Consider the following 114,209-nt stretch of genomic DNA (forward strand, 5'->3'; position numbering starts at 1 on the left):
GATGTCCCCATACGATCCGCTGGACGGAGTGCGCCATCAAGGCAGTTTCGGAGCACGCTCGTTGAGCCTGATTCAACGCCGGGGGCATCGGCATCAGGGCCATGGATCCAGGGCCATGGAACAACGTTCGCCCGGCCTGTCGCCGGACGAGCCCGCAGGGTCATTCAGGGCCTGCGGCCGTGAAAGGTACGGCGCAGGTCGCTCACCCAGGCGTCGGGGTTCTCCCAGGGGATGAAGTGGCCGCCTTGGTCGTGGGCGTTGACGTTGACGTGGTTGAACCAATCGGCCTGCGGGCCGCTCTTGAACGCCCGGACTCGCTCGTTGGCGGTGTGGATGCCGGGCGGGTTCTCGAACGTGACGAAGGTGAGGCCGACCGGGGCCTGCACGACCGGGGTGCGGTCGTGGGCGGGGGCCCAGGGGTGGCGGTTGGCGTTGGCGTAGTAGCGCATCGACGTGGCGATGGAGTTGTTCACCCAGTAGATCGTGGCGTGGGTGAGCAGGTCGTCCTTGGTGAAGACGGATTCGACGTCGCCGCCGTTGTCGCTCCAGGCGTTCCAGCGCTCCAGCAGCCAAGCGAGCAGTCCGGCGGGTGAGTCGCTCAGCCCGTGGGCCAGGGTGGCACCGTCGAGCATGTGCACGGCGACGTGGGACGCGAAGCGGTGGTCCAGCTCGATGGTGCGGGCGCGGATGCCCGGGGGCTGGTCGTCTGTGAGGGGCCGATTCCGTGCGAAGTCCCAGGCCCGGGGGTCGGTGAAGAAGTCGAGCGGCAGCCCGGAACCGATGTGGATGCCGTACAGCTCGTCGGCGTACTTGTGGCCGAGCTGGCTGGAGACGATCCCGCCGATGTCGCAGCCCCCGGCGGCGTACTTCTCGTACCCCAGGGCCTCGGTCATCAGGGTGTGCCAGAGGTCGGAGACCTTCCAGAAGTTGACGTCCGGAAAGCCGGTGAGCGGGCCGGGGAAGCCGAAGCCGGGCAGGGACGGCACGATGACGTCGAAGGCGTCGGCGGGGTCACCGCCGAACGCGGCCGGGTCGGCGAGCGGGTCGATCACCTTCGACCAGTGCCAGAACGTCCACGGCCAGCCATGGGTGAGGACCAACGGGATCGGACGGGGGCCGCGGCCGGGCTTGCGCATGAAGTGCACCGGGACACCGGCGACGCTCACCTGGTAGTGCTCGTAGGCGTTGATGGCGGCCTCGAACTTGCGCCAGTCGTAGCCGTCCCGCCAGTAGGCGACCAGCTCACGGAGATAGCTGTCCGGGACGCCGTACGACCAGTCCTCGTTCGCCTCGTCCAGCGGCGGACGGGTCAATGTGAGACGGGCGCGCAGGTCGTCGAGGACCTCGTCGGACACATGGATCGGGGTGGGCTCCAGGGGGAAGGCATGCGGGGTGGTCATGGTGTGGCTCCTTGCTGGGTGGGGGGAAGCGGTGCCGTCGGCCTGTTCGGTGATTGCGCGGCGAGCCGGGCCACATCAAGGAATGCGGGCGGTGACGCGGCGTCTGCTCTACCGGCGCCAGGTGGATGAGGGCCGCCGTGAACTGTTCCATGCCCGCCTCGGTGCCCGGAATGCCGACGTAGGGCTGATCACGATCACGCGATGCCGTGCACAGGACCGCAGAGGCCGCAGGAGCGAAGGAGCCGCAAGATCCGGAGCGGAGCTCCGGCGTGGACACTCAACGCATCTGACGCTCCCCCGCGGCGCCCGGAGACTGCGCCGCCTGGTAGCGCGAGTGGACCCTGTGTGGACCACGGCCTCCGCGCGAGGTCGGAGGCGGCTAGGCGCACCCGCTCCGCTCCTCTGGTGCACGCGGCAGGAGGTGGGTTGCCCGAGCGGCTGAAGGGAACGGTCTTGAAAACCGTCGTGGCAGCGATGTCACCGTGGGTTCAAATCCCACCGCCTCAGCAGAGGACATAGCCGTGCTGGTCAGAAGGGGTGTCTCTCGATGAGGGGCGCCCCTTCTGTATGGAACCTGTCTCACTCTGATCCGGCCGTGTCGCGTTGTGGATCAGTGCGTGTGGACCAGGTGTGGACCAAGCTCGGGTCTGCTGCACGATCGGGCTTGCCCGCCGACCGTGGGAGACGCCGCAGGCCCTCGTGGTCACGGAGCGCGAGGCGCCGCAAGCACCCGAGCTCGAGCGGCAGACTCCCGCGTCCTTGCCGGGGCCGGACGTGGACAGCATCCTGGCGCTGGCTACCCGAACAAGCCTCGATCCAGCATCACTTGAAGCCTTCAGGGCATCCATCGAGGACTATTGGCGACGGGACGACCAGCACGGCGGCGAGGCTCTGAGGCCGGCCATCGTCGGCCAACTCCGGCATGTTGTTGGACTCTTGAAGGAGAACCGGCCACCGTCCATTCAAAGCGGCCTATACGGTATCGCTGCCGAGCTTGCACGGCTCACTGTCCCACCTGCGCCCGTCGGGCTGTTGGACATCGACCAGGCACAGATTCACCCACTTGTTGGTGTAGATCTGTCGTTCTCCGTGGGTCTTCCACTCCATACCTGCGGCCCCTCGAATCGGTCTCCAGGATCTCAGACCGACTGGAGGAGGGCTGCAGGTTCGCACCTTTTCGCGTCACCTTGACGAGATGCGAGGGCTGAGCGCGCTGGCTGGGTGGTCAGCCGCAGGTGCAACCGGCAGCTGTCGAGTCGGCCCCGACGGACTGGGTGGTGCAGCAGGCGTCGCCAGTGACGTTCGGGTAGGCGCTCTTGCCGAGGGTGTCGGTGTCGGCCTTGACGACGTAGACCTCCCAGGGCTCCTTGCCGGGGCCGTGGATCCACACCTTGTCCTGGACGGCGTAGCAACAGGAGGTGTCGTTCTCCTCGAAGGTGGCGAGACCGGCGTCCTTCAGACGGCTGGTGGCCGCGCTGACCTGGTCGGTGGACTCGACTTCGACGCCGAGATGGTCGAGGCGTGTCTCTTGTCCGGGCTCACCCTCGATCAGGACGAGCTTGAGCGGGGGCTCGGCGATGGCGAAGTTGGCGTAGCCCTCGCGCCGCTTGGCCGGTTCGGTGCCGAAGAGCTTCGAGTAGAAGGCGATCGACCCTTCGAGGTCACTGACACGCAGGGCGAGCTGAGCACGGGACATGGCAACGCTCCCATCGGCATGCATTGATGTCTATCGATGCAAGCTTGTGACTTGGGTCGAAGGATGTCAACATAGACGTATGTCGAAACAAGAGCTTGTGGTGCTCGGACAGAGCGACGAGACCGACGCGTGCTGCCCGGGGCTGGTGACCGCCCCCCTGGACGAGGACCAGGCGACCGAGCTGGCGAAGCTGTTCAAGGCGCTGGGCGACCCGGTGCGCCTGCGCCTGCTCTCGATGATCGCTTCGCGGGCGGGCGGTGAGGTCTGCGTCTGCGACCTGACCCCGGCCTTCGACCTGTCCCAGCCGACGATCTCGCATCACCTCAAGCTGCTGCGGCAGGCCGGTCTGATCGACTGCGAGCGCCGAGGCACATGGGTCTACTACTGGGCCCTGCCCGCCACCCTCGACCGGCTTGCCGCCTTCCTGAAGACGTCGCAGACGGCCGAGGCCACCGCGTGAGCGCCCCGCTGGGGCGCCGAGCCCTTGCCGAAGCCGTGGGGACGGCCGCCCTGGTCGCGGTGGTCGTCGGCTCCGGAATCCAGGCCACCGAGCTGACCCGGGATGTCGGTGTGCAACTCCTGGCCAACTCGCTGGCCACGGTCTTCGGCCTGGGCGTCCTCATCGCGCTCCTGGGGCCGGTCTGCGGCGCTCATTTCAATCCGGTCGTCACACTCGCTGCCTGGTTCACCGGCCGCCGTAGAGAGGACGGGCTGACCGCCCGGGACGTCGCCGCGTACATCCCCGCTCAGGTCGTGGGAGCCATCACGGGTGCCATCGTGGCCGATGCCATGTTCGGCAAGCCGCTCGTGCAGTGGTCCACCCATGACCGCTTCGCCGGCCACCTGTGGCTCAGTGAGGTGGTCGCGACCGCCGGGCTCGTCCTGCTGATCTTCGGACTTGCTCGCACCGGCCGGGCGCACTTCGGCCCCGTGGCCGTGGCGTCCTACATCGGCGCGGCGTACTGGTTCACGTCCTCCACCTCGTTCGCGAACCCCGCGGTCACCATCGGCCGGGCCTTCACCGACACCTTCGCCGGCATCAATCCCGGCTCACTCGGTCCGTTCATCGTGGCCCAACTGGTCGGCACCGCGATCGGGCTGGGGCTGGTGATCGCCGTCTTCGGACGCCCGGCACCCGTGCAGGCCGACACTGTCCCCGTTGAGGGCGAACCCGAACTCGCCGCCTCCACCCTCTCCTGACCCGATTCCGTCCAGAAAGACACGTGCCATGACCACTCCCGCCGCTGAGCGTCCTTCCGTGCTCTTCGTCTGCGTCCACAACGCCGGGCGCTCCCAGATGGCCGCCGCGTTCCTCACTCACCTTGCGGGCGACCGCGTACAGGTGCGTTCGGCTGGGTCCGCGCCTGCCGACACGGTCAATCCGGCTGTAGTCGAAGCGATGTCGGAGGCAGGCATCGACATCTCGGCCGAGGTGCCCAAGGTGCTCACGGTCGAAGCTGTCCAGGCGTCCGACGTGGTCATCACGATGGGCTGCGGCGACACCTGCCCCGTCTTCCCGGGCAAGCGCTACCTCGACTGGCAGCTCCCCGACCCGGCCGGACAGGGCGTCGACGCCGTCCGTCCCATCCGTGACGAGATCGAAAAGCGCATTCGCGGCCTGCTCGACGAGATCACCTCGGCGATCCAAGTGTGAGTGAGGCCCGTGACGATCGGCCGGCTCGCTGGCTTCGGGACGCGCACCCCCAACCGCCCCCCAAGGCGCTCCCCCTGAGCACGAACCCGGAGAAAACGCTTGGACTCCGCAAGCGTCCTCGCGGGACACTGCGGTTCCTTGCCTGCCTGTACTCGCGCGTCGGCGTTGGCGTTGTCGCGTGCCGCGCGCGGGGCACTCATCTGGGACAGGGGTGCGATGGGATCGCCTGAATCACGCGAGGGGCCTCGGGGCAGGGGCCCGGTTCTCCTCGCGCTTCGTTGCTACGGACGGGAGTTGGCCCGGCTGCGGTGGCTGACGCTGCCCGCGATGCTGCTGCCGGCGGTGGGCAACACCGGCATCAGCTACGTCGCGCCGCTGGTCGTGGCGAAGCTCGTCGGGCGGATCGTCGGTGACTCCGGTGCCGGCGTGGGCTCGATGCTGCCGTACGTGCTGGTCTTCGCGGGCACGCTGCTGCTCGCGGAGACGCTGTGGCGTATCGGTATGCACTGCCTCATCCGGCTGGAGGCCCGCGGCATCGAGCAGTTGTACGTGCTCGGCATGGACGAGCTGTTCGCCAAGGACGCCACGTTCTTCCACGACAACTTCGCCGGATCACTGACCAAACGGGTCCTGAGCTTCGCCGCCCGCTTCGAGGACTTCGTCGACACGTTCGTGTTCCAACTCGTGGGCAGCCTTGTGCCGCTCGCGTTCGGATCGGTGGTGCTGTGGCAGTACGAACCGCTGCTCGTGGCCGGTCTCCTGGCGATGATCGTGCTGACGGCGCTGGGCGTGGCGCCCCTCATCCGTCGTCGCCAGGCGCTCGTCGACCAGCGCGAGGCGGCGTTCGCCCGTGTGGCCGGCCACGTCTCCGACAGCCTCATGAACATGGACACCGTCCGGGCGTTCGCCGCGGAGGAACGCGAGGCAGTGGAGCACCGTTCCCGTGTCGCGGAGTCCCGGCTGCGCATGGTGCGTTCGTGGGACTACGGCAATCTGCGCATCGACACGCTGGTCGCGCCGATGTCCGTGCTGACCAACGCGCTGGGCCTGCTGCTCGCGGTCGCGCTCGGCGGGGGACGCCATGGTGTGGAGTCGGTCGTGGTCGCCTTCACGTACTACTCCAACGCGACGCGGATCATGTTCGAGTTCAACCAGATCTACCGCCGCCTGGAGAGCTCGATGACGGAGGCCGCGCAGTTCACCGAGCTGCTGCTCGCGCCGCCGACCGTGCTCGACCCGCCGTCGCCGCAGCCACTGGCGCCCCGGGGCGCCGACGTCCGCTTCGAGAAGGTGACCTTTACCCACGCGGGCGCGGCGGAGCCGCTCTTCGAGGGCCTCGACCTCACCGTCCCCAGCGGCTCGAAGGTCGGTCTGGTCGGCCGCTCCGGCGGAGGCAAGACCACGCTCACCCGGCTGCTGCTGCGGATGACGGACGTCGACGCCGGCCGGATCCTGATCGGCGGCCAGGACATCAGCAGGCTGCGCCAGGCCGACCTGCGCAGCCTGATGGCCTACGTGCCGCAGGACCCGGCCATGTTCCATCGCACCCTGCGGGAGAACATCGCGTTCGCCCGGCCGGACGCCACCGACGCCGAGATCCGCGGCGCGGCCGAGGCGGCCCACGTCACCGAGTTCGCCGACGCGCTGCCCGACGGCTTCGAGACCATGGTGGGCGAGCGCGGCGTCAAGCTGTCCGGCGGACAGCGCCAGCGCGTGGCTCTCGCCCGGGCGATCCTGCGCGACGCGCCGATCCTGTTGCTGGACGAGGCGACCAGCGCGCTGGACTCCGAGAGCGAGATCCTCGTCCAGGAGGCGCTGTGGCGGCTCATGAAGGGGCGGACGGCGCTCGTGGTGGCGCACCGGCTGAGCACGGTCGCCACCATGGACCAGCTGGTCGTCCTCGACCACGGCCGGATCGTCGAGCAGGGCACGCACCAGGAACTGCTCGCGTCGGACGGTGCCTACGCGAAGCTCTGGCAGCACCAGTCGGGCGGCTTCCTCGACGACACTCCCGCGCAGGCCGACCTGCGCTGAGCGGTCACTCCAGCACGGGCGGCTCGGGCGACGGCGTCTTCCCGGCGAGGACGTCCTGCAGCCGGCCGGTGCCCAGCTCCACCGCCGTCTCCGTGGTGTCGTGATCGGCCCCGCCGACGCCGCCGTTGGTGAGAGCGATGCCGGATGCGCCGACCCGCACGACGGCGACGTCCATGGAGAGCGTGGCGGGTCCTCCGCCCGGCGTGCCCTGCATCGTCACGGTCATGCCCTGCCGGGCGTCACCGGCATTCGGCAGCTGGATCTCGATGACCTGCACCGCTCGCTTGCCGCCGTCGGAGCCGGTCATGGTGAACTGGCCGCACTTCTGCGGGATGGTCTCGAGCCATGCCATGGATGCCTTGAGATTGGCTTGGCCGTAGTCGCCGACCTGGTACACCAGCCGGGTGTCGTCCTCCTCGAAGCCGGTGAGCGCCGACGCGCCCGCCGGCTTGCCCAGCAGATTGTTGTTGTAGAGGCCGTCGAGCAGCCTCTGGCAGTCCGCCGCGTCGCCCTTCCTGGTGAGGAACCCGGCGACGTCCACCTTTCCGTGGAGCAGCTGGTCGCGCCATGTCGCCGCGTCGTCGACCTTCGTCCAGGCGTCCTCGATGTCGCCCTCCGTGATCAGCGCGGCCTTCGCCCCGGCCTCGGTGAGGCGCGGTGGGGGCGAGGCGGTCGCGGCCGCGGTGGCCTCGCCGTCGTCCGAGCAGCCCGTGGTGACCAGGAGCGCCCCCGCCGTCAGGGCCGCGGCCAGTACACGCGCAGAGCGGGTCGAGCGGTGCATCGTGGCTGCCTCCTCGGAACGCGGTACGTCCCTTTCACGGCACCACTGCCCCTGCCGGCCGACCAGTGCGCCGGGCCGTTCGGGTGAAGGGTTCGCGTGGGAGGAGGGGGAATGGTACTCCGGTTCGGCCGGTGTGGCCGAGGACGTCCCCTCCCCCGAAGGTGACGTCCTCGGCCGTTCCCCCGGTGCCGGACTGTGGTCCGGACGTCCGCGCGGCGCGGTTCCCGCTGTCGGCGGTCACCAGCACATGACGGCTGTCTCTCCCGATCCCCACGTGGAGTACAGGCGTACGCGGACGAGATAGCGGCGGCCCTTGACGAGCCGGACCCTGATCGCGGTGTTGTGCGGTGTGCCCCCGTCGTCCTGGCCGGAGAGGTAGCGCGGCTCGCCGTCGCGCTCCTCGAAGACCACGACGACACTGTCGCCGTCCCCGAAGGTGCCCACCGTGTACGTGCGGGTCTCCGGCGGCTCCACCGTGAAGTCGGCCTGCTCGCCCGGGCCGAGGCGCAGCGGCGCCGAGCGGAACGGCACCAGCGCGGGCGGCCGGGGAGGGGAGCTGGGCGGATACCAGCGCCGTACGAACTCCTGGTCGGCCGGGGACAGGGTGCCGGGCGGCTGCAGGCCCGCCCGGTACTGCTCCGGCTCCAGGATCAGACCCGACGCGAAGGGGTACTCCATGATCGACTGCGGGTCCCAGACGCTGCCGTTGACCTCGGACGCATCGAGCTTGCGCAGGATGTTGGAGAACGTCTTGTCCCGGCTCCAGAAGTTCGGCGGCCCCGCCAGGTCGGCGTACACGGCCTCGTCGTCCCAGTGGATGCCGGCGTACGGGCTCTGGTGCTCGTGCAGCATGCCCAGCGCGTGGCCGATCTCGTGCAGGGCCGTGCCGCGCCGGCCGGGTGCGGTCAGGTCCCAGCCCAGGTTCATGGTGCGCTCGCCCCGCCCCACCGAGAGCGCGTCCCGGCCCACCGTCGACCAGGAGCCGTCGCCGTCCTGGAACCCGATGCGCAGCTCCGCCTCGTGGCGGTCGGCGACCTCGGCGAACGTCACGCCGAGGCCGAGCTCCTGCCATTCCCGGAAGCACTCCCGTACGACGTCCTGCTGCTCCTTCGCTCCGGCCCACGTCACTCGGCGCATCTGGCCGGTTCCGGGAACGGGGATCACCGAGGCGTCGGCGGCGGCGCCACCCCCGTTGCGGCCGCCGCCGACGTCCTCGCCCCCGTCGTCGAAGAAGTAGTAGTGCAGGACCGTGCCGTTGACCCACATCCGCCGCCCGCTCAGCAGCGCGCTCAGCCGCTCGGCGGTCAGCCCGGGCGCGAAGGCCGGGGCCGCCTGCGGCGGGAGCGAGCAGTAGCGGAAGGTCACGCGTACAGACTGCCGTCCGCCGTGGCCCGGCGCCTGAGTCGGGGGCTACTCAAGTCCCCCTGTATCAGGTGTGAGTATGCGCGCTCTGAACCATGTGACGACTTACGAACAGGGCGCCAAGACCGCCAAGACGCTGGAGCTGCCCTGGCCGTTCACCGGCCGGGAGAGCGAACTCGAGCTGATCCGCCGGTCCTTGAGTGCCGGACGGCACGGCATCGTGGTGACCGGACCGGTGGGCTGCGGCAAGACCCGGCTCGTCACCGAGGTGGTCCGCGGCGCCGACTGCGCCCGGGTGACCGGGACGCCCGAGGCTCGGGGGCTCGCCTTCGCCGCGTTCGCCCACCTGCTGCCCGAGGCGGTCTCGCCGCATCGGGCGGTGCAACTGCTCTCCGGGGTACGCCTGTTGGTCGTCGACGATGTGCATCTTCTCGACGAGGCCTCCGCCGCCCTCGTCCACCAGCTCGCCGTGCACGGACACACCCGCCTGGTCGTGGCCGCCGCCGACGACGGTCCGCTGCCCCGCGCGGTGTCCAGGCTGTGCACCGGCGAGCTTCTGCCGCGCCTGGCCCTTGAGCCGCTGCCCCGCGAGGAGACGGCCCGGCTGCTCGCCGCCGGGGGCGCTCTGGAGCCGTTCACCGCGAACCGGCTGCACCGGGTGTGTCAGGGTGATCTACGGCTCCTGCGCGATCTGTTGGGCGCTCTGCGCACGACCGGCGCGCTGACGTCGGTCCCTGACACGGACGAGTGGGCGTGGCGGGGACCGCTTCCGGTGACCGCGACCGTGCGGGAACGGACGGCCCCGGTCCTGGACCGACCCGACCCCGGCGAGCGGGCCACCCTGGAACGCCTCGCCTTCGCCGAACCCCTCCTGCCGCACCTGGACGACGAGTTCGAGCTGCCCGTCCTCGAACACCTGGAGTCCGACGGGCTGATCCGCATCGACGACGGCGGCGCCGTTCACCTCGCCCACCCCTTGCACGGCCCCGCACTCCGCGCCACGGCGGGCCGTCTGCGGGCCCGCCGCCTGACCCGTACGCCCGAGCAGTGCGCCCCGGCCCTGGCCGCCGAACAGCGGGATCTGACACGCGCGATCGAGGAGGCCGACGTACGGTCGGTGGCGACTCCGGTGGGGGAGTGGCTGGTGGAGGAGGGCGCATCCGTGCCGGTCGGGTACGCGGCAGTACGGGCGCGGTTCTCGCGACTGCGCGGGGAGCTGCGGGACGCGGCGGCGTGGGCGCGGGAGGGGTTGAGGGGGGAATCGGAGGATGCCGCCTGTCGCAGTGAACTCGTCCTGGCGACGGCCCAGTCGGGGGAGCCGCAAGGCGGCGGCTCGGCGGGGGAGGCGGCCGTCTGGGTGGCGGCCGCGCGTGGTGACATCGACGGCGCCGTACGGGCTGTCGTAGGGGACGGGGTGTACGCCCTCTACGACGCCGTACGCCTGGGCGCTCCCGAACGCGTCGCTCAACGTCTGCCCGGCGAAGGGGTGTTCGCCCGCCACGCCGACGCCCTCGCCCGCGGTGACGGAGCCGCCCTCGACCGGGCCGCCGAGGAACTGGAGCGGCGCGGCTTCCTACTCTTCGCGGCCGAGGCGCATGCCCAGGCCGTCCGCGCACACCGCGACCCCCGTGCCGCCCGTACGTCACGTGCCCGTGCGGTCGCCGCCGCCCGCCGCTGCCAGGGCGCCCGCACCCCGGCGCTGTCCGGGCCGGCGCTCGGCGAACTCACCGCCCGGCAGCGGCAGATCGTCACCCTGGCCGCGGCGGGACTGAGCAACCGGCAGATCGCGGAACGGCTGACGCTGTCGATCCGCACGGTGGGCAACCATCTCTACAGCGCGTACGTCCGGCTGGGCGCGAGCGACCGGGGCGCGCTGCCGTGGCTGCTGGAATACCCGGACGCGGCATCGGCCTAGCCGGCTACCGCGCCGCCCTTCCGCTGCTCATCGGTGCGCCGGTCCGTGGAGAGGAGCCATCGCCAGCGAGGGCGTTCCGTGACGAGGGTGGCGGCCACGAGGAGAGAGACGAGGACCGCAGCATAGGTGGGCCATGCCGACCATGCGGCGATCGTGGCCGCGGCGAGCTGGAGCAGCACCAGCAGGATCGTGACCGCACCCGGGACCGGGACGATCACCTGAGCCTTGTCTCCCGGAGTGGAGAAGACGGCCGGGAGGCCGATCAGCACCACGACCGACAGGACGGCGAGCAGCCATGAGTAGGCGGACAGGGCCCACGGGGTGGCCACCCAGGCCACGAGTTCCGTGGTGAAGCGCAGAGCGGATGAGATGCGGTCGTCCGGTCTTTCCATGTTCGTCCCCCCCACGAGCTGTGTCGGCCAACAGCGGGAGATCCTACGACGAGTCATGCAACGCCGGAGGCTCACCAGGGCGGTTGGCTCAGGCCGCCCCGAAGGCCGCGAAGGCCCAGCCCGTCGCCTGGTGCAGTGGGTCGCCCGGGAGGGCGTCGCGGGCGTCGCGGAGGGCTTCGGCCAGGGAGAGCCCGGCGTCCAGGCCCTTGTGCAGGGCGAGCATCAGGGGCACCACCGCGGCGTCGTTGACCGGGGCGCTGCTCGCCACCACCCCCGCCGTGCCCAGCGGCAGCAACGCGGTGACCAGGCCCAGGAGTTCGTCGGCACCCACGGAGGCCAGGCGGGCGGTGTCGCAGCTGGAGAGGATGATGCGATACGGGCTGCGGGTGAGGCGTTCGAAGTCGTGCACGATGAGCGGGCCGTCGGCCATCCGCAGCGACGAGAACAGCGGGCTGTCCGCGCGGAACGTACCGTGCGCCGCGATATGGGCCAGTGCCGCCCCGTCGAGCTCCTCCAGCACGCGCGGGACCTGTGCGTCGTCGTACGAGAGGACCGTCGCCGTACCGTAGCGGTCGGCCAGCTCCGGCACTTCGGCGCCGCCGGTGGCCAGGCCCGGCCCGCGGACGAGCACATGCCGTCCGCCCTGCGGAGGCTCGGTCTCACGGGCGCGCAGCCAACTGCCCGCCGACGGCGACACGCTGAGCACCCGGTCCCGCAGCGAGGGCAGCAGCGCCCAAGGCACCCGGTGCAGTGCGCCGGGCGGTACGACCACGATCGGGCCGGAGCCGAGGTACGGCACGGCGCCGCCGAGCAGCAGCCGCTCCAGACGTAGACCCGCCGCCTCCACCAGCGGCAGCCGGCCCTCCGCACCCGGGTGGGCGAGCCGCCGTAGCCCCGCCTGGACGTGCTCGGCCTCGGCCACGGCGTCGGCCAGCGCGCCGCCCTCGAACCGCCGTACCCGCCCCTGCCCGCACAGCAGCACGTGCACGCGGCCGTCGAGCACGGCGAGTTCGACCAGCCGGGAGTCCGCGCGGCCGTCGCCGAGTCGCGCGAGGAGCCGGGAGGTGTCGAGACGGCTTCCGCCGCCGGGCGCGTCGCCGCGCGTGTGATGGGTGCGGGAGCGGATCTCCCGTTCCAGGCGGCGCTGTTCACGCTCCAGCGCGGGCACCGGGTGGCCGTCCATCCGGGCGGCCTCCGCGCGGGCGGCGATCTCCCGGAACGCGGTCAGGGCGCCGAGCAGCACCGGGTCGGCGGGCGGCCGGGTGGGCGGAGCGGACAGCACCGTGGCCCGCCAGCGCTCGCTCCACTCCAGCAGCCGCCGGGGACCGCCCCGGGCGAGGGCGGCCTGCTGGGCGAGGGCCGCGAGTTCGGCGCCCTGTGCGGTGGCCCGGGCGCGCAACTCTGAGGCGCCGAGCGTCATCCGGTGGTCGTCGAGCACGTCCAGCCCGCGTCGGCACGCCTCCAGGACGCCCCGGACGGAACCCGCCGCCCGTGCCCGCAGCGCCTGCGCCGCCCAGCCCGTCATCCGGGCCGGCGGCGGCCCGCCGAGCCTGCTGCGCGCCGCCACGGCCAGATGCCGCTCGGCGTCCTCCGTCCAGCCCAGGTCGAGCGCGATCCGGCCCGCCAGCAGCGCGGCCTCCGGGGCGGCGGGCGCGCCGAACGACGCCAGCCGTTCGGCGACGGCGGCCGCGTCCGCGACCAGCCGTCCCGAGCTGCGGCCGGTCGCGCGCCGAGCCTCGATCAGGACCAGCCGGGCATGCGTCTCCCACCAGGTGCGCCGCTGCCCGGCGAACAGCCGTACGGCGACGGCGGCGCGGGCGATCGCGGTGTGCGGGTCACCGGCCGACCGGGCGGCCCGCGCGGCGGCGAGCAGCAGTTCGGCCTTGCGGGTGGACTGGCCGCCGATCCGGTCCAGCGCCGCGATCGCCGCGTCCGCCTCGGCCAGCGCCTCCGGGGCCAGCCCGGCCGCCATCAGCACCTCGCAGCGGCGGATGTAGAGCATGAAGGACGGCGTGCCGAGCTTGGCGTACCGCCCCTCGGCCTCGTCGAGCAGCCGCAGCGCGGCCGGGATGTCGCCCGACCGGAACGCCGCCAGCCCCCGGCTCTCCACCGCGTCCGCCTTGTCGTGCTCCTGGCCGGTGGTCTCCCACAGCCGCTCGGCCGCGGTGAAGTCGGCATCCGCCCGGTCCACCGCACCCAGCGCCAGATGCACGGTGGCTCGCAGGGTCAGCGCCCGCGCCGTCCAGATCACGTCCTCCGCCTGACGCAGGACGGGGATCGCCCGGCGCACGTCCTCCAGCGCTTCGGGGTGATGGCCCAGCACCCACCAGACATAGGCGCGCCGGTACAGCACCCGGGCCCGGGTGTGCCCGCCGCCGCGCGCGACACCCTGCTCGAAGGCCGTCAGCCCCTGTCGCGTGCGCCCCGCGTGCACCAGTGCGACCCCGAGCGTGCCGAGGACGTCCGCCTCCCGGTCGGCCGACCCGGCGCGAGCCGCATGTTCGCGGGCGCGTCGCAGATGGTCCAGGGCGCTGCGGATGTCGCCGAAGTCCCGCTGCCAGATGCCGATCACCTGGTGGGCGACGGAGGCGTGCAGCGGCGACGGATCGGCCCGCAGCACCGACTCCGCCCGGGCCAGGGCCTGTCGGGGGTCGGCGAACACCATCGGCAGCAGTTCGAGCACCGAGTCGCTTCCCGCTGTCACGCCTCGGATGGTACTGGCCACGGCAGGGGCGGCACACCGAGACGGACACCGGCGCGCACCACCGTCTCCCGCTCCACCGTCCGCGACCACCCTGTGGCCGACGGCGCCGTATGAGCCGTGCTGTATCAACCGACGCCTCCACGGCTCTGATTGACGACCACCGCCCCGGCCGGGAGGACACGCCATGGCACCTCAGCGATTCCACGAGCAGTTTGACCAGATCCAGCGCTCGATGCCGGACGTCCCGCTCGCCATGGGGCCCGACGACTCCGCCGAGTTCTTCTACGAGAAGGGCGTCGTCCTCGCCCGCGACGGCGAGGAGGCACAGGTCGTCGAGGACACGGTGCGCGCCCACTTCACCGAGACAGCCGGCCTGGTCGCCGACCATGTACGCAGGGCGGGCCCGGAGACCAACCGGACCGGCATCACCCGTATCCAGGTGGGCGATCCGGGCCACGGCGACCGCAGCGGCGACCGCGCCGTCGCCCACGCGCTGCGCGCGCTGCGGGCGGCGGAGGGGCGCCGGGGACACCGGCTGGTCAGCCGCAACCACGTGGTGTCGATCGCCGTCAACGCCTGCCCCGGCGACGAGCCCGTGCCCGTCCCGCTCACCCAGCCGCCCAATCCGGCCGCGGCCGACACGCCGTACGACCGGGACACCGCGGTCGGCGTCCTCGTCATCGACACCGGCCTCATGCACGACCACCGGTCCTACCCGCTGCTCGCCCACACGCGGGGCGACGCCCAGGTCCGGGAGACCGACGACCAGGGTGTCCTTCAGCAGTACGTCGGCCACGGCACGTTCATCGCGGGTCTGGTCGCCGCCGTCGCGCCCAACACCGATGTGACGGTGGGCAACTCGCTCAACGACGCGGGCGCCATCCTGGAGTCCGACTTCGGCGGCAAGCTCTTCGAGGCCGTCGACCGGCACGGCTGGCCCGACATCATCAGCCTCTCCGCGGGCACCTCCAACGGCCGCACCGACGGTCTGCTCGGCATCGACGCCTTCATGCGCGAACTACGCGGCCAGCACACCCTGTTGGTCGCCGCAGCCGGCAACAACGCCAGCGCCACACCGTTCTGGCCCGCCGCGTACGCCGCGCTCCCCGGCTACGAGGACGCCGTGCTGTCGGTCGGTGCCCTGCGCGGGGACGGCGAGTTCGGCGCCTGCTTCAGCAACCACGGCCCCTGGGTGCGGGTGTACGCGCCCGGCGAGCGTCTCACCAGCGCCCTCACCGGCTTCGACGCGCCGGTGCCGTACGTGTACCAGCACTCGACGTACGACGCCTGCCGGTACGGCTTCACCTACGCCTGCACGTGCCAGTCGCCGCGTCACACCGGCGTGTTGAGCGAGACGCGGGAGAGTTCGTCGGGCAAGCCGGACCAGGTGATGTTCGAGGGGTTCGCGCAGTGGAGCGGCACCTCGTTCGCCACCCCGGTCGCCGCCGGCCTCGTCGCCGCCCACATGACGGCGCACCAAGAGCGCGACCCGCGCGCGGCACGCGGCCAACTGCTCACCAGCGGCGTCGAATACGCCGAAGTGCGCGGGGCGCATGTACCGGCGCTCCGCCCACCCACCTGGCGCCCGGTCCCGGTCGTGCGACTGGCTCCTCCGGCATGAGAGCCGGAATTGCCCCCTCCACCGCGTACGATGGCATGCCGTACTCGAGGGGTGGGGCCGTGGACCGAGTTGAGGTCGGCGCGTCGGTCCGGGCCGCCGTCGACGGCGACGCCGCGGCCTGGAAGGCGCTCGTGGACGGACTGAGTCCGCTGGTGTGGTCCGTCGTGCGCGCGTACCGGCTGTCCGACGCCGACGGGCACGAGGTGTACCAGACCGTGTGGTTCCGCTTCGCCCAGCACCTCGGCCGTATCCGCGAACCGGACAAGGCGGCTTCCTGGCTGGCCAGTACGGCCCGCCACGAGTGCCTCAAGGTCATCAGGGGGCTGGCACGGATGATGCCGACCGACGATCCGTACGTCCTCGACCGGATCAGCGAGGACCGTACGCCGGAGCAGTCGGTGATCGACTCCGAGGAGGCCGCCGCCGAGGCGGAGCGCGTCCGGCGCCTGTGGCAGGAGTTCGAGGAACTCGGCGAGCGGTGCCGGCAGTTGCTGCGCGTCCTGATGGCCACGCCACCGCCCGCCTACGCCGAGGTGTCCGCGGCGCTGGGCATCGCGGTGGGCAGCATCGGACCGCTGCGCCAGCGCTGCCTGCGCCGGCTGCGGGCCCGGCTCGACGCACGGGGGGCGGTGTGAACGGCATGGACGACGCAAGCGGTACGGGCGACATGGACGGCGTGGGCGCGTTGTCCGGCGAAGGGGCCTTCGACGAGGGTGAGTTCGACGACGGACTACTGGAGGAGGAGCTCCGTCAGGCGGCCGCCATCCTGGACCCCCTTCCCACGGCGCTGCATCAACTGGCCGTCGACGCCTATGTGTTGCACGACATGGACGCCCGGATCGCCGAGCTGGAATTCGACTCCCTCGTCGAGGCTCTCCCGGTCAGGGGAACGACGGACGTCCCCCGGATGCTGACCTTCCGCGCGGGCGAACTGACCGTCGACGTCGAGGTCACCGGCGACGGCCTGATGGGGCAGGTGCTGCCGCCGAGCCCGGCCCGCATCGAACTGCTCGGCGGGCCGCAGGCGGTGACCCCCGTCCCGGTGGACGACCTGGGCCGCTTCACCAGCGACACACCGGCCGCCGGCCCGTTCGCACTGCGGCTGCGGACCGGCGGGGAAGTGATCGTCACGGAGTGGCTGCGGGCCTGAGCGCGCGGCCCGTCACCAGGTCACCGCCAGGGTCTGCGGCCCCCCGGATCATGGTCTTGCGCGCCAGGTCACCTCTCGCCGTCGACGAGGGCCGCGAGGGCGGACGCGAGCCGGGACAGTCCCGGCCCCGCCGGCCCGCCCGGCTCGGCCATGTACAGGTCCCGGCGGATCTCCACCATGAGCGCGGCGACCCGTGGCTCGGTCCCGTGGAACTCCAGGGGTACGTACGCCCCGCCGAAGGGGCTGTCGAGCCCCGTCTCACCGCACCCGGCGAACGACACGCGGGCCAGCTCCGTCAGCTCGGGCGGCGTGTGGAAGGCGTCCGTGCCCAGGCAGATCGGCGGTCGCGGGCCGTCGCCGTGCAGCTCGTAGGGAAGCGGCTCGGTCGGGTAGGAGTGGACGTCGATGACGACGGCCCGCCCGGTGGCGGCGAGCCGCTCGCGCACCGCCTCCGTCATCGCCCTTGCGTACGGCCGGAAGTAGCGGTCGAGCAGCGGCTCGGGGTCGGTGTCATCGGGCCGTAGCGCCGCCCGGTGCGTGGTCCGGGTGTAGACGGCGCCCATCCCGACGGCCCGCATCTCCTCCCGCTCGTCCGGGAACCGCTCCGGATCGACGACCAGCCGCGACAGGCGGTTGACGAACCGCCACGGGGTGAGCCCGGCCAGCCGGCCCGCGCGCCGGGCCATCTCCTCCGTGTGCGCGTCGGTGATGTGGTCCAACTCCCGCGTCAGCGCGGCGTCGTCCAGCACGATGCCCTCGCGCACGTCGGACGGTATCTCCCGTGCGGAGTGCGGCACGTGCAGGATCACGGGGGAGTCGTCGGCGCCGGGCAGGAGCTCGAAGGACGGTACGGCGACGGTCATGCGGCTGCTCCCGGGGCGTCGTCGGCGGTGTGGTGCGGGCCCAAGGTGTCACACCGACATGCCTCCGCCCCGGCCGGGCAGTGCCGGACGGGGCGGAGGGACGGGCGGGGCGGCCGGAGGCCGCTCGCGTCAGCTGAGGGACGCGAGCGTCTCGTTCCAGGTGGCCGACGGGCGCATCACCGCGTCCGCCTTGGCCTTCTCCGGCTGGTAGTAGCCGCCGATCTCGGCCGGGTTGCCCTGGACCGCGATCAGCTCGTCGACGATCGTCTGCTCGGCCGTGGCGAGCGCCTCGGCGAACGGGGCGAAGGCCTTCGCCAGCTCGGCGTCGTCGGTCTGCTTGGCCAGCTCCTGCGCCCAGTACATGGACAGGTAGAAGTGGCTGCCGCGGTTGTCGATGCCGCCCACGCGACGGGTCGGCGACTTGTTCTCGTTGAGGAAGGTCGCCGTGGCACGGTCCAGGGCGTCGGCGAGCACCTGGGCGCGGGCGTTGCCGGTGGTCTTCGCGTACTGCTCCAGGGACGGTACCAGCGCGAAGAACTCACCCAGGGAGTCCCACCGCAGGTAGTTCTCCTTGACGAGCTGCTGGACGTGCTTCGGGGCGGAACCGCCGGCGCCCGTCTCGAACAGGCCGCCGCCCGCCATCAGCGGGACGATCGACAGCATCTTGGCGCTGGTTCCCAGCTCCAGGATCGGGAACAGGTCGGTGTTGTAGTCGCGCAGCACGTTGCCGGTGACGGAGATGGTGTTCTCGCCGCGGCGGATGCGCTCGACGGACAGCTTGGCCGCCTCGACCGGGGGCAGGATGCGGATGTCCAGGCCCTCGGTGTCGTGCTCCGGCAGGTACTGCCGGATCTTGGCGATCAGCTGCGCGTCGTGGGCGCGGGTCTCGTCCAGCCAGAACACGGCCGGGTCGCCGGTGGCGCGGGCGCGCGTGACGGCCAGCTTGACCCAGTCCTTGATCGGGGCGTCCTTGGTCTGGCAGGCGCGGAAGATGTCGCCGGCCTCGACGGGCTGCTCGATCAGGACGTTGCCGGTCTGGTCGACCAGGCGGACCGTGCCGGCGGTCGGCACCTCGAAGGTCTTGTCGTGGCTGCCGTACTCCTCGGCCTTCTGCGCCATGAGGCCGACGTTCGGGACGGTGCCCATGGTCGACGGGTCGTAGGCGCCGTTGGCGCGGCAGTCGTCGATGACGGCCTGGTAGACACCGGCGTACGAGGAGTCGGGGATGACCGCGAGGGTGTCGTGCTCCTCGCCGTCCGCGCCCCACATGTGGCCGGAGGTGCGGATCATGGCCGGCATCGAGGCGTCGACGATGACGTCGGACGGCACATGCAGGTTGGTGATGCCCTTGTCGGAGTCGACCATGGCGAGGGCCGGGCCCTCGGCCAGCTCGGCCTCGAAGGACGCCTTGATCGCGTCGCCCTCGGGCAGGGACTCCAGGCCCTTGAGGATCCCGCCGAGGCCGTCGTTCGCGGACAGGCCGGCGGCGGCCAGCGTCTCGCCGTACTGCTCGAACGTCTTCGGGAAGAAGGTGCGCACCACGTGACCGAAGATGATCGGGTCGGAGACCTTCATCATCGTGGCCTTCAGGTGCACGGAGAACAGGACGCCCTCCTGCTTGGCGCGGGCGATCTGCGCGGCCAGGAAGTCCCGCAGGGCGGCCACGTGCATCACCGAGGCGTCGACGACCTCGCCCTCGAGGACGGGCACGGACTCGCGCAGCACGGTGGTGGTGCCGTCCTCACCGACCAGCTCGATCTTCAGCGCGCCGGGCTCGGTGATCGTCACGGACTTCTCGGTGGAGCGGAAGTCGCTCTGCCCCATGGTCGCCACGTTGGTCTTGGACTCGGGGGTCCAGGCGCCCATGCGGTGGGGGTGGTTCTTGGCGTAGTTCTTGACCGAGGCGGGGGCGCGGCGGTCCGAGTTGCCCTCACGCAGGACCGGGTTCACGGCGGAACCCTTGATCTTGTCGTAGCGGGCGCGGATCTCGCGCTCCTCATCGGTCTTCGGGTCGTCCGGGTAGGCCGGCAGCGCGTAGCCCTTGGCCTGCAGCTCGGCGACGGCGGCCTTCAGCTGCGGGATCGACGCCGAGATGTTCGGCAGCTTGATGATGTTGGCCTCGGGCGTCTTGGCCAGCTCGCCCAGCTCGGAGAGGGCGTCCGCGATGCGCTGGTCCTCCCGCAGGTACTCGGGGAAGACCGCGATGATGCGCCCGGCCAGCGAGATGTCCCGGGTCTCCACGGCGACACCGGCCTGCGAGGCGTAGGCCTGGACCACCGGCAGGAACGAATGCGTCGCCAGGGCCGGGGCCTCGTCTGTGTAGGTGTAGATGATGGTCGAGTCAGTCACCGGGTGCTCCGCTCTCCACGTCTGCAACATTGCTCGACATCAAGATATCTCGTGAGCGACCCGTACTCGACAGGGGTCCGCGACGAGCGAAAGACGCGCACGTCGCAGACGTCGCGGACCCCCCGGCGGTCAGTCGAGCCGCGCGGAGTCCACCTCGCCCGGCTTGGGCTCGGCGCCGCGCTGCTGCGGGATCACCACGGAGCCCTGCTGGAGTGCCACCGTCCGGGTGGGCGACGGAATGCGGATGCCCTCCTCGCGGTAGCGCCGGTGCAGCCGCTTGATGAACTCGTGCTTGATCCGGAACTGGTCGCTGAACTCGCCGACGCCCAGGATGATCGTGAAGTCGATGCGTGAGTCGCCGAAGGTGTGGAAGCGGATCGCGGGCTGGTGCTCCGGAACCGCGCCCGTGACCTTGGTCATGACCTCGTTGATGACCTCGGCGGTCACCCGCTCCACGTGGTCGAGGTCACTGTCGTAGCCCACCCCGGCCTGCACAAGGATGGTCAGCTTCTGCTCGGGCCGGGTGAAGTTCGTCATGTTCGTCCTGGCGAGCTCCCCGTTGGGGATGACCACCAGGTTGTTGGAGAGCTGGCGCACGGTCGTCTGGCGCCAGTTGATGTCCACGACATAGCCCTCCTCACCGCTGCTCAGCCGGATGTAGTCACCGGGCTGGACGGTCTTGGAGGCGAGGATGTGGATGCCCGCGAAGAGGTTGGCGAGGGTGTCCTGCAGGGCGAGGGCGACGGCCAGACCGCCGACGCCCAGGGCGGTCAGCAGGGGCGCTATGGAGATGCCCAGGGTCTGCAGCACCACCAGGAAGCCGATGGCCAGGACCAGGATCCGGGTGATGTTGACGAAGATGGTGGCCGAGCCGGCGACCCCGGAGCGGGACTGCGTGACCGTCCGGACCAGCCCGGCGACCAGCCGGGCCGCCGCGATCGTCACCACGAAGATGAGCCACACGGTCAGTACCTGGTTGACGTGGTGCTGGATCGTCCGCGTCAGCGGCAGCAGTACGGCCGCGGCCTCCACGCCGCCCGCGATCGCCGCCCACGGCACCACCGAGCGCAGGGCGTCCACGACCACGTCGTCGCCGCTCCAGCGGGTGCGCTTGGCGTGCTTGGCCAGCCAGCGCAGCAGCCCACGCGACAGGAACGCCGCCACCAGGCCGGCGGCCAGCGCGATGCCGGCGAGCACGAAGTCGTCCAGGGTGACGGCGCGGTTCACCGGTCACCTCCGCCGGGACGTGCTGCGGCGCCCGGGGCCGCCGACGGACGGATGTGAAGTTGCGTCACGTTGTCACCTGCTCGTTCTCACGGATGTGCGAACGCGCCGGTCGATACGGAGATCCGGTGACCGACGCGATCGCTCATCCTGCCGTATCCGGTACGGCAGTTCGTAACGGGACCGGCGAGGCGGGCAGGTGAAGGGCAGGTCAGACGATGTCCTCCGCGAGGCGGGCCTGGTCGCGGTCGCTGCCGTAGGCGGCCGTGGTGGGCGTTCCGTAGGAACGGCGGGCGACATACCACCACACACTGGCCAGGACCAGGACGACGACGAGGGCCACCGCGGCGTAGTTCATCGTGTCGACGGTGACCGGCGACGACTGCGGCAGGCAGAACAGCACCGTGACGAGTGCCACCCACACCACCGCGATCCAGCCGACCGGCCTGCTCCACCGGCCCAGGTTCCACGGGCCCGGCTGGAACCGGTCACCGGCGCGCAGGCGCAGCAGCACCGGGATGGCGTACGCGGGCGTGATGCCGATGACGTTGATGGCGGTGACCGCGCCGTACGCCGTCGCCGAGTACAGCGACGGCAGCGCGAGCACGCCCGCGACGACCACCGACAGCCACACCGCGGCGACCGGCGTCTGGGTACGGCTGCTGACCCGGCGCCACAGAGCCGAGCCGGGCAGGGCGTTGTCCCGGCTGAACGCGAACACCATGCGGCTGGCCGCGGCGACCTCGGCGTTCCCGCAGAACAGCTGGGCGACGATCACCACGAGGAGCAGGGCGACGGCGCCGCCGTGGCCGAGGCCGTCGAGCAGGATCTGCGCGGGCGGCACCCCGGTGGCGCTGGTGCGCGTGCCGTCGTAGTCCTGGATGGCGAAGGTCAGGCCGGCCAGCAGCACGAAGCCCGCGATCCACGAGACCCAGATGGAGCGCACGATGCCGCGGGCCGCCGAGACGGACGCCTGGGAGGTCTCCTCGGACAGGTGGGCGGAGGCGTCGTAGCCGGAGAACGTGTACTGGGCGAGCAGCAGGCCGATCGCCGCCACGTACAACGGGCTGTGCCAGCCGGTGTCGTTGACGAACTTCGTGAACACGAAGGACGCGGACTGGTGGTGGTCGGGAACGAACGCCAGCGCGCCGACGATGAGCGCGACACCGGCCAGGTGCCACCACACGGAGACCGAGTTGAGCAGGCTGACCAGCCGGACGCCGAACAGGTTCAGTACGGCGTGCAGCAGCAGGATGCCCACGAAGATCAGCATGGTCTTGCCGGGCGTCGGGTGGAAGCCCCACTGGATGCTGGCGAACGCGCCGGAGAACAGGGCGGCGCCGTAGTCGATGCCGGCGATCGCGCCGAGCAGGCCCAGCAGGTTCAGCCAGCCCGTGTACCAGCCCCAGCGACGGCCGCCGAGCCGGTCCGCCATGTAGTACAGGGCACCGGACGTCGGATAGGCACTGGTGACCTCGGCGAGCGCCATCCCCACGCACAGTACGAACAGGCCGACGCCCGCCCAGCCCCACAGCATCACGGCGGGACCGCCGGCGCCCATGCCGAAGCCGTACAGGGTCATGCAGCCGGACAGGATCGAGATCACCGAGAAGCTGATCGCGAAGTTGCCGAAGCCGCCCATGCGGCGCGCGAGCACCGGACGGTAGCCGAGCTCGCGCAGCCGCTGCTCCTCGTCGTGCTGCGGTACGCCTGGGGAATCGGCCTCTATGGATGGTTCAGAGGTGGGGGACATGCTCGGGCCTCCGGGTGGTCGGTGGAACGGGGTGGATCAGTCGGGAGCGTGCGCGGCGGCACGGCAGCGGGCACGGGCCCGGCGGAAGACCTCCAGGGCCAGGGCCCGGTCGTCCGGATCCGCCGCGCGGCAGGCCCACGGCAAGGGGGTGTAATAGGGGCCGATCGCGGCGAACACCCGTGCCGCGTCCCGGAATTGCTGGGCACCCCACAGCGCGTGGGCCAGATGGTTGAGGTCGAGCGGGGACCGCTCGGCCTCGCTCGCCTGCTCGAACCAGTCCTCCAGCACGCGGTGCGCCTCGCGCGTGGCGTCCTGGGCCACCCAGTGCAGGTCCAGCGCGGCGCCGTGTCCGCCGGCGCGGCGATAGCGCTCGACCCGCACATACAGCGGCAGCACGTGCAGGGCGGAGCCGGGCGGCGCCGAGGCGGCCGCCCACTGGGCGTAACCGGCCGCCTCCGCCAGCCGGCCGGAGCTGCCGCGGGAGCAGAGGAACTGCAGCATCCGGTGGTAGGCCTCGCGGTTGTGCGGGTCTCGCCGGTCGGCCTCGGCGAGCAGCCCCCACGGGCCCATCGGCAGCATCGGTGCCGGCGGCGCCGCGCGGTGCTCCTCCCAGCGGAGCTCCTCGTCGAGCGAGGCCAACGCCAGCAGGCACACCCACGGCACCGCGTCCTCGGGCGTCATCAGGCTCGCGATGTGGCTCGCGTCCCAGGCCTCGATCCACAACTGGTGTGTCCGCAGGTGCCGCTCACGCCGCGCCCGCAGCGCGCGCTCCACCGCGACCCGGGCGTGCATCACCGCGGCCGCGGCATTCTCCGGCTCCTCCGCCCGCCAGGCGCGCACCACGTCGGTGCCGGCCGCCGCGGCCGCCAGGACCTGGGTGCGCCGCGTCCACTGCCACCCGGCCGTGGTCCCGGCGAGCAGGTCCCGCATCGCCATCCAGCGCCCGGTGCGCAGATCCTGCAGAGCGGCACGCAAAGCCGAGTCGTGGCCGGCGGGATCGTACGCGGGCCGTGCTCCGTCTCTGGCCATCAGCCGTCCGTTCCGGGCCCCGGCCGGGGCGGGACGGCAGGGTGCAGATACAACAGCCCTCCTCAGGGCAATAGTGGGGGAGCACGTTCCGGTCGGCGGCCACTATAGGTGCGGAGATCACTCGGGGCCGCTTGTTTGCGGACCTTCCCCAACTTCCTTTCAAAACCAGCGATGTGACGGCAAGTCGGTGCAGCTTGACGCGGTGCGGCGGTCGACGGCACTCTGTCGCGCGGTGATCGGGATCCACGTGATCGAAATCGGCGGTGGACGACAGGGGGAGGCGTCGGCATGACGGGTGCGGTGCTCGCCGTGGACCAAGGGACGTCCGGTACCAAGGCGCTGGTCATCTGCCCTGAACGCGGCGTCCTCGGCACCGGGTTCGCGCTCGTGCGCCCCCGCCATCTGCCCGGCGGCCTCGTCGAGGTCGACCCCCCCGAGCTGTACGACTCGGTGCTCGACGCCGGGCGCCGTGCGCTGGCCGAGGCGGGCGAGCCCGTCGTGGCGATGGGACTCGCCAACCAGGGGGAGACGGTGCTCGCCTGGGACCCCGAGACGGGCCGCCCGCTGACCGACGCACTGGTGTGGCAGGACCGGCGCGCCGAGAGCGTCTGCGCCGAGCTCGATGAACATGCCGAAGAGCTGCGGCAGTTGACCGGACTTCCGCTCGACCCCTACTTCGCCGCGCCCAAGATGGCCTGGATCCGCGCCCACCTCACCCGCGAGGGCGTGGTCACCACCTCCGACGCCTGGCTGGTCCACCGGCTCACCGGCGCGTATGTCACCGACGCCGCCACCGCCGGCCGTACCCAGCTGCTCGACCTGGACAGCGCCACCTGGTCGCCCCGGGCGCTCGAGCTGTACGGCCTGTCCGCGGAACGGCTCCCCGATGTCGTCGACACCGCGGCCCCCGTCGGCACGACCACCGCCTTCGGCCCCGAGATCCCGCTCACCGGCCTGGTCGTCGACCAGCAGGCCGCCCTGCTCGCCCACCGGATCACCGGGCCCGGCGGTGTCAAGTGCACCTACGGCACCGGCGCGTTCCTGCTCGCGCACACCGGCGACACGCCCCGGCGCGGCACGTCCGGGCTCGCCGCCTGTGTCGCCTGGCGCCACGCCGGGCGGACCAGCTACTGCCTCGACGGACAGGTGTACACCGCCGCCTCCGCGGTGCGCTGGCTCACCGACCTCGGCGTCATCACCTCCGCCGCCGACCTCGACCCCGTCGGCGGGGCCGTGCCCGACGCCGGCGGCGTCACCTTCGTCCCGGCGCTGGCCGGGCTCGCCGCTCCCTGGTGGCGCGGTGACCTGCGCGGCTCGCTGACCGGACTGGGCCTCGACACCGGCCCCGGGCACCTGGTGCGGGCCCTGTGCGAGGGGCTGGCCGCCCAGGTCGTCGCGCTCGCCGAGGCCGCCGCGTCCGACCTCGGTACCCCGCCGGCCGCGTTGCGCGTGGACGGCGGTCTGACCCGCTCGACCCTGCTCATGCAGACGCAGGCCGACCTGCTGCAACGCCCCGTCGAGGTGTCCGCGCTGCCCGAGGCGACCGCGCTCGGCGCCGGCGCCCTGGCCCGGCTCGGCGCCGACCCCGGCCTGAGCGTCGAGGACGCCCTGCCGGACGGGAAGCCGGCCGCCGTGTACGAGCCGCGCATCGGCGCCGACGAGGCCGCCGAACGCCTCGGCACCTTCCGCACCGCCGTCACCGCCCTGCTGGCCTCATGACGGTCAACGGGCAAGGAGGACCCGCCACCGAGCAAGCGGTGACAGTCACCGCGCAGGGGGCGCTGCCCGCGACGCCGTACGACGTGACGGTGGTCGGCGCGGGCGTCGTCGGCTGTGCGATCGCCCGCGCACTCGCCCGCCACCCGGATCTGCGTGTCGCCCTCGTCGAGGCCCAGGACGACATCGGCCAGGGCACCTCCAAGGCCAACACCGCCATCCTGCACACCGGTTTCGACGCGACGCCCGGCTCCCTGGAGGCCCGGCTGGTCCGCGACGGCTCCCGCCTCCTGGCCGCGTACGCCGCCGAGGCCGGCATCCCCGTCGAACCGGTCGGCGCGCTGCTCGTCGCCTGGGACGAGGAGCAGCTCGCGGCGCTCCCTCGCCTCGCCGAGAAGGCCGAGCGCAACGAGTACCGTGAGGCACAACTCCTCGGCGCCGCCGAGCTGTACGCGCGCGAGCCCCACCTCGGCCCCGGCGCGCTGGGCGCCCTGCTCGTGCCCGGTGAGAGCATCGTCTGTCCGTGGACCACGCCGCTGGCGTACGCCACCCAGGCCGTGCGCCACGGCGTCCACCTGCACCTCAACTGCCGTATCGAGCGGGCGAGTCGGCAGGACGACCACCACCTGCTCGGCACGACCCGGGGCACCCTGCGCACCCGCTATCTGGTCAACGCGGCCGGACTGCACGCCGACACCCTGGACCGGGAGCTCGGCCACCGCGACTTCACCGTCACCCCGCGCCGCGGCCAGCTCCTCGTCTTCGACAAGTTCGCCCGGCCGCTGGTCCGCCACATCCTGCTGCCCGTCCCCACCGCCCTCGGCAAGGGCGTCCTGGTCGCCCCCACCGTGTACGGCAACGTCCTGCTCGGCCCCACCGCCGAGGACCTCGACGACAAGCGGGCCACCGACTCCACCGCCGACGGCCTGGCCCTGCTGCGCGAGAAGGGTCGCCGCATCCTGCCCGAACTGCTCGACGAGGAGGTCACCGCCGTCTACGCCGGGCTGCGCGCGGCCACCGAGCACGACGACTACCGCATCCTCGCCCGTCCTGGGCAGGCGTACGTCACCGTCGGCGGCATCCGCTCCACCGGCCTGACGGCCTCCCTCGCCATCGCGGCCCACGTCACCGGCCTGCTGGCCGACGCCGGCCTCGCCCTCGGACCGGAGCGGGAGCTGCAGCCGGTGCGGATGCCCACCCTCGGCGAGGCCTTCCCGCGGCCGTACCAGCGGGCCGAACTCATCGCGGCCGACCCGGAGTACGGCACGCTCGTCTGCCACTGCGAGCGGGTCTCGCGCGGGGAGATCCGCGACGCGCTGGCCGCCCCGATCCCCGCGCGCGGCCTCGACGGACTGCGCCGCCGCACCCGCGCCCGTGCGGGCCGCTGCCAGGGCTTCTACTGCGGGGCCGCGGTGCGGGAGCTGTTCGAGGAGGGGCAGAGGTGACCGGTGCGGCAGAAGGCGCCGAGCAGAACGGCGTACGCCACGTCGACGTCCTGGTCGTCGGGGCAGGTCCCGCGGGCCTCGCGGCCGCCGCCCGTCTGGTCGCTGCCGGCGCGGGCCGCGTCGAGGTGCTGGACCGGGAGCGGCAGGCGGGAGGAGTGCCCCGGCACTGCGCGCACGGCGGCTTCGGCACCTGGCTGCACCCGCTGACCGGGCCCGCCTACGCGCGCCGGCTCACCCGGGCCGCGGTGGGCGCCGGGGCGGAGGTACGGACCGGGGTGAGCGCCCTCGACTGGACGGGCCCGCTGACCCTGGCCACGGTCGGCCCCGGTGGGCCGGAGACGATCGAGGCCCGGGCCGTGGTGCTGGCCACCGGCGCCCGGGAACGCCCCCGCACGGCCCGGCTGGTACCGGGCAGCCGTCCCGCCGGGGTGTACACAACAGGCGAGCTTCAGCAGGCAGTTCACCTGTACGGGCAGCCCATCGGCACCCGGGCGGTGGTGATCGGCGCCGAGGGCGTCTCCTTCGCCGCCGCCGACACCGTCCGTGCGGCGGGGGCGGACGTCGTCGCCCTGGTCACGGACCTGCCCCGCGCCCAGGCCGACCGGACACGCGTCCTCAACTCCCGCCTGTGCCACGGCATCCCGCTGCTGACCGACAGCACCGTTACCGAACTCCTCGGCCACGGACGGCTGTCCGGCGTCCGCGTACGCCACCGCGACGGCCGTACGACCGTCCTGCCCTGCGACACCGCCGTGTTCACCGGCGACTTCGTGCCCGACCACGAGCTGGCCCGCCGCGGCGGCCTCGACCTCGACCCGGGCACGCGCGGCCCCGCCGTCGACGGACTGCTGCGCACGTCGCGTCCGGGCGTGTTCGCCGCCGGCAACGTGCTCCACCCCGCGGAGAGCGCCGCCACGGCCGCCCGCGACGGCGCCCACGCGGCCGATGCCGTACGGGACTGGCTCGCGGGAGCCGACCGGCCGGCCGGCGTCCCGCTCACCGTGGCGCCGCCGTTGCGCTGGATCGCCCCGAACCGCGTGACCCCGGGCGACGACCTGCCGTATGTGCTGCGCACGGCGGTTCCACTGCACCGTCCGGTGCTGCGGGTCACTCAGGACGGCCGCCTGCTGCACCGCGAACTGCCTCGCGTCCGTGCGGTGTTGCCGAACCGCCCGCTGCCCCTGACGGCACGCTGGACGCACCGCGTGGACCCGGGCGGCGGCCCGGTGCAGGTCACGGTCGCCTGAGGGCCGCCGTCGAAGCGCGACCGGCCGCTCAGCGATTCCGCAGGATCATGTCCAGGTCGATCGCGTCGGCCATCACCTTGTAGCCCTGGTCGCCCGGGTGCAGATGGTCGCCCGAGTCGTAGGCCGGGAGCATGTACGACGGGTTGGCGGGGTCGCGCACCGCCTTGTCGAAGTCGATGACGCCGTCGAAGGCGCCGCTGGTGCGGATCCAGTGGTTGACCGCCAGGCGCTGCTGCTCGCCGTAGGCACTGCCGTAGTCGCCGCCGAACTGGCCGTTGGACCCCATGAAGGGCACCAGGGTGCCGCCGTAGATCTTCAGCCCGCGGGCGTGGGCCCGCCGGATGACCTCCTGATAGCCGGGGATCAGGGACGACGCGCTGGCACTCGCCGCGCCGATGTCGTTGATCCCCTCCAGCATGATCACCGTCTTGGCGCCGCTCTGGTCGAGCACGTCGCGGTCCAGGCGGTGCAGGGCGCTGATCCCGAAGTACACCGGGACGCGGTCGACCAGCACCTCGTTGCCGCTGATGGCGGCGTTGGCCACGGCGGGGACGGGGCCGCTCTCCTTCGCCAGGCGGCGGACCAGGTAGTTCGGCCAGCGGCGGTCGGCGTTCAGGGTGGAGAGGTAGCCGTCGGTGATGGAGTCGCCGAGGGTGACGAGAGTGCCGTCGGCGTCGTGGTTGCGTGCCACGTCGACGCCGTCGACCAGCATCATGCAGGTGATGGGCGTCGGGTAGCCGGAGCCGCCGCCGCTGTCGGCGTGGTCCCCGGCGCTGGAGATGAAGCTGTTCTGCATGCCGAGGTTGTGGTTGGTGACGGGCCCGGGGGAGTCCGGCACGTACACGCTCACCGACAGGTGCGCGAGGTCCTGGACGCTCAGGTTCACCGGGTCGCTGAACAGCTCCGCCCCGGCCGGCACGTCGACCGACTTCCGGCCCGAGAAGGTGAGTTGGCGCAGGGTGCCGGGCCGGAGGGAGGCGCCGGTGTCCTGGAGGGCCACGGTGGCGTGACCGACGTGCAGGTCGCTCGTCCCGAACGAGTTGCTCAGCCGGACGCGGATGCGCTCTCCGGCCGCCCCGGTGGTGACGACGTTGCGGAACGTCCGGTCGGACAGATCCTCGGAGCTGGGGCACGTGGGGGTCGAGGTGATGCCCTGCACCGTGCTGCCGGCCCACGCCGTCGCCCACGGGCCGACGGCGGCCCCGGACGTGGCCGACGAGGGGATGGCCGCGGCGAGCGAGGCGCTCGCCGCGAGGGCGGTGGAGAGGGCGACGACGGCGGTGCGAAGTCTCGGCCTGGCCATGGAAGTCTCCTGATCCGATGCTGGCGTCGGTGCTTGCGGTCGCGCATGTGCAGCCGGGCGGGAGGGGAACCGTGGTGCTGCCGGGTGACGTGTCATCACCTGGCCATTGCCGGGTCGAGTCTGGGATCACCCTCGGCCGCGGTCAATCCCCTGGGCATGTACCTGTCGAGGATTGCCGGAACTTCGCCGGCCCCCTCGGCGCCGTCCAGGCCGGGCTCACAGCTCCGTGAAGGACCCGTGCCGCCCCGCGCCCCCGGCGAACCGGGCGGCCCCCTCCATGCCTTCCGCCAGCACGCCTATGCCGTACCGGAGTTCTCCCCGCATCGCCGAGGCCTCGTCCTGTCCCTCCTGGTCCAAGGCCGACGCCCGGTCGCCGCGCAGGCAGGCCTGCGGGAACCGGGCGAGGGACGCCGCCAGTTCCTCCGCCTCGGCGCGGGCCCGGCCGGTCGGGACGACGCGGTTCGCGAGGCCCATCTCGTGTGCCTCGCGGGCGGGTACGGACCGGCCGGTGAGGATCATGTCCATCGCCCGGCTGGTGCCGATCAGCCGGGGGAGCCGTACCGTGCCGCCGTCGATCAGCGGGACGCCCCAGCGGCGGCAGTACACGCCGAAGACCGCGTCCTCCTCCGCGACCCGCAGGTCGCACCACAGGGCGAGCTCCAGGCCGCCCGCGACGGCGTGCCCGGCGACCGCGGCGATCACCGGCTTGGACAGGCGCATCCGGGTGGGCCCCATCGGGCCGTCGCCGTCCTCGGCCACCCGGTTGCCGCGCTCCGTGCCCACCGCCTTCAGGTCGGCGCCCGCGCAGAACGTGCCGCCCTCACCCCACAGCACGGCAACCCGCGCCTCGTCGTCGGCCTCGAACGAGCGGAACGCGGCGGCGAGTTCGGCCGCCGTCTCGCCGTCCACCGCATTGCGCACCTCGGGACGGGAGAGGATCACCGTGGTGACGTGTCCCGTGTGTTCCAGCCGGACCGGCATGGGCGGAGCTCCTTCCTTCACGTGGGTCAGGAAGGTCACTGTGTCATCCGGATCTTGGTGTGTCCTGGGGTGGTCCGTCAGATGACCTCTCGCCGCACCAGCGCGCCGAGCGTCAGCGCCCCCGGCAGCAGCGGCACCCAGACGGTGATGATCCGGTAGGCGAGGACCACCGCGGTGGCGACCGCCGCCGGGCCGCCCGCCGCCATCAGCGCCACCACCAGCGCGGCCTCGACGGAACCGAGACCGCCCGGCGTGGGCACCAGCGCCACCGCGGCCGTCGCCGCCAGGTAGGCCAGCGCGATGTGCAGCGGCGGCACCGGCAGTTCCAGCGCCCGCCCGACCGCCATCAGCCCGGCCGACTGCAGCGCGGGAAAGGCGAGCGCCCCGCCCCAGAGGGCCAGCGCCCGCGCGGGACGGGCGTGCACCGACCGCGCCTCGCCCAGCGCGGTGCGCAGGAAGGAGCACACCGCCGTGCGCAGCCGTCGTACGAGGGCCAGGGCGCCGGCCGCCACCAGCAGCAGGGCGCCGACGGCCGGCAGCAGGATCCCCGGCGCCACGTCGGAGAGCAGGGGGCCGAGCCGCAGCGCGTCGGGGAAGGCGATCAGCAGCGCGGCCAGCAGGCCCAGCCGGCCGACGCACTCGGTGAGCAGGTACAGCGCGAGAGCGGCCGAGGACCGGGCGAGCGGTATCCCGCACACCGTCATGAACCGCAGGTTCACCGCGCTCGCGCCGAGTCCGGTCGGCAGCAGATGGTTGGCCGCGCCCGCCGCGAACTGGGTGGCCAGCAGCCGCCGTTTGGGCAGCGGCTGTACGACGGCGCCCTGGCGGGTGACGGCGGCCGCGACCCAGGTCAGGCAGGTCGCACCGGCCGCCGCCAGCAGCCAGGGCCAGGCGGCGGTCCGCAACTGGCCGACGCCCTCGGCGAGCACGGAGCGGCCGCGCACCGCGGCCACGACGACCAATAGGAGCGGGAGCAGGCACAGCAGCCGCCGGACGGGTGCGCGGGCGGGCAGTCGTCGGCGGGGGAGGTCGGGGTGTCGTACCGCGGTCACATCCGAAGAGGTTCTCCGCGCCACGACAACGGCGTGTGGCGGGATCGGGGACGGCGGCTTACGGCCGGGAAGCGGGGAAGGGGAAACTCTCTTGACCTCAAGGAAGGTCGAGGTTCTACCGTTTCCTTCATGAGCATGGAAACCACCGCCTGGATGCAGCTGCACAGCGTGATGAGCGCGCAGCAGGAGCGTCGCCCCCTCGCCCGCGCCACGCTGCGCCGCATCGCCGCCTTCGCGCGCCCGCACCGCCGCCGCATCGCCCGGTTCGTGCTGCTCGGGGTGGTGACCGCGCTGCTCGCCGTCGCGACCCCCGTGCTCGCCGGCCGCGTCGTGGACGCGATCGTGTCGCGCGGCGACGCGGGCAGGGTCGTCCGTCTGGCCCTTCTCATCGCCGTGATCGCCGTCGCGGAGGCGGCGCTCGGGATTCTCGGCAGGCGGCTCTCGTCGACGCTCGGGGAGGGACTCATCCTCGATCTCCGGACGGCTGTGTTCGATCATGTGCAGCGGATGCCGGTCGCGTTCTTCACACGGACTCGTACGGGGGCGCTCGTCAGTCGTCTCAACAACGACGTCATCGGCGCACAGCGGGCGTTCAGCAACACCCTGTCCGGCGTCGTGAGCAACATCGTCACTCTGGTGCTGACTCTGGCTGTCATGCTCACGCTGTCGTGGCAGATCACCCTGCTCGCGCTGGTGCTGCTCCCGGTGTTCGTCGTCCCCGCCCGCCGGATGGGCAGCCGCATGGCCCGGATGCAGCGCGAGGCGGCCGAGCTCAACGCGGCGATGGGCACCCGCATGACCGAGCGCTTCTCGGCCCCCGGCGCCACCCTGGTCAAGCTGTTCGGCCGGCCCGAGGAGGAGTCGGTCGAGTTCACCCGGCGCGCCGCCCGCGTCCGGGACATCGGCATCCGTACGGCCACCGCCCAGTCGGCGTTCATCACCGCGCTGACCCTGGTGTCGTCCCTGGCCCTCGCCCTGGTCTACGGCCTCGGCGGCTGGTTCGCGCTGCGCGGCACCCTGGAGGCCGGCGCCGTCGTGTCGCTGGCCCTCCTGCTGACCCGGCTGTACGCCCCGCTGACCGCGCTCGCCGGGGCCCGCGTCGAGGTGATGAGCGCGCTGGTCAGCTTCGAGCGGGTCTTCGAGGTGCTGGACCTCGACCCGCTCATCAAGGAGAAGCCCGGCGCGCACGAGGTGCCCGAGGGGCCGGTGGCGGTGGAGTTCGAGGACGTCCGCTTCGGCTACCCCGCCGCCGACAAGGTCTCCCTCGCCTCCCTGGAGGAGGTCGCGACCCTCGACACCCGCGGCGGCGCCGAGGTCCTGCACGGCATCTCCTTCCGCGCCGAACCGGGGCAGACCGTCGCCCTCGTCGGCTCCTCCGGCGCCGGAAAGTCGACGATCGCACAGCTGCTGCCGCGGCTGTACGACATCGACGAGGGCGCCGGCGCCATCCGCATCGGCGGCGTGGACGTCCGCGACCTCAGCGCGGCCTCACTGCGTGCGACCCTCGGCATGGTCACCCAGGACGGCCACCTGTTCCACGACACGGTCCGGGCCAACCTGCTGCTGGCCCGCCCCGAGGCCGCCGACGACGAGCTGTGGGACGCCTTGGGCCGCGCCCGCCTCGACGAGGTCGTACGGTCGCTGCCCGACGGCCTGGACACCGTGGTCGGCGAACGCGGCTACCGCCTCTCCGGCGGCGAGCGCCAGCGCATGACCATCGCCCGTCTGCTGCTGGCCCGCCAGCGGGTCGTCATCCTGGACGAGGCCACCGCCCACCTGGACAACACCTCCGAGGCGGCCGTCCAGGAGGCCCTCGCGGAGGCGTTGGAGGGCCGGACCGCGGTCGTGATCGCCCACCGGCTGTCGACGGTCCGCGCGGCGGACCTGATCCTGGTGGTCGAGTCCGGCCACGTCGTGGAGCGGGGCACGCACGAGGAACTCCTGGCAGCCGGCGGGCGGTACGCCGAACTGCACCGCACCCAGTTCGAGAAGCAGGCCGCCGAGCTGCCGGCCGCAGGCTGAACGCGGAGGGGGGGACAAGCCGAACGCCGGGCGGTGCGCCCGGCGTTCGGCTTCTTACCCGTCAGCTCCGCATGCGTCACTTCTGCTTCGGGTCGTCGTACGGCTCGCGGTGTTCGTGCGCCGCCCGTTCCAGCTCATCCGCCTCGGCCTCCGCCAGCCGCTGCTCGGCGGCCACGTCGATCGACCGGGTCAGCAGCCAGTACAGCAGCGCCGAGACCGGCAGCCCGATGAACAGCGAGATGTCGGCCCCGCCGAGCGCCTTCGCGGCGGGCCCGACATAGAGCGTGCCGACCGAGAAGAACGGCACCATCACGGCGAACCCCACGAGGTAGGCGATGATGCCGTGCCAGCCCCAGCGCCCGTAGATTCCACGCGAGTTGAAGATCTCGGCGATGGCGTAGTGCCCGCGGCGCACCACGTAGTAGTCCATGAGGTTCACCGCGGTCCACGGGATGAACAGGTAGAGGATCAGCAGCAGGAAGTTCTCGAAGTTCTCCAGGAAGTGGGAGGTCGCCGCCAGCGCGCCGATCAGGGAGAGCACCGCGGTGAGCCCGATCGTCACGACGCGCATGCCGAGCGTCGGCCGCACCTTCTTGACCGAGTCGATGGCGCCGATGAGCGTCAGCGAACCCCCGTACATGTTCAGCGCGGTGACCGACACCAGGCCCAGCGCGGCGAACAGCAGCACGATCGCGCCGAACCCGTGGAACACCGTGTCGCCCGCGGCCTTGATCGAGCGGATCGTGTCGAAGTCCTTGCCCGCCCAGGCCGCGAGCAGCGCCCCGAGGGTCATCAGCCACACGCCGCCCAGCGCCGACCCGAAGTAGGTCCAGTAGAAGGTCTTGCGGACCGTCACGTTCGGCGGGAGGTAGCGCGAGTAGTCCGAGACGTAGATGGCCCAGCTGATCTGGTAGCCGGCGACCACGCCGAACTGGGCGAGGAACGGCGTCCAGTGGAAGTCACCGAGGTCGAACGCCCCGGCCGGGAAGCCCAGGTTGACCAGGACGCCCACGGTGAAGACCCCGAAGACGACCAGGAAGGTGTACGTCAGGAACTGCTCGGCCCGGTGGATGACGTCGTACCCCACCAGCGCGAGGACGAACGCGAGCACGGTGACCAGGACCACCCACAGGTTGACGCTCCCGTGCACGGTCGTGTGCAGGGCCTGCCCGGCGAGGATGGAGTTGAAGATGTTGAAGCCCGCGTACTGGAGATAGGCGAAGAGCCACACCAACAGGGCCCCGACGTAGCCGAACTGGGGCCGCGACTGGATCATCTGCGGCAGCCCCAGCTGCGGCCCCTGGGCGGAGTGGAAGGCCATGAAGAACGTACCGATGACGGTTCCGGCCACGATCGCGATGAGCGACCAGATGAGGTTGCCGCCCTCGGTGATGCTGATCAGCCCGACCGCCAGCGTGGCTATCTGCGCGTTCGACATGAACCACAGGGGGCCCAGATGCCACAGCTTGCCGTGCCGCTCGTTCAGCGGAACGTAGTCGATGGACCGGATCTCACAGCCCGCCACTCTGGGCTCTGCCTCTGCTGATGCGGCCACGGCGCCTCCCCTTGCTCGTACACCTCAGTCACCACTGTGGCCACATTGATCCCCCGAAAGCGGTCGGTCAACCCGTTTGACGTGGGGAATCGCTCGCCCCGGTCACCGGCTCGGCCGCGAAGACCCGGCTTGCGAGGAAGTCCTCCGGTTCCAGCCGCATGAGGTCGTCCTTGGCCAGGGCTCGCGCGTCACCGTCGACCAGCCGGTTGGCCTGCCGCAGCCGCGCGCGCTCCACGGCGTTGCGGACGCTGCGGGCGTTGGCGAACCGCGGCTGCGCGCGGCGGCGTTCCAGATAGTCCCGGACGGTGTCGCGGGTCTTCGGGGACAGCGCGTAGCCCTGGTCGCGCACGATGAGTTCGCTGATCTCGGCCAACTCGTCCAGGGAGTAGTCGGGGAAGTCGATGTGATGGGCGATCCGCGAGCTCATCCCGGGGTTGGACTGGAAGAAGGTGTCCATCCGGTCCTTGTAGCCGGCCAGGATGACCACGAGGTCGTCGCGCTGGTTCTCCATCACCTGCAGCAGGATCTCGATGGCCTCCTGCCCGTAGTCGCGCTCGTTCTCCGCGCGGTACAGGTAGTAGGCCTCGTCGATGAACAGCACGCCGCCCATGGCCCGTTTGAGGACCTCCTTCGTCTTCGGTGCGGTGTGTCCGACGTACTGCCCCACCAGGTCGTCCCGGGTGACCGTGACCAGATGGCCGCGCTTGAGGTAGCCGAGCTGCCTGAGCAGTGCGGCCATCCGCAGCGCCACCGTGGTCTTGCCCGTGCCCGGGCTGCCCGTGAACGACATGTGCAGGTTGGGGCGGCTCGCCGAGAGCCCGAACCGCGCCCGCTGCCGGTCGACGAGCAGCAGGGCCGCGATCTCCCGGATGCGGGTCTTCACCGGGCGCAGCCCGACCAGGTCCCGGTCCAGTGCCTCCAGTACGTCGTCGACGCCCGAGGCGCGCCGCTGCGCGGCGAGGTCGACGGTCGCGTCCGCCGGCAGGAGCCGCCCGGCCGGGTCCTCCCTCTCGTCACCGGCCCTGCCTGCAGCCGTCCTGTTCTCACCGTTCATGGGTGTCGCCGCCTCACTGGCCCGGAGCGTAGCGCTCGCCGGACGGGCGGTCGGTGGCGTAGGCGTGGGTCGTGTACTGGATGCGGCGGTCGCTCACCTCGGCCCGCTCCAGCCGGAACCCGGGCTCCTCGGCGGGGCGGTTGACGATGAACGACAGCGCGGTGGTCTGCCGGCCCAGCCGGGCGTCGTAGGCGTTGACCCGGACGTAGTGGCGCGGGTACGCCTTCCGGCACTCGTTGACCTCGTACAGCACGCCCGTGGCGTCCTTCAGGTCGAACATCGGCAGGCCCCACATCTCCCAGTACGTGTTGCGGGGATGCGGGTCGTCGGTGAACTCCACCGACAGCGGCCAGTCGTGGTCCAGAGCGTACTGGATCTGCAGCCGGATCTCGTCGTCGCTCAGGTCGGGCAGGTAGGAGAAGGCGCCCTGGGTGACTCGCATGCTGTTCCTCCTGGTCCTCAGACGGCGGTCGGGGTCGCGACGACGTCCGGTGTGTCGGTGGACGCGTAGGTGAAGGTGATGTCGCCCCACGTGGACAGCGCGACGTCGAGCGCGCGGTGGTGCTTCGCGGCGGCCCGCAGGATGTCGGGGCCCTCGGCGAGGAAGTCCCGGCCCTCGTTGCGCGCCTTGATCATCGCCTCCAGCGCGACGCGGTTGGCACTCGCACCGGCGGCGATGCCCATGGGGTGGCCGATCGTGCCGCCGCCGAACTGCAGGATCACGTCCTCGCCGAGGTAGTCGAGGAGTTGGTGCATCTGCCCGGCGTGGATGCCGCCGGAGGCGACCGGCATGACGCCCGGCATGGAGGCCCAGTCCTGCTCGAAGTACAGGCCCTTGACCGGGTCCGCCTCGACCTTGTCGAGGCGCAGCGTGTCGTAGAAGCCGCGCACGGAGTTCGGGTCGCCCTCCAGCTTGCCGACGACCGTGCCCGCGTGGATGTGGTCGACCCCGGCCAGCCGCATCCACTTGGAGATGACGCGGAAGCTGACGCCGTGCGTCTTCTGCCGGGTGTAGGTCGAGTGGCCGGCGCGGTGCAGGTGCAGGATCACCCCGTTCCTGCGGGCCCACTTCGCCATCGACTGGATCGCGGTGTAGCCGACCGTCAGGTCGATCATCACGATGACGCTGCCGAGCTCCTTGGCGAACTCGGCGCGCTCGTACATGTCCTCCATCGTCGCCGCGGTGACGTTGAGGTAGTGCCCCTTGACCTCACCGGTCTCCGCCTGCGCCCGGTTGACCGCCTCCATGCAGAACAGGAACCGGTCCCGCCAGCGCATGAACGGCTGCGAGTTGATGTTCTCGTCGTCCTTGGTGAAGTCCAGCCCGCCGCGCAGCGCCTCGTACACCACCCGGCCGTAGTTGCGGGCGGACAGGCCCAGCTTCGGCTTCGTCGTCGCGCCGAGCAGCGGGCGGCCGTACTTGCCGAGGTGCTCGCGCTCCATCACTATGCCGTGCGCGGGGCCCTGGAACGTCTTGGTGTAGTGCGGCGGGATGCGCATGTCCTCCAGGCGCAGCGCCTTCAGCGGCTTGAACCCGAAGACGTTGCCGATGATCGACGAGGTGAGGTTCGCGATCGAGCCCTCCTCGAACAGATCGAGGTCGTAGGCGATGTAGGCGATGTACTCGCCCTCGGCGCCCGGCACCGGGTCCACCCGGTAGCACTTGCCCTGGTAGTGGTCGTACGCCGTCAGGCGGTCCGTCCACACGACCGTCCACGTGGCCGTGGAGGACTCGCCCGCCACCGCGGCTCCCGCCTCCTCCGGCGGCACGCCGGGCTGCGGCGTGATGCGGAACGCCGCGAGGACGTCCGTCGGCTTCGGCTCGTAGTCCGGCTGCCAGTACCCCATTTCGGCGTAGGGAATGACTCCTGCGCCCCAGCGCTCCGCCATGTCTGCTCCTGACGATGGGTGTTCGGGGGATGGGTTCGGGATGTCTCCATGCTGGCGGCGAACCCTTCGGATATCCATCAAGTCTTTCGTCGGACACCTGAAGGAAGACTCAAGAATGGGGCGCCTGCCCGCCGACCGCGTCGGGTGCCTTTACCTGCGGGTTCGTTTCGGGGTATCTATGGCTGATGCTGTTGCGCCAGTTGGAGTACCTGAGTGCCTTGGCGCGCGAGGGCCACTTCGGGCGCGCGGCGGACGTGTGCCATGTGTCCCAGCCCGCGCTGTCGGCCGGCATCCGCAAGCTGGAGGCCGAACTCGGCGTGCGGATCGTCCAGCGGGGGCAGCGCTTCGAGGGCTTCACCCCCGAGGGCAAGCAGGTGCTGCAGTGGGCCCACCGAATGCTCGCCGAGCAGGACGCCCTGCGCCACTCGCTGTCGAGCATGCGCGGCGGTCTGACCGGAGTCCTGCGCATCGGCGCGGTCCCCACCGCGCTGACCGTCGCGTCGCTGCTGACCACCCCGCTGCACGCGAGGCACCCGGGGATGCAGTTCTCGCTGGAGTCCTTGTCGTCGCGGGAGATCGTGGCCCGGCTCAACGAGTTCGACATCGACGTCGGCATGACCTATGTGGACGGTGAGCCCCTGGGCAAGGTCCGGGTGGTCCCGCTCTACCGCGAGCGGTACCTGTTCCTGACGCCGCAGGACGGGGAGTTCGCCGGCCAGGACTCCATCAGCTGGGCGCAGGCCGCGACGGCGCCGCTGTGCCTGCTCACCCAGGTGATGCAGAACCGCCGTATCCTCGACGGGTACTTCGCCGAGGCGGGCGCCGCGGTGAACCCGGTGGTCGAGGCCGACACCGTGCAGGCGATGTACGCGCACATCGCGTCCATGCGGCTGTCCAGCGTCATCCCGCACGCCTGGCTGCACAGCTTCGGCGTCCCCGACGGCACACGACTGCTGGTGCTGCCCCGCCCGACGCGGTCCTTCCACGTCGGGCTCGTCCTCGCCGACCGCACGCCGGAGTCGATGCTGGCCCGCGCCCTCGTGGACGTCGCACGGCAGTTGGACATGCCCGGCGAACTGGACCGGGCGCTGCGGCGCCATGTGACACTCAGTCGCCCGCACGACCCGGGAGACGACCACGCCGACGGGCGCGTTCCGAGGGCGCACGAGGCCGCACAGATGGTTCGCGAGGGGTGATAGGCGCGTGACCGCACGGTTCATAAATCTGGGTTATGACCAGATTCGAAAAGAAACTTTGACCTGGGTCACACGCGAGCCTAATTTTTCAGTGCTCGCCGGACACGCAGCGTGATCGACCGCCCCCACCGGCCCACCCCGGCGAGCGAGTTCACCCGCCCCTACCCGCGCCCCTCACGGACTCCTCGCACAAGGAGGTGGACAGTGGCCGCACTGTCCTTCCTGGACCGCGAGCACACGGTTGCTCAACCAGGCTACAGCCGTTGGTTGATCCCGCCCGCCGCGCTCGCCATCCATCTCTGCATCGGTCAGGTCTACGCCACCAGCGTGTACAAGACCGCCCTGGTCGCGCACTTCGGCACGGACCTCACCTCGATCGGGATCGTCTTCTCCATAGCCATCGTCATGCTGGGCGTGTCCGCGGCCGTCATGGGGACGTGGGTCGACAAAGTCGGGCCGCGCAAGGCGATGTTCACCGCCGCCTGCTGCTGGTCGTCCGGCTTCCTCATCGGGGCACTGGGCATCGCCACCAAGCAACTCTGGCTCGTCTACCTCGGCTACGGCGTCATCGGGGGCGTCGGCCTCGGCATCGGCTACATCTCCCCGGTCTCGACACTGATCAAGTGGTTCCCGGACCGGCCGGGCCTGGCCACCGGCATGGCCATCATGGGCTTCGGCGGAGGCGCCCTGGTCGCCTCGCCGCTCTCCCGCGAACTGCTGTCCTTCTACGACGGCACCGCGGACGCCACCGCGGTCGCCTCCGGCGGCGCGGTCGCGAAGCTCTTCGTCACCCTGGGCGTCGTCTACTTCCTGGTCATGATGCTGGGCGTCTTCACCGTCCGCGTACCGGCGCCGGGTTGGCGGCCCGAGGGCTTCGACCCGGCTGCGCTGAAGTCCCAGCCGATGGTGACCACGGCGCACGTCTCCGCCGCCCACGCCATCAGGACGCCGCAGTTCTGGCTGCTGTGGACCGCGCTGTTCTGCAACGTCACCGCCGGCATCGGCATCCTCGAACAGGCCGCCCCGATGATCCAGGACTTCTTCCGCAAGGGCGAGACGTCGACCGTGACCGCGGCGGCCGCCGCCGGATTCGTGGGCCTGCTGTCCATCTTCAACATGGCCGGCCGCTTCACCTGGTCGTCCACCTCGGACTTCATCGGCCGCAAGCCCGCATACGTGGTCTACCTCGGCGTCGGCATGGTGCTCTACGCGCTGCTCGCCCTCGTCGGACCCACCTCGACCGCGCTGTTCGTCATCCTGGCCGCGGTCATCATCTCCTTCTACGGCGGCGGCTTCGCGACGGCACCGGCGTACCTGCGGGACCTGTTCGGCACGTACCAAGTGGGCGCCATCCACGGCCGGTTGCTCACCGCCTGGTCCATGGCCGGCGTCGTCGGCCCGCTGATCGTCAACGGCATCCTCGACTCGCGCGGCACCCCCGGCGAGCTGACCGCGAACGACTACCGGCCCGCCCTCTTCACCATGGTCGGCGTGCTGGCGCTCGGCTTCCTCGCCAACCTGCTGATCCGGCCGGTCGCCGCACGCTGGCACGAGCCGGCCGAGGCCCCGAAGACCGCCGGGGCCGAGGCCGCGCAGGCGGCCACCCCCAACTAGCCACCCCGCCAACCCGATCCGCGCCCCCGGAACAGGGAGGGAAGGAGCGCCCATCATGTCGCAGAGCGCCACCAAGGCATCCGGCGGTCACGCCGCGAGGATCGCCGTCTCGTGGCTGATCGTCGGAGTCCCCCTGGTGTACGGCGTCGTGCAGGCCGTCAATTCCAGCCTGCCGCTGTTCACCCGCTGAACGCGGCCCGCCCGCACGCCCCTTGAGGCGTGGGGGCGGGCCCGCTGCCATTTCCGGAAGTACGAGCAGACAAGCACGCGTACGGGCACAGAAGTAGACGAATGCGGAGCGGCTCATGAAGAGAACGGAAATGAATCTGCCGGAGCTCGTCCGGTGCGTCGTGGACGCGCACCGACAGGAACCGGGACCGCTCCTCGTGGTCCTGCAGGACCTCCAGGATCGCCTCGGCTACATCGATCCCGAAGCGATCCCGCTCGTGGCAGCGGAGTTGAACCTGTCAAGAGCCGATGTCCACGGTGTCGTCACCTTCTACCGGGATTTCCGCTCCCAGCCCCCGGGCAGGACGACAGTGAGGGTGTGCCGCGCGGAGGCCTGCAAGTCGGTCGGCGCGGAGGAACTGCTCGCCCGTCTCGAGCAGACCTTCGGCGTCCGGGTCGGGCAGACCACGCCGGACGGCTCGATGACCCTTGATCAGGTGTTCTGCCTGGGCAACTGCGCGCTGGGACCCGCGGCCCAGGTCAACGGCCGGCTCTACGGACGCCTCGATCACGACCGGTTGGCCGGCATGGTGCAGCGGGAGGCGTCATGACCACGGTGTACGTGCCGCGGGACTCCGCGGCGACATCGGTCGGCGCCGACGAGGTCGCCGCGGCCCTGCGGCGCGCGTCGGAGGCCACGGGCCGCCGGATCGACGTGGTGCGCAACGGATCACGCGGCATGCTGTGGCTGGAGCCCCTGGTGGAGGTGGCGACCGAACGCGGCAGGATCGGCTACGGACCGGTCCGCGCCGAGGACGTCCCCGATCTGGTCGCCGCCGGCATGCTCGAAGGCGCGGCCGAACACCCGCTCTGCCAGGGCCCGGTGGACGAGCTGCCGTGGATGCGCGACCAGCAGCGGCTGTGCCTTGCGCGCGTCGGCGTCACCGACCCGCTCTCCCCGGACGACTACGTCGCCCACGGCGGCCTGGCCGGCCTGCGCAGGGCGCTCGGACTCACCCCGGCCGACGTCGTCACCGAGGTGACGGAGTCGGGGCTGCGCGGCCGCGGCGGCGCGGGCTTCCCGGCCGGCATCAAGTGGCGGACGGTCGCCGACACCGACGGGGACGTGAAGTACGTCTGCTGCAACGCCGACGAGGGCGACAGCGGGACCTTCGCCGACCGGATGGTGATGGAAGGCGACCCCTTCGTGCTGATCGAGGGCATGACGATCGCCGCGTACGCGGTCGGTGCCCACGAGGGCTACATCTATCTGCGCTCCGAATACCCCGACGCCGCCGAGGTGTTGCGCGAGACGATCGCCGTCGCCGGCAGCCGCGGCTGGCTCGGCGAGGACGTCCTCGGCTCCGGCTTCCGCTTCGATCTGCACGTGCGGATCGGGGCCGGCGCCTACATCTGCGGCGAAGAGACCTCGATGCTGGAGAGCCTGGAGGGCAAGCGGGGCATGGTGCGGGCCAAGCCCCCGATCCCCGCCGTCACCGGGCTGTTCGGCCGGCCGACCGTCGTCAACAACGTGCTCACCCTGGCCAGCGTGCCCGCGATCCTCGCCGACGGCGGCAAGGCGTACGCCGAACTGGGCGTGGAGCGCTCGCGCGGCACCCAGGTGTTCCAGCTGGCGGGCAACATCGCGCGGGGCGGCCTCTTCGAGACCGCGTTCGGCATCAGCCTGGCAGAGTTGGTCGAGCGCTACGGCGGCGGCACCCGGTCCGGCCGACCGGTGCGCGCGGTGCAGGTGGGCGGTCCGCTCGGCTCGTACCTGCCCGCGTCCGGGCTCGACGTGCCCATGGACTACGAGGCGTTCACCGCCGTGGGCGCCATGCTCGGGCACGGCGGGATCGTCGTCTTCGACGACACCGTGGACATGGCGGGGATGGCACGCTTCGCGATGGAGTTCTGCGCCGAGGAGTCGTGCGGCAAGTGCACGCCCTGCCGGGTCGGCGCCGTCCGCGGGGTCGAGGTGATCGACCGCATCACCGCGGGCGACGACCAGGACGCGGGCCTCGGCCTGCTGGGCGACCTGTGCGAGCTGATGACGGACGGCTCGCTGTGTGCGATGGGGGGACTGACGCCCAATCCGGTGAAGAGCGCGCTGCTGCACTTCCCGGAGGACTTCACCGCTCGACGCGAGGAGACGGCACAATGACCCTGTTCAAGGAACCCGATCTGGGCACCCCCGCCCGGCCCGGTGCCGCGACGGTGACCGTGGAGATCGACGGACAGCCGGTGACGGTACCGGAGGGCACCTCGGTGATGCGCGCCGCGGCCCTGTCCGGCACGGACATCCCGAAGCTCTGCGCCACCGACAGCCTGGAGGCGTTCGGCTCCTGTCGGCTCTGCCTGGTCGAGATCGACGGCCGCGGCGGCACTCCGGCGTCCTGTACGACCCCGGTGGCCGAGGGCATGAAGGTCCGTACGCAGACGCCGCGCCTCGACAAGCTGCGGCAGGGCGTGATGGAGCTCTACATCTCCGACCACCCGCTGGACTGCCTGACCTGCCCGGCCAACGGCGACTGCGAGCTGCAGGACATGGCCGGAGTGGTCGGACTGCGGCAGGTGCGCTACGGCTACGAGGGCGACAACCACCTCGACCTGGAGACCGACCACAGCAACCCCTACTTCGACTTCGACCCGTCGAAGTGCATCGCCTGCTCCCGCTGTGTGCGCGCCTGCGGCGAGATCCAGGGGACGTTCGCGCTCACCATCGAGGGGCGCGGCTTCGAGTCCCAGGTGTCCGCCGGCGCGGGCGAGTCGTTCATGGACTCGGAGTGCGTGTCGTGCGGCGCCTGCGTCCAGGCGTGCCCGACCTCGACGCTGCAGGAGAAGTCGGTGGTGGACCTGGGCATGCCGACCCGGTCCGTGACGACCACGTGCGCGTACTGCGGGGTGGGCTGCTCGTTCAAGGCCGAGCTGCGCGGCGACGAACTGGTCCGCATGGTGCCCGCCAAGTCCGGCGGCGCCAACGAGGGCCACTCGTGCGTCAAGGGACGGTTCGCCTTCGGCTACGCCACCCACCCCGACCGCATCCTCAAGCCCATGGTGCGGGAGAGGACCACCGACCCGTGGCGCGAGGTCGGCTGGGACGAGGCGATCAGTACCGTCGCCACGCGGATGCGTGACATCCAGCAGCGGCACGGCGCGGGCGCGATCGGCGCCATCTCCTCGTCCCGCTGCACCAACGAGGAGGTGTACGTCGTCCAGAAGATGGTGCGTGCCGCCTTCGGCAACAACAACGTCGACACGTGCGCCCGCGTCTGCCACTCCCCGACGGGCTACGGCCTGAAGCAGACCTTCGGCGAGTCGGCGGGCACCCAGGACTTCCGCTCGGTGGCGGACGCCGACGTGATCGTGCTGATCGGCGCCAACCCCACCGACGGACACCCGGTGTTCGCCTCGCGCATGAAGCGCCGGCTGCGCGAGGGCGCTCAGCTCGTCGTGATCGACCCGCGCCGTATCGACCTGGTGCGCACGCCGCACGTCGAGGCCGCGCACCACCTGCAGCTCACGCCGGGCACGAACGTCGCCGTCGTCAACGCCATGGCGCACGTGGCCGTCACCGAGGACCTGGTCGACAAGTCCTTCGTGGCCACACGGTGCGAAGGCTTCGAGGAGTGGGCCGACTTCGTCTCCCGCCCGGAGAACAGCCCGGAGGCCACCGAGTCCATCACCGGCGTGCCGGCCGAGCAACTCCGGGCCGCGGCCCGGCTGTACGCGCAGGCCCCCAACGGGGCCATCTACTACGGCCTCGGCGTCACCGAGCACAGCCAGGGCTCCACCATGGTCATGGGGATGGCCAACCTCGCGATGGCGTGCGGCAACATCGGCCGCGAGGGCGTCGGCGTCAACCCGCTGCGCGGCCAGAACAACGTGCAGGGCTCCTGCGACATGGGCTCCTTCCCGCACGAGTTCAGCGGCTACCGCCACGTCTCGGACGACGCCGTGCGCACCGTGTTCGAGGAGCTGTGGGGCCGCACGATCCTCGCCGAGCCCGGACTGCGCATCCCGAACATGTTCGACGCGGCGATCGACGGGGACTTCCGCGGCCTGTTCGTGCACGGCGAGGACATCGCCCAGTCGGACCCGAACCTCCAGCACGTCACCGCCGCGCTCGAAGCCATGGAACTCGTGGTCGTCCAGGACCTGTTCCTCAACGAGACGGCCAAGTTCGCGCACGTCTTCCTGCCCGGGGCGTCGTTCCTGGAGAAGGACGGCACCTTCACCAACGCCGAACGCCGGGTCAACCGGGTGCGCGCGGTGATGCCGCCGAAGACCGGCAAGCACGAGTGGCAGATCGTCTGCGAGATCGCCACCGCCATGGGCTACCCGATGGCGTACGACGACCCGAGCCGGATCATGGAGGAGATCGCCCGGGTCACCCCGACCTTCCAGGGTGTCTCCTACGAGCTGCTGGACAAGCTCGGCAGCGTCCAGTGGCCGTGCAACGAGGAGGCGCCGGAAGGCACGCCGACCATGCACGTGGACGAGTTCGTGCGCGGCAAGGGGAGGTTCGTGGTCACCGCCTACGTCCCCACCAAGGAGCGGACCACCGCGCGCTTCCCGCTGATCCTCACCACGGGCCGCATCCTCACCCAGTACAACGTCGGCGCGCAGACCCGCCGTACCGGCAACGTCGCCTGGCACCCGGAGGACGTCCTGGAACTGCACCCGCACGACGCCGAGGTCCGCGGCATCCGCGACGGCGACCCGGTGACGCTGACCAGCAGGGTCGGTCGGACGACGCTGCACGCGTACGTCACCGACCGGATGCCGCCCGGGGTCGTCTACACCACGTTCCACCATCCCGTGACCGGCGCCAACGTGGTGACCACGGAGAACTCGGACTGGGCGACCAACTGCCCGGAGTACAAGGTGACCGCCGTACAGGTCGGGCTCGCGCACCCGCTCGACCGTGCCACGGACACCGCGTCCCCCCAGGGGGACCGGCTCGCGGCGGTGGACTGAGATGGCCCACGCCGTGTCACCGGAACACCGGATGGCGAACGACATCGCCATGAACCTCCGGCACCTGCCCAGCGACGAGGCCGCCGAGGCGGTCGCGGCCCACATCCGCAGATTCTGGGACCCGCGCATGCGCGCGCGACTCGTCGACCAGGTGAACCGGGCGGGAGGCGACACACTCGGCGACCCCCTCGTCACGGCGGCGGTCGCGCTGCTGAAGAGCCCGCGCGCCTGACACGCCGAGGCCGACGTCCCGAGGCGCAGAAAGAGCCCGCCCCTTCTCCGTCCAGCGGGAAGGGGCGGGCTCCGTCGGGCCGGCGTGGGACGTCAGCGGCCGGCCTCCAACAGGTGGTAGAGCAGCAGGAGTTGGGTGATGGCCAGCGGCTCGCTGCGGTCGCCGCCGTCGATCCTGCCCAGCGTGTCCGGTGGGCCTGCGGCGTCCACGCCGAGCTGGGACCAGATGGCCTTCTCCACCACCTGGCTCTCCTCGCGCGGCGCGTACCCGTGGACGTGCAGCGCGTCCACGGGACGGCCGTCCTCGTCCCGGAACAGCTTGAGGTGGATCGCCCGCCGGTCGCCCTTGGCGAGGACCCCGTTCAGCTCGGGGTGGCGGATGGTCGGCCGCAGCAGCAGCTCCGCCGACAGCGGCGTACCGGGCGGGTCGTCCCGGCCCGCGATCGGCGCGAACCGTACGGCGATGTCCGCGGACGCCCGCTGGGGCCGAATGAAGGACTCCGACTCCCCTTCACGCCGCTCCAGTTCGGCGAGCACCTGGTCGGCCGTGTAACCGCGCTTCCGGGTGTCCCGCTCGATCTTCCAGTCCCGGCGGATCTCCTCCGGCGGGTTGAGGTAGACCGTGACGTCGAAGCACGCCCGCATCAGCTTCGTGTGCAGCGGCAGCAGACCCTCGACGATCACGAAGTCGCGGGGCTCGACGATTTCGGGCCGGGTGAGCCGCCCGGTGTCGTGGTCGTACACCGGCTTGAGGACCGGCTGTCCGATGGCGAGCAGCTGGAGGTGCTGCTCCATGATCCCGACGTAGTTGCAGTCCGGGTGCAGCGCGGTGAACGGCAGCCCCTTGCGCTCCTGACGGTCGTAGCGGTGGTAGTCGTCCACGCAGACCGAGGTGCTGCGCTCCGGCCCGAGCGCCTCCACCAGCCCCTTGGTGAGCGTGGTCTTGCCCGCCGCGCTGTCGCCGGCGATGGCGAGCATGACGGGGCGCCTGGCAGCCGCCCGGCCCGCGTCCGCGCGCTGCATCCGCATCATCTTGTCCGGCATGTCGCTCCTCCCCTTACGCCTTGTCACGGATGCCGCCCAGCGCGGCGTCGACGACCGCGCGCACGGTGAAGCCGAGTGCGCCGTACACGACCGGTCCGGGCGCGCTGGCGCCGAACCGGTCGAGCCCGATGGTCCGGTCGCCGGGCCGGGCCAGGGCCCGCCACCCGTGCGGCACACCGGCCTCCAGCCACACCGCCGGGCAGTCGGGCAGCAGTCCGGGCTCGCCGCCCAGTGCCTCCTCGAAGCGCTCGCGCCACGGCACCGACACGACACGGGCGGTGATGTTGCGCCCGGCGAGCTCCTCGGCGGCCGCGCACGCGAGGGCCACCTCCGAGCCGGTCGCGAGCAGCACGACGTCGGGCGCCCCCGAGGTGTCGCGCACGACCCGGCACCCGTGCCGGGCGAGCTCGCTCGCGTTCGCCGGCTCCAGCACCGGGAGGTCCTGGCGGGTGAGCACCAGCGCCGTCGGACCGTCGCGCCGCTCCAGCGCCACCTGCCAGCAGGCCGCGGTCTCGTTGGCATCGCCGGGGCGCAGCACCGCCAGCCCCGGCACGAGCCGCAGCGACTCCAGCTGCTCGACCGGCTGATGCGTGGGCCCGTCCTCCCCGACCGCGATGGAGTCGTGCGTGAAGACGAACACCACCGGCAGCCCCATGAGCGCGGCCAGCCGCACCGGGGGACGCATGTAGTCCGAGAACACCAGGAAGGTGCTGCCGTACGGCCGCAACCCCCCATGCAGGGCAAGCCCGTTGAGCACCGCACCCATGGCGTGCTCACGGATCCCGAAGTGCAGGGTGCGGCCGTCGTACGCCCCCGGTCCGACGTCGCCGACCCCGGGGATCGTCGTGTTCGTCGAGGCCGCGAGGTCCGCCGAGCCGCCGACCAGCGCCGGGTACGCCGGCCCGACCGCGGCCAGCACGGCGCCCGACGCCTTGCGCGTCGCCATCGCCGTGCCCGGCTCGAACACCGGGAGCAGGGAGGCGAGTTCGGACGGGGGCCGTGCCGACACCAGCGGGTCCCACTCCGCGGCCAGTTCGGGGTGAGCCTCGGCCCAACGTGCCCGGTCGTGCTCCCAGGAGATCCGGTCCGAATGTCCCTCACGCGCCAGCCGACGGCAGTACTCCGCGACGGCGGCAGGCACATGGAACGACTCGTCCGGCCGGCCGAACCGCGCCCGCGTGGCCGCCAGTTCGGCCTCGCCGAGCGGTGCGCCGTGGGCCGCGCTCGTGCCGGCGACCGTCGGTGCGCCGTACCCGATCGTCGTCCGTACGGCGATGAGGCTGGGCCGCGTCTCGTCGGCGACCGCCGCGTCGAGCGCCGCCGTCACCGCGTCGACGTCGTTGCCGTCGTCCACCCGCAGCGTCTGCCAGCCGTACGCGGCGAACCGTCCGAGCACGTCGTCCCGGCACGACTGCCGGGCCGGGCCGTCGATGGTGATGTCGTTGTCGTCGTAGACGACGACGAGCCGCCCCAGCTCCAGGTGCCCGGCGAGCGAGGCCGCCTCGTGGCTGATGCCCTCCATGAGGTCGCCGTCGCCCGCGAGCACCCACGTGCGGTGTCCGACGACCGTGTGCTTCTCGGTGTTGGAGCGGGCGGCGAGCATGCGCTCGGCGAGCGCCATCCCCACGGCGTTGGCCAGCCCCTGGCCGAGCGGACCGGTGGTGGTCTCCACACCGGGCGTGTGGCCGTACTCGGGATGCCCCGGCGTCGCCGATCCCCACTGGCGGAAGCGGCGCAGCTCGTCCAACGGCAGGTCGTAGCCGAACATATGGAGCAGTGCGTACAGCAGCATCGACCCGTGGCCGGCGGACAGCACGAACCGGTCGCGGTCCGGCCAGCCGGGGTCGGCCGGGTCGTGCCGCAGGAAGCGCGACCACAGCACCCACGCGGGGACGGCGGCACCCATCGGCAGCCCGGGGTGCCCGCTGTTCGCCGCTTCCACGGCATCGGCGGCCAGCAGCCGGACCGTCGCCACCGCCTGGGCGTCGAGGTCGTCCGGGGCGGGCGCGAGGTCGGCCGGCACGGGAGCGGCCGGTGTGGTGAGCAGCCTGTCTCCGGACACGCTCATGCGGCCTCCCTGCCGGGGTTCTCGGGTTGCGGGTCCTGTCCGCTTCCCGGCGCCGCGTCCGCGGCCAGCGCGCGCAGCGCGTCCACTTCCTCGGCGAGGCGGCCCCGCTCGCGAAACAGCGCGCTGCCGGCGCAGAAGGTGGTGGCGCCGGCGCGAGCGGCGTCGGCGATGGTGCCGCGGCCGATCCCGCCGTCGACCTCCAGCTCGATCTCCCGCCCGGTACGCCCGATGAGTTCGCGCGCAGCGGCGATCTTGGGCTCCATGGACGACAGATAACTCTGGCCGCCCCAGCCGGGGTTGACCGTCATGACGAGGAGCAGGTCGACGAGGTCGAGCACGTGCTCCACGGCGCTCAGCGGGGTCGCCGGATTGACCGCCACGCCCGCACGGGCGCCCAACTCCCGTACGGCGTCGAGCGTGCGGTGCAGATGCGGGGTGGCCTCGGCGTGGACGATGACCGTCTCGCAGCCCGCGTCGACCCAGTGCCGTAGCATCCGGTCCGGCTCCATGACCATCAGGTGCGCCTCGAACCCGAGGTCCACCAGGGGGCGCACCGACGCGATGACGTCCGGGCCCATGGTCATGTTGGGTACGAACACACCGTCCATGACGTCCCATTGGATACGGTCCACCCCGGCCCGTTCCAGCAGCCGGCATTCCTCTCCGAGTCGTGAGAAGTCGGCGGGCAGGACGGACGGCACGATGCGCGGGGGCGATGTGGTCGACGCCATCAGGGCCTCCTGTCTTGGGTGTTGCGGACGACGGTAGGCAGGTGAGCGCGCGGCCGGTTCCCCCCGCCGGGGGAGAGCTCAGGGGATTCCGGTGATCAAATCCCGACGTTATGGTGACCGCATGGAAGAACGACCGCTGCGGGTCGTGCTGGTCGACGACCACGAGATGGTGCTCGAGGGACTCAAGACCCTGCTCGCGCGGTTCACGCGGCGCGTGCGCGTGGTGGGCCAGTCCGCCGATGCGGACGAGGCGGAGCGCGTGGTCGCGGCGTTCGATCCCGACATCGTGGTGTCCGACGTACGGCTGCGCGGCCGCGCCAGCGGCCTGGATCTGTGCCGGCGGCTCGTCGAGGCCGAGCCTTCGAGGAAGGTCGTGCTGCTCAGCGCGTACGACGACGAGCAGTACCTGTACCAGGCGCTGCGCGCCGGGGCGGTCGGCTATCTGCTCAAGTGGATGGGCGGCGAGGAGCTGGTAAGGCACGTCGAGCGGGCGGCCGCGGGAGAGGTGGTGGTCGATCCGACCATGGCCGGCCGGGCGGCCGCCTCCGCCGCGCGGCTGCAGGCGGGCGAGTTCTGGCCCGGTGCGGCGCTCGGCCTCACCCAGCGGGAGAGCGAGGTCCTCTCGCTGCTGGTCGCCGGGCTGTCCAACCGCGCGATCGCGGGCCGGCTCGTCCTGGGCGGGGAGACGGTGAAGAGCCATGTGGCCTCCATCTACCGCAAGTTGGAGGTGAACGACCGGGCGGCCGCGGTCGCGGCGGCCCTCCGTGAGGGGATCTACCGGTGAGCGGGGCGGCCCTCGTGGTCGTGGTGACCGCGTGACCGGGCACGGCCTGGGACTCGCCGACCCGAAGCGCGAGAACGCGCTGCTGGTGGGCATCATCGAGGCCATCTCCGCGGGCCCGGAGCTGGGTCCGTTGGCGGCGAACGTCGCCGGGCTCATCTCGGAGGCGACCGCCACCGACGTGTGCTTCGTGCACGTCCTCGACGACACCGGCGAGTCCCTCGTGCTCACGGGCGCGACACCGCCGTTCGACCGGGAGGTCGGCCGCATCCGGCTGCCGATCGGCGAGGGCGTGAGCGGCTGGGTGGCCAGCCACCGGGAGCCGGTCGTCATCACGGACCACAAGGAGGACGATCCGCGCTACCGCTACTTCCCCCAACTGCGCGGCCGGGACTACACGTCCATGCTCTCGGTGCCCATGGCCAGCAGCCCCGGTGGGTTCGTCGGCATCCTCAACGTGCACACGCGCGACCGCCGCGCGTTCACCGACCGGGACGTACGGCTGCTCACCTCGATCGGCAGCCTCGTCGCCGGAGCGATGCACCAGGCGCGCCTGCACCGCAGACTGGCCGCCCGCGAGCGCGCGCTGGAGCGTTTCGCCGAGCAGATCATCGCCGCCCAGGAGGTCGAGCGGCGGCGGCTGGCCTCCGACATCCATGACGGCATCGCCCAGCGGCTGTTCAGCCTGCGCTTCCACCTCGACGCCGCGGCCGATGCGCTCGCCGACGACGCGGACTTCACCGCCGAACAACTCGTGCACGCACGCCGGCTCACCGGCCTCACGCTGGACGAGGCGCGGGCGGCGATCAACGATCTGCGCCCGCCGGTCCTGGACGACCTGGGGCTCGCCGACGCCCTGACCAGCCTGGCCCGGTCGATCGCGGCCGTCGAGGTCACCGTCGACGTCGAGGAGTGCAGCCTGCCCGACCATGTGGAGATCGCCCTCTATCGCATCGCCCAGGAGGCGCTGCAGAACGTCGTCAAGCACGCGCGGGCCACCCAGGTCCGGCTTGAACTGCACGCCGACGGCGCCGAGATGTCGCTGCGGGTGTTCGACGACGGGTGCGGCTTCGACACCGGCGCGGCGCCGCCCGGGAACCAGAACGGCAACGGATACGGCATGGGCAGCATGGCCGAGCGGGCGGAACTCGTCGGCGGCCGGCTGGAGGTGTGGTCCCACCCCGACCACGGCACGACGGTCATCGCCAAGGTCCCCTCGCGGTGAGGGCGGTGGGCATCGCGGCGTGCCGCCGCAACAGAGCGGACGCGCGAGGGTCGTTGAAGTCGTCGTACGCCCTCAGCGCTCCGGTGAAGTCCTGGCCGCGGGTGTAGTCGTTCGTCACCACGACGCAGCGCAGCCCTGCGCCGAGCGCCGCGGTCAGGCCGTTCGCCGAGTCCTCGACGGCGAGCGCCTCGGCTGGGCTGACGCCGAGCCGCTCCAGCACCTCCCGGTAGACGGACGGGTCCGGCTTGAGCGCCGGGACCTCGGTGCCGGTGACCACCTCCGCGAAGGTGCCCGCCCCGAACAGCCGCTCCAGGAGCGGCTCGACCCACTCCCGGGTGCCGGTCGTGGCGACGGCGAGCGTGACCCCCGCGTCCATCAACTCGGCGATCAGCTCGGGCACGCCCGGACGGGCCGGGACGCGCCCCTGCTCGACCATCGCCCGGAACCGTGCCGTCTTGTCCGCGTGCAGCACGTCCGCGAGCGCCGCCGCCTCGTCCGAGCCGTACCCCTGTCGTTCCAGGAACGTGGCGATGCGCCGGCGCCCGCCGGTGATCGTCAGCAGGCGGCCGTACGCCTCGACGCTCCACCGGTACGGCAGCCCCGCGGCGGCGAACGCCGCGTCGAACGCGATCCGGTGGCCGTCCCGCTCGCTGTCGACGAGCGTGCCGTCGACGTCGAAGACGACGACCCCTTGCGGCCGCGCGGAGCGAGGGGATCCGTCAGGCCGCATGCGCCGTCTCCAGAGCGTCGGTGTACGTGCCGGTGAGGGCGGCCGTGTTGCACGCCACCCGGTGGGCGAGCGCCCGTTGACCGTCCGCCACCCGCGCGGGATCGCCCCGCCACGCGGTCAGCGCCGGGTCGACGAGACCCCGCCCGAAGGAGAACGTGAGCGGCCACGGCGTCTCGAACCGCCGCATCGCGGCGAGGTTGGCGGTGGCCCGCGCGGCCCGCTGCCCACCGGACAGGAACGCGATCCCCGCGACCCTCTCGTCCACCGCGGCGCGCAGCACCGTCACCGTGGCCCGCGCGACCTCGTCGGGCGTGACGGTCTCGGAGGACTCCCGTCCGGGCACCACCATGTTCGGCTTCAGCACGACGCCGTCGAGCTCCACCCCGGCCGAGGCCAGCTCGGCGAACACCTCGTCCAGCACCTCGGACGTGACCGCCGCGCAGCGGGCCGTGCCGTGCGAGCCCTCCATGAGGACCTCTGGCTCCACGATCGGCACGATGCCCGCCTCCTGGCACAGCGCCGCGTACCGCGCGAGGGCATGGGCGTCGGCCCGCACCTTCCACCGGGACGGCAGCCCGGCGCCCGCCCCGGTGTCGGTCTCCGTCCCGGTGCCGTACCTGGTCTCCGGCCCGATCGAGATGACCGCACGCCACTTGGCGAAGCGCGCGCCGAGCGCGGCGTACTCGGCCAGCCGCTCCCGCAGTCCGTCCAGCCCCTCGGTCACCGTCTCGCCGGGCGCACCGGCCAGCGGCCTGGCACCGGTGTCCACCTTGATGCCGGGCAACAGCCCGAGCCGCGCCATGGCGTCGGGGAAGCTACGCCCGTCGGAGACGCACTGGCGGAAGGTCTCGTCACACAGGATCACTCCGCTCACCCCGCGCGCGAGACCGGGAGTGGTGACGAGCAACTCCCGGTAGGCGCGGCGGTGTTCCTCGGTCGGCGCGACGCCGGCCTTCTCCAGGCGGGCGGACATCGTCGCGATGCTCTCGTCCGCGGCGAGGACTCCCTTTCCGGGGGCCACCATCTCGGCGGCGGTGCGGGCCAGGTCGGCCATGGACGTCACGCTCCTTCCCGTGGGGGCGGTTCGCACGCCGGCCCCGGCCGGTGTCGGGCCGGCTCCGGGGCGGGGCTTGGCGGAACGACCGCCCCGCACGTGGTCGGGGTGGTGCGGACGGGCGCGTACGGAGCGGTGTTCCGATGGGGACCCTAGGCCTGCGGCGTGCCCGGGCTCGCCCCCCGCTGGGTGGAAAGCGCGGGGGAAGCGGGCCGGGGGGAGGAGGGCCGGGCAGCACCGGGCCTCGGGGCATCGGACCGCGGGGTATCGGGCCTCGGGGCGTCGGACCGCGGGGTATCGGGCCTCGGGGCGTCGGACCGAGGGGAACCGGGGCGTGGCAGGCGCCAGTCGGCCGTCGCGGTGGCACCGGCCGTGTCGTGCAGCAGGTGTCCGAGGAGCAGGCGGGTGCTCGCGGACGTGCGGGCATGGGTCACCGCGTGCCACGGCCGGTGCAGCGGGGTGTCCGGGACCGCCACCTCGACCAGGTCACCCGTGGCCAGGTGCGGGGCGACCGCGTCCCGGGAGACGAGGGTCGCCCCGAGTCCGGCCACCGCTCCGGCCACCACCGCGCCGTTGGAGCCCAGTGTCAGCCGTGGCGGGTCGACCTCGAGGCCGGCCAGCAGGATCTCGCAGGTGACGCGGGTTCCCGAGCCGGCCTCGCGCAGCAGCCAGGTGGTCGAGCCGGGATCGAAGTCCTCGGCGAGCCCGGAGGCCACGACGACCACCAGCTCGTTGGGGCGGACGGCCCGCGTCACGACGTCGGCGGCGAGGCCGTGCGGTGGCCGTCCGGCGATCACGAGGTCGGTCTGGTGGGCCGAGAGGAGCCCCCACACCCGCTCGCTCGTGCCGACCTCCAGCCTCAGGTCCACCTTGGGATGGCGCGCCAGGAAGCCCGCGATCACGGCGGGCATGACGTGTTCCCCCGCGGTCGTCACCGCGGCGACCCGCACCCGTCCCCGTTCCGGATCGACGTCGCCCCGCGCGGCGGTCAGCGCCTCGTCGTGCAGGCCGAGGATGGTGCGGGCGTAGCCGGCGTACGTCTGCCCGGACGCCGTGAGGCACACGCCCCGTCCCACCCGCTCCACCAGCGGGACGCCGACCTCCCGGGTGAGGGCGGAGACGGCCGCGGACACGGCGGACTCCGTCACCACCAGACGCTGTGCCGCCACCTTCACGGACCCGGTCTCTGCCAGCGCAACGAAGGCCCGCAGCCGGGCAGTTGTCGTCATCCGCACCCCTCTGAAGGCCGAACCGCAGCGTCACGGAGGATCGTTGAAGGGTAGCTCAGCGGTCGCGGCCGGTCGCGGCCGGTCGCGGCGGACGAGGGCAGGTGGGCAGGCGGGCACGCGGGGCTTCACATCCGGGTGTACAGCTCCATGTCCTCTTCGAAGTCCCGGATCATCGCGTCGGTGAGGGTCGGCCGGATCTCGCGGATGGCGACGAGGAAGTCCTCCGTGCTTGCCGGTCGGCCTCCCCGGTGCACCACTTCGTGCTCGAAGGCCGCCTGCGCTCCCTTGCGTGCGGCGAACTCGATGTCCGCAGGTGTGAACAGCTCGCTCGCCTCCACCAGGCGTGTGACGTCGACCGACTCGGCGGCCGGGCCCAGATACCGTTGCCAGATCGCGGCACGGGCGGTGGCGTCCGGCGGCCCGATCGGGAGCAGGTAGTCGAAGCGGCCAGGGCGCAGGAACGCCGGGTCCAGCGAGCGCACCGAGTTCGTCGCGCAGACCATCAGGTGCTCGTCGTGCTGGCGGAAGCCGGGAATCAGCTTCAGCAGCTCATTGGTCACCATGTGCCCGGGGTCGGCGGCCATTCCCGACCGTTCGCTTGCGATCTCCTCGACCTCGTCGATGAACAGCACCACCGATTCCAGGGCGACGATGTCGGCGAACGCCTCCCGAAGCGCCGTGGCCAGCCCCGCCGGACCACCGGCGGCAGCCAGACGCGAGGGGAACAGCTCGACGAACGGCCAGCCCAGGCGGGACGCGACCGCTTTGGCGAAGCTGGTCTTGCCCGTACCGGGCGGCCCGAAGAGGATCACCGCCTTGGGCGGCACGACCCCGTAGCGCTCGACCAGCTCCGTCTCCTTCAACGGCAGGACGATCCGCCGCTCGACGATCTCCTTCTCGCGCTCCATACCGGCCATGGACCCCCACAACCCGTCCGGCAGTACGCGTCCGCCGAGTGTGTCGAGCAGCCCCGCATCGGCCGCGGGTACGTGGTCCATCGTCTCGTAGAAGACCAGCCCGTCCCGCGCCCGGTAACCCGCGTTCTGCAGCGCGGCCGTTCCGGCGGCCTCCGCGGGAAGCAGCGCGCTGATACGCCGTACCCCCATGGCCCGCAGGCGCCGCTCCAGCTCGGCGAGCAGGTCACTGCCGATCCCGCGCTGCCGCCAGCCCGCCGCCAGCGCCACCAGCAGCACCCACGCCCGGTCCCCGTCGGCCCTCGCGACCGCCACGCCCACGAGCTCGTCACCCACGACCGCCACCACCGCGGGCTGCCCGGCGCGCGCCGCGGCGATGACCTCGGAGATCGGGAACACGGGCATCGCCCGGGCGTCCATCCCGTTCTGGTCCCAGAGCTGAATGGCCTGGTCCAGGTCGTCGTCGTGGAAGTCCCTCATCCGCCACACCGGCATCGCTACGCCACCTCCTCGCAGCCGCTCCCACCAGCCTGCGGGGGAGCGGGGCGGCGCGCACGCCGGAGGCGTGGTGCGGGGGTGCACAGCGGGCAGGGCCCGGACCGCTGGGAGCGGTCCGGGCCCTGCCGGTGCTGTTCAGTGCCGGGTTGGCGCGAGCGGTCACGGGATCCTGCTCCGATCTCATGGCCTAGGTTGTCCCAGCCCTGCCGAGCGGTGGGAGGAACCTCTGCCCGCGAAGTCGGCCGAGATGTGGCCGACGACCTGGTTCGCCACGTCTTCGGAGCGGGCCCGCCAGGTGTCGACGAGCCTGGCCATGGCCGGCTGCTGCGGGGTGCCGACGGGGACCGGGCGGTACTGCGCCCGCACCGAGTCACGCACCACGTCGCCGGTGAGGTCGAGGTCGAAGCGCAGGTCGGTGAAGGACCGGCCGAAGGAGTCGGCCTGGGTGACGAGGCGCCGGCGGCCTTCGGGGTCGTTCACCGTGCACTCGTAGGAGGAGTGGGAGTGGCCGCTGACGATCAGGTCGACCGCCGGCGCCGCCTTCTGGGCGATGTCCTTGATGCGCCCCTCCAGCCGGGCGCCGGGGCCGCCGTCGTCGCAGTGCCCGTCGGCCTGACCGTGGACCGCCTCCCCCTCGTGGATGAGGACGACCTGGGCGCGCACACCCTGCTGGGTCAGCTCCCGAGAGTATCGCTCGATGACGGGAACCTCGTCGTGGAACTCGATGTCCCGGACCATGGAGGCGTTGATCGCGCTGGGGGCGTTCTTGGTCACGAGCCCGATGAATCCGATCTTCTGTCCGTTGGGCAGGATCCGGACGGTGTACGGCCGCAGCAGCGGGGTCGCGCTGCCGCGTTCGGTCACGTTGGCGGCGAGATAGGCGAAGTCCGCCCCGTCGTACGGGTCGCCCGGGGCGCAGCCGTCCTTAGGGTGGCAGCCTCCCTGGACGATGCGCTTGAGCTCCTGCGGGCCCTCGTCGAACTCGTGGTTGCCGACCGAGGTGGCGGTGAGCCCCAGCTGTTCGAGGGCGTGGACCGTCGGCTCGTCGTGGAAGAGCGCCGACAGCAGCGGACTGCGGCCGATCATGTCACCGGCCGCGACGGTGAGACTGTTGCGCTGTCCGGCGCGGGCCTCGTCCAGGAGCGTGGCCATCTGGGGCAGGCCGCCGGCCTGGATGGCAGGCCCCCGGTGCGTGATACGGCCGGCCGCGCCGTCCACCGGGAGGAGGTTGCCGTGCAGGTCGTTGAGGGCGAGGAGCTGGACGGGGGTGCGCGCGGCCGGGGTGGAGCCCGGCGGCGCCGCGGCCGTTCCGGCGAGGAGGAGGGGGAGGAGGGGGAGGAGGGCGAGCGTGGGTGCCCCGCGCCGCACGAATCGATTGATCATGACCGAGTTGTACGGGCGGGACAGCGGTCCTCTGACCTGCCACACCGGCGCCCCGTGTGAGATCACCGCAGAAGTGATCAACCGGCTCCAAAAGATGAACCGGCTCCATCGGTGGGACGGCGTACGGCGCGCAGCCGGAGCTGCACAGGCTCGCCCCGAATGTCCTTCATGTCATATTGGCGACCGCTCTTCTTTGCTTGGCCTTTCCCCACTGGACCATGTCGGCCACGCATGCTGAACCACCGCCATCGCACCGGGGCGTCGGTGGCGGACCCCCCCCCATTGCACGAAGGACCGAATGCCCTGTGCCCGCACCCGTTGTTCTCACCGGTCGCAAGACGCGGCTCGAGCCCCTCGCTCCCCACCACGCCGAGGCCCTCGCCGAGGCGGGAGCCGAGGACCGTACGACCTACGCCTTCACCCCCGTCCCGCACGGCCTGGATGCGGCCCACGGCTATGTCGACCGTGCGCTCGCCGAGCAGGCGGCGGGCCGGATACTGCCCTTCGCCATCGTCGGCGCCGCGGACGGACGGGTGGTCGGCGCCACCCGCTTCCTGGAGCTCGACTACTGGCAGGGCCCGATGGTCTGGCCCCCCGTTCCGGGCGTCCCGTACGGCGACCCGGTCACCGCGGTGCCCGACGCCGCCGAGATCGGCAACACCTGGCTCGCGCCCCGTGCCCAGGGCACCGGCATCAACACCGAGGCGAAGCTGCTGATGCTGCGGCATGCCTTCGAGACCTGGGGCGTCCGCCGGATCTCCTTCCGCGCCGACGCCCGCAATCTGCGCTCGCGCGCCGCGATCGAGCGGCTCGGTGCCACCTGCGAAGGCGTCCGCCGGGCGCACTCCCGCGGACTGGACGGCGTCGTCCGCAGCACCGCGTTCTACTCGATCCTCGACGACGAGTGGCCCACCGTCCGCGACATCATCGAGCTGCGCATGGCCGGCACGGTGTCGACGGCCGTGCTGGACTGTGCGCCGGACACCGCCTGCGCCTGAGCGGAGGAGACGGCGAGATAGCCCTCGATGAGCCGGGTGAGTTCGTCGACGATCGACTCGCGGTCGATCCGCGGGGGATCGAGGACGAAGTTGACCGTCACGGACTCGATAGTGCGCACGAGGACCCAGGCGATCGAATCCACCGGCCTCCCGGCGGGGCGACGCTGGAACAGGAGCGCCGTGGTGACCAGGTCGTCGATACGCCGGACGAAGTCGGCCCGTTGCGGGTCGGCGGAACGCGACGGCTGCTCGTAGACCACGCGGAGCAGGGTGGCGTCGGTCTCGAGGGCGTCCAGCAGCGCTTCGATCGTGCGGCGCACGCTGTCGGTGGCATCGAGGTGGGACACAAACGCGTCGGTGATGCGATGCTGCAGTTGTTCGACATAGCGAGCGAGCACCCGGCCCAGAATTGCTTCCTTGTTCGGGAAGTACTGGTACAGAGATCCCGGACTGATCCCGGCCCTGGCGGCGATACGACTGGTGCTGGTGCGCTCGTATCCCCGCTCCAGGAGGACCTCGCGACCCGCCGCGAGAATCCGTTCGACCATGGCGCGGGAGCGGTCCTGCCGGGGTGTCCGTCTGGTCGCACGCTGCGAGCCGGAGGTCATCAGCCGCTCCCGGAAAGCGAATTGAACGCGAGTAATTAGTCGTGTCAGCATCCAAGCGTGATTCCAGTCCAGGCACAAGACGAGCGAGAGGCCTCCCCTTACCCGCGGCGCTTCCGTGGCGCTCCGGAGCGGAGTCTGCGCATAGGCAAAGTGCTGCGACGCATAGCCCGCGTCGAGCACATCGACGAAGATCTGCTCGACCTGATCGGCCGGCGCATGTACGCCCGTGACGAACCGGGCGCGGACCTTGTGCACGCCATGCGCGCGGGCGACACCGCCGGGGCCGACCGCGTCACCATGGCCCAGTTCAGGAAGGCGCTCGACGAGGGAATCGAGGCCGTACCCGACGCGCCGGCCGCGCTGGTGCGGTTCTTCGCGGCGGTCGACGAGGTGCCGGCCTGGGTCGACTTCGACCTGATCGAACGGGGCGCCGGCGTGGTGCGGCGGATGGGACGTACCGCGGGGGACGTGCTGTTGCAGCTGTCCCTGATCGGCGGCTACCGGTACGGCGGACCCCCCGATCTGCTGGTCGCCACGGGCGGCCTGTCGGGCTCGACGGCCATGAGGCGGCTCGGAGAGACCGAGACGTGGACGCACGCGGTCGTCAAGCAGGGTGCGATGCGGCGGGACGGGGAGGGGTTCAAGCTCACCGTTCACGTGCGCGCGATGCACGCACTGATCAACGACCGCTTCGAGACCAACGGCCGCTGGGACGTGGACCGGTGGGGGCTGCCGATCAACCAGGCCGACCAGGCCGGCACGCTGGGGCTGTTCAACAGCACGCTGCTCCTGGGCGCCCGCTTCCTCGGGTGGCGCGTGAGCGCCGAGGACTCCCTGGCCGTCATGCACCTGTGGAAGTACGTCGGATGGCTTCTGGGAGTGAACGAGGACTGGCTCTTCGACACCGAGCGCGAGCAGAACGTCTTCAACTACCACGTGCTGGTGGCCCAGGACGGCCAGACACCTGCCGGTGGTGCCCTGGCGGCGGCGCTCGTCGACGGGGAACGGCACCTGGACCGCGGCCGGCTGACCTCGCTGCGCGCGTGGTACGCACGGGCCCGCCTGCTCAGCATGCTGAGGTACTTCCTGGGCAAGGAGGGCCTGGAGGACCTGAACCTTCCCGTGACGTTGCCGTGGGCGGTGCCGGGCGTCGTCGCCAAGAACCTCGCCTCGACGCTCCTCGTCGAGCGCTCCGAGCCCGGACGCCGCTACCTCGACCGTCTCGGCGGCGAGTTCCGGCGCCGGCGCGCCCGCATGCTCTTCGACGGCGCACGCGAGCAGGTCGGGGCGCTTCCCCTCTGAACAGGCCCCGGAAATTGTCCAGTTGATGCCGTCCGGAGTGCCGGAACGCGCGCGCACCGTTCGCCGTCGGTGACGGACGCCGGGCGGACCTCAGGGGTGGGCCGGGACGTCCAAGGCCCCCGTACGCACTACCGGCGGCCCCGCGACGTGGAACCGTCGGGATCCGCCGGGGCCGTGGGATGTGTCAGCGGCCCTGCCAGTGGGGTGGGCGCTTCTCCGCGAAGGCGCGGGGGCCTTCCATCGCGTCCAGGGAGGTGAGTACGGGTTCGACGTACTGGTCCTGATCGCGCAAGGCGTCCTTGTCGCGGAAGGCGGTGCGCTCGTTGACGACGCGTTTGACGGCGGCGATGGCGAGCGGTGCGTTCTGGGCGACACGGTGGGCGAGCTCCAGGGCCTGGGTGAGTGCCTCGCCGGGTTCGGTGAGGTGGTTGACGAGGCCGAGCTGTTCAGCCCGGGGGGCGGGCAGCGTGTCGCCGGTGAGCAGGAGCTCCAGGGCGATGTTGCGGGGGATGCGCTCGGGGAGGCGGATCATGCCCCCTTCGGGGGCCACGATGCCCCAGTGGACCTCGGGCTGGCCGAAGGTCGCGTTCCGGGCGGCGACGATCATGTCGCAGGCGAGGGCCATCTCCGTGCCGCCGCCCAGCGCGTAGCCCTCGACGGCGGCGATGAGCGGGGTCTTGATCTCCATGCGGGTGATGCCCGCGAACCCGCGGCCCTCGATGATGGGGGTGTCGCCTTGCGCGCGGGCCTTGAGGTCCATTCCGGCGCTGAAGACGCCGTTCGCTCCGGTGAGGACGCCGACCACGAGGTCGTCGCGCGCGTCCAGTTCGTCGACGGTGGCGGCCAGCGCGCGCGCCGTGGCACCGTCGATGGCGTTGCGGGCCTGAGGCCGGTCGATGGTGATCACGAAGACGCCGTCGCGTTCCTCGGTGCGCACCGCCGGGGTGCCGGTGGCTTCGGTCATGATGCTGCTTCCTTTCGCTGCCCCCTGTGTCGTGCCTGGGCGGACGTGTCCTCAGCCGACCACTTCCGCGCCGCGCAGGTCAGTGATCGCGGCATCGTCGTAGCCGAGGTCGCGGAGCACCGCGTCGGTGTGCTCGCCCAGGTCGGGGGCGGGGCGTGGCGGGACCTTCCGCTCCTGGTCCAGTCGTACGGGGCTGTCGACGGTCAGGTGCGGCCCGGCGCTGCCGTCCTCGATGGGGACGACGATCCGGTTGGCCGCGAGCTGGGGGTCGCGGGCGAACTCGTCGATGGTCTGGGCGACTCCGTAGGTGAGACCGGCGGCGTCGAACAGCTCCCGCCATTCGGCGAGGGTCCGGGTCGCGAACGTCTTGTCGAGCAGGCCGGCGATCTCTGCCGCGTGGGCGCGGCGGCTCGGGGTGTCGGCGTAGTCCGGGTTCCGGGCCGCCTCGGGGTGGCCGATGGCCTGGAGGAACAGGGGGACCTGCTTGTCCTCGTTGGCGAAGGCCAGCAGCAGCCAGCGGTCGTCCGCCGTGCGGTAGGCGCTGGCGAGCGCGTTCGGCGGGTCGGCCCGGTCGGCCGGGCGGGGGGCGTTGCCGCCGACGAGCGCGGCCTGCACCCACATGCTCGCCGCCCAGGCGCCCTCGGCGATCAGCGACGCCGAGACGCGCGAGCCCTCGCCGGTCTTCTCCCGCCGGTACAGCGCGGTCATGATGCCGGCGTACAGGGTGACCGCCGTCGGGTGGTCGCCCGATCCGAACGCCGGCATCGCGGGCGCCCCGTCGCGCTGGCGTGTGTAGTCCATCAGGCCACTGCGCGCCCAGTACGCGGTCACGTCGAAGCCAGGGAGGTGGGCGTCCGGGCCTTCCTCGCCGAAGCCGGTGACATCGGCGTAGACCAGCCGGGGGTTGAGGGGCGCCAGGTCGTCGTAGTCCAGGCCCAGCTTGGCCCGGGTGCGGGGCGGGAAGTTGCTGATCAGCACGTCGGCCCACTTCACCAGGCGCTCCAACACCGGCCTGGCGCCGGGCGACTTGAGGTTGAGGGCGATGCTGCGCTTGTTGCGGTTGTCGAGCTGCCAGGGGTAGTTGATCCCGTCGACGCGGGGGTTGGGAGGGACGCGGCTCAGGGCGCGGTAGGCGTCGCCGGTGTGGGGCGGTTCGACCTTGACGACGTCGGCGCCGAAGTCACCGAGCATCACGGCCGCGGCGGGACCGGCGATGAAGCTGGCGAGGTCCACGACGTGGAGCCCCTCCAGCAGGTACGTGTCCGCCATGACGGATCCTTTCTCGGCAGGCCCCGCGCGGCGCCCCGGGCCGCCCCCGGCCGACCGGCGGCGCCGTCGCGCGGGCGCCGGGTCAGTGGTGGGCCGGCGTCGGCGGCGCGGGTGCGAAGGCGTTGTATCCGGTGATGTCGCGGCCGACGATCAGCGCCTGCACGGTGTCGGTGCCCTCGTAGGTGTCGATGGCCTCGATGTCGCATGTGTGCCGGGCCACGTGGTAGTCGAGGACGATCCCGTTGCCGCCGAGCATGTCGCGGGCGTCGGACAGGATGGCCCGCGCGCGGTCGGTGTAGTGCATCTTGGCCAGGGAGACCCGCGGCATCGAGTACTTGCCCTCGTCCATCAGCTGGGCGAGCCGGACCTGCATGCACACCATGTCGGTGATGTCCGCCAGCATCCGCGCCAGCCGGTACTGGATGAGCTGGAAGGATGCCAGCGGCATCCCGAACTGCTTGCGCTCCTTGGCGTACGCCAGGGCGGTCTCGTACCCCGCGATGGCCGCGCCGATCGACTCCCACGCCACGCAGTAGCGCGAGGCCAGCAGGACCTTCTCGGTGTCGCGGAAGGTGCGGGCGTTCTCCAGCTTGTTCTCGGCCGGTACCCGGACGTCCTTCATGGAGATCTGGGCGTTCTGCACGCAGCGCAGGGCCGTCTTGCCGGTGATGGCCTTGGCGTCGAACCCGGGTGTGCCCTTCTCGACGATGTAGCCGCCCACGTGGCCGTCGTCTCCGCGGGCCCAGATGATCACGTAGTCGGCGAAGGTGGCGTTGCCGATCCACCGCTTGTACCCGTTCAGCACGTACGAGTCGCCGTCCCGGCGGGCTTCCGTCTGGAGCTTGACCACGTCCGTGCCGTGCGCGGGCTCGGTCAGGCCGAAGGCACCGATCTTCTCCATCCGCGCCATCGGGGGCAGGAACCGCTGCTTCTGCTCCTCCGAGCCCAACAGGGCGATGGAGGCCATGGCCAGGGCCGAGTGGACGCCCATGAACGTGGACATGCTCAGGTCGCCTCGGGCCAGCTCCAGGATCACGATCCCGGCCGTCAGGTTGCTCATCCCCGGGCTGCCGTAGCCGGGGATCTGGAAGCCGGCGATGCCCAGCTCCGCCAGCTTGGGCACCAGCTCGTGCGGGAACTCGGCGCGCTCCCAGTAGGGATTGATGATCGGGATGACCTCCCGGTCCATGAACTCCCGGACCTTGTGCCGCAGTTCCTGCTGCTCGTCCGTGAGGAGCTCCCCGAGCAGGTAGTAGTCGGAGTGTTCCGGGCCGCCCAGCACCGGCGGCTGTACCACCTGCCCGTTCCCGGCCGGGCCCACGGCGCCCAGAATCCCCTCGCCCATGCCCTGCGGTGTGCCTTGCGTCGCGCTCATGTGCTGCGTTCCTTCCGAGTTCGCCGTGGATCAGTCCGTGTTCCGTGTGCGGAGACACCCGTGCGGGCGCCTAGTCGAGACTGCTCGGGCCCGCCAGGCCAGTCAGGCTGTGGGGGAGTGCGGCCATGTCGCGCTGTTCCCCGCCCGCCGCGGTACTGCCGGGCAGCGGGACCGCGCGGATATGGCCGCCGAGGTCGGAGACATAGGCGACGCCCGCCTCGCCGTCCACGGCGAGGCCGATCGCCTCCTCGAAGCCGTCGGCGAGGATCTCGGGGGTGCCCCCCGGCTCGCCGGCCGCCGGAAGGGGGGCCCGGTTGAGCGTGTTGCCCCTGGGCGGAGCGCCGCGGTCGGTCCAGTACAGCCAGTCGCCCTCGACGTGCAGATCGATCGGCTCGGGCAGCCCGCTCCACGGAACCTCGATGTCCGAACGGTTCCCGGCACTCTCGCCGGGCGGAATCTCCAGACCGGCACGGAAGACACGGCCCTTGCCGCCCTTGGCCGGTCCCTTCTGGGTCCAGTACAGGTGGCCCCGGGCGGCATCCACCGCCACGCCGACGCACTCGCCCATGACGCCCTCCTCGGGCGGGTTCACGACGAGGTCGGTCAGGCCGCTGCCGTCCACGCGGACCCTGCTGACCCGGTGGCCCTCGCGGTCGCCCCAGTACAGCATTCCGGCGCCGTCGGAGGTCAGCTGCTTGCCGGTCGTGATCGCCCCGACGGGGACCACCGCACGCGGCGCGCCGCCGTCGAGGTCCCACGCGTGCACGCCGCCGTTGCGCCGGGAGAAGTCCCATCCGGCTTCGCCCGGCTTGGCGGGGTCGGCGAGGGGTTCGCCCATGGTGGTCCAGTAGACCGTTCCGGACTCCACGACCACGCCGTCCGGGAAGGCCCCCGCGTCCTCGACGAGGGTCTCGACCCGGCCGTCCGGAAGGCTCACCCGCAGCACTTTTCCCGGTACGACCTGCAGCGCGAGCACTTCCTTCCACACAGTCGTCACCTTCCTCCGGGCCACTTGGCGAGTTCGTCCCGACGAGACGGAGGGGGACCGCCGGTCACTGCCCTTCGCCGGGCGTGGCCGGAGGCTCCGGCCAGCCCAGCGGCTCGAGGACGGCGCGTGTGCGGCCGTCGCGGAGTTCGGCCAGCCGCTCGTAGGCCGCCTCGCCGGTGCCGTAGGTCTGCTCGACCTCGTCGAGCACGCTGCCCATGTCGGCCGGGTCCGGCTCGCCGACCTCGAAGGTCATCTGGGAGGCGACGTGCGTCACGAGGTGCCGCATTCCTTCCGGGCCGCCGCCGAGGACGCCGCTCTGGAACGGCCCGATCGTGGCGTACCGCAGGCCGAGCGACGCACGGACCAGATCGTCGAGGTCCGCCACGTCGATCACGCCCTGCTGGACGAGGTAGGTGGCCTGATCGTTGAAGACCTTCTGAAGACGGTTGCCGACGAACCCAGGGATCTCCTTCTTGAGCCGGATCGGCAGCTTGCCCAGCTCTCGGTAGACCTCCATCGCCCGGTCGACCGACCGCGCGGACGTCTCCGGCCCGGGCACCACCTCCACCAGGGGCATGAGCTCCGGGGGGTTGAACGGGTGGCCGATCAGGATGCGGTCGGCCGCCGGGTTGCCCTTGGCGATGACGGACGGCAGCAGTGACGACGAGGAGGACGCCAGCACCACGTCGTCGCGCGTGTGAGCGGCGAGGGTCGCGAACATCTCCTCCTTGACCGGGATCCGCTCCGGCCCGGACTCCTGCACGAAATCCGCGCCCGAGGCGGCCTCCGCCAGATCGGCGGTCGCGGTCACCGGAAGTCCGGCGAGATGCTGGTCCAGCACCTCCCGCAGATCGGACCGGGGGTCGCTCACGCGCACCTGCCAGCCGGCCGCACCGAACAGTCGTGCCCAGGAGATCCCGATCACTCCGGCACCGACGATCGCCACTACGGCCACGTAGAACCACTCCAAGGAGTACGTGAGGGAATCCGGCTCACACAGGGTCGACCTCAACCCCCAAACCATGACAATCCAGGCCTGTTGTTTCGGCAACTCGACCCCTCGGCGCACGCTGCTCGGGTGAGGGCGACGGAGATGCCGGACGCGCCGCTACGTCAACAGGGGAGGGCCTGCCCTCTCACGCGCCCCAGAGCGTGACGTGCACCGGGGGCCGGAACCGGGAGGGCGGGACGCCCGCACCGGGCGCGCGCATGACGCGGGTCGCCGCGGGCGTGCGCAGGAAGTGCAGGAACGCGTCGGTGGCCGGGGAACGATGCTCCGGCTGCAGGACGGTGGCGTGCCACGTGGCGTCCGACGGCGTGGCCGGAGTCTCCAGGATGCGCAGCTCGTCACGCAGGATGCGGGGCGACACCAGATGGGCCAACGCCGGTGCCACCCCCGCGCCCTCGGCGGCTGCCGCCCAGGTCGCGGCCTGGTTGGGGAAGACCCACACATGCTCCTCGGCCACGCCGAGCCGGCGCAGCAGCCGCCCGGAGTCCGCGTCCGGATCCGTCCCGGAGGAGTCGACCAGCCACGACCACCGCGGCGGCGGACCGGGCGGCCGCGGCGACCTGGCGCCGGTCACCACGACCAGCTGGGTGCGGAACAGCGGCTCGCTGAGCAGTTCGCCCCCGCGGGCCGCGCCGAGATACGGCCCGAGCGCGACGTCGGCCAGCCGGTTCTCCACCAGCACCCGAATCTCGTTGCCGGAGGCCACCCCGAACGAGGTCTCGGTCCTGCGGCCCGAGCGGCAGGCGAAGGCCTCCACGAGCGACGGGAGCACGAACTCGGCCAGCGTGCTCGTGGCGACGACCCGCAGTTCGTCGGGCGCACCCCGTGCCGCCCGCACCGCGGCCTCGGCATCCGCGCTCAGTGCGACCATGCGCGATGCGACCGGAAGCAGCCGCGCCCCGGCGGGCGTCAGACGCATCCCACCACCGCCGGTGCGCCGGATGAGCGGATCGCCGAAATGGGTCCGCAGCGCGGCGAGCGCCTGCGACACCGCGGACTCGCTCACGTCCAGAGCCCGCGCCGCGGCGCCCACCGAACCGAGCCGGGCAACCAGCACGAAGGTGCTGAGCTGCGTGACGGTCACCCTCCGATTTTCTCGCGTTCGGAGCGATAAGTGAATGCTTATCCACCCATTGCACGGCCGGTACGGAAGAGCGCAGCATCACTGCAGCAACGGGCACAGCGATCCAGGAGGGCCCGATGCAAGTACCGGCTGCATTCCAGTACGAGAAGGCCACCAGCCTCGAGCAGGCGATCGAACTGCTCACACGGTACGGCCCCGAGGCCCGGGTGGTGGCCGGCGGACACAGCCTGCTGCCGATGATGAAGCTGCGGCTGGCTCAGCCCGAAGCCCTGATCGACATCAACGGTCTCGGCGAGCTGGCGCTGATCCGGGTGGACGGGCACGACCTGGCCGTCGGAGCGATGGTCCGTCACGCGGAGCTGCTCGCGTCGCCGGTCGTCGGCGAGCATTTCCCCATCCTGCGGGACGCGGAACGGGTCATCGCCGATCCGCTCGTACGCAACCGCGGCACCGTGGGCGGCTCGCTGTGCCAGGCCGATCCGTCGGAGGACCTGTCCGCGGCGTTCTCGGCACTGCGGGCGACCCTGGTGACCCAGGGCCCCGGCGGCAGGCGCACCATCGGGATCAGGGAGTTCTTCCGCGGACCGTACGAGACCTCGCTGGACGAGGCGGAGCTTCTGGTGGAGATCCGCGTGCCCATCCGCTCGCACGCCAGCGCCTACCGCAAGGTCGAGCGCCGGGTCGGTGACTGGGCGGTCGTCGCCGCGGGAGCGGTGCTGGAGATCTCCGGCGGGGTCATCACCGAGGCCGGGATCGGCCTGACCGCGGTGGGTGCCCCACACTTCGTGGCCGAGCAGGCCGAGGACTTCCTGCGTGGCGGACGGCCGGACGACGAGGCCTTCGTCGAGGCGGGCCGGATCGCCGCGCAGGAGTGCAGGCCGACGGCCGACCAGCGCGGCCCGGTCGACTACAAGCGGCACCTGGCCGGAGAGCTCACCACGCGGGCGCTGCGCGCCGCCGCCGCACGTGCCCGGGGGCAGGAGGCGTGACATGCGGATCACCGTGACCGTGAACGGCGAGCAGCACACGAGGGACGTGGAACCGAGGCTGCTGCTCGTGCACTTCCTGCGCGACGAACTCGGACTCACCGGCACCCACTGGGGCTGCGACACCTCCAACTGCGGTGTGTGCACCGTCTGGTTGGACGGGATGCCGGTCAAGTCCTGCACCGTGCTCGCGGTGATGGCCGACGGCCATGAGGTGCGGACCGTCGAAGGCCTGGCGCACGGGGCCGAACTCGACCCGGTGCAACAGGGGTTCATCGCCTGCCACGGGTTGCAGTGCGGCTTCTGCACGCCGGGGATGATGATGACCGCCCGCTGGCTGCTCGACCACGACGACGATCCGTCCGAGGAGGACATCCGCGAGGCCATCTCCGGACAGGTGTGCCGCTGCACCGGTTACGAGAACATCGTGCGCTCCATCCGCTGGGCCGCCGAGCACGGCGGCGGGCGGGCGAGCGCCGATGCGGGCACCGAGCCGGCGCCCGGCCGCGAGGAGGTGCGGGCATGACGACCACCGAGGAACGGCCGGTCGGCTTCGGACGGATGCCCCGCAAGGAGGACGCGCGGTTCGTCCGCGGTCACGGGACCTACGTCGATGACGTACGACTGCCCGGGATGCTGTACGGCGCGATCCTGCGCAGCCCACTGGCGCACGCCCGGATCGTGTCGATCGACACCAGCGCCGCCGAGGCGCACCCGAAGGTCAAGGCCGTGATCACCGGGGAGACCCTGGCCGGCCTCGGGCTGGCCTGGATGCCCACGCTCTCGTACGACACGCAGGCGGTGCTCGCCACAGACAAGGTGCGCTTCCAGGGCCAGGAGGTCGCCTTCGTCGTCGCCGAGGACCGCTACGCAGCCCGGGACGCCCTCGAACTGATCGACGTGGAGTACGAACCGCTCCCGCCGGTCGTCGACGCGCGGCGGGCGCTCGACCCGGACGCGCCGGTGATCCGCGACGACAAGGAACATCAGACCGACAACCACATCTTCGACTGGTCGGCGGGCGACAAGGAACGCACCGACGAGGTCTTCGCGGGCGCCGAGGTCGTGGTGGAGCGGGACATGCTGTATCCGCGGGTGCACCCGGCGCCGCTGGAGACATGTGGCACCGTCGCGGACATGGACGCCGTCACCGGGAAACTGACGGTGTGGTCCACCACGCAGGCCCCGCACGCCCACCGCACGATCTACGCGATGGTGGCCGGCATCCCGGAGCACAAGATCCGGATCATCTCCCCGGACATCGGGGGCGGCTTCGGCAACAAGGTCGGCATCTACCCGGGGTATGTGTGCGCGGTCGTCGGCTCGATCGTCACCGGCAAGCCGGTCAAGTGGGTGGAGGACCGCTCGGAGAACCTGATGAGCACGTCCTTCGCCCGCGACTACCACATGCACGGCGAGATCGCGGCGACACGCGACGGCAGGATCCTGGGCCTGCGGGTCCAAGTGATCGCCGATCACGGCGCGTTCAACGCCACCGCGCAGCCCACGCAGTTCCCGGCCGGCTTCTTCGGGGTGTTCACCGGCTCGTACGATCTGGCCGCCGCGCACTGCGCCGTGACCGGCGTCTACACCAACAAGGCGCCCGGCGGTGTCGCCTACGCCTGCTCGTTCCGCGTCACCGAGGCCGTATACCTCGTCGAGCGGATGGTCGACGTGCTCGCCGCCGAACTCGGCATGGACCCGGCCGAGTTGAGGATGCGCAACCTGCTGCGGCCCGGGCAGTTCCCGTACCGGACGCAGACGGGGTGGGAGTACGACTCCGGCGACTACCCGAAGGCCCTGCGGCTGGCCATGGACATCGCGCACTACGAGGACCTGCGCCGGGAGCAGGCCGAAAAGCGCGAGCGCGGCGAGTTGATGGGCATCGGGGTCAGTTTCTTCACCGAGGCCGTCGGCGCCGGCCCCCGCAAGCACATGGACATCCTCGGGCTGGGCATGGCCGACGGCGCCGAACTGCGCGTGCACCCGACCGGCAAGGCCGTCCTGCGGATCTCGGTGCAGACCCAGGGGCAGGGCCACGAGACGACGTTCGCCCAGATCGTCGCCGAGGAACTGGGCATCCCGCCCGACGACGTCGAGGTGGTGCACGGCGACACCGACCAGACTCCGTTCGGGCTCGGCACCTACGGGTCGCGCTCCACGCCCGTGTCCGGCGCGGCGGCCGCGATGGTCGCCCGCAAGGTCCGCGAACGCGCGAAGATCGTCGCCTCCGCGATGCTCGAAGTGAGCCCGGACGACCTGGAATGGGAGAAGGGCCGCTGGTACGTCACGGGAGACCCCGACCAAGGACGGACCATGGCCGAGATCGCGCTCGCCGCACACTCCAACCTGGAGCTGCCCGAGGGCGTCGAGGGCCACCTGGACGCGACCTGCGTCTACAACCCGCCGAACCTCACCTTCCCCTTCGGCGCGTACATCTGCGTCGTCGACGTGGACGCGGACACCGGCCAGGTGAAGGTCCGCCGGTTCATCGCCGTGGACGACTGCGGCAACCGGATCAACCCCACGATCGTCGAGGGCCAGGTGCACGGCGGACTCGCCGACGGCCTCGGCATGGCGCTCATGCAGGTGATCGCCTTCGACGAGGACGGCAACTGCCTCGGCGGATCGTTCATGGACTACCTCCTGCCCACCTCGGTCGAGTGCCCGTCCTGGGAGCTCGGCGAGACCGTCACCCCCTCCCCGCACCACCCCATCGGCGCCAAGGGCGTCGGCGAGTCCGCCACGGTGGGTTCGCCCGCCGCGGTGGTCAACGCCGTGGTCGACGCGCTGAAGCCGCTCGGCGTACGCCATGTCGACATGCCGCTGACGCCCGCCGTCGTGTGGCGCGCCGCCCAGGGCCGGCCGCTGCGCACCGACCTGGCGATCACCTGAGGCGCCCGCGATGACGAACACCGAACTGCTGACCCGCGCGGACGTGCTCCGGCACGGCCGGACCCCGTTCGTCCTGGCCACCGTCGTCCACGCGGAACGGCCCACGAGCGCCAAGCCCGGGGACAGCGCGCTGGTGCTCCCCGACGGCACCGTCGAGGGCTTCGTGGGCGGCAGCTGCGCCGAGACGACGGTGCAACTGCAGGGCCTGCGCGTGCTGCGGACCGGCGAGTCGCTGCTGCTGAGGATCACGCCCGGCGCGGACACCGGCCCCGACGGCGCACCGGAGCCCGTCGACGGACTGGTCACGGTGGCCAATCCCTGTCTGTCGGGCGGGACGCTCGACATCTTCCTGGAGGCCAACCTCCCCCCGGCGCTGGCGTACGTCTACGGACATGCCCCCATCGCCCGCGCCCTGCTCGACGTCGGTCGTGTGCTCGGCCTGGACGCCCGGCCGGCCTCGCCCGGGGAGCCGCTGCCGCCCGATCTGCACGTCGTCGTCATCGCCACACACGGCCGCGACGAGGAGGCCGTGCTGATCGAGGCCGCACGCGCCGGGGTCCCGTACATCGGGCTGGTGGCCAGTCCGAAGCGCGGCGCGGCGGTGCTCGCCGGGCTGGGTCTCTCCGAGGAGCAACGCGCGCGCGTCCACACACCGGCCGGCCTGGACATCGGCGCGCGGACCCCGGGGGAGATCGCGCTGTCGGTGTACGCCGAGATCATCGCGTTGCGGCCGAAGACGGCCCGAGCCGCGCGCCCCGAAGCCGGCTCCGCCGCGCCGCAGGCCGTGGCCGAGGGCGTGGATCCCGTGTGCGGCATGACCGTGGCGATCACGCCCGACACGCTCTCCCTGGACCGGGCCGGCAGCAGGGTGTACTTCTGCGGCCCGGGCTGCCAGCACGCCTTCGCCGACGACCCCTCCCGATACGCGCATGCCTGACCTCGACCCCCTCGTACCCGATGTCCCCGCCCTGCGCTCGCGTCTGGACGCAGTCGGCTACCTGACCGACGACGCCCTGGCCACAGCGCTGTTGCTGGCCGTGCGCATGCGGCAGCCGATCCTGCTGGAGGGCGAGCCCGGCGTCGGCAAGACCGAGGCGGCCCGCGCGCTCGCCGCGGTGCTCGACACCCCGCTGATCCGGCTGCAGTGCTACGAGGGACTGTCCGCGGCCGAGGCCCTCTACGAGTGGAACTATCCACGGCAACTGCTGGCCATCCGGCTGGCCGAGTCCCGCGGTGAACCCCTGGGGGACGCCGACCTGTTCACCGAGGACTACCTGCTGCCACGGCCGCTGCTCGCCGCGATCTGCCACCCGGGACCGAGACCGGCGGTGCTGCTCATCGACGAGGTGGACCGCGCGGACGACGAGTTCGAGGCGTTCCTGCTGGAACTGCTCGCCGATGCCGCGGTCACCATCCCCGAACTGGGCACCCGGACGGCCGCGGTGCCGCCGGTGGCCGTCCTGACCTCCAACCGCACCCGGGATCTGCACGACGCACTCAAACGCCGCTGCCTCTACCACTGGATCGACTACCCGGACACCGCACGCGTCGCCGCGATCATCCGCAGACGGGTGCCGGAGTCGGCCGACTGGCTGGCCGCGAGCGTGGCGCGCGGGGTGGCGCACCTGCGTGCTCGACAGGAGCTCACCAAGCCGCCCGGCATCGCCGAGGCGATCGACTGGGCGGGCGCGCTGCGCGCGCTGGGGCTCTCCGTTCTCGACGCCGACGCCGCCGACCGCACCCTGGGGGCCGTACTCAAATACGCCGAGGACCTGACGGCCGTACGCCGTGCGGGACTTGCGGAGCTGATCGACGCGGAGGCAGGCTCCGATGGCTGACCTGCCGGAACTCGCCGCCTCGCTCACCGCCGCTCTGCACGACGCGGGGATCGCGGTGGGCCCCGACCGCACCCGCAGCTTCGCTCGGGCGCTCACCCTGCTGCCACCGTCGACCACGCGCGAGCTGCGGCACTGCGCGCTCGCCACCCTGGTGTCCGACCCCGAGCAGATCGCGGCGTTCGACGCGGTCTTCCGGGAGGTCTTCGGCGGGCCGGCCGACCGTGGAGCACAACGCGGGCAACCCGGCGACCCGGCCCGATCGCTCCCGAACACCGCTCCCGGCCGCGTCCCCGGCGCCCGGAGGACCACGGCGGCCGGATGCGCCCGGGAGCCGGACGCAGAGCCGCGGGAGGCTCCCGTCCCCCTCGCCGCCAGTCCGCTCGACCGTCTCGCCACCCGCGACTTCGCGGACCTGTCGGCCGAGGAACTGGCGCGACTCTCCGAGGTGATGCGCACCCTGGTGCTTCGCACCCCGACCCGGCCGTCCCGTCGGCGCCGCACCGCGCACTCCGGTGCACGCATCGACGTACGCCGCACCCTCTCCACCAGCCGACGCACCGGCGGATACCCTCTGCGGCTGCGCCACTTCGAGCTTCGCGTCCGCCCCCGCGACCTCATCGTGCTCTGCGACATCTCCGGATCGATGGAGCCCTATGCCCGCGCGATGCTGCAACTGATCTACTGTGCCGCCCGAGCCGCCCGCGCCGAGGTCTTCACCTTCGCCACCCGGCTCACACGCCTCACCCCCGCCCTCCGGCGGACCGGGCCGGACGATGCCCTGGCACGGGCCGGACGGGCGGCCCCGGACTGGTCCGGCGGCACCCGGATCGCGCAGTGCCTCGCGGAGTTCAACGAGCGGTTCGGCCGGCGCGGCATGGCGCACGGCGCCGTGGTCGTCATCATCTCCGACGGCTGGGACACCGGCACGTCCGCCGATCTCGCCACCCACATGGCGCGGCTGTCCCGGGTCGCCCACCGCGTCGTCTGGGTCAACCCGCGCACGGCAAGCCCGCGTTACCGTCCGCTCGTGGCCGGCATGGCCGCGGCGCTGCCCTACTGCGACGCCGTCGTCAGCGCCCACAACCTCGCGGCCCTGAACGACTTCACCGCCGCTCTGTCCGCCCCGCGCCGCCGCCGATGACCACCGCTGTGGCGCTCGCCATGCGGGTCTTCGAGGGCCGTTGCTCACACTGACGGGACAGTCGGTCGGGATCAGCGTGAGTCCTGCGAAACCTGGGAGACGCCATGCCGACGGACCGGCAACGTCACACGCCGGAGACCGTCACCGTCAGGCCGGCGTCGAGTCGGCGTCCTTGGCGTCGCTCTTCCCGGAGTTCTCCTTGCGTACCGTGCAGTGAAGCGTGTCGTGTTCCACGTCGGCGACGATCGTGTCCCCGGGCCCGGCCTCGCCGCTGAGCAGGAGGGAGGCGATGTGGTTGTCGAGTTCCGTCTGGATCGTGCGCCGCAGTGGACGGGCGCCGAACTCCGGCTGGTAACCGTGGGCGACGAGAAGCTTCCTGGCCGCTGCCGTGACCTCCAGCGTCAGGCCCTGGGCGTGCACCCGATGCTCGCTCTGGTCCAGCAGATGGTCCAGGATCTGCGCCAGATCGGCCTCGGTGAGGCTGTGGAAGATGATGATGTCGTCGATGCGGTTGAGGAACTCCGGCAGGAACCGGGCCCGCAGGTCGTCCATCAACTCGTCCTTGAGCTCCGAGACGTCGCCCTTGTGGTCGAGGATGCGGTGTGCGCCGATGTTGGACGTCATGATGATGACGCAGTGGCGGAAGTCGACCGTGCGGCCCTGTGCGTCGGTGAGACGTCCGTCGTCGAGGATCTGCAGCAGCGTGTTGAAGACGTCGGGATGGGCCTTCTCCACCTCGTCGAACAGCACCACACTGTAGGGCTGGCGGCGCACCTTCTCGGTGAGCTGGCCGGCCTCGTCGTAGCCGACGTATCCGGGGGGCGCGCCGACGAGCCTGGCGACGGTGTGCTTCTCCTGGAACTCGCTCATGTCGAAGCGGATCATGCGATCGGCTTCGCCGAACAGCAACTCGGCGAGGGTCTTGGCGAGTTCGGTCTTGCCGACACCGGTGGGGCCGAGGAAGAGGAACGATCCCACGGGGCGGTCGGGGTCACCCATGCCCGCGCGATTGCGGCGTACCGCTTGGGACACGGCGGTGACCGCCTCGTCCTGGCCCACGATCCGCTCATGCATCTCCTCTTCGAGCTTGAGGAGCCTCTCCTTCTCGGTGGCGGTGAGTTGAGAGACCGGAATCCCCGTACGGCGGGAGACGATGTCCGCGATGTCGGACGCCGTGACGGAGACGACGCCCTCGCGGCGCTCCTCGATCCCGGCGAGCTCGCCCTCCACCTCGGCGATCTGCCGCTTGAGTTCCGAAGCCTTCTGGAAGTCCTCCGAGGCGATCGCCTGGTCCAGTTCACGGCGCAGCTTGGCGATACGGTCCTCGCGGCCGACGACCTCGGTGGAGCGGCCGGCGCTGCGCAGACGCACCCGTGCGCCGGCCTGGTCCATCAGGTCGATCGCCTTGTCGGGCAGGAAGCGATCACTGATGTAACGGTCGGACAGTTCCGCCGCGGCGGCCAGGGCGCCGTCGGCGAAGCGGACCTGGTGGTGGGCCTCGTAGGTGTCGCGCAGTCCCTCCAGGATCTGCACCGTCTCCTCGACGGTCGGCTCCGGCACCATCACGGGCTGGAAGCGGCGCTCGAGGGCGGCGTCCTTCTCGATGTACTTGCGGTACTCGTCGATGGTCGTCGCGCCCACCACGTGGAGTTCTCCGCGCGCGAGGGCGGGCTTGAGCATGTTGCCCGCGTCCATGGAGCCCTCGCCCGTCGCGCCGGCGCCCACGACCGTGTGCAGTTCGTCGATGAACAGGATGATGTCGCCGCTCGCCGCCTGGACGTCCTCGATGACCTTCTTCAGCCGCTCCTCGAACTGCCCCCGGTACTGCGCACCCGCCACCATGCCCGACAGGTCCAGGGCGACGACCCTCTTGTCCTTCAGCGTGCCCGGGACCTCGCCCGCCACGATGCGCTGGGCGAGCCCCTCCACGATCGCGGTCTTGCCCACGCCGGGCTCGCCGATGAGCACGGGGTTGTTCTTGGAACGCCGCGAAAGGATCTCGACGGTCTGCTCGATCTCCTCGGCCCGACCGACCACCGGGTCGAGCTTGCCTGCCTTCGCTTCCTCGGTGAGGTCCCGGCCGTACTCGTCCAGGGTGGTGGCCGGCTGCGTCTGCTTCTTGCGGTTGGCCGGCGAGCCGTCCGCGCGGGCCGCCTGCTCCGTGAGGTTCTCCACCTGCTTCGCGTCGACGCCCTCCGCACGAAGCAGCCGCGCAGCGCCCGTGTCGCTGTCGCTCAGGAGCGCGCCGAGAATGTGCTCGGGACCGATGTAGGAGACCCCGGCCGCCTGTGAGTGGCCGTAGGCGGTGGCGAGCGTGCGCTTGGCCGCAGGGGTGAGACCCGGCTGCGCGGACGGCTCGCCGGCTTCGTGGGGAAGGACTTCGGCGATCTGGGACGCGAGCTTGTCGGGATCAACGCCTGCCTTGGCCAGAAGCCGTCGAGCGGGATCGACCTTCGTGGCCGCCCAGAGCAGATGCTCCGTGTCGAGGTCGGACGTCCCGTCCTCGACCGCCTTCTGGGCAGCGAGATTGAGCAGTTCCTGCGACGACTCCGTCAGAAGGCGTCCGATGGGCACTCGCTGCACCGCGGGCGGCGACGAGGCCGGCGACATACCGAAGAACCGGTTCAACAATTCGCTGAACGGATCGGACGAACCAAAAGGAGAACCGAACGTCATCGACATGACAGCTCCTGGTGCGCGAGGGGAACAGTATGAAAGAGGGGACAGCAGGTGCTCTGCAGCGAGGTCCCGCACTCCGCATGCGGAGCACGGGCTCCTCGCTCCACGGTCGTCAACCGGCAGGCGTGACCTCGACGTTGACGTTCTTCATGAGCGGCTGGTCGCTCTGCGTGCTGTAGTCGCCGATCGCACACAGCACGTTCAACTCCGGCATGTAACCGGCCGCGCAACCTCGCGGAATGTCGTACGGAACGGCCTTGTAGCGGGACACGCTGCGGGTCGTGCCGTCCTTGGCCGTACTGGTGATGTCGACCTCGTCGAACAGCTCGAGGCCGCGGTCGCGCATGTCCGCCTCGTTCATGAAGATGAGCGTGCGCAGATTCTTGATTCCGCGGTAGCGGTCGTCGTCCGAGTAGATCGTGGTGTTCCACTGGTCGTGCGAGCGCATCGTGCCCAGCTTCAGCATGCCGCGTGCGGGAACCACGTCGGGGAGTTCGGCAGCGGAGAACTCCGCACGCCCCGAAGGCGTCAGGAACACGAGCTCACGGGCGGGCTGGGTGAGGCGAAAACCCAGGGGAAGCCGCACGCGGCGATTGAAGTCCTCGAACCCGTCCAGAGCCTTGGCCATGGTGTCGCGGATCCGGTCGTAGTCCTCGGTGTACTCCTCCCAGGGCGTGGTGCTGTCGGGCAGGGCCGCCCGGGCCATGCCGGCGATGATCGCCGGTTCGGAGAGGAGATGAGGCGAGGCCGGTCGCTTCATGCCCACCGAGAGGTGGACCATGCTCATCGAGTCCTCGACCGAGGTGGCCTGCTCGCCGGACTTCTGGATGTCCTTCTCGGTGCGGCCCAGGCACGGGAGGATGAGCGCCTGGCGTCCGTGGACCAGATGGCTGCGATTGAGTTTGGTGCTGACCTGGACGGTCAGATCGCACTTGCGCAGGGCAGCTGACGTGTACGGCGTGTCCGGCGCGGCAAGGGCGAAGTTGCCCCCCATGCCGACGAACACCTTGACGTCGCCGCGGTGCATGGCCTCGATGGTGCCCACCGTGTCCAGGCCGTGCTCCCGAGGGGGATCGATCTTGCAGGCAGCGGCCAGGCGGTCGAGGAATTCCTTGGGCGGCCGGTGATCGATTCCGCAGGTGCGGTTCCCCTGCACGTTGCTGTGCCCCCGCACCGGCGAGGGTCCCGCGCCCTCCCTGCCGAGATTGCCCCGCAGGAGAAGCAGGTTGACGATCTCGCGGACCGTGTCGACACCGTGCTCGTGCTGGGTGATCCCCAGGCACCAGCTGAAGACGCTGCGGTCGGCCTCGCAGTAGACGCGTGCCGCTTCTTCGATCGCGGCCCGGCCGAGGCCGCTCTGCAGCTCGATCTCGTCCCAGGACGTGGACTCGCACAGCTCTCGGTACGCCTCGAAGCCCGCCGTGTACCGGTCGATGAACTCCCGGTCGAGCGCCTTCGGATCGCTCTCCGCCTCGGCGAGGACGGCCTTCGCCATACCGCGGAGAAAAGCCATGTCGCCGCCGATCCGCGGCTGGAGGTTCAGCGTGCTGGTGGGGGTGGACCGGAACAGAGCCATGTCCATGATGTCGTGCGGAATGATCGTTCGGGTCGCTCCGGCTTCGACGATCGGGTTGACGTGGACGATCTTCGCGCCGCGCTTGTGCGCCTCGGCCAGCGAGGTGAGCATCCGCGGGGCGTTGGAGGCCACGTTGACCCCGAGGATGAACAGCGCATCAGTGACCTCCCAGTCCTTGAGGTCGACTGTCCCCTTGCCCGTGCCCAACGCCGCCTGCAGCGCGCGACCGCTGGCCTCGTGGCACATGTTGGAGCAGTCCGGCAGGTTGTTCGTGCCGAGCTCACGCGCCATCAGCTGGTAGAGGAAGGTAGCCTCGTTGCCGAGCCGGCCGGAGGTGTAATAGGCGGCCTGGTCGGGATCGTCGAGGCCGCGCAGCGCCTGCCCGACCATGGCGAAGGCGTCCTGCCACGAGATGGGCACGTACGTGTCGGAGGCCGGGTCGTACGTCATGGGCTGGGTCAGCCGGCCCTGGGCCTCGAGCTCCGCGTCGCTCCAGGTGGCGAGTTCACTGACCGTGTGGGCCGCGAAGAAGGAGGGATCCACCCGCTTGTGGGTCATTTCCCACGTGACGTGCTTGATCCCGTTCTCGCAGATGTCCAGCCGGAGCCCCTTGAGATCGTCCGGCCAGGCACATCCCGGGCAGTCGAAGCCCCGTCCCTCGTGGTTCATCTTCTGAATGGCCCTGGGGCCGTCCACCAGTTCCCGTTCGCGTATCAGGAAGCGCGTCACACTCTTGGCCGCGCCCCAGCCCGCGGCTGGATGGTGGTAGGGGCGGAACTGCGGAGAGGGCTGCTTCCCGGTGCCCTCGGCGGACTGTCCCGACGTGTCCTGGTCAGTCATTGCTACTCCCTACGCGCCTCGTGGACACCCGCGGTCCGGGCTCCACGTCGGCTACGCCTCGTCCAGTGCGACAAGCATGTCCGTGGTTGACGTGAACAACCGCCTTCACGCGTGGCTCGGGCACCAAGTTCAGATCGCCGCGCTACGTGACCCGACCAGCTCCCCCGGGCCCGCCCGCGCCGCCCGCACGGCCGGAGCGGCCAAGCTATCCCCCCGACTCCGCGGCGGGCAGCCGTCGGTGGATCATTCTGGTCAGCGTTATAAGGGGCGTTGTTGCGGCGACCAAACGTGCCGCGGCCATGGGGTGCGCGACCGTGTTCTGCTCTAGCTTCTGGGTTCTCCGGACTGAGAGGACCGTGAACAAAGTGCGATCTCGGAACGTGGTTGTGATTCGCTTCGACGACGACGCCAAGACCTATCGCGCGCTGGCGCGGCTGAAGAAGGCCGACGCCGAGCAGCTTGTCGACGTCCACGCCGCCGTCGTCGTGGAGCGCAGGACGGACGGCAGCCTCTATGTCGCGGACGGGACGGACAACCAGATCGGGGAGGGCGTCACCCAGGGGAGCCTCATCGGCCTGCTCGTCGGGCTGTTGGGCGGTCCGTTCGGTGTCCTCCTGGGATGGGGCGCGGGTGCACTGGTCGGCGGTGTGCTCGACGCGACCAAGGCATCGGACACCGAGGCCGCCATCAGCGCGTTCGCCAAGACGGTGCCGCCGGGGCGCAACGCCCTGATCGCCGATGTCAGCGAGGCGACGGAGAGCATCGTCGACACCGAGGTCGCCGCGGACGGTGGCACGGTGGTACGCCGGTCTGCCCACGACGTGCTGGACGAGGTCGAGGCCGCCTCCGAAGCGGCCAAGGAGGCCCAGGCCGCCGCGGCCGCCAAACTCCATGCGGAACGGCGTGCCGAACGCCGCGAAGAGTTCCACGAGCGCTGGGACCGGATCAAGGACAAGCTCCATCTCTGAGCTTGGCGGAAAGTCCCGCGCCTGCGAACTTCGCGGAGAGTCCCGCACGCGCATTCCCCGCCACCGCGCCGGAACACCGAGAGATGCAGGATCCGGCCGGTGGCGTCTCCGTTCGTTCCCAAGACACCCCATGAGGAGGCGCGGCCCTGTGCCTGAACCGCAGCCTGTTGTCGTACCGCCGGCCAGGGCCGCGGTGTTTCTCGTATACACACTCGCGCCCGGAGGAGAGGACACGGTCCGCGGCCTCCTGGAGGATCTGTCGGGCCTGCGTCGCTCGGTCGCCTTCCGCGCACCCGACGACGGGCTCAGCTGCGTCGTCGGTATCGGATCAGAGGCATGGGACCGGCTTTTCAGCGGGCCGCGGCCTCGACAACTGCACCCGTTCGTGGAGTTGGCCGGCGAACGCCACCGAGCCCCGCGCACTCCCGGTGACATCCTCTTCCACGTGCGGGCCGGTCGCATGGATCTCTGCTTCGAACTGGCCCGGCTGCTCGGCGAGCGACTCGCGGGAGCGGCCACCGTCGTCGACGAAGTGCATGCCTTCAAGTACTTCGACGAACGTGACCTGCTCGGTTTCGTCGACGGCAGCGAGAACCCCGAGGGACGAATCGCCGCCGAAGCGGTGTTCGTCGGTGACGAGGACCCGGACTTCCGGGGCGGCAGCTACGTGATCATCCAGAAGTACGTGCATGACATGGCAGCCTGGAACGCCCTGCCGTCGGACGAGCAGGAAAAGGTCATCGGGCGAACGAAGTCGGCCAATGTGGAACTCCCCGACGACGTGAAGCCCGACGACTCCCACGTCGCGCTCAACACCATCACCGACGAGGACGGGAACGAGCGCAAGATCGTGCGCGAGAACATGCCGTTCGGGAACGTCGGGCGCGGAGAGTTCGGCACGTTCTTCATCGGTTACGCCCGTACCCCGGACGTGACGGAACACATGCTGAGGAACATGTTCCTGGGTACGCGTCCAGGCCTGCACGACCGGATCCTCGACTTCTCGACCGCGGTCACCGGGTGTCTCTTCCACGTGCCGACCGCCACCTTCCTCGACAACCTGCCCGCCGCACCCCGGGACACGGGGCCGGCCGACGGGTCCCTCGGCATCGGCAGTCTCAAGGGAGTCTGATCATGACCATGCTTGGCGCTTCGAGCAATCTGCACCGGGAACTCGCACCCGTCACGCCCCAGGCGTGGAGTGAGATCGAACAGGAAGCCGGCCGTACCTTCCGTCGCAACGTGGCTGGGCGGCGGGTCGTGGACGTCTCCGGTCCTGAGGGCCCCCACCTCGCGGCGGTCGCGACGGGGCACCTCACCGGCATCGAGGCGCCGGGGCCGGGCGTCTCCGCACGGCTGCGCGAGGCGCAAGCCCTGGTCGAACTGCGGGTGCCGTTCAAGGTGAGCCGCGCGGCGATCGACGACGTCGAACGCGGTGCGAAGGACTCCGACTGGCAGCCCGTCAAGGACGCGGCCCAGACCATGGCGTTCGCCGAGGACCGGGCCGTCTTCGACGGGTACGGCGCAGCAGCGATCGACGGGATGCGCCGCCGCTCGTCCCATCAGGCGCTCGCCCTGCCCGCCGAGCCGCGCGACTATCCGGACGTCGTCAGCCGCGCCCTGACGACCCTCCGCCTGGCCGGCGTCGGTGGTCCGTACGCACTGCTGCTCGGCGCCGACGCGTACACGGCGGTCAGTGAGACCTCCGACCACGGACATCCCGTCGCCGCCCATCTCGAGCGTCTGCTCGACGGGCAGCCGATCTGGGCTCCCGCGCTCGACGGGGCATTCCTGGTGTCCACGCGAGGCGGGGACTTCGAGTTGAAACTCGGCGAAGATCTCGCGATCGGCTACTCGGCCCACGACGCCACCCACGTCGAACTCTACTTCCGGCAGACCCTGACGTTTCTGGTCCACACCGACGAGGCCGTGGTGGAGCTGAGGCCGTCGACGAGCGGATGAGCCGAGGCGTGCACCCAGGTCACAGACCGTTGGGGTGCAGCCGGAAGGCCTCGGCCGCGGTGACCAGTTCGGCGAGTGAACGGGGGTCGCTGAGCGAGCGGCCGGTGAGTTCCCGGACGCGGTTCAGCCGGTATCGGACCGTGTTGGGGTGGCAGTGCAGGACGCGTCCGGCACGATCGGCCGAACCGGCGTGGTCGACGAAGGCGTGCAGCGTGTGCAACAGCGCGTCGCGGTCCTCCGGCGGCAGGTCGAGCACCGGCCCCAGTACCTCCTTGGCCAGGCGCCGTGCCTCGTCGGGATCGTAGGCGATCAGCGCGGCGAGCGGACTGCTGCTGAACACACGTACGTCGGCCTTGCCGACGGGGATTTCGGCGAGCGCGGACCGGGCGAGATGAAGCGCGCGGGGTGTCTCGGCGAGCGACCGGTAGGACGGACTCACACCGGTGCGGGCCGCGGCCGTGGCGCGCAGGATGCCTAGGACGGCGTCACGCTGCTCGTCGCGCAGGGCGACCACACCGGCCTGGAGGACGGGGGTGAGCTGCCAGACCGACACGACGCCGAGTTCGGCGAGGCTGCGTTCCACGCCGACCAGGCTCTCCTCCGCGAGGCCGGCGGTCTCCGCGGCCACCACCATCAGCTTCGTGTCGAGGGGCAGGCCCAGCAGCCTGCCGACTTCCCACGAGCCGGACTCGGGCACCAGCTGACCGGTGAACAGCGCGTCTATCAGGGCCGAACGCCGGCGCTGCTGGGCGACCAGCAACTCCGCGGTCGCCGCGCGGTAGGCCTCCGTGAGCGAGAACGCGTGCTCGTCGGACAGTCGCCAGAGGGTGCTCGACGCGTCGAGAAGGGCGTTCAGACTGTCCGGCCAGGTGCTGCTGCGGGCGTGGTCGACCAGCAGGTCCCAGAGCATGGCGCAGCCTATGCGGTAGCAGCGCAGCACCTCGGGCAGCGGCGCCTGCTGGTGCGCGCGGCGCCTGCCCGTCTCGGAGGGGGCCGCCAGATCCGGCGTGACCTCCGGATCGGCGAGGCCCCTGATCATGAACCGGAGGTTGAGCGCCATGGACCTGTGCAGGTCGTCGCCCGGGACGATGTCCTCGTCGTGGTAGAGGTCCATCTGGTTGCGGACGGCCGCGCACACGTCGTCGATCAGCTTGGGCAGTTGTCGCTCGGCCCACGTGACCAGTTCGCCGAGCGCGGCGCTTCGCATCCGACCGCGTCCGTCCGCGATTCGATCAGCCATGAGCGCTTCCCATCGTGCCCCGGAATGGTACCCGGTGCGTCGGGTCGACGCCCTGTCACGGAATGTGCGAGACATCCGGGTGGATGTCCAGAACTAACTAGTGCCGACTGGCGGCGTCAAGTTCGCGTGATGCCGGCCGGCCGCCGTCGGAGCATCCGAGCCCGTTGCGTAGGCTGGCGTGTGCCGTTCGCAGGGCAGGAATGGGCAACAATCCTGGGGAGACGTTTCCCACCTACCGGTTCCATGGTGGGATGCGCCGCATGAGCGACTCGCTGCGTGTCCGTATCGAGCAGTACTACGCCACCGTGCCGTTGCTGTTCTCTGATGCCGAAGTGTTCGGTTCTTTGCGGCTGTTCGTGCGTAGGAAACCAGGTGCTCCGTATTACGGCGGTCCCAGCCATGCTCAGCCCACTGCTGAGGGAGCGTCGTCGGTGACCATCACTGACATTGCTCGGGTACGGGCTCGGCAGCGCGAACTGGGTGTGCCGGAGGCTTTCGAGTGGCTGGCCGAGGCGGCTCCGACGCTGCGTGCCGACATCGAGGCGCTTGGCCTGCCGGTTGCGGAACGCCCGCTGATGTCTCTGGATCCGCACCGACAGGTTGGTCCACGGCCGTTGCCGGACGGCGTGAAGCTCCGTGTGCTGACGGCCGATGATCCCGCATTGCCCGCAGCCCTCGCCCTTCCCCGCTTGGCCTTCGCCGAGGAGGGCACCAGGGTAGGCTCGGCGGGCCGCAAGGAACTGTCGCTGGCAGCCGGGGAACTGGCCGAGGACGGCACCGTGGCAGCGGTCCGCCCCACGATCCGTGCCGGGCACAAAACGCTCATCGCGGCCCTCGCCTCGGACGGCACCCCGCTGGCGGTCGGCCACTACCACCCAGCCGCCGGCACCACTGAGATCGGTGGCATCGGCACCCTTCCCATCGCCCGCCGCCAGGGTCTGGCCGCAGCCGTCACGGCGGCCCTGGCCAGCCACGCTCGTGACCACGGGGTGGGTACTGTCTTCCTCGCCTATGCGGAGAACGCCGTCGCTCGCCTCTACTCACGCCTGGGCTTCCGCCGTGCCGGCAGCACCCTTCTCATCGCCAACCAGCCCGCACGATCGTGAGTTCGCGGGTCGGGAAGGGAAAGGCCCTTGAGGCGAAGCTCAGGTTACAGCGATCGTCGCAACACCCCGGCTCGAGGGCTGCGATGTTCGAGGTCCGCGAGGCCCGGACGGTGGCTCAGGGCCGCGGGATGCTGACCCGTGAGCGGGAGGAATACTTCCGGCTCGTGCAGCAGGGCATGAGTTGCACGGAGACGGCCAGGGTCGTCGGCATCAACCTCCATACGGGGCAAGCGATGGCGTAACGGCGGAGTGCGGTTGTTCCAGGCCGACCCGCTGCTTGCACCCGTACACGATTCGGTTCCGGGACGCGCTTGAGCAGCGTGAAGAGGCCGGCTATGACACGCAGGACGACGCGATCGAGCGCCTTACCCAGATCTACGCGGAGAAAAAGAAGACGGCGCCGTCCGTTGCCGAGGCCCGCCGTGAACTCGGCCAGCAGACGGTCGCGCAGTACGCGAAGTAGTGGCGGCCCCGGCAGCGCAGATGACGGAATACTCCACGGGGTGGCACGTGGACAGCTCCATCAACGTGCACATCATCCCCCGCCTCGGATCGCGGAAGCTGAATTCCGTCACGCCTATCGTGGTCGAGCGCTTCCTGGATGAGCTGGAGACGGACGGGGTCGGTCGCGGAAACCAGGTGAACATCTTGCGCACCCTCAAGGCCATCCTGCGCGATGCCTATGGCAAGGGGGCCATGGCGGACGACCCTGTGAAGGGCGTCCAGGAACCTGAGTGTATCCGCGAGAAGGTGGTATCCCGTCCCTCGCCTCCGTGAAGAAGGAGCTGATCGTCGCCGACGAAGATCTCGCGCTCGAGATCGTCATGATGGTGGGCTGCGGCTTGCGTAACGGGGAAGCTCGGGCAGTGAACGTCAACAACGTCGTGACGGACGATGTCGACAGGGTGCACGAGCAGATCCACCCCAACACGCGCAGGCCGGCGAAGCTGAAGCACCGCAAGGCGGGGGAGTTCCGAGAGGTGCCTCCGCCCCGCTCCGGGCGGGAGGCCATGGAGCGGTACGAGGATAAGCACGGCACCACGCGTGACGGCTACTTGCTCCGTGGTCCGAGCGGCCACTACACGGAGCCGATGGAACGTCGGCGTGTGCAGAGATTTTTCAAGAACCTGCCTGCGCAGGACGGTGTCGGCTGTACAGCTTCCGGCACTACTTCGCCTCGAACGCGCTCGGGAACGGGATACCGATCACTGATGTGGCGGAAATGGATGGGACACAAGTCCATCGAGGAGACGCATCGCACCTATCGGCATCTGATGCCGGGCAGCATCACCAAGGCGGCCCGCCTCCTGGACGCTGGTCTGTGGGAAGCGGCCTGAATCGACCTCGGTGGGCAGCCCTCGGATGGTCGTACTGGGTGCGGCTCGGAACTTCTCGGAGGGCAGGCCCCTCCTACCACAGAGAGGGGTCCGCTGGTCCACCAGTTCTGCAGCACGCCGCGCCTGCGGGCCGCCGCACCCCTAGCATGCTGACTGTGCGACCCATTCTCCCGAAGATCGAGGGCGGCCGACTACAGGGCCTCCTGCAGCTCATCGAGGACGGCATCCACCTCGTCGTCGCAGCGCTCCTCGTAGTGCTCGCGGGGCTTCTGACCGTCGGGGTCGTCCACGACGTCATCAGGTCGATCCAGGGGCCGTACCGCGAGGGTACGGTCGTTCTCTCCACCCTGGACAACGGCCTTGTGCTGTTCATCGTGGCCGAGCTTCTCCACACCGTCCGCCTCACCATCAGGAACCAGACCCTCGACGCGGAGCCGTTCCTCGTCGTCGGCCTGATTGCCGGCATCCGCAAGGTGCTCATCGTGACGGCCGAAACGGAGAAGTCCTTCCGGTGGAACGTCGAGGGGATCGAACTGCTCATCCTGGCGGGGCTGATCCTCGTGATGGCGACAGCGACGTACGTGTGGCGGCGCTCGACGCGGCCGGGAGACTACTTCCCGCTCCAGGAGGCGCGGCGCTCCCCGTCGCCGGCGCCGTCACCCACCCCGGGGCGCGGGTCCTGATCCGTCAGCTTCCGCCGCCGCGGCCGCCCGCACCCGCTGCTCCTCGCGAGCGGAGCCGACGTCCCGTTCCAGGGGTGTGCGGCTCACGGCCGTCGCGAGGTCTTCCAAGGCCCGCTTTTGCAGTTCCGCCTCGCGCCGCACGACCGGGCTCCGGTTGCCGGCGGCGGCGTCCTCCCACGCGTGGAGCGCCTCCTCCACGCGCCCCCAGTCCGGATTCCTGTGCTCGCGCACGTCGACCGCCGCCTGCGCGGTGTCCGCCTCCAGGGCCTCGGCGAACCGCTCTGCCTCGGGGACGAAAGGGCTGTCGGCCTGCGGGACGTGGCTCTCCATGAGCATCGCCGCCCGGCCGAACCTCTTGAGCGCCTCCTGCGCCTCCTGCGCCTCGCGCGACGTCAGACCCCTGGGGCGGACCGGTTCCTGCCTTGCCCGGTCGTATGCCTCCTGCCAGGCGGCACGTGCCTCCCGGCTCGCCAGTAGTGCCCTGCGCATGTCGGCGCGATGCTCCTGGGTCGGTTCGGCGTAGCTGCGGAGCACCGCGGCCGCGTAGCGGCCGTTGGCGGCGAGCCAGTCCGCGAGCCTGCCCGGCAGCCGGGGTGTCTCCCATGCGGGGAACACCACGTACGCCAGCATTGCCAGGGCCCCGCCGAGCAGGGTGAGCACCACCCGCTCCGGGACCGTCTGCTCCCACGCCTGGCCGCCCATGCCGAGCAGGAAGACGACGTACGCGGCGGTGAAGCACTGGGAGTAGGCGTAGCCGGTACGGTTCAGCGTGTACTGCAGGCCCGCCGAGACCACCGCCAGCGCGCCGAACACATGGGCGTCCGGGCCCAGGGCCCGCACCATCCCGGTGGCGAGCGCGACCCCCGCCAGGGTCCCGGCGAGACGGGCCACCGCACGCGCGTACGTCCGGTGGAAGTCCGGCCGCATCACCATCACCGAGGCGATGGGCGCCCAGTAGCCGTGACCCAGGGGGAGCCGGGCGGCGATCAGATAGCCGAGCGTGGCCACCGCCGCCAGGCGGACGGCGTGCCGGAAGACGGGCGAGTCCCGGCGGAGCTCACGGCGGACCGCCCGGACGACGACCGGGACCAGCCGGAACATTGTCGGGCGCACCAGGAACTGGGCGTCCGCGGGGCCGGGCGGCGTGGGCGTCTTCCCGCGCGCGCCGCCGCTCCCGGCGATCTCCAACGCCTCGCCGAGCAGTTCCACGAGCCGCTCGGCGGCCTGCCGCGCGGGGCCCTCCAGCACCTCGTGCTCCTCGTCGACGCGCAGGACGTCCGCGCTCCCGCGCGGCACCTCGACGGGAGTTCCGCGGCGGATCGAACGGGCGGCCGCATCCAGGACAGCGGCGGCCGCGTCGAGCAGCTCCCGCGCGCGGTCCCGCCCGGGGCCCTCCGCCGGGGCGCCGACGTCCGGGTCGGCGAGCGCAGCGACTACCGGCCGAATGCGCTCGGCGAGTCCCCGGGGGCCGTGGAGGACGGGGGGACGGGTGCGGGCCTGTGATGGCGTCACGGCGGCCGCGTCCCGGGCCGTCATCAACGGCTCCGGGTCGAACGGGGCGGTCGGGTCGTGCCGCAGCCGGCGGGCGTAGTCCGCCTCGGCGGCCAGGGCATCGGCGAGCGCGTCACGATGCGCCCCCCAACGGCGGATCGGGAACAGCAGGATCAGCACGGCCTGCGCCACGCCTCCGAGCGCGATGACCCCGGCGTGCTCCAGGGCTCGCCCGACACTTGTGGGCAGGGTGACGGTCACCAGCATGCTGCCGACCGTCGTCGCTGCGACGATCCCAGCGGTCGATCCGACGGCCCACGCCATCCCCGCAACAAAGGCCCATACGGCCAGCAGTGGGAGGAACGTCACGAGTCGCCCCGCCGCCAGGTAGCCCACGAAGGTGCTGAGCGCCAGACCCGCGCCCGCGCCGAGCGCGATCACCTTGCGTGGACGCCAGGTGCGCTGGAAGGTGGCCCCACCCGCGGAGTAGGCACCGAGGGCGGCGGACGCGGCATACGCAGGTGAGACCAGCCACAGCGCCAGCCCGATGACGATCGCCAGCCCAGCAGCCGTGCGCAGCGCGAGCAGAGGCTCCAGCCGCGTCTCCTCGATCGTGAGCCCGGATCGCACGACCTCCCCGAAGGCCCGCAGCCACGTCACGGGTGTGAGCCTAGCCGGAACGCCCTGCCGGGTCGCGTCGGCCTGGCTGAGGTGCAGCAGCCGTCGGGCAAGGAAGCCTTCCCACACGGCCCGGGAACATGCTGGCGCGCCGCGACCTCCCTGGATCAAACCGAAGAAGGGCCACCCACCCACTACAGCTCTGCAACAGGGCAGCTCGCCCAACTGCCGCTGACACCGATCGTATAAAGGTTCTAGCGGGGCGTCAGCCGGGGCCGCCCAGCACGATCTTCCACACTCGGGTCGCCACCTGGAGGTTCAGCCGGTCCTCGACGTTCGCGAGGTCGTTGCCGCTGATGTCGCGGATGCGCTGGAGCCGATAGCGCAGCGTGCCGCGGTGGATCGCGAGGGGGCCGTGTGCGCGGCCGTGGGGTGCCGCCGGGCGCTGCTCCGCGGAAGGCTGCTCGCCCGGTCGGAGCAGCGGTGGTACAGGCTGTGCGTCCGACTGCCGGCCATGGGATCACTCCGTTCGGCTTACCGGAGATGTTCGGATTCTTTCTCTCGTACTCGTAGGGCGACCCGACCCGTGCATTCCTGACTCGCCAGACGCAGGCGTGAAGCCACCCGGTTCGTCACCCTGGGGAGTGCTCGAGACCCTCCGTGCGCACCGGTAGGAACCCGGCGTGGGCCACCTGGTGCGGCTCCTGCCGCATGGTCAGCCCCGCGCCCTCGGACAGGTCGCCCGCGACCTCGCCGGAAGGATCAAGCTCGTCAAGGTCGACATGAACAAAATCCACGGGTCAGTCGGCGGCTTCGAGGTGCAGGCGGTGCCGACCCTCCTCGTCGTTTGGACCAGGGCGAGACGCTCGCCGGCAAGGCCGGCGCGGCACCCGTGCACGTCCTGCGTTCGTGGGTCGAGCAGGCGACGGCGGCCGGCAAACCACTGCAGGAGGGTGAACACGATGGACCACCGGGGAAACCCCCCGGAAGCGCAGAACAGAACGGCATGTTCCCAGGTGCGAACCATGAGCTCCTCTACGAAGCAGGCACTTTCGCCCGGCCGGTCCGCCGCGCCGGGTGAAGAAGGCGGCCTGCCGCGAACCCACGAGAAGACGGAGATGAAGGGCGATGGTCATGCCCCTGCGGAGCCACCGCAGTGGCGGAACAACGGAGCGGCGCCTCGGGTGGGCCCGCAATCCGCTGACTGAATTCGACGAACTGCTCACTCAGGTGAGCGGATTGTTCGAGTCCACGGTGGGCGGCGCCGCGTCCGCAGCCGCGTGGACCCCCACTCGCGGACGTCACAGAGACCGACGACGCCTTCGAGACCGAGATCTAACTCCCTGGTGTCAAGAGCAAGGACATCGACGTCGAGGACAACGGACAGGACCTGGTGGACACCGGAGAGATCAAGGAAAAGGAGCGCAAGGGCGTCCTGCGCCATGGCACCGGCCGGACCGGTGCCTTCGAGTACCGGCTGAGACTGCCCGGAGAGGTGGACGCCGAGAAGGTCACAGCGGATATGTCGGCCGGTGTGCTCACGGTCACCGTCCCCAAGGCGGAGGTCACCAAGCCCCGTCACATCCGGATCACCGAGATCAACGAGAGCGGCGGTCATTGAGCCGAGGAGCCCGGCGGTGCGGGACAACGGTCCAGAACCGTCGTGCGCTCAGGGAACGAAAGGAGCCATGAGATGACCGAAACGGGTTTCTCCTCTTTCGACACCATGGTGGACAAGGCCAACCGGCTCCTCAGGGAAATCGAGGAGGCCAACGGCTGGCCCAAGGAACGCCGGAAGCAGTCGTACGCCGCACTGCGCGCCGTCCTGCACGGGCTACGGGACCGGCTCTCCGTCGACGGGGCCGTGCACTTCGGGGCGCAGCTTCCGACCCTGATCCGCGGCGTCTACTACGACGGATGGAAGCCGTCCGAGACACCGGTGAAGCTGAGCGGCGGGGAATTCCTCCAGCGCGTCCGGGACAACTTTCCCTACGCGGTCGACGGCGGCATCGAACGAGTCGTGCGCACCGTGCTGGAGGCTCTGGAACGCCACGTCAGCGAAGGCGAGTGGGACCACCTCAAATCCGGTCTGCCGAACTCGCTGGCCTCCGTATTGCCGTAGCCGTTCGGCGGCACCCGAACCGCCGACCAGGAAAGAGGGTGTGATCCGTCCCGAGGAGAGTCCGGTAGGCGGGCAGCCCGATGAGCGGGAGAGTTCGGCGTTTCTCGGATTGCGCAGCACCCGCTCGGCCTTCCAGATGCCCCTCGCCGAAGGCCGGGCGGTCGGACGTAATGGTGGTAGGTGCGGGCCCCGCGGGACTTGCCGCCGCCGTGTACTACGGTGCCTGCGACAGCCTGACCACGGTGACCGTCGGCCCCGTGGCAACCGGGGGCCAAACCGGTACCTCGTCCCGCATCGAGAACTGCCTTGGCTTACCCTCGGGCTTCTCCGGGGGCGAGCTCATCGAACGCGCGGTGCTCCAGGCCCACAAGTTCGGTGCCCACCTCATGGTGCCGGCCCAGGTCGGCGGGCTCACCCCGCAGGACGACGAGTACGAGGTCTCATGGCGTGCGCTGCGCCGGGATGTCCGACGCTAGATGTTCTGGAACTCGTTCGGCAGTTGCGACATCACATCCTGGAACTCCGTGTCGGGGACGGCCTCTCCCAGAGTCATGAAAACCGCCGCAACGCCCCTGCGCGCCACGGCCTCATCGGCGCCCGCACGCTCACTCACTCGCCGGACGAACTCGGCAACGCCGAATTTCTGGGCGACATCCTCCGGTGGGACCAGGGGCGGGGCGATCTCGGCGGGCAGGACGCCGGCCAAGTGCCTGGCCTCGCCGCCGGTGATCCGCTCGGCCAGCGTCAGCATCGTGGCCCGGGTCAGCTCTCTAGCCTGCTCCTCGGGCACGTGGGCCCGCCGGCTGACGAGCCGGACGAACTCGTCGCTGTCCATGGCGCCTCCAATCCTGCAGCCCATCACAGGTACCGCGCATGCACTGCCCCAAACGGCGATCGAAATGCCGACGCGGACCTCGCGGGCCTGTGCTGAAAGCGCCGGTCACTGCCCGCCCTCTTCACCTTCCTCGGTAAAGGGGCGCACCGCATCCAGCAGGACCCTCAACGCACCGGTGAGCATCCCGACCTCGGCGACGCACTGGGCGTACGGGTCCTGCGGGTACTGCCGCTCGGCCTGCTCGGCCCGCTCGGCGGCATTCGCCAGGATCCGCTCGGCGGCCTGAGCCGCGCCGCGCAGGGCGGCACGTTCGATATTGCCGGGCATGTGATCTCCCCTGGATTCGGGTGTCGGGTACAGGATTCCCCGGAATGCTTAGACATCGCCAGCAGCCGGTTTTGCCGGGAATGCCGCAGGTAGGGCACGAGTGCGAAGTGCCCCGGGACAAAAACTGAGGAGGGGATATGTCTTCCATAAGCGTACGGGGCGTGCTGGACGCGCTGCAGGACGTCGACTTCCCCTGCGGGCAAAGAGGAACTGGTCCAGGCCGCCGAGAATGCCGAAGCGCCCGAGGAAGTGGTCAAGGCGCTTCGCGCCAATCCCCCGGACCAGTACGGCAACCAGGATGAGGTGGCCAGGTCGGTGCGCGTCGACCCGGCATCCGACCTGGACCTGAGCGCGGCGCAGCGCGCGGAGCAGGCCAGTGCCGCCATCCTCATCCGTCCTCGGGTGCCGGACCGCCCGGGGACGGGTACGTCGCGCTCAGGTGCCGTGCGCGTCCCGGACGCCGAGTTCGTCGATGTGCCCCAGCAGGTCGAGGGGGTCGGCGTACACCCGGAACGCCTGGGCCCGCTCCAGTTCGTCCTGCCCGTATCCTCCGGACAGCAGCCCCACTCCGAGTGCCTCCGCCCGCTGCGCAGCCAGCAGATCCCACACACTGTCTCCGACGACGACACAGTCGCGGGCGGGGATTCCGAGCCGCGCCGCGCCCGCCAGGAACAGATCGGGGTCGGGTTTGGCGCGGCTGACTTCCTCGCGGGTGACCGTCGGCACGTCAGGCGGCACGGCGAGTCTGGCGAACATGGGTGCGGCGTCGTCCCGGCGGGCGCTGGTGGCGATCGTCCAGGGGACGCCGCAGTCCGTCAGCGTCCGAAGCAGCTCGGCGGCTCCGGGCAGCGGCCGGATGGAGTTCGTCCAGCCTTCGAAGTGGCGGTGATGGGCGTTCTGCAGTTCATCGGCCTCCTGCGGCGTCAGCCGTACGCCGGTCTCGCGCATGATGGCCTGCACGAGCAGGCCACCGCTCATCCCGATCCTCCGGTGGATCCGCCAGATCGCCAGGCCGATGCCCATCTCGCTCAACGCCTGCTGCCAGGCGATGACGTGCTGGTAGACGCTGTCGACGAGTGTCCCGTCCAGGTCGAAGACGAACGCCGCGGGCCTGGTGGCCGTACCGTCGGACATCTTCCACATCCCTCCCGTCAGCGGCCGGCCCGGGCCGGCCGGGTATAGGCACCGGAGGACAGCCGCTGCGCCCGGGACTCATCGACCGTGTCCTTCAGGGCGGTGCGGAAGCGGCCAGGGCCCCAGGCGCGCCGCCTGACGGCCTGTTCAAGCGCCTGCCGGCCGAGCGGCCCGTACCGTTCGAGTGCCGCCGCCACCTCGTCGATCTCCTCGTTGTGCGACCGGTCGGCCATGACGGCGGTGCGGCTGGTCGGACCACCGGTGCCGGCCATCCCCGGGGCGTACGGCGGACCGCCGGGACCTGGCCGGTACCGGCGGGCACCGGCCCGCTCGTGCTCCCTGCGGTGCGCGGCGCGCTCGTCGCGGGCTACGGTGGCGCCCGGGTGCTGCCAGTCGGACTCGGTCTCCTCGGCGGTCAGCGGCCGGGCGATGTTCTCGAGCGACTGCTGCTCGGCGCGCACCGCGAAGAACACCTCGGCCACGCCGCCGAGCGCCATCACGCCAGCGCCGATCAGGAAGCCGACCGCGACCAGGGTGAGACTGCCGCTGTACACGAACTGACCGAACACCATGGACCCGGTAATGCCGCCGACGGCGGTGCCCACCGCGAAGAACAGGGCAATGCACAGCGCCCGGCTCTCCATCGGGAAGACCTCGCTGACCGTCAGGTAGGCCGAGCTCGCACCGGCGGAGGCGATGAAGAGCACCACGGCCACCAGGACGGAGAACTGCCACGCGGACAGGGCTGAGGTCATGGTCACCACGCCCCGCACGATCGCGATGACCGCCGAGCCGAAGTACGTCGTCATGATCATCGGCTTGCGCCCGACCGTGTCGAACAATCGCCCGAGCAGCAGCGGACCGAAGAGTTGCTGATCGCGAAGAGCAGCATGGAGCGCGGCACCGCGCCAGAGGCCACCCCGAAGTAGCCGCTGAGTATCGTGCCCAGGTCGAAGCTCACGGCGTTGTACAGGAACGCCTGCCCGACGAAGAGGGCCAGGCCCAGCAGCGCCCGGCGCGGACAGCCCTGTGCCGCCACCCGAGCGATCTCCCGGAACGGGATCGACGCCCGCTGCCGTCCGGTGAGGTACCCGCTGGGCGGCGGCAGTTCGATGCCCTCCCGGGCTAGCACCTCCGACTCGATGCGGTCCACGATCTTCTCGGCTTCCTTCTCCCGCCCATGGATGAACAGCCAACGAGGGCTCTCCGGAACGTTGCGGCGGACCAGCATGATCCCCAGTCCGAGGGAGCCGCCGTTGCCGAAGGCCACCCGCCAGCCGACGTCCGCGGGAACCAGGCGGTGTTCAGCAGGACGAAGGGCCCAGGCTCCCGACGGCGGCCCCGACCCAGTAGCTGCCGTTGATGGTCAGGTCGACCCGTCCGCGGTTGCGGGCCGGGATGAACTCACCGGGGCCGACATCGGCGTGAGTACTCGGCCGTCGACGAATGCCATGCTGCGCGCCGGGTATGCGATCGGCATCGGTGCACGGTGACCAAATCGCGCGGTCGGAATCGACCCGGCGGGCTGAGACACCGCGGACGAGCGGGCGGTTCTCGGAAGGTCGGCAATGCACGGCGCATGGGTCAGGAATCCGGCCTCTCGCGAGACGGCACCGGAGCAGTTGGGTGAGGTGTTCGAACTGTCGACGCGCGCCACTTTGATGTTCGAGTCCGCCGGGGAGGACGATGTCGTCGCCCTCGGCGCGTCCTGCCTGCTGTCCACGGGCTGCCGCCTGTCCGCTGCCGCATATCTGCTGCGCGACAGATCCCTGGTCAGGCGCGGTTCCCCGCCCACCGCGCCCGTCCCGACGACCGCGCCGTGGCCGCCGGGATGCCGGCGCTGCAGGGCCGCGACGGCAGGCTGACCTGCCCGGCGGGGCCAGTACCTGGACGTTCGCGCTGCGCCACCGTGACTGCGGGGCCGTGAGCGGCTGTCCCACTCGAAGGAACGCGATCGATCCGCACCCGCTGGACGTCAGGCAACGGCACACCCAATCCATCGATCCCGTGATCCAAACGAGACGGCCTAGGGGAACCCCGCGGCGGGCGGATGTCAGCCGACAGGGTGATCGGGCGTCAGGAGACACCGTGGCACCGGCAACGGCTCGTAGGGGCGTCGTCAGGAAAGTGGCGGCCTTCACGGTACGCACGGCGGTGGGAATCGGACAACGGCTACACCAACCGCACCATCTGGGACGTCGCCTACGAAGATGTGCTGAACGAACTCAGCTACGCCTACGACCTGCACCCCAGCGGAGCTCTGAGGGTCATCCGGGTGCCGGTCGGACTGCCTGCGGCAGTGGAGTCCGTGTTCAGTCCGGGAGTGTGGTTCAGGGTGCAGGGCCTCTGGCACGGAGCGGGCGGCTCCGGTGCCTCGTAAGGCGGCGGCAGCTGTCATACGGCGAACGGGTAGGTCTCGGGGACCTCGCCTTCCTGCCACTCGGCCGTGCGCTCCAGGGGTTCGACTGCCCGGGTCCCATCGATGTGGATGACGCCGTCGAACTGGTCCGACATGCGCGCGCGGAAGTAGTGGCTCTGCCGCTCGGTCTCCGGCCGGTAGATGACGCCGATCGCCCGCTCAAGGCGCGCCTTGCGCAGCGTGTCGGCGGCCAGGGGCGTCCGGTTGAACGGAAGCAGGAACTCCTTCTCGCCGACCTGGTGGAACATGTCCTCGACGCTGTCAACGAGTGCAGGGCGCACCGCCTTGCGCATGACCGGTCCTCCCCAGTCGTCCGCGGCTGTCACCGTGCCGGTGTAGGTGGTGAAGCCCAGCAGGCAGCAGTCATCAGGGTGCGCCTGCCGCACCAACTGGCCGACGTTGAGCTCGCCGCGGAGCGCGGCTTCCGTGCCCCGGGCATCCCCGAGGTGGGAGTTGTGCTCCCACACGACGATCCTGGCGGGGCTGCTCCGCTGGTGGCTGAGATGCTCGGCGAGCGCCTCCAGGGTCTCGACCATGTGGCGGTCACGCAGGTTCCAGGACGACACCTGCCCGCCGAACATCGTCCGGTAGTACTCGGCCGCGTTCTTGACCGTGCGCGCGTTCTGTTGGGCATAGAACTGGTCGTCCTCGGCGAGCAGTCCGTCCCGTCGTGCGTATTGCAGCGCATGGCGCTCCAGCTCGACGAGTTGGTCCACGACCTGCCGCTCGCAGGTCTCACCCGCTCCGAAGGCGGCCTCGAACCCCCAGGCCCGGGCGTCGCCGTCGGTGTTGTAGTGATCGAAGCAGGCGTAGCGCTCGCGGGCCCGCTTCGCCGCCTCGGGATCGACTCGGTCCAGGTAGCTGATGACTTCCTCGATCGAGCGGTACAGGCTGTACAGGTCGAGACCGTAGAAGCCCGCTTTCGCGCGCTCGCCGCCGGAGACCCGGTCGTTGTGTTCCCGCAGCCATCCCACAAAGTCCAGCACCGCAGTGTTCCGCCACATCCAGGTGGGGAACCGCCGAAAGCCGCGCAGTGACTCCTCGGCCGTGACGTCGTCGCTGCGGTCCCGGACGTAGCGGTTGACCCGGTAGGAGTCGGGCCAGTCGGCCTCGGCCGCGACCGCGCAGAACCCCTTCTCCTCGATCAGCCGCTGTGTCATGCGGGCGCGCGCCTGGTAGAAGTCGTGCGTGCCGTGTGATGCCTCGCCGATCAGCACGAAGTGCGCGTTGCCCACCAGGTCGAACAGTGCCTCGTCGCTGGGCACGCCGTCCTCGACAGGGAACGCCTCGGCGTTGATGAGAGCGACCTCGCTCGCGCCCTCCGCGGCCGGCTCCGCGGGCCTGCTCGCCGCCCGGCGCAGCAGCCCCCGCACCTCCTCGTCCGTGATCTGGCGGAAGTCCCAGTAGGACGCGGCGACGGCGAAGAACGGCGACGGGGTGGTGGCACAGACCACGTCGTCGGCCATGTCGGCCAGCTCGCGGCAGGTCGACTCGGGGGCGGCTGGCACCACGGCGACGATCCTCGCCGGCCGGTGGCGGCGCAGGGCCTGGATCGCGGCACGCATGCCGACCCCGGTAGCAAGGCCGTCGTCGACCAGGATCACCGTGCGGCCCTCCAGCTGGGGCGCGGGCCGTCCCTCCCGGTAGGTCTGCTCCTGGCGCAGCAGCTGCCGGGCCTCCCGCTCGACGGCGCTGCGCAGCGTGCCCGGCAGGATACCCAGGCCACGGACGACGTCCTCGTTGAGCACCACCAGTCTGCCGTCCGCGATGGCTCCCATCGCCACCTCCTCCTCACCGGGCACGCCGAGCTTGCGGACCAGGAAGACATCGAGTGGGGCACCCAGGATCGCGGCGACCTCGTACGCCACCGGAATGCCGCCGAGCGGCAGGCCCAGCACGATCACATCGGGATCGCCGCGGTAGCGTTCCAGGAGCTTGGCGAGGACCCGGCCGGCATCTGCGCGATCACTGAAGAGGCGGTTCGACATGGGCAAGCTCCGTGCGATGTGCGTTGCGTGATCGAGGCCGGGTTCCGATGCGCGGCTCCCGGGATCACGGCGAGGGATGCGCGGCTTTCGTCGTCATCGTTGGCGAGGTCATGCCCGCGTGCCCGGCAGGTCGCACGAACCGGCCTCAGTCGACGGGAGAGGTTCATCCTTTTCGCTGTTTCACCGACAGCGGCTCGTGTACGACGAATCTGTGTCAACTGTACGTCCGGCGCCGCAGGCCGGGCCGGTCACGCAGCACCCGCCGTGGCCGGATGCGGGGCGGCTCTGTCACCACCCGGTCACCGGCCCCGATCGGCCTGGTGAGCGCAGGCCCCCTGCCGGCATCGTGGCGCCGCCGGGACCATGACGCCTCGTCAGCCGAACCACCGCCGCGATCGCCCACTGCGGGCGCCGGCGTCCTACCGGCCCGCGGCAGCTGTCTCCGCCGGCCGGGTGTCCGGCTCGGCCTGCTCTTCCATGAATCCCATGCCGAGCGGGCGGGCGAGTCCCAGGACGTCTTCGTCCACCCGCTGCAGATGACGCAGTGCCACCTGAGTGAGCCGTTCGCTGCTGCCACGGCTCCGGCGCCGCCCGCCTTCCGGATCCGGGGCGTGAGGGGCTTCGGAGTCCTTCTGCGCGGGCCCGCCTCGGCGTCGAGAGGCTCCCGGCAGCCACCCTTGGTCTGCAGGCAGTCGATGAGCGCGCCGAGGTTGCGGTCTACGCGTCCTGCCGCCTCGGATAGCCGCGCATCGCTCACGATCCCCCGACTGCCTGGCGCGGGCTGGGCGATGGCCGCGAGATTGCGGGCGTGAACGGTGGAGCAGCTCGACGGGGCGACCGCCACCGAGCTCGGCCACACCCTGGCCGGTCACCTCACGCAGTCGTGACAGCACTTCGCGGATCTGCTCCTCGGTGCGCTCCTGCGTCCGCACCGGCAACACCAGCAGGCCCACCACGACCGCGCAGGCGGCCCCCAGCGCGGACTCGCCCAGCCGTATCACGAGCAGGTCCGGGGTGAAGCTGCGCGGACGCGTGTTGTGTCGTGTGTTCACGGTATCGAGCATTTCGTCCGGGCGCTTCCGCCTGCAGGATCAAATGGCGACTTCGCCTCTTGTGCTGGACGGACGAAGGGAGATACCAGCAGCGGAATGTCCTACTGAGCCGCGCAAAATGCCATAAAATGGAAAATTCCGTCACCCCGTGCACCGTTTGACCAGAGATCGAGGTGACACCATGAATGCCGTCGCACAGGACAACGTCTCAAGGCGCCGGGGGTCTGTCATCGGGTGCCGAACCGGCTCTCCTGGCCCGTGCCAGCCGCACAGCACGCAACAGGCGCAAGGGGAAGAGCCCCACCAACGGTGCCCGTCGCCCGAGGTCCTCGGCGTCCTCGTGGTCGAACGCCCGCGCATAACGCTCCGCGTCCTCGGCGCTCGGATACCGCTTGCTGCCATGCGCCCCGCAATCGCGCTCGCAGCGCCAGCGCATGGTGGTGCCGTCGCTCTGGAAGCGGAACCGGTGTCCGACAAGACGGCAGCGCAGCACAAGAAGGGACGTTACGCCGGACACGGGGCGCGAGCCCGGTCCCCTCGCCCGTACGGCGGATCGACCGTGTCCCGAGGCGGAGGGGCGGCGGCATGACCACCACCTCCGAACTGCGTGTCATCACCACGAAGGTCCCCGCCCGCCTCGACCGGCTGCCGTGGTCCCGGTTCCACTCGCGGATCGTCATCGGCCTCGGCACCGTCTGGATTCTCGACGGGCTCGAAGTGACCATCGTCGGCGCGGTCGCCTCACGCATGACCGAACCGAACAGCGGCATCCACCTCACCAGCGCCGACATCGGCACGGCCGCCGCGATCTACGTGGCGGGCGCATGCGTCGGTGCCCTGCTCTTCGGCCGGCTCACCGACCGCTACGGGCGCAAGAAGCTGTTCATGCTGACGCTCGGCATCTACATCCTCGCCACGGTCGCGACCGCCTTCGCCCACGACGCCTGGTACCTCTATCTCGCCCGGTTCTTCACCGGCATGGGCATCGGCGGGGAGTACGCGGCGATCAACTCGGCCATCGACGAGCTGATCCCCGCCCGCAACCGGGGGCAGGTGGATCTGGCCATCAACGGCAGCTACTGGGTGGGGGCCGCCCTCGGCAGCCTGGCCGCCCTGGTGCTCCTCGACGAGAACCTGCTCCCGGCCGGCCTCGGCTGGCGACTGGCCTTCGGCCTCGGCGGCATCCTCGGTCTCGGCATCATGATGGTCCGCCGCCATGTACCGGAGAGCCCGCGCTGGCTGTTCATCCACGGTCACGAGGACGAGGCCGAACACATTGTCGACCAGATCGAGGACGAGGTACGCCGGGAGACCGGTCAGGACCTGCCCGAGCCGGCCGAGGCCGTCACCGTCCGGCAACGTGACGTGATCCCGTTCACCGAGATCGCCCGAGTGGCCCTGCAGCGGTACCCGCGACGCGCCCTTCTCGGCCTTGCCCTCTTCGTCGGCCAGGCCTTCCTGTACAACGCGATCGTCTTCGACCTGGGCACGCTCCTGAGCGGGTTCTTCGGCGTGGGCTCCAGCTCGGTGCCGTACTTCCTCACCATCTTCGCGATCGCCAACTTCCTCGGCCCGCTGTGGCTCGGCCGGCTGTTCGACACCGTGGGCCGCAAGCCGATGATCACGGGCACCTACTTCGGCTCGGCCGCCGTGGCGGTGGTCCTCGCCGTCCTGCTGGTCAACGGCTCGCTGACGGCGTGGTCGTTCTTCCTTCTGGTCTCGTTGACCTTCTTCGTCGCGTCCGCCGGAGCGAGCTCCGCCTACCTGACCGTCAGCGAGGTCTTCCCCATGGAGACCCGAGCCCTGTCCATCTCCCTGTTCTTCGCCGTCGGCACCGCCGTGGGCGGCATCACCGGGCCGCTGCTGTTCGGACACTTCATTCACAGCGGCAACACCACCCTCGTGGCCACCGGCTTCTTCATCGGAGCGGCGGCCATGGCCCTCGGCGGGCTGGCCGAGGTCGCCTTCGGAGTGAAGGCCGAACAGCAGTCCCTGGAGAACATCGCCAGGCCGCTGACCGCAGAGGAAGCCGACGCGGCCTGGCGGGGCGAGTGGGCGCCCCAGGACGAACGGGGCCGCCTCCGCCCCGCGGACATACGGCAGGCCGCGCGCGAGCGGGACCAGCGGATCGCCGCCCGCACGGCCGGGCGCCGGGCGCGAGAAGGCACCGGGGCGCGGCGGTACCGTCCGGGCGTCGGCGCGGGCAGTTCCTTCTACTCGCCGGGGATGGCCGGAACCACAGGCGCCGCGAGCCGCACCTCCGCCATGGCCGAGCAGCGCCTCGACGAGGAGATCGAAGAACTGGTCCGGGCCCTCGAAGAGAGCGGGCCCGCCACGCGCGAAGGGCTCGAGCAGGCCGTCCATGGCCGGTCGTGGGGACCCGGGCGCTTCGCAGGGGCCTTGCGGGAGGCCGTCGGGGAGTCCCGCGCCCGCCACCTGCCGGACGACCGTTACGCGCCGCCGAACCGGCCCGGCAAGCCGGGCGGAGCATCCGGCGCCCACCGGAACCGCAGCGCGTGAGCTCTGGCCGGTACCGTGCTCACGTCCCCGGCCCCGGTGGTGGACCTGGTCAGGCGGCGCAGGAACCCGTCGTCGTCCGGACGCCGGTCGACCGCCGCCGCGGTCTGTGGCTGTCCGGCAATGCGCAGCCCCTGCTGGCTCCGCTGACAGCCTTGCTCGTCGTGCAGGTCACGCTGTACGCGACCTTGACCCTCGGCATCCGGCGCATCGCCAGCGTGGTCGCCGGCGTGCTGATCGCCGTCGGCTTCACGGACGCCGTGGGACTGACCTGGTGGAGCCTCGGACTGCTCGTCCTGGTCTGCCTCCCGCTCGGCCACCTGCTGCATCTGGCCCCCTGGGGGGAGGAGGTCGCCGTCACGGACATGCTCGTCTTCGGCATGGGCGGGCAGCGGACCGAGGCGCTCGGGCGCGTCATCGAAACCCTGATAGGCGTGACCGTGGGCGTCCTGCTCAACCCGGTTGTGGCCCCGCCCGTCTACGTGGGGCCTAGCGGCGAGGCGACCAGGGACCTCGCGGCACGGCTGCTGCTCCTGCGGATCGGCGACGAACTGGTGCACGGCGCCTCCGCCCGCCATGTGACGGCCTGGCTGGAGGAGGCGCGGCGACTGGATCACCAGACCGCCGATGTGGACGCGGCCCTGGCAAGGGCCGAGGAGAGCCTGCGCCTGGATCCGCGGGGACGTCCGGCACCCGGCACCCGGCTGGTCCTGCGCAGCGGTCTGAACGCTATGGAGCACTGCGCCGTCGGCCTGCGCTCCCTTTGCCGGCCCTTCGCCGACCTACGACTCATGAACCGACTGGACATCGACAGACGCCTGCGCGTCTCGCACACCGAGGACCGCCCGGGAGCCCGGCGCCGACGCGACGGGTCCACCCTGGGAGGTCTGCTGCGTTCGCTGCGGTCCGGCGAACTGCGGGGGTGGTGGGGCGGTCGCGTGGATCGAGCAGGAGCTGGTCGTTCGGCCGCTCCGGACAATGAAGAACACATCGCGAGCTGGGAGGAACAATGCGGAACCGGACACTGAGCAAGATCGGCACCCAGCTGTTGCGTCTGCGCCACGACTCGTCACAGAGCTCACAGGACCGGGCGGCGCCGGCCGACTACGGACTGGACCACAGGCAGGTCGCCGAATTCGTCGCCGGCACGCTGGACGCGGAAGGCGAGGCAGCGCTCGCCCATCAGGTGGCGCGGCTGCTGCCCTTCCACTGGACCTGGCCCAACCGGGTCGCGGAGGAGATGTCGCAGATCATGGACCACATCGGTGATCAGCGCGAGTTGATGGCCTGGCTGGATCGGCACCCCGGCCTGCCACGGCTGGTGGCCCGCCTGTACGTCTTCATGGGCCTCCTCGACAGGTACAGCGCGGTGCCCGCGATCCTGACCGCGATGCGTGAGTACCGGGAGCGGACACCGTATCCGCCGGGCCTGGAGCCCTACTTGGTGCCCGCCACCGATGACGACACGCTCGCGAGCATTGCTTTCAAGGTCGAGAAACTGCTCGGCGAGGAGCGGACCCGGGAGGCCGTCGAACTGGGCCTGGCCACTGCGGCATGGCTGCAGCAGATCGCGCCGCGCGCGCGGGAACTCACTCCCGAGGTCGGCGACTTGAACGAGCTGATGGGGCAGGCTCGACAGGATATCCGGGCGGCAGCAGCCGACATCTGAACACGACTGTCGATAGGGCGGTAAACGGCATGACGGTGAAACTGAACGCGAGGGCGTTCAACCACGCAAAGAAACTGACCGAAGAGGGCCGGATCGTCCTGGACGACCGGGACGAGTGGAGCGAGCACCGGCCTTCGGCAGCGGACGAGAATGCCTACCTCGAGGAGCACGGATTCAACGAGTACGCCAGGTGGTACCTGGGCATCGATGACGAGAGGGGAGAGGAGACCAAGGGCCGGTACAAGTTCCCCTACGGCGATTTCGAGCGCGTCCACCGCTGCGGTGTGCTCTCTGCCGAGGTACGCGCCGGACAGCAGAAATACGTGGACATCGAGAACGCCGCCGCGCACCTGCACGGACTGCTGGACGGCAGGCGGGCCGGGAACCGGTGACAGCGCCGGAAAAGTGCACCCTCACCCGGCCCCCGGCGACGGGTCGTCCAGTGGCGCTAGGCGTCGTCGCCCCGCTCAGGCCGTGGTGGAACATCTGCGGCCTCACCGTGCGAACGGCAATCCAGCGTCGTCCAGAGAGGCGATCCGCGGCCGGACAGCGCCCGCACCATCGGCCGTCGCCAGGTCGTCGGCACCGACGCTGTCCGGCGCTGGTCCCTCACACAGGGAGAATGCGAATGCATCAACTACGAAAACCAGGGTGAACCGGTGAGCCCACGACCTCGCAAGCGGGTACCACCAGAACCGACGGTGAACGGCCTGCAGCCGAAGATAAACGGCCTCGGGCGCGCACCGAAAATTGGGTGGTGTAACCGTCAACAACGTCGGCACACGCGTTCCTGGAGGTCACGCCAGGAACATGCCCCCCTTTTTGGTCCTGGCGGACAGGCCGCGCCAGAGCGCTCCGCCCCTTGCACCGGCGCGGCCCCTCAGCTCTTCAGCGGCTCCCACCGCTAGACACGCACGCCCTTCACCTCGGTGAGGACGTACCGTCCCGACTCGTTGTTCCCGCCGCGGCGAATGTCGATGGCGTCGATCTCGCCGTCGGGGTTGTGGCCGCCGTCGTACGGGCCGCCCACGTATGGGACACCGCGCCTCGTGTGCCCGGTGCGCGCCAGGGCGTTCTTCAGCCAGTCCAGCTTGTCCCGGGCCTCCTCGACGTGCCCCTTCTCCAACATCGCCTCGACGTGCCGGAAGGCGTAGCCGATCGACTGGTGCTCGCAGGGTGTACCGCTCGGCGCGGCGATGTCCCTCAGCTTGCGGAACACCGTGTCGCCTCGCTGCGCAGCGCCTTTTAAAGCGCCCGGGTGTGAGTCATTACCCGCACCCGGGCGAGGGCGAAGTGCGGCGTCAGCCGCCGGCCACGGCGCGCACCGCCTCCTCGACCGGGGTGGACCCGCTGATCAGCTCGAGGATGCGCCCGGCGGTCCTGGGCTCGTGAAGCAGGGCGGCGAGCACCGCAGCCACGTCATCGCGCGGCACCTGGCCGCGGTCGGTGTGCTCGGCGAGCGTGACGCGGCCGCTACCGGGGTCGTCGGTCAGCATCCCCGGGCGCAGAATCGTCCAGTCCAGTCCCGGACGGGAGGCGATGTCGGCGTCCGCCTCGCCCTTGGCCTTCAGGTAGGCGGCGAACACCGGGTCGGTGTTGGGCGGCGGCGAGCTGTCCACGCCCATCGCGGAGATCACCAGGAAGCGGCGCATCCCGGCGCGCTCGGCCGCGTCGGCGAGGAGGATGGCCGCGTTCCGGTCCACCGTCTGCTTGCGGGCCGCGCCGCTGCCCGGTCCGGCGCCCGCGGCGAACAGTGCCGCGTCGGCGCCGCGAAGGTGGCCGGCCACCTCGTCCACCGAGGCGTGCTCCAGATCGCACACCACCGGTTCCGCGCCGTCCGCGCGCAGGTCGTCGGCGTGGTCTGGGTTGCGGACCAGCCCTGTGACGTTGTCGCCGCGCGCCGAGAGCAGCCGCGTCAGCCGGCGCGCGATCTTTCCGTGTCCACCCGCGATCACGATGTGCATGGGGTCATTCTTGCCACACGCGACCGCTCACGCCGGGCTGCGGGACTGCCGCGGCAGGTCGGGTCCCGCCGTTGCCGTAAAGTCGGCGTACTCGCGCACCGCGCTGGTGCGCGAGACCACCGGCCACCGGGTCGCGCCGCAGGTGCTCGGGGATTCGCGATCGCGATTCCGTCGTCAGGAGCGCGCGAGCCGGGCCGCGAGATAGGGTGCGGTGGCGCTGCGGCGGGCCCTCGCCACCTTGGCCGGCGGACCCGCCGCGACCACCCGCCCGCCCGCGTCGCCGGCGCCCGGACCGAGGTCGATGTTCCACCGCGACGAATCCCTCGCCCTGGGGAGAACCGCCCGGCCGAGTAGCCGCGCGCCCTGGCTTCGTCCGTCGCCGCGTACAGCTTGCGCACCGCGTCGAACATCCCGGTGTACGTGGCCAGGTTGGACCGGGGAGTTCGGCCGATGGGCCGTTGGTCGACCCGGACCAGCCGGTCGAACGACTCGACCCCTGACGTGTCCTGGACGTCGACCTCCAGTTGCGTCTCGTCGGGTTCCTCGGGTACGAGTCCGAGGTGGCCGCGGACGACCTCGGCGAGCACCTGCGTCACCAGCGTCGACTTTCCGGAACCGGACACGCCCGTCACCGCCGTCAGTACGCAGAGCGGTACGTCGACGGACACGTCGTGCAGATTGTGGCGGGAGACGCCGCTCAGGTGCAGCCAGCCATGCGGTGTGCGCGGGCGGTGATCGAGCGGCTGGGCGCGCCCGAACAGGTACTGGCCCGTGGCCGACTCCCCGACCCGCGCAAGACCGGCCACCGGGCCGCCGTACAGCACGCGTCCGCCGCCCTCGCCCGCACCGGGGCCGATGTCGACCACCCAGTCCGCCCGCCGTACGACGTCCGTGTCGTGCTCCACGACGAACAGCGAGTTGCCCGCTGCCTTGAGGCGGTCCAGCACGTCCAGCAGCGGTTCCGACCAGGCCGAGGGCGACGAACCGGCGGATCAGATCGGGGTGGAGGCCCGAGCGACGGGCCACGGTGTCCGGCGAGAGCCTGGGGACAGGCACGAGCGCGTACCGGACAGCCGCCGAGGCGGTGACGTCGGCGCCAGTCCGTACCGGACGGTCGCCCACGCCAGCCCGGCCGATGCCTGCCGCTCCCGCGGGTCGGTCGTTCATCGCGTCCTTCTGGGGTCGAACGAGGAGGTGGCGGCGAGCTCCTCGAACAGTTCGCGCTCCCGGTCGCCGAGGGCGGGCGGCACCATGACACGGAGTTCGGCGTACAGTTCGCCGTTCGCGCCGCGCGGGTTCGGCATGCCCTCGCCGCGCAGCCGCAGTCGCCGGCTGCTGGACGAGCCGCGGGCACCGTGACCTTGGCCGTGCCGCCGCCGGGGGTGGGCACCGGCACGGTCGCGCCCAGGGCCGCCTCCCAGGGGGCGACCGGGACCTGGACGTACACGTCGCGGCCGTCCAGCCGGAACGGGGGTGGGGCTGGATCCGCACCCGCAGGTACAGGTCGCCCGCGGCGGCGTCACCACTGCCCCGGCCGCCCTTACCCGCCAGCCGGATGCGCTGCCCGTCGGTGACGCCCGGCGGTCGCCCTACGAGTACGAGAGAAAGAATCCGAACATCTCGGGTAAGCCGACCGGGAGGGGGTACGCGAAATACCGCTCGCCTCCCTGAAGGCTCAGGGAGAACGGAGTGATCCCATGGCCGGCAGTCGGACGCACAGCCTGTACCACCGCTGCTCCGACCGGGCGAGCAGCCTTCCGCGGGGCAGCGCCCGGCGGCACCCCAAGGCCCCGCGCGGAGGGCCCCGCCCGCCCGCTCGCACCCCAGCCGACCATGCCCTCCGCGAGCTGACGGTGCTCTCCCGCGCCCTGTTCGGCACTCCGGACGAAGGCGAGATCCTGCGCCTGGCCATGGACCACATAGCCGCCGCCGGGCCATACCGTGCCGAGGCCGGATACCTCAAGGTGGGCGGCGACCTGGTCCCCAGCCCGAGGAACGGGCAGATGCATGCCTTGGCCGTGGGCCGGAGGGTGCGGGAGCTGGCCGGGCAGGACGGCCCTGTGACCGTACCCGGCAGGCTTTGGGGCCGGGCCCTGGGGCTACGCGGACTTGAGGGACTCCACGGCTACCTCGTGGTGACGTCCCGCTCCCGGCCCACCGAGGCCGAGCGATCCCTGCTCGCCACGCTCGTCCGGCACACCGCTGCTGCACTGTCAGTCGCCTTCGCACACCGCCGCCGACGCGAGGACGCTCTGGAGCTGCACCGACTGAGGGACGAACGCACAGCCCTCCAGCGGCAGCTGATCTACGTCGTGGCTGAGCTGGGGTACCAGCGAGCCGTTCACGCGCTCATGGCCGACGTCGCTGCCTCGAGCGGCGGCGAGGAAGCCATCACCCGCGCACTGCACAGGCTCACTGGACTCCCCGCGCTGGTCGAGGACCGCTTCGGTCGGCTGAGGTCCTGGACCGGCCCCAGCCGCCCCCACCCCTATCCCGAGCCGGACCCCGTGCGCCAGGACGAAATGCTGCACGCCGTCGCCCGTCAGGCCGGGCCGGTGCGGATAAAGGACCGGCTGATCACCCTGGTCCGCCGGCACGGCGAGATCCTGGGCGTGCTGGCCCTGGTCGATGCCCGGGACGAGGCCGACGAGCACACCGTGCTCGCGCTGGAACACGCCGCCGCGTCGCTCGCCCTGGAGCTGACACACCTGCGCAATCTGGCCGAAGTGGAGCTGAGGCTGCGCCGCGAGCTGGTCGACGACCTCCTGGCAGGGACGGACGAGGCGAGCGCCTACGCCCGGTCCGAGGCAGTCGGACACGACCTGCACCGCAGCCACTACATCGTCGTGGTGCAGTGGCCGAACCGGACTGCGGACGATTCCTTCGCGCAGACCGTGGGACGGGCGGCCTCTGCCGTGGGCATGCGCTCGCTGCTGACCCGACGCTCCGACCACGTCGTCCTGGTCGCCGACGACAGGCCGCACGCCCGCGCGTTGTACGAGGCGCTCGCCCGGGAGACCGGGACACGGTCCGGGACGATCGGGGTGAGCGCCCCTTGTGACTCCTTGGACGACATCCCCCACCACTACCAGGAGGCGCAGCGCGCCCTGGAAGTGCGCCGCCACTCCCGCGAGCGCTACGGCACGACGTTCTTCGACGAGCTCGGCCTCTACCGCATCCTGGGACCCGGCAACGATTACCGGGAACTGGAGACGTTCGTCCAGGAGTGGCTCGGGCAGCTCATCGACTACGACTCCCGGCACCACGCGACCTTGGTGGAGACCTTGTCCCGGTACTTCGACTGCGGCGGCAACTACGACGAGACCGCGGAATCCCTCGCGATCCACCGCAGCACGCTGCGCTATCGGCTCCAGCGCATCCGCGACATCAGCGGCAACGACCTCGCGAACGTCGAGGACCGGCTGAACCTCCAGGTGGCGACCCGAGTGTGGAAGATCGTGCTGGGCGGCCCCGGCTGACGCCGTATCTGCACCGGGGATACCGCGTATCCACCATCGATGCGCACCGCATCGGTGCGCACTGCACGGCGGTGGTGTGGACCGACTGCCGCGCGGCACGCACCAGGCGCCCACGGTGGCGCGGTACTGGTGCGCACCGGCCTGGTGAGGCACCGCGAGAGTCCGCTCCAGATACTCGGGAGGACGTTTTCGGCGAACCGGATGATGGTGTTGACGATGCCCCGGATTGTGCTGGGGACCGTGTCCACTCCTCAGCCGCTTGAAGCACAGCCCCTCCACCCCGGCCGCCGTCCACGCCAGCCAATCCCGCGTCAACGTGAACGGCGCCGCCAGGCCGCGGTCAGCGAACGACGCCTCCAGCGCCGCCCGACACCGCGCGTACGGCCAGCCGGTCAGGTCGTAGGGGGAGGCGTTGGCCAGTGCCACGGCCTCGTCCTCGTCGGCGACCCGGTAGACCGTGGCGACGGGGCCGAAGAGCTCTTCCACGCCCGGACCCGCTCACACGTGCTGATTCGTCCCATGCCACGGCAAGCTGTGGCACTCGGGTCCTCTGCGGTTCACGTCGAATGCGCAGAGTCGCCGCCCGAGTTCGGCTACGTCGGCGCTCTCATGGTGCGGCTCTGCGCCTGTGTGCAATACGACGAGCTCAACCTGGCCGGCGAGGCCCTGCACACCACGGTGCACGGAGGCGTCAAGCTGTGGGTGGTCGTGGTCACCGCCGTCCGTGCGCGGGCGCGGGCCGGGTCGGTGTGGCAGGCTTGCAGGGGTCCGCGCCGTTCGTCGCAACACAGCAGCGAAGGAGGACGACGCATGGATGAGCAGGACTTCGTCCGTACCGTCGCCGAGCGCACCGGACTGAGCCGGCAGGAGGCGGCGGACCTGACCTGGGCCACGCTCGAGACGCTGGCCCACAGGCTGAGCGCCGGGGAGGCCAGGGACCTGATCACCGAACTACCCGAGGGCCTCGCGGAGGCGGTGCGCCGGGGAACCACGGACCGCATCGAGCGCTTCGGCCACTACGACAGCGTGCGGCGCGTGGCCGAACGCACCATGCTCAAGGAGGAGGAAGCCGACCGGGGTGTGCGGACCGTACTGGCCGTGCTCCGGGAGGCGATCAGCGAGAAGGAGTTCAACGACCTGATGTCGCAGCTCGGAACGGACTTCTCCCAGGCCCTCGAATCCGCCGGGTGACCCCGGGGCCTTCGGCATGGCGCCCGCGTCACGGCGCCAGCGGTCCGGACGCTGCGTGTGCGCCTGGGCGCGGTGGGTGACACCCGCGGACCGCTGGCCCGCGCGGCCGCCATGGCGCGAGGCGCACACGAAGGTGTGGTCATGACGGCTGACGTGCCCGAGACGTCCCAGATCCGTGCGCGTCGTACTGGTGGCCGACCCCGGTCTGCCGTCGGAGATCGCCTGGGCTCTCGCCCCCCGGTTGCCCGACCATCTCCGCCGGGCAGTCCGTGCTCGGGTCGGATGGCAGGTCGACACGATGACCGCCCCGCTCAGCGGGAGCGAACAGGCCGACGTTTCCGACGCCGCCGAGGCCGTCAGAACCACCTGGACGGTGCCGAATGGGACGTGGCGATCTTTCTCACCGACCTTGCGCGGCGGGCCCGGCTCTACCCGATCAGCGTCGAGGTCGACACCGCGCTCCGTGCCGCGCTCATCTCCCTTCCCGCCCTTGAGGTCCGCCGCCTTCGGCGCCGGGTGCGGCAGGCCGTCGTCCGAGAGCTGGTCGCGCACGAGGAGACGCCCAGGCGCCCGGAGGTGATCGGCCGCCCGCCGCGGGAACCGGTACCGGACACCCGTCCCGGCCCCGAGCAGCCCCGGCGCTACGTCGTGCTCGGCCTGCGCGGCCACGCCTGACTCGTCGCCGGCATGGTGCGCGTCCGTCCTGCGCAAGTTCATCGGACGGCAGGTCGGCGTCGGCGACTACCTCTTCCTGGCCTGGTTCATCACCGCCATCGCGATGATCGGCGGGGCCTTCGGCACCAGCCTCGAAGGGGACGAGAAGGCGTCCGACGCCGCCTATGGACGACGGCAGCGTGAGCGTCAGCGGATGCTGCGGCAGATGTCGCGGCCGGAGCGAGGCGGACGCAGGGGGCCGGACACTACCGAGGGGTGACGTCCGGGCCGCGGCCCGGGCGTCACAGGGCGATGACGTGGAGGTCGACCAGGTCGAGCAGCGCCCGCAGAGCCGAGCTGGGCCGCCGGGTCGACGACGTGCCGAGATGCATGCTCCAGCGGAGCACGGTGCCGTGGACGTCCAGGACGTGCAGACCGGGGGTGCGGGCAACGGCGAACGCGGGCAGGAAGGCGATGCCCAGACCGTGCCGGACCAGCGCCGCCCCCATGTCGATGTCGGGCACTTCCAGTGCCACCCGGCGTGCGACGCCCGCCGCCGCGAACGCCCGGTCGACCACCTCGCGGTTGCCGTAGCCCGGCGGGAAGTCCACGAAGGGCTCACCCGCGAGGTCCGCAAGTGCCACATTTCCCCGCTGCGCGAGCGGATGGGCGGCGCTCACCACCAGGACGAGCGGCACGGTGGCCAGCTCCCGTGCGTCGATCCCGGCGGGCTTGCGTTCGGGCAGCGACAGGAAGGCCACGTCCAGGTCCCCGCTGAGCAGCGCGTGCGCCAGTCCCGCCGAGCCGGCCGTCGCCAGCCGCAGCCGGACGTCGATCGCCGGGTGCCGCGCGTGCAGCTGCCCGAGGAGCGCAGGCAGGTCCACCACCTCGACCGAGGCCATGGCGCCCACGTTCACCGTGCCGCGCAGCGTGTGCTGTGCGGCGCGCACGGCGTCCTGGGCGGCCTGGGCGGCGTGCAGGGTGGCCCGAGCCTCCGGCAGCAGCGCGGCGCCCGCCCCGGTGAGCCGGACCTGCTGCGACGTGCGCTCGAACAGCGCGCAGCCGAGCTCGCGCTCCAGGGAGCGGATCGCGGCGGACACCCCTGACTGCACCACGTGCAGCCGACGGGCGGCACGCGTGAAACTCAACTCCTCGGCGACCGCGATGAAGTGCTCCAGCTGACGTAGCTCCACACCAGAAGTATCACTCGCATTGCTGGAGCCCAGCAAAAACATTCGTTGGCACTGATTCGGGCTGGTGAGGAGGATGGAAAGCGTCATCCGCTTCCGCCCGAGGAGGGGTACCCCTGCCTGCCGTTCCGACACCGCTGAGCCGTCCCACAGCCGACGCTCCCGTCGACCCGACCCACCGGATTCCAGCACTCGCTCCCGCCGACCTGCCGCCCCGCGCCCCCGCACGGCGCCGTGCCTCGCACACGACCGGCTTCTGGTTCGTGGCGGTGGCCTTCACCGTACTGATGGCCTTCGGCACCGCGCCGACCCCGCTGTGGCCGCTGTACGAGGCCCGGGACCACTTCGGCGCGACCACGGTCACGGTGGCGTACGCCTCGATGGTCGTGGGCGCAGCGGCCGCCTTCCTAGGGCTGGGACACCTGTCGGACCGGCTCGGCCGGCGGCGCATCATCGTCCCGGCGCTGCTGGTCGGCATCGTCGCGTCGGTCGTACTGATCGTGTGGCGGGACCTGCCGGGGCTGATCGCGGGCAGGATCCTGAACGGTGTCGGACTGGGGCTGATGGCCTCGACCGCGACGACGTACCTGCACGACCTCCACCACGAGGCCCGTCCGGAACGGACGGGTTCGGTGCTGCCCGGCGTCGTGGCCACTGCCGCCAACCTCGGCGGCCTGGCCTCAGGGCCCCTGGTCGCCGGAGCCGCCGCCGAGTGGCTTCCCACGCCCCTGATCACCGCCCAGGCGATCTTCACGCTCGCCATGGCAGTGTGCCTGGCGCTGGTGCTGTGCACCCCGGAGACCGTGGACCTGGAGCTGCCCGCGGCCCAACCGCCCAGCAGGTTCGTCCTGCGCCCCGGCGGCCGGCGGGCGTTCGGCGCGGCCAGCGCGCTGGGCGCCTTCGCCTTCGCGATCCTCGGCCTGATCTCCTCCCTCGGGGCGAGCGTGCTCCACGGCACCCTGCACACCGATTCGCACCTCGTGGTCGGCCTGGCGGCCTTCCTCATGTTCGGTTCCGCGGCGGCCGCCCAGCTGGTGCTGGGCCGCCTCCCACTGCCCCGGCTCCTGACCGTGGGGGCAGTGGTCTTTCCGGTCGGCCTGGCCCTGTGCGCCGTCGCCCTTTACCACCCGGCGCTCTGGCTCTATCTGGTCTCCGTGTCCCTGTCGGGAGCCGGCTCCGGGCTGCTGTTCAAGGGAGGAGTCGAACGTGCCGGTTCAGCGGCCGAGCCCGCCTCACGCGCGGGGGTCCTCGCCGTGTTCTTCGTCGTCGCGTACCTGGGAATGGGCCTGCCCTCCGTCCTGTTCAGCATCGCCCTGCGGCACTTCGCCGTGCAGACCGCGATGATCGGCTTCGCGACGGTCCTCTCCTGCGGCGCCGTTGTGTCGGTGGCCGTCGCGTTGCGGGATCGCGCACCCGGTCCCGGCGAGCTCCCGGCGCAGTCCGCTCGCCCCTCCTGACCTCCCTGCGGCGCATGCGACACGGCTGTCTGGGAGCCGCGGACCTGGGCACTCGGTGCGGGTGCGCGTGACACGGATCCGCGGCAGACGGGAGGCCCGAGATGTCTGCAGAATCGGCCAGAACGATTGCGCTCCCCGCCGGTGAGGAGATCGCGGCGCTCGGGCAGGGCACCTGGTACCTGGGCGAGGACCCCGCCCGGCGTGAACGGGAGATCGCCGCGCTGCGGCTGGGCGTGGACCTGGGCATGACCGTCGTCGACACGGCGGAGATGTACGGCGACGGCGCAGCCGAGGAGCTCGTCGGGGAGGCCCTCCGGGGACGCCGGGAAGAGGTCTTCCTCGTCAGCAAGGTGCTGCCCGGCCACGCCGACCGGAAGGGCACCGTCGCCGCCTGCGAGGGCAGCCTGCGGCGGCTCCGTACGGAACGGCTGGACCTGTACCTGCTGCACTGGCGGGGACGGTGGCCACTCGAGGAGACCCTTGCGGGATTCACCGACCTGATGGAGGCGGAGAAGATCCGTTACTGGGGCGTGAGCAATCTGGACGTCGCCGACATGGTTGAGCTGACCACCCTCCCCGGTGGCGACGCCGCGGCCGTCGACCAGGTGCTGTACAACCTCTCCCGGCGCGGCATCGAGTGGGATCTTCTCCCCTGGTGCCGTGAGGCCGGGGTGACGGTCATGGCCTACTCCCCGATCGAGCAGGGGCGGCTCCTGAAGGTCGAGGCACTGGATGCCGTGGCCCGGGCCCTCGGAGCAACGCCGGCCCAGGTGGCACTCGCCTGGGTACTGGAACAGGGGGTGGCCGCGATCCCGCGTTCCGGATCACCCGACCACGTTCGGGAAAACCGCGGCGCGGTGGACCTCCACCTTCCTACCGAGGCGCTCGACGCCCTCGACGAGGCGTTCCCGCCACCCAGCGGGCCCACGCCCCTGGAGATGCTCTGAAGGAGTTGACAGGATGGCGCGCCTGCTCGTCGTCGGAATGGGAGGTTCGCTGCGCACCCGTCGACCAGCCTCACCGCACTGCGTGTGGCGGTCGAGGGGGCGGCCGATGCGGGCGCCGGCACCCTGGTGATCGACCTCAAGCGGCTGGCTCTTCCGTTCTGCACGACCGAGCATCCCTGCGTCCGCCCGCCGGCTTGCGGACACCGTTCAGGCCGCCGACGCCCTGCTGTGGAGCAGCCCGACATACCACGGGTCGGTCAGCGGCGCGTCCA

97 protein-coding genes, 1 tRNA gene and 8 pseudogenes (1 of these 106 cut by a window edge) are annotated in these 114,209 nt (G+C 71.1%); 54 read left to right on the forward strand and 52 right to left on the reverse strand.

Going from position 1 to position 114,209, the window contains the following annotated elements:
- Positions 1-164 precede the first annotated feature (164 nt).
- The gene (locus ABZ910_RS13315; RefSeq protein ID WP_361363006.1) at positions 165-1,400 is read right to left on the reverse strand and encodes an epoxide hydrolase; all 1,236 of its coding nucleotides are present in this window, start codon (positions 1,398-1,400) and stop codon (positions 165-167) included.
- Between the two features lie 418 nt (positions 1,401-1,818).
- Here ABZ910_RS13315 and ABZ910_RS13320 point away from each other — a divergent pair.
- Both ABZ910_RS13320 and ABZ910_RS13325 read left to right on the forward strand, forming a co-directional pair.
- Positions 1,819-1,906: transfer RNA gene (locus ABZ910_RS13320), tRNA-Ser, on the forward strand.
- A gap of 151 nt (positions 1,907-2,057) precedes the next feature.
- Positions 2,058-2,408: pseudogene (locus ABZ910_RS13325) on the forward strand (hypothetical protein); the annotation flags it as partial.
- 217 nt (positions 2,409-2,625) lie between these two features.
- On the opposite strand, the gene ABZ910_RS13330 reads toward ABZ910_RS13325, so the two are convergent.
- Positions 2,626-3,096 carry an ArsI/CadI family heavy metal resistance metalloenzyme gene (locus ABZ910_RS13330; protein ID WP_361363009.1) on the reverse strand — a complete coding sequence of 157 codons (471 nt, stop codon included), beginning with the start codon at positions 3,094-3,096 and terminating at the stop codon, positions 2,626-2,628.
- Between the two features lie 79 nt (positions 3,097-3,175).
- Between ABZ910_RS13330 and ABZ910_RS13335 the strand changes: the two genes are divergently transcribed.
- From ABZ910_RS13335 to ABZ910_RS13350, 4 genes are all read left to right on the forward strand, one after another.
- Positions 3,176-3,556, forward strand: a complete 381-nt coding sequence (locus ABZ910_RS13335) for a metalloregulator ArsR/SmtB family transcription factor (protein WP_361363012.1) — start codon at positions 3,176-3,178, stop codon at positions 3,554-3,556.
- Positions 3,553-4,296, forward strand: coding sequence for an MIP/aquaporin family protein (locus tag ABZ910_RS13340; protein WP_361363015.1), 744 nt, complete (start codon positions 3,553-3,555; stop codon positions 4,294-4,296). The genes ABZ910_RS13335 and ABZ910_RS13340 overlap by 4 nt, the downstream gene beginning before the upstream one ends.
- A 28-nt stretch (positions 4,297-4,324) precedes the next feature.
- Entirely contained in the window at positions 4,325-4,750 is a 426-nt protein-coding gene (locus ABZ910_RS13345; protein WP_361363017.1) for an arsenate reductase ArsC, read from the forward strand.
- 216 nt (positions 4,751-4,966) lie between these two features.
- A complete protein-coding gene (locus ABZ910_RS13350) occupies positions 4,967-6,784 on the forward strand; it encodes an ABC transporter ATP-binding protein (RefSeq protein WP_361363020.1) in 1,818 nt (605 codons plus the stop codon).
- A 4-nt stretch (positions 6,785-6,788) separates the two neighbouring features.
- Here the strand turns inward: ABZ910_RS13350 and ABZ910_RS13355 are convergent, their stop codons facing one another.
- Entirely contained in the window at positions 6,789-7,565 is a 777-nt protein-coding gene (locus tag ABZ910_RS13355) for a hypothetical protein (RefSeq protein WP_361363023.1), read from the reverse strand.
- Between the two features lie 237 nt (positions 7,566-7,802).
- Entirely contained in the window at positions 7,803-8,930 is a 1,128-nt protein-coding gene (locus ABZ910_RS13360) for a M12 family metallopeptidase (protein ID WP_361363026.1), read from the reverse strand.
- A 76-nt stretch (positions 8,931-9,006) separates the two neighbouring features.
- Here ABZ910_RS13360 and ABZ910_RS13365 point away from each other — a divergent pair, with 76 nt between their 5' ends.
- A complete protein-coding gene (locus ABZ910_RS13365) occupies positions 9,007-10,842 on the forward strand; it encodes a LuxR C-terminal-related transcriptional regulator (protein WP_361363029.1) in 1,836 nt (611 codons plus the stop codon).
- Here ABZ910_RS13365 and ABZ910_RS13370 read toward each other — a convergent pair.
- Positions 10,839-11,234 (reverse strand): hypothetical protein, encoded by a 396-nt coding sequence (locus ABZ910_RS13370; protein WP_361363032.1) that lies wholly within the window; start codon positions 11,232-11,234, stop codon positions 10,839-10,841. The genes ABZ910_RS13365 and ABZ910_RS13370 overlap by 4 nt on opposite strands.
- 88 nt (positions 11,235-11,322) lie before the next feature.
- Entirely contained in the window at positions 11,323-13,899 is a 2,577-nt protein-coding gene (locus tag ABZ910_RS13375; protein ID WP_361363389.1) for a CHAT domain-containing tetratricopeptide repeat protein, read from the reverse strand.
- Between the two features lie 223 nt (positions 13,900-14,122).
- Here ABZ910_RS13375 and ABZ910_RS13380 point away from each other — a divergent pair, with 223 nt between their 5' ends.
- From ABZ910_RS13380 to ABZ910_RS13390, 3 genes are read left to right on the forward strand one after another with little or no spacing between them, the layout of a single operon-like run.
- Positions 14,123-15,559, forward strand: a complete 1,437-nt coding sequence (locus tag ABZ910_RS13380) for a S8/S53 family peptidase (RefSeq protein ID WP_361363035.1) — start codon at positions 14,123-14,125, stop codon at positions 15,557-15,559.
- Positions 15,560-15,618: 59 nt separating this feature from the next.
- Positions 15,619-16,194 carry a sigma-70 family RNA polymerase sigma factor gene (locus ABZ910_RS13385; protein ID WP_361363038.1) on the forward strand — a complete coding sequence of 192 codons (576 nt, stop codon included), beginning with the start codon at positions 15,619-15,621 and terminating at the stop codon, positions 16,192-16,194.
- Between the two features lie 5 nt (positions 16,195-16,199).
- The gene (locus ABZ910_RS13390; RefSeq protein ID WP_361363041.1) at positions 16,200-16,709 is read left to right on the forward strand and encodes a hypothetical protein; all 510 of its coding nucleotides are present in this window, start codon (positions 16,200-16,202) and stop codon (positions 16,707-16,709) included.
- A 68-nt stretch (positions 16,710-16,777) separates the two neighbouring features.
- On the opposite strand, the gene ABZ910_RS13395 is transcribed toward ABZ910_RS13390, so the two are convergent.
- From ABZ910_RS13395 to ABZ910_RS13415, 5 genes are all read right to left on the reverse strand, one after another.
- Positions 16,778-17,572: an N-formylglutamate amidohydrolase gene (locus ABZ910_RS13395; protein WP_361363044.1), complete on the reverse strand. Its 795-nt coding sequence runs from the start codon at positions 17,570-17,572 to the stop codon at positions 16,778-16,780.
- A 129-nt stretch (positions 17,573-17,701) separates the two neighbouring features.
- Entirely contained in the window at positions 17,702-19,921 is a 2,220-nt protein-coding gene (locus ABZ910_RS13400; protein ID WP_361363047.1) for an NADP-dependent isocitrate dehydrogenase, read from the reverse strand.
- A gap of 129 nt (positions 19,922-20,050) precedes the next feature.
- On the reverse strand, positions 20,051-21,148 hold the full coding sequence (locus ABZ910_RS13405; RefSeq protein WP_361363050.1) for a mechanosensitive ion channel family protein: 1,098 nt from the start codon (positions 21,146-21,148) through the stop codon (positions 20,051-20,053).
- A 208-nt stretch (positions 21,149-21,356) separates the two neighbouring features.
- On the reverse strand, positions 21,357-22,898 hold the full coding sequence (locus tag ABZ910_RS13410) for an amino acid permease (protein WP_361363053.1): 1,542 nt from the start codon (positions 22,896-22,898) through the stop codon (positions 21,357-21,359).
- A gap of 36 nt (positions 22,899-22,934) precedes the next feature.
- Complete coding sequence (locus ABZ910_RS13415; RefSeq protein WP_361363055.1) at positions 22,935-23,927, reverse strand: hypothetical protein; 993 nt, start codon at positions 23,925-23,927, stop codon at positions 22,935-22,937.
- A gap of 288 nt (positions 23,928-24,215) precedes the next feature.
- Between ABZ910_RS13415 and ABZ910_RS13420 the strand changes: the two genes are divergently transcribed.
- Genes ABZ910_RS13420 through ABZ910_RS13430 form a run of 3 tightly spaced genes read left to right on the forward strand, consistent with a single transcriptional unit; the run spans position 24,216 to position 28,335 of the window.
- Positions 24,216-25,646 carry an FGGY family carbohydrate kinase gene (locus ABZ910_RS13420; RefSeq protein WP_361363058.1) on the forward strand — a complete coding sequence of 477 codons (1,431 nt, stop codon included), beginning with the start codon at positions 24,216-24,218 and terminating at the stop codon, positions 25,644-25,646.
- A 38-nt stretch (positions 25,647-25,684) separates the two neighbouring features.
- Positions 25,685-27,088 carry an FAD-dependent oxidoreductase gene (locus ABZ910_RS13425; RefSeq protein WP_361363392.1) on the forward strand — a complete coding sequence of 468 codons (1,404 nt, stop codon included), beginning with the start codon at positions 25,685-25,687 and terminating at the stop codon, positions 27,086-27,088.
- Positions 27,085-28,335 (forward strand): FAD-dependent oxidoreductase, encoded by a 1,251-nt coding sequence (locus ABZ910_RS13430; RefSeq protein ID WP_361363061.1) that lies wholly within the window; start codon positions 27,085-27,087, stop codon positions 28,333-28,335. The genes ABZ910_RS13425 and ABZ910_RS13430 overlap by 4 nt, the downstream gene beginning before the upstream one ends.
- A 28-nt stretch (positions 28,336-28,363) precedes the next feature.
- Here ABZ910_RS13430 and ABZ910_RS13435 read toward each other — a convergent pair whose 3' ends face one another.
- The 3 genes from ABZ910_RS13435 to ABZ910_RS13445 form a co-directional block, all read right to left on the reverse strand.
- Entirely contained in the window at positions 28,364-29,638 is a 1,275-nt protein-coding gene (locus ABZ910_RS13435) for an SGNH/GDSL hydrolase family protein (protein WP_361363063.1), read from the reverse strand.
- Between the two features lie 216 nt (positions 29,639-29,854).
- A complete protein-coding gene (locus ABZ910_RS13440; RefSeq protein ID WP_361363066.1) occupies positions 29,855-30,619 on the reverse strand; it encodes a crotonase/enoyl-CoA hydratase family protein in 765 nt (254 codons plus the stop codon).
- A gap of 77 nt (positions 30,620-30,696) precedes the next feature.
- Complete coding sequence (locus ABZ910_RS13445) at positions 30,697-31,671, reverse strand: lysylphosphatidylglycerol synthase domain-containing protein (RefSeq protein ID WP_361363069.1); 975 nt, start codon at positions 31,669-31,671, stop codon at positions 30,697-30,699.
- A gap of 135 nt (positions 31,672-31,806) precedes the next feature.
- On the opposite strand from ABZ910_RS13445, the gene ABZ910_RS13450 reads away from it, so the two are divergent.
- On the forward strand, positions 31,807-33,693 hold the full coding sequence (locus ABZ910_RS13450; protein ID WP_361363395.1) for an ABC transporter ATP-binding protein: 1,887 nt from the start codon (positions 31,807-31,809) through the stop codon (positions 33,691-33,693).
- Between the two features lie 76 nt (positions 33,694-33,769).
- Here ABZ910_RS13450 and ABZ910_RS13455 read toward each other — a convergent pair whose 3' ends face one another.
- The 4 genes from ABZ910_RS13455 to ABZ910_RS13470 form a co-directional block, all read right to left on the reverse strand.
- Positions 33,770-35,248: a cytosine permease gene (locus ABZ910_RS13455; protein WP_361363072.1), complete on the reverse strand. Its 1,479-nt coding sequence runs from the start codon at positions 35,246-35,248 to the stop codon at positions 33,770-33,772.
- 67 nt (positions 35,249-35,315) lie between these two features.
- The gene (cbbX, locus tag ABZ910_RS13460) at positions 35,316-36,302 is read right to left on the reverse strand and encodes a CbbX protein (RefSeq protein WP_361363075.1); all 987 of its coding nucleotides are present in this window, start codon (positions 36,300-36,302) and stop codon (positions 35,316-35,318) included.
- 13 nt (positions 36,303-36,315) lie between these two features.
- A complete protein-coding gene (locus ABZ910_RS13465) occupies positions 36,316-36,744 on the reverse strand; it encodes a ribulose bisphosphate carboxylase small subunit (protein WP_361363078.1) in 429 nt (142 codons plus the stop codon).
- Between the two features lie 17 nt (positions 36,745-36,761).
- Positions 36,762-38,192 carry a form I ribulose bisphosphate carboxylase large subunit gene (locus ABZ910_RS13470; RefSeq protein WP_361363081.1) on the reverse strand — a complete coding sequence of 477 codons (1,431 nt, stop codon included), beginning with the start codon at positions 38,190-38,192 and terminating at the stop codon, positions 36,762-36,764.
- Between the two features lie 185 nt (positions 38,193-38,377).
- On the opposite strand from ABZ910_RS13470, the gene ABZ910_RS13475 reads away from it, so the two are divergent.
- From ABZ910_RS13475 to ABZ910_RS13505, 7 genes are all read left to right on the forward strand, one after another.
- Positions 38,378-39,388: a LysR family transcriptional regulator gene (locus tag ABZ910_RS13475; protein ID WP_361363084.1), complete on the forward strand. Its 1,011-nt coding sequence runs from the start codon at positions 38,378-38,380 to the stop codon at positions 39,386-39,388.
- Positions 39,389-39,601: 213 nt separating this feature from the next.
- Positions 39,602-41,002, forward strand: coding sequence for an OFA family MFS transporter (locus ABZ910_RS13480; protein WP_361363398.1), 1,401 nt, complete (start codon positions 39,602-39,604; stop codon positions 41,000-41,002).
- A 55-nt stretch (positions 41,003-41,057) separates the two neighbouring features.
- Positions 41,058-41,192: a hypothetical protein gene (locus ABZ910_RS13485; protein ID WP_361363086.1), complete on the forward strand. Its 135-nt coding sequence runs from the start codon at positions 41,058-41,060 to the stop codon at positions 41,190-41,192.
- A gap of 115 nt (positions 41,193-41,307) precedes the next feature.
- Complete coding sequence (locus ABZ910_RS13490; protein ID WP_361363088.1) at positions 41,308-41,781, forward strand: NAD(P)H-dependent oxidoreductase subunit E; 474 nt, start codon at positions 41,308-41,310, stop codon at positions 41,779-41,781.
- The gene (locus tag ABZ910_RS13495; protein WP_361363090.1) at positions 41,778-43,331 is read left to right on the forward strand and encodes an NADH-quinone oxidoreductase subunit NuoF; all 1,554 of its coding nucleotides are present in this window, start codon (positions 41,778-41,780) and stop codon (positions 43,329-43,331) included. Before ABZ910_RS13490 ends, ABZ910_RS13495 begins: the two co-directional genes overlap by 4 nt.
- Positions 43,328-46,147 (forward strand): formate dehydrogenase subunit alpha, encoded by a 2,820-nt coding sequence (gene fdhF, locus ABZ910_RS13500; RefSeq protein WP_361363093.1) that lies wholly within the window; start codon positions 43,328-43,330, stop codon positions 46,145-46,147. The genes ABZ910_RS13495 and fdhF overlap by 4 nt, the downstream gene beginning before the upstream one ends.
- Before the next feature lies 1 nt (position 46,148).
- Complete coding sequence (locus ABZ910_RS13505; RefSeq protein WP_361363096.1) at positions 46,149-46,379, forward strand: formate dehydrogenase subunit delta; 231 nt, start codon at positions 46,149-46,151, stop codon at positions 46,377-46,379.
- A 92-nt stretch (positions 46,380-46,471) separates the two neighbouring features.
- On the opposite strand, the gene ABZ910_RS13510 is transcribed toward ABZ910_RS13505, so the two are convergent.
- The 3 genes from ABZ910_RS13510 to rpe are packed head-to-tail and all read right to left on the reverse strand — an operon-like array spanning position 46,472 to position 50,221.
- Positions 46,472-47,422, reverse strand: a complete 951-nt coding sequence (locus tag ABZ910_RS13510) for a phosphoribulokinase (RefSeq protein ID WP_361363099.1) — start codon at positions 47,420-47,422, stop codon at positions 46,472-46,474.
- 13 nt (positions 47,423-47,435) lie between these two features.
- Positions 47,436-49,490, reverse strand: coding sequence for a transketolase (tkt, locus tag ABZ910_RS13515; protein ID WP_361363102.1), 2,055 nt, complete (start codon positions 49,488-49,490; stop codon positions 47,436-47,438).
- Entirely contained in the window at positions 49,487-50,221 is a 735-nt protein-coding gene (rpe, locus tag ABZ910_RS13520; RefSeq protein WP_361363104.1) for a ribulose-phosphate 3-epimerase, read from the reverse strand. The genes tkt and rpe overlap by 4 nt, the downstream gene beginning before the upstream one ends.
- Before the next feature lie 121 nt (positions 50,222-50,342).
- Between rpe and ABZ910_RS13525 the strand changes: the two genes are divergently transcribed.
- Both ABZ910_RS13525 and ABZ910_RS13530 read left to right on the forward strand, forming a co-directional pair.
- The gene (locus tag ABZ910_RS13525; RefSeq protein WP_361363106.1) at positions 50,343-51,005 is read left to right on the forward strand and encodes a response regulator transcription factor; all 663 of its coding nucleotides are present in this window, start codon (positions 50,343-50,345) and stop codon (positions 51,003-51,005) included.
- A gap of 31 nt (positions 51,006-51,036) precedes the next feature.
- On the forward strand, positions 51,037-52,227 hold the full coding sequence (locus ABZ910_RS13530; protein ID WP_361363109.1) for a GAF domain-containing sensor histidine kinase: 1,191 nt from the start codon (positions 51,037-51,039) through the stop codon (positions 52,225-52,227).
- On the opposite strand, the gene ABZ910_RS13535 is transcribed toward ABZ910_RS13530, so the two are convergent.
- From ABZ910_RS13535 to ABZ910_RS13555, 5 genes are all read right to left on the reverse strand, one after another.
- Positions 52,202-52,957 carry an HAD-IA family hydrolase gene (locus ABZ910_RS13535; RefSeq protein WP_361363112.1) on the reverse strand — a complete coding sequence of 252 codons (756 nt, stop codon included), beginning with the start codon at positions 52,955-52,957 and terminating at the stop codon, positions 52,202-52,204. The genes ABZ910_RS13530 and ABZ910_RS13535 overlap by 26 nt on opposite strands.
- Entirely contained in the window at positions 52,947-54,011 is a 1,065-nt protein-coding gene (locus ABZ910_RS13540) for a class I fructose-bisphosphate aldolase (protein ID WP_361363115.1), read from the reverse strand. The genes ABZ910_RS13535 and ABZ910_RS13540 overlap by 11 nt, the downstream gene beginning before the upstream one ends.
- Positions 54,012-54,163: 152 nt before the next feature.
- Positions 54,164-55,240, reverse strand: coding sequence for a LysR family transcriptional regulator (locus ABZ910_RS13545; protein ID WP_361363118.1), 1,077 nt, complete (start codon positions 55,238-55,240; stop codon positions 54,164-54,166).
- 125 nt (positions 55,241-55,365) lie between these two features.
- Positions 55,366-56,649, reverse strand: coding sequence for a GNAT family N-acetyltransferase (locus tag ABZ910_RS13550; protein ID WP_361363121.1), 1,284 nt, complete (start codon positions 56,647-56,649; stop codon positions 55,366-55,368).
- A 183-nt stretch (positions 56,650-56,832) separates the two neighbouring features.
- The gene (locus ABZ910_RS13555; protein WP_361363124.1) at positions 56,833-58,035 is read right to left on the reverse strand and encodes a metallophosphoesterase; all 1,203 of its coding nucleotides are present in this window, start codon (positions 58,033-58,035) and stop codon (positions 56,833-56,835) included.
- Between the two features lie 305 nt (positions 58,036-58,340).
- On the opposite strand from ABZ910_RS13555, the gene ABZ910_RS13560 reads away from it, so the two are divergent.
- Positions 58,341-59,033 (forward strand): GNAT family protein, encoded by a 693-nt coding sequence (locus ABZ910_RS13560; protein WP_361363127.1) that lies wholly within the window; start codon positions 58,341-58,343, stop codon positions 59,031-59,033.
- On the opposite strand, the gene ABZ910_RS13565 is transcribed toward ABZ910_RS13560, so the two are convergent.
- Positions 58,919-59,641, reverse strand: coding sequence for a TetR/AcrR family transcriptional regulator (locus ABZ910_RS13565; RefSeq protein ID WP_361363130.1), 723 nt, complete (start codon positions 59,639-59,641; stop codon positions 58,919-58,921). The two genes, ABZ910_RS13560 and ABZ910_RS13565, sit on opposite strands and share 115 nt — an antisense overlap.
- 150 nt (positions 59,642-59,791) lie before the next feature.
- Between ABZ910_RS13565 and ABZ910_RS13570 the strand changes: the two genes are divergently transcribed.
- Entirely contained in the window at positions 59,792-60,943 is a 1,152-nt protein-coding gene (locus ABZ910_RS13570) for an oxygenase MpaB family protein (protein WP_361363133.1), read from the forward strand.
- Positions 60,944-61,127: 184 nt separating this feature from the next.
- On the opposite strand, the gene ABZ910_RS13575 is transcribed toward ABZ910_RS13570, so the two are convergent.
- The 6 genes from ABZ910_RS13575 to ABZ910_RS13600 form a co-directional block, all read right to left on the reverse strand.
- Entirely contained in the window at positions 61,128-61,907 is a 780-nt protein-coding gene (locus tag ABZ910_RS13575) for a crotonase/enoyl-CoA hydratase family protein (RefSeq protein ID WP_361363136.1), read from the reverse strand.
- A gap of 51 nt (positions 61,908-61,958) precedes the next feature.
- Positions 61,959-63,176 (reverse strand): CoA transferase, encoded by a 1,218-nt coding sequence (locus ABZ910_RS13580; protein WP_361363139.1) that lies wholly within the window; start codon positions 63,174-63,176, stop codon positions 61,959-61,961.
- An 82-nt stretch (positions 63,177-63,258) separates the two neighbouring features.
- Entirely contained in the window at positions 63,259-64,551 is a 1,293-nt protein-coding gene (locus tag ABZ910_RS13585) for an acyl-CoA dehydrogenase family protein (protein WP_361363142.1), read from the reverse strand.
- A 70-nt stretch (positions 64,552-64,621) separates the two neighbouring features.
- Positions 64,622-65,539 (reverse strand): hypothetical protein, encoded by a 918-nt coding sequence (locus tag ABZ910_RS13590; RefSeq protein WP_361363145.1) that lies wholly within the window; start codon positions 65,537-65,539, stop codon positions 64,622-64,624.
- A 64-nt stretch (positions 65,540-65,603) separates the two neighbouring features.
- Positions 65,604-66,551 carry a 3-hydroxyacyl-CoA dehydrogenase NAD-binding domain-containing protein gene (locus tag ABZ910_RS13595; protein WP_361363148.1) on the reverse strand — a complete coding sequence of 316 codons (948 nt, stop codon included), beginning with the start codon at positions 66,549-66,551 and terminating at the stop codon, positions 65,604-65,606.
- 124 nt (positions 66,552-66,675) lie between these two features.
- Positions 66,676-67,632, reverse strand: a complete 957-nt coding sequence (locus ABZ910_RS13600; protein ID WP_361363151.1) for a LysR family transcriptional regulator — start codon at positions 67,630-67,632, stop codon at positions 66,676-66,678.
- A gap of 116 nt (positions 67,633-67,748) precedes the next feature.
- On the opposite strand from ABZ910_RS13600, the gene ABZ910_RS13605 reads away from it, so the two are divergent.
- From ABZ910_RS13605 to ABZ910_RS13630, 6 genes are read left to right on the forward strand one after another with little or no spacing between them, the layout of a single operon-like run.
- The gene (locus tag ABZ910_RS13605; protein WP_361363154.1) at positions 67,749-68,621 is read left to right on the forward strand and encodes a xanthine dehydrogenase family protein subunit M; all 873 of its coding nucleotides are present in this window, start codon (positions 67,749-67,751) and stop codon (positions 68,619-68,621) included.
- A 1-nt stretch (position 68,622) separates the two neighbouring features.
- On the forward strand, positions 68,623-69,144 hold the full coding sequence (locus ABZ910_RS13610; RefSeq protein ID WP_361363157.1) for a (2Fe-2S)-binding protein: 522 nt from the start codon (positions 68,623-68,625) through the stop codon (positions 69,142-69,144).
- Positions 69,141-71,513 carry an aerobic carbon-monoxide dehydrogenase large subunit gene (locus ABZ910_RS13615; RefSeq protein WP_361363160.1) on the forward strand — a complete coding sequence of 791 codons (2,373 nt, stop codon included), beginning with the start codon at positions 69,141-69,143 and terminating at the stop codon, positions 71,511-71,513. The genes ABZ910_RS13610 and ABZ910_RS13615 overlap by 4 nt, the downstream gene beginning before the upstream one ends.
- A 10-nt stretch (positions 71,514-71,523) precedes the next feature.
- Complete coding sequence (locus ABZ910_RS13620; protein ID WP_361363163.1) at positions 71,524-72,450, forward strand: XdhC family protein; 927 nt, start codon at positions 71,524-71,526, stop codon at positions 72,448-72,450.
- Positions 72,443-73,351, forward strand: a complete 909-nt coding sequence (locus ABZ910_RS13625; protein WP_361363166.1) for a MoxR family ATPase — start codon at positions 72,443-72,445, stop codon at positions 73,349-73,351. Before ABZ910_RS13620 ends, ABZ910_RS13625 begins: the two co-directional genes overlap by 8 nt.
- The gene (locus ABZ910_RS13630; RefSeq protein ID WP_361363169.1) at positions 73,344-74,492 is read left to right on the forward strand and encodes a VWA domain-containing protein; all 1,149 of its coding nucleotides are present in this window, start codon (positions 73,344-73,346) and stop codon (positions 74,490-74,492) included. Before ABZ910_RS13625 ends, ABZ910_RS13630 begins: the two co-directional genes overlap by 8 nt.
- Positions 74,493-74,639: 147 nt before the next feature.
- Here ABZ910_RS13630 and ABZ910_RS13635 read toward each other — a convergent pair whose 3' ends face one another.
- Together ABZ910_RS13635 and ABZ910_RS13640 are read right to left on the reverse strand one after the other, a co-directional pair.
- The gene (locus ABZ910_RS13635; protein WP_361363172.1) at positions 74,640-77,174 is read right to left on the reverse strand and encodes an ATP-dependent Clp protease ATP-binding subunit; all 2,535 of its coding nucleotides are present in this window, start codon (positions 77,172-77,174) and stop codon (positions 74,640-74,642) included.
- A 109-nt stretch (positions 77,175-77,283) separates the two neighbouring features.
- Positions 77,284-79,587: an FdhF/YdeP family oxidoreductase gene (locus ABZ910_RS13640; protein WP_361363175.1), complete on the reverse strand. Its 2,304-nt coding sequence runs from the start codon at positions 79,585-79,587 to the stop codon at positions 77,284-77,286.
- A gap of 380 nt (positions 79,588-79,967) precedes the next feature.
- Here ABZ910_RS13640 and ABZ910_RS13645 point away from each other — a divergent pair, with 380 nt between their 5' ends.
- From ABZ910_RS13645 to ABZ910_RS13655, 3 genes are all read left to right on the forward strand, one after another.
- The gene (locus ABZ910_RS13645) at positions 79,968-80,555 is read left to right on the forward strand and encodes a DUF1269 domain-containing protein (RefSeq protein WP_361363178.1); all 588 of its coding nucleotides are present in this window, start codon (positions 79,968-79,970) and stop codon (positions 80,553-80,555) included.
- 148 nt (positions 80,556-80,703) lie between these two features.
- Complete coding sequence (locus ABZ910_RS13650) at positions 80,704-81,687, forward strand: Dyp-type peroxidase (RefSeq protein WP_361363181.1); 984 nt, start codon at positions 80,704-80,706, stop codon at positions 81,685-81,687.
- Positions 81,688-81,689: 2 nt separating this feature from the next.
- Positions 81,690-82,517 (forward strand): family 1 encapsulin nanocompartment shell protein, encoded by an 828-nt coding sequence (locus tag ABZ910_RS13655; RefSeq protein WP_361363184.1) that lies wholly within the window; start codon positions 81,690-81,692, stop codon positions 82,515-82,517.
- 19 nt (positions 82,518-82,536) lie between these two features.
- Here ABZ910_RS13655 and ABZ910_RS13660 read toward each other — a convergent pair whose 3' ends face one another.
- Positions 82,537-83,757: a helix-turn-helix domain-containing protein gene (locus tag ABZ910_RS13660; protein ID WP_361363187.1), complete on the reverse strand. Its 1,221-nt coding sequence runs from the start codon at positions 83,755-83,757 to the stop codon at positions 82,537-82,539.
- Positions 83,758-84,017: 260 nt separating this feature from the next.
- Here ABZ910_RS13660 and ABZ910_RS13665 point away from each other — a divergent pair, with 260 nt between their 5' ends.
- The 5 genes from ABZ910_RS13665 (at position 84,018) to ABZ910_RS13685 (ending at position 86,883) form a co-directional block, all read left to right on the forward strand.
- A complete protein-coding gene (locus ABZ910_RS13665) occupies positions 84,018-84,863 on the forward strand; it encodes a GNAT family N-acetyltransferase (protein ID WP_361363190.1) in 846 nt (281 codons plus the stop codon).
- A 277-nt stretch (positions 84,864-85,140) separates the two neighbouring features.
- The gene (locus ABZ910_RS13670; protein ID WP_361363193.1) at positions 85,141-85,326 is read left to right on the forward strand and encodes a hypothetical protein; all 186 of its coding nucleotides are present in this window, start codon (positions 85,141-85,143) and stop codon (positions 85,324-85,326) included.
- 47 nt (positions 85,327-85,373) lie between these two features.
- A complete protein-coding gene (locus ABZ910_RS13675; RefSeq protein WP_361363196.1) occupies positions 85,374-85,640 on the forward strand; it encodes a hypothetical protein in 267 nt (88 codons plus the stop codon).
- Positions 85,637-86,200 carry a hypothetical protein gene (locus ABZ910_RS13680; RefSeq protein WP_361363199.1) on the forward strand — a complete coding sequence of 188 codons (564 nt, stop codon included), beginning with the start codon at positions 85,637-85,639 and terminating at the stop codon, positions 86,198-86,200. Before ABZ910_RS13675 ends, ABZ910_RS13680 begins: the two co-directional genes overlap by 4 nt.
- 146 nt (positions 86,201-86,346) lie before the next feature.
- The gene (locus ABZ910_RS13685) at positions 86,347-86,883 is read left to right on the forward strand and encodes a phosphate-starvation-inducible PsiE family protein (protein ID WP_361363202.1); all 537 of its coding nucleotides are present in this window, start codon (positions 86,347-86,349) and stop codon (positions 86,881-86,883) included.
- Here the strand turns inward: ABZ910_RS13685 and ABZ910_RS13690 are convergent.
- Both ABZ910_RS13690 and ABZ910_RS13695 read right to left on the reverse strand, forming a co-directional pair.
- Positions 86,857-89,034, reverse strand: coding sequence for an FUSC family protein (locus ABZ910_RS13690; protein WP_361363204.1), 2,178 nt, complete (start codon positions 89,032-89,034; stop codon positions 86,857-86,859). The two genes, ABZ910_RS13685 and ABZ910_RS13690, sit on opposite strands and share 27 nt — an antisense overlap.
- A gap of 223 nt (positions 89,035-89,257) precedes the next feature.
- Positions 89,258-89,401, reverse strand: a pseudogene (locus ABZ910_RS13695) (helix-turn-helix domain-containing protein); the annotation flags it as partial.
- A gap of 275 nt (positions 89,402-89,676) precedes the next feature.
- Between ABZ910_RS13695 and ABZ910_RS13700 the strand changes: the two are divergent.
- The 4 genes and pseudogenes from ABZ910_RS13700 to ABZ910_RS13715 all read left to right on the forward strand — a co-directional run.
- Positions 89,677-89,917 (forward strand): annotated as a pseudogene (locus ABZ910_RS13700) (thioredoxin domain-containing protein); the annotation flags it as partial.
- Between the two features lie 468 nt (positions 89,918-90,385).
- Positions 90,386-90,613 carry an Hsp20/alpha crystallin family protein gene (locus ABZ910_RS13705; RefSeq protein ID WP_361363207.1) on the forward strand — a complete coding sequence of 76 codons (228 nt, stop codon included), beginning with the start codon at positions 90,386-90,388 and terminating at the stop codon, positions 90,611-90,613.
- Between the two features lie 72 nt (positions 90,614-90,685).
- Positions 90,686-91,114, forward strand: a complete 429-nt coding sequence (locus ABZ910_RS13710) for a DUF2267 domain-containing protein (RefSeq protein ID WP_361363210.1) — start codon at positions 90,686-90,688, stop codon at positions 91,112-91,114.
- Positions 91,115-91,269: 155 nt separating this feature from the next.
- Positions 91,270-91,554: pseudogene (locus ABZ910_RS13715) on the forward strand (cyclic nucleotide-binding protein); the annotation flags it as partial.
- Positions 91,555-91,586: 32 nt separating this feature from the next.
- Here ABZ910_RS13715 and ABZ910_RS13720 read toward each other — a convergent pair.
- The 5 genes from ABZ910_RS13720 to ABZ910_RS13740 all read right to left on the reverse strand — a co-directional run bounded on the left by ABZ910_RS13720 (position 91,587) and on the right by ABZ910_RS13740 (position 94,680).
- Positions 91,587-91,949 (reverse strand): DUF2267 domain-containing protein, encoded by a 363-nt coding sequence (locus ABZ910_RS13720; protein WP_361363213.1) that lies wholly within the window; start codon positions 91,947-91,949, stop codon positions 91,587-91,589.
- A gap of 105 nt (positions 91,950-92,054) precedes the next feature.
- Positions 92,055-92,276 carry a hypothetical protein gene (locus ABZ910_RS13725; protein WP_361363216.1) on the reverse strand — a complete coding sequence of 74 codons (222 nt, stop codon included), beginning with the start codon at positions 92,274-92,276 and terminating at the stop codon, positions 92,055-92,057.
- 435 nt (positions 92,277-92,711) lie between these two features.
- Positions 92,712-93,410: an HAD family hydrolase gene (locus ABZ910_RS13730; RefSeq protein ID WP_361363219.1), complete on the reverse strand. Its 699-nt coding sequence runs from the start codon at positions 93,408-93,410 to the stop codon at positions 92,712-92,714.
- A gap of 17 nt (positions 93,411-93,427) precedes the next feature.
- Positions 93,428-94,252, reverse strand: a complete 825-nt coding sequence (locus tag ABZ910_RS13735; RefSeq protein ID WP_361363222.1) for an MFS transporter — start codon at positions 94,250-94,252, stop codon at positions 93,428-93,430.
- Positions 94,222-94,680, reverse strand: a complete 459-nt coding sequence (locus ABZ910_RS13740; RefSeq protein ID WP_361363225.1) for an MFS transporter — start codon at positions 94,678-94,680, stop codon at positions 94,222-94,224. Before ABZ910_RS13740 ends, ABZ910_RS13735 begins: the two co-directional genes overlap by 31 nt.
- A 298-nt stretch (positions 94,681-94,978) precedes the next feature.
- Here ABZ910_RS13740 and ABZ910_RS13745 point away from each other — a divergent pair, with 298 nt between their 5' ends.
- Positions 94,979-95,275: a hypothetical protein gene (locus ABZ910_RS13745; RefSeq protein ID WP_361363228.1), complete on the forward strand. Its 297-nt coding sequence runs from the start codon at positions 94,979-94,981 to the stop codon at positions 95,273-95,275.
- A gap of 529 nt (positions 95,276-95,804) precedes the next feature.
- Here ABZ910_RS13745 and ABZ910_RS13750 read toward each other — a convergent pair.
- Entirely contained in the window at positions 95,805-97,817 is a 2,013-nt protein-coding gene (locus ABZ910_RS13750) for an erythromycin esterase family protein (RefSeq protein ID WP_361363231.1), read from the reverse strand.
- Between the two features lie 419 nt (positions 97,818-98,236).
- Positions 98,237-98,368 carry a hypothetical protein gene (locus ABZ910_RS13755; protein WP_361363234.1) on the reverse strand — a complete coding sequence of 44 codons (132 nt, stop codon included), beginning with the start codon at positions 98,366-98,368 and terminating at the stop codon, positions 98,237-98,239.
- 1,086 nt (positions 98,369-99,454) lie between these two features.
- Between ABZ910_RS13755 and ABZ910_RS13760 the strand changes: the two genes are divergently transcribed.
- From ABZ910_RS13760 to ABZ910_RS13775, 4 genes are read left to right on the forward strand one after another with little or no spacing between them, the layout of a single operon-like run.
- Complete coding sequence (locus tag ABZ910_RS13760; protein ID WP_361363237.1) at positions 99,455-101,389, forward strand: MFS transporter; 1,935 nt, start codon at positions 99,455-99,457, stop codon at positions 101,387-101,389.
- Positions 101,386-102,414 (forward strand): aromatic acid exporter family protein, encoded by a 1,029-nt coding sequence (locus ABZ910_RS13765; protein WP_361363240.1) that lies wholly within the window; start codon positions 101,386-101,388, stop codon positions 102,412-102,414. The genes ABZ910_RS13760 and ABZ910_RS13765 overlap by 4 nt, the downstream gene beginning before the upstream one ends.
- Positions 102,396-103,055, forward strand: coding sequence for a hypothetical protein (locus ABZ910_RS13770; protein WP_361363243.1), 660 nt, complete (start codon positions 102,396-102,398; stop codon positions 103,053-103,055). Before ABZ910_RS13765 ends, ABZ910_RS13770 begins: the two co-directional genes overlap by 19 nt.
- 29 nt (positions 103,056-103,084) lie before the next feature.
- Entirely contained in the window at positions 103,085-103,447 is a 363-nt protein-coding gene (locus ABZ910_RS13775) for a hypothetical protein (RefSeq protein ID WP_361363245.1), read from the forward strand.
- Positions 103,448-103,959: 512 nt separating this feature from the next.
- On the opposite strand, the gene ABZ910_RS13780 is transcribed toward ABZ910_RS13775, so the two are convergent.
- The 5 genes and pseudogenes from ABZ910_RS13780 to ABZ910_RS13800 form a co-directional block, all read right to left on the reverse strand.
- Positions 103,960-104,274, reverse strand: coding sequence for a hypothetical protein (locus tag ABZ910_RS13780; protein WP_361363247.1), 315 nt, complete (start codon positions 104,272-104,274; stop codon positions 103,960-103,962).
- 82 nt (positions 104,275-104,356) lie between these two features.
- On the reverse strand, positions 104,357-105,019 hold the full coding sequence (locus tag ABZ910_RS13785) for an SDR family oxidoreductase (protein ID WP_361363250.1): 663 nt from the start codon (positions 105,017-105,019) through the stop codon (positions 104,357-104,359).
- 174 nt (positions 105,020-105,193) lie between these two features.
- Positions 105,194-105,984: pseudogene (locus tag ABZ910_RS13790) on the reverse strand (hypothetical protein); the annotation flags it as partial.
- A pseudogene (locus ABZ910_RS13795) lies at positions 105,983-106,186 on the reverse strand (MerR family transcriptional regulator); the annotation flags it as partial. The pseudogenes ABZ910_RS13795 and ABZ910_RS13790, both read right to left, overlap by 2 nt.
- Positions 106,183-106,603: pseudogene (locus ABZ910_RS13800) on the reverse strand (DnaJ C-terminal domain-containing protein); the annotation flags it as partial. The pseudogenes ABZ910_RS13800 and ABZ910_RS13795, both read right to left, overlap by 4 nt.
- Positions 106,604-106,716: 113 nt before the next feature.
- Here ABZ910_RS13800 and ABZ910_RS13805 point away from each other — a divergent pair.
- On the forward strand, positions 106,717-108,498 hold the full coding sequence (locus tag ABZ910_RS13805) for a helix-turn-helix domain-containing protein (protein ID WP_361363253.1): 1,782 nt from the start codon (positions 106,717-106,719) through the stop codon (positions 108,496-108,498).
- Between the two features lie 387 nt (positions 108,499-108,885).
- Here ABZ910_RS13805 and ABZ910_RS13810 read toward each other — a convergent pair.
- Positions 108,886-108,981 (reverse strand): annotated as a pseudogene (locus ABZ910_RS13810) (aldehyde dehydrogenase family protein); the annotation flags it as partial.
- A 327-nt stretch (positions 108,982-109,308) separates the two neighbouring features.
- On the opposite strand from ABZ910_RS13810, the gene ABZ910_RS13815 reads away from it, so the two are divergent.
- Complete coding sequence (locus tag ABZ910_RS13815) at positions 109,309-109,689, forward strand: DUF2267 domain-containing protein (protein WP_361363256.1); 381 nt, start codon at positions 109,309-109,311, stop codon at positions 109,687-109,689.
- A 387-nt stretch (positions 109,690-110,076) separates the two neighbouring features.
- Positions 110,077-110,364: a hypothetical protein gene (locus ABZ910_RS13820; protein WP_361363259.1), complete on the forward strand. Its 288-nt coding sequence runs from the start codon at positions 110,077-110,079 to the stop codon at positions 110,362-110,364.
- Between the two features lie 281 nt (positions 110,365-110,645).
- Here ABZ910_RS13820 and ABZ910_RS13825 read toward each other — a convergent pair whose 3' ends face one another.
- A complete protein-coding gene (locus tag ABZ910_RS13825; protein WP_361363262.1) occupies positions 110,646-111,536 on the reverse strand; it encodes a LysR family transcriptional regulator in 891 nt (296 codons plus the stop codon).
- Positions 111,537-111,802: 266 nt separating this feature from the next.
- On the opposite strand from ABZ910_RS13825, the gene ABZ910_RS13830 reads away from it, so the two are divergent.
- From ABZ910_RS13830 to ABZ910_RS13840, 3 genes are all read left to right on the forward strand, one after another.
- On the forward strand, positions 111,803-112,990 hold the full coding sequence (locus tag ABZ910_RS13830; RefSeq protein WP_361363264.1) for an MFS transporter: 1,188 nt from the start codon (positions 111,803-111,805) through the stop codon (positions 112,988-112,990).
- 101 nt (positions 112,991-113,091) lie between these two features.
- Positions 113,092-113,937: an aldo/keto reductase gene (locus ABZ910_RS13835; RefSeq protein ID WP_361363267.1), complete on the forward strand. Its 846-nt coding sequence runs from the start codon at positions 113,092-113,094 to the stop codon at positions 113,935-113,937.
- Between the two features lie 226 nt (positions 113,938-114,163).
- Positions 114,164-114,209, forward strand: partial view of an NAD(P)H-dependent oxidoreductase gene (locus tag ABZ910_RS13840; protein ID WP_361363400.1) — the 5' end (the start) only. The gene runs 359 nt beyond the window's last position; only the first 46 of its 405 coding nucleotides appear in the window; the start codon lies at positions 114,164-114,166; the stop codon falls past the right edge of the window.

This window comes from Streptomyces sp. NPDC046805, from assembly GCF_040645355.1.
Classification (GTDB): Bacteria; Actinomycetota; Actinomycetes; order Streptomycetales; family Streptomycetaceae; genus Streptomyces.

Coding starts and splice junctions, on each gene's coding strand:
- ABZ910_RS13315 (WP_361363006.1), bottom strand. CDS start 1,400: ATGACCACCCCGCATGCCTTCCCCCTGGAGCCCACCCCGATCCATGTG.
- ABZ910_RS13330 (WP_361363009.1), bottom strand. CDS start 3,096: ATGTCCCGTGCTCAGCTCGCCCTGCGTGTCAGTGACCTCGAAGGGTCG.
- ABZ910_RS13335 (WP_361363012.1), top strand. CDS start 3,176: ATGTCGAAACAAGAGCTTGTGGTGCTCGGACAGAGCGACGAGACCGAC.
- ABZ910_RS13345 (WP_361363017.1), top strand. CDS start 4,325: ATGACCACTCCCGCCGCTGAGCGTCCTTCCGTGCTCTTCGTCTGCGTC.
- ABZ910_RS13350 (WP_361363020.1), top strand. CDS start 4,967: ATGGGATCGCCTGAATCACGCGAGGGGCCTCGGGGCAGGGGCCCGGTT.
- ABZ910_RS13355 (WP_361363023.1), bottom strand. CDS start 7,565: ATGCACCGCTCGACCCGCTCTGCGCGTGTACTGGCCGCGGCCCTGACG.
- ABZ910_RS13365 (WP_361363029.1), top strand. CDS start 9,007: ATGCGCGCTCTGAACCATGTGACGACTTACGAACAGGGCGCCAAGACC.
- ABZ910_RS13370 (WP_361363032.1), bottom strand. CDS start 11,234: ATGGAAAGACCGGACGACCGCATCTCATCCGCTCTGCGCTTCACCACG.
- ABZ910_RS13375 (WP_361363389.1), bottom strand. CDS start 13,899: ATGGTGTTCGCCGACCCCCGACAGGCCCTGGCCCGGGCGGAGTCGGTG.
- ABZ910_RS13380 (WP_361363035.1), top strand. CDS start 14,123: ATGGCACCTCAGCGATTCCACGAGCAGTTTGACCAGATCCAGCGCTCG.
- ABZ910_RS13390 (WP_361363041.1), top strand. CDS start 16,200: ATGGACGACGCAAGCGGTACGGGCGACATGGACGGCGTGGGCGCGTTG.
- ABZ910_RS13395 (WP_361363044.1), bottom strand. CDS start 17,572: ATGACCGTCGCCGTACCGTCCTTCGAGCTCCTGCCCGGCGCCGACGAC.
- ABZ910_RS13410 (WP_361363053.1), bottom strand. CDS start 22,898: ATGTCCCCCACCTCTGAACCATCCATAGAGGCCGATTCCCCAGGCGTA.
- ABZ910_RS13415 (WP_361363055.1), bottom strand. CDS start 23,927: ATGGCCAGAGACGGAGCACGGCCCGCGTACGATCCCGCCGGCCACGAC.
- ABZ910_RS13420 (WP_361363058.1), top strand. CDS start 24,216: ATGACGGGTGCGGTGCTCGCCGTGGACCAAGGGACGTCCGGTACCAAG.
- ABZ910_RS13435 (WP_361363063.1), bottom strand. CDS start 29,638: ATGGCCAGGCCGAGACTTCGCACCGCCGTCGTCGCCCTCTCCACCGCC.
- ABZ910_RS13440 (WP_361363066.1), bottom strand. CDS start 30,619: ATGCCGGTCCGGCTGGAACACACGGGACACGTCACCACGGTGATCCTC.
- ABZ910_RS13450 (WP_361363395.1), top strand. CDS start 31,807: ATGGAAACCACCGCCTGGATGCAGCTGCACAGCGTGATGAGCGCGCAG.
- cbbX (WP_361363075.1), bottom strand. CDS start 36,302: ATGAACGGTGAGAACAGGACGGCTGCAGGCAGGGCCGGTGACGAGAGG.
- ABZ910_RS13465 (WP_361363078.1), bottom strand. CDS start 36,744: ATGCGAGTCACCCAGGGCGCCTTCTCCTACCTGCCCGACCTGAGCGAC.
- ABZ910_RS13470 (WP_361363081.1), bottom strand. CDS start 38,192: ATGGCGGAGCGCTGGGGCGCAGGAGTCATTCCCTACGCCGAAATGGGG.
- ABZ910_RS13475 (WP_361363084.1), top strand. CDS start 38,378: ATGCTGTTGCGCCAGTTGGAGTACCTGAGTGCCTTGGCGCGCGAGGGC.
- ABZ910_RS13485 (WP_361363086.1), top strand. CDS start 41,058: ATGTCGCAGAGCGCCACCAAGGCATCCGGCGGTCACGCCGCGAGGATC.
- ABZ910_RS13490 (WP_361363088.1), top strand. CDS start 41,308: ATGAAGAGAACGGAAATGAATCTGCCGGAGCTCGTCCGGTGCGTCGTG.
- ABZ910_RS13495 (WP_361363090.1), top strand. CDS start 41,778: ATGACCACGGTGTACGTGCCGCGGGACTCCGCGGCGACATCGGTCGGC.
- fdhF (WP_361363093.1), top strand. CDS start 43,328: ATGACCCTGTTCAAGGAACCCGATCTGGGCACCCCCGCCCGGCCCGGT.
- ABZ910_RS13505 (WP_361363096.1), top strand. CDS start 46,149: ATGGCCCACGCCGTGTCACCGGAACACCGGATGGCGAACGACATCGCC.
- ABZ910_RS13510 (WP_361363099.1), bottom strand. CDS start 47,422: ATGCCGGACAAGATGATGCGGATGCAGCGCGCGGACGCGGGCCGGGCG.
- tkt (WP_361363102.1), bottom strand. CDS start 49,490: ATGAGCGTGTCCGGAGACAGGCTGCTCACCACACCGGCCGCTCCCGTG.
- rpe (WP_361363104.1), bottom strand. CDS start 50,221: ATGGCGTCGACCACATCGCCCCCGCGCATCGTGCCGTCCGTCCTGCCC.
- ABZ910_RS13525 (WP_361363106.1), top strand. CDS start 50,343: ATGGAAGAACGACCGCTGCGGGTCGTGCTGGTCGACGACCACGAGATG.
- ABZ910_RS13535 (WP_361363112.1), bottom strand. CDS start 52,957: ATGCGGCCTGACGGATCCCCTCGCTCCGCGCGGCCGCAAGGGGTCGTC.
- ABZ910_RS13540 (WP_361363115.1), bottom strand. CDS start 54,011: ATGGCCGACCTGGCCCGCACCGCCGCCGAGATGGTGGCCCCCGGAAAG.
- ABZ910_RS13545 (WP_361363118.1), bottom strand. CDS start 55,240: ATGACGACAACTGCCCGGCTGCGGGCCTTCGTTGCGCTGGCAGAGACC.
- ABZ910_RS13550 (WP_361363121.1), bottom strand. CDS start 56,649: ATGCCGGTGTGGCGGATGAGGGACTTCCACGACGACGACCTGGACCAG.
- ABZ910_RS13555 (WP_361363124.1), bottom strand. CDS start 58,035: ATGATCAATCGATTCGTGCGGCGCGGGGCACCCACGCTCGCCCTCCTC.
- ABZ910_RS13565 (WP_361363130.1), bottom strand. CDS start 59,641: ATGACCTCCGGCTCGCAGCGTGCGACCAGACGGACACCCCGGCAGGAC.
- ABZ910_RS13575 (WP_361363136.1), bottom strand. CDS start 61,907: ATGACCGAAGCCACCGGCACCCCGGCGGTGCGCACCGAGGAACGCGAC.
- ABZ910_RS13580 (WP_361363139.1), bottom strand. CDS start 63,176: ATGGCGGACACGTACCTGCTGGAGGGGCTCCACGTCGTGGACCTCGCC.
- ABZ910_RS13585 (WP_361363142.1), bottom strand. CDS start 64,551: ATGAGCGCGACGCAAGGCACACCGCAGGGCATGGGCGAGGGGATTCTG.
- ABZ910_RS13605 (WP_361363154.1), top strand. CDS start 67,749: ATGCAAGTACCGGCTGCATTCCAGTACGAGAAGGCCACCAGCCTCGAG.
- ABZ910_RS13610 (WP_361363157.1), top strand. CDS start 68,623: ATGCGGATCACCGTGACCGTGAACGGCGAGCAGCACACGAGGGACGTG.
- ABZ910_RS13615 (WP_361363160.1), top strand. CDS start 69,141: ATGACGACCACCGAGGAACGGCCGGTCGGCTTCGGACGGATGCCCCGC.
- ABZ910_RS13620 (WP_361363163.1), top strand. CDS start 71,524: ATGACGAACACCGAACTGCTGACCCGCGCGGACGTGCTCCGGCACGGC.
- ABZ910_RS13625 (WP_361363166.1), top strand. CDS start 72,443: ATGCCTGACCTCGACCCCCTCGTACCCGATGTCCCCGCCCTGCGCTCG.
- ABZ910_RS13630 (WP_361363169.1), top strand. CDS start 73,344: ATGGCTGACCTGCCGGAACTCGCCGCCTCGCTCACCGCCGCTCTGCAC.
- ABZ910_RS13635 (WP_361363172.1), bottom strand. CDS start 77,174: ATGTCGATGACGTTCGGTTCTCCTTTTGGTTCGTCCGATCCGTTCAGC.
- ABZ910_RS13640 (WP_361363175.1), bottom strand. CDS start 79,587: ATGACTGACCAGGACACGTCGGGACAGTCCGCCGAGGGCACCGGGAAG.
- ABZ910_RS13655 (WP_361363184.1), top strand. CDS start 81,690: ATGACCATGCTTGGCGCTTCGAGCAATCTGCACCGGGAACTCGCACCC.
- ABZ910_RS13660 (WP_361363187.1), bottom strand. CDS start 83,757: ATGGCTGATCGAATCGCGGACGGACGCGGTCGGATGCGAAGCGCCGCG.
- ABZ910_RS13665 (WP_361363190.1), top strand. CDS start 84,018: ATGAGCGACTCGCTGCGTGTCCGTATCGAGCAGTACTACGCCACCGTG.
- ABZ910_RS13685 (WP_361363202.1), top strand. CDS start 86,347: ATGCTGACTGTGCGACCCATTCTCCCGAAGATCGAGGGCGGCCGACTA.
- ABZ910_RS13710 (WP_361363210.1), top strand. CDS start 90,686: ATGACCGAAACGGGTTTCTCCTCTTTCGACACCATGGTGGACAAGGCC.
- ABZ910_RS13720 (WP_361363213.1), bottom strand. CDS start 91,949: ATGGACAGCGACGAGTTCGTCCGGCTCGTCAGCCGGCGGGCCCACGTG.
- ABZ910_RS13725 (WP_361363216.1), bottom strand. CDS start 92,276: ATGCCCGGCAATATCGAACGTGCCGCCCTGCGCGGCGCGGCTCAGGCC.
- ABZ910_RS13730 (WP_361363219.1), bottom strand. CDS start 93,410: ATGTCCGACGGTACGGCCACCAGGCCCGCGGCGTTCGTCTTCGACCTG.
- ABZ910_RS13745 (WP_361363228.1), top strand. CDS start 94,979: ATGCACGGCGCATGGGTCAGGAATCCGGCCTCTCGCGAGACGGCACCG.
- ABZ910_RS13750 (WP_361363231.1), bottom strand. CDS start 97,817: ATGTCGAACCGCCTCTTCAGTGATCGCGCAGATGCCGGCCGGGTCCTC.
- ABZ910_RS13760 (WP_361363237.1), top strand. CDS start 99,455: ATGACCACCACCTCCGAACTGCGTGTCATCACCACGAAGGTCCCCGCC.
- ABZ910_RS13770 (WP_361363243.1), top strand. CDS start 102,396: ATGCGGAACCGGACACTGAGCAAGATCGGCACCCAGCTGTTGCGTCTG.
- ABZ910_RS13775 (WP_361363245.1), top strand. CDS start 103,085: ATGACGGTGAAACTGAACGCGAGGGCGTTCAACCACGCAAAGAAACTG.
- ABZ910_RS13785 (WP_361363250.1), bottom strand. CDS start 105,019: ATGCACATCGTGATCGCGGGTGGACACGGAAAGATCGCGCGCCGGCTG.
- ABZ910_RS13805 (WP_361363253.1), top strand. CDS start 106,717: ATGGCCGGCAGTCGGACGCACAGCCTGTACCACCGCTGCTCCGACCGG.
- ABZ910_RS13815 (WP_361363256.1), top strand. CDS start 109,309: ATGGATGAGCAGGACTTCGTCCGTACCGTCGCCGAGCGCACCGGACTG.
- ABZ910_RS13835 (WP_361363267.1), top strand. CDS start 113,092: ATGTCTGCAGAATCGGCCAGAACGATTGCGCTCCCCGCCGGTGAGGAG.